The following is a 115,343-nucleotide window of genomic DNA, read 5'->3' on the forward strand; positions in this document are numbered from 1 at the left end:
GTGGCGGTTTCACTTTGGCAGCAATGTATCGGACGACTACAGGACGAGCTTTCCGCTCAGCAATTCAGCATGTGGATCAGACCGTTACAAGCCGAAATGGATGGGGAAACACTAGTACTCTATGCACCGAATCGATTCGTACTCGATTGGGTGAGAGATAAGTACCTCAACACCATCAATCAGTTCTTCACGGAACAGATGGGTAGCGATGCCCCCAAGCTGCGTTTCGACATTGGCAGTCGCCCGGCGAGCAAACCGGTGGCGCCGGCTGCCTCGGCCAAGAGCCCAGTTGCACCCGCGGCCAAATCCCCTAGCAAGCCGTCATTTAATAGCAACGAACCCGCGTCCACGACGAATCATAGAAGCAATATGAATCCGACTTACCAGTTTGACAACTTCGTCGAGGGTAAGTCTAACCAGCTGGGTAAGGCGGCCGCCTTACAGGTGTCTGAAAATCCGGGTGGCGCCTATAACCCCTTGTTCCTTTACGGTGGAACCGGTTTAGGTAAGACCCACCTGTTGCACGCCGTGGGCAATGGCATTATCAAGAACAATCCGAATGCCAAGGTGGTCTACATGCATTCCGAGCGCTTCGTGCAGGATATGGTGAAGGCGCTGCAAAACAACGCGATCGAAGAGTTCAAACGTTACTACCGTAGCGTCGATGCCTTGTTTATCGATGATATTCAATTCTTTGCTAACAAAGACAGATCCCAGGAAGAGTTCTTCCATACCTTTAATGCCCTGTTAGAGGGTAATCATCAGGTGATCCTGACTTCAGATCGCTACCCCAAGGAGATCGACGGGGTGGAAGATCGCCTCAAGTCCCGCTTCGGCTGGGGTTTGACGGTCGCCATCGAGCCGCCCGAGCTAGAGACTCGTGTGGCGATCCTGATGCGTAAGGCACAAGAGAGTGGCATCAATCTGCCGGATGAGGTGGCCTTCTTTATTGCCAAGCGTCTGAGATCAAACGTACGTGAGCTGGAAGGCGCGCTAAATAGGGTGATTGCCAACGCCAACTTTACCGGACGTCCGATCACTATCGATTTTGTGCGTGAAGCCCTAAGAGATCTCTTGGCTCTGCAGGAAAAATTGGTCACTATAGACAACATTCAGAAAACCGTAGCTGAATACTATAAGATCAAGATGGCCGACATGCTGTCGAAGCGCCGCTCTCGTAGCGTCGCCAGACCGAGACAGATGGCGATGGCATTGTCGAAAGAGTTAACTAACCAGAGTTTGCCCGAGATTGGCGATGCCTTTGGTGGCCGTGATCATACGACAGTGCTACACGCCTGTCGCAAAATTGCCCAGCTACGTGAAGAAAGTCATGACATTAAAGAAGATTATGCTAACTTAATCCGTACGCTATCTTCATAAACTCTGGGAAATTGAAACTGATGAAATTTTCAATTGATAGGGATGCCCTATTAAAGCCGCTTCAACTCGTGAGTGGGGCGGTGGAGAGACGACATAACTTACCTATTCTGGCAAACCTTTTAGTTGAAGTAAGTGGTCACTCACTTAAGTTGACCGGTACCGATTTAGAGGTCGAATTAGTCGGCCAGGCAGAGCTGCAGGGCGAGGTCCAAGAGGGCCGCACCACAGTACCGGCAAAGAAATTTCTCGATATCGTTAAGTCCCTTCCCGATCAAGTCGAACTCAAGATAGAGCAACAGGACAACCGTTTATTGCTACGCTCGGGTCGCAGCCGCTTTACGCTCGCAACCCTACCGGCCGAAGAGTATCCCAATGTGGATGCCTTCCAGGCCGACATCGAATTTACCCTCAAGCAGGGCACCCTGAAGTCGCTGATCGATGCGACCCAGTTCTCCATGGCTAACCAGGATGTGCGTTACTACCTGAACGGTTTGTTGCTGGAAACCGAAGGCAATGTGTTACGTGCCATCGCCACCGACGGTCATCGTCTGGCTCTGAGCCATCGCATGGTAGAAGATTCTCTGCCTGAGAAGCAGGTGATTGTGCCGCGCAAAGGTGTGTTGGAGCTGCAGCGCCTGTTCGAAGGTGAAGATTTGGATGTGACCCTGTCTATCGGTGAAAACGCCATTCGTGCCACGACCCAGAGCGCCGTGTTTACCAGTAAGTTGGTGGATGGTCGCTTCCCTGACTATCGTCGCGTATTACCTAAGGGCGGCGACAAGATCGTTATCGCCAGCCGTAACCACCTCAAGCAGGCGCTGCTGCGTGCCTCTATTCTCTCGAACGAGAAGTTCCGCGGCGTGCGCGTTCAGCTGGAGCAGAATCTGATTAAGATCACCGCCAACAACCCTGAGCAGGAAGAGGCGGAAGAGATCCTCGATATCGAATATGACAACGCGCCTTTGGAGATAGGTTTCAACGTCAGCTATCTCCTGGACGTGCTCAACAACCTGCCATCGGATGACGTGCGCATCACGCTGATCGATGGTAACTCCAGCGCCCTGATCGAAAATCACGTCGAAGAAGATTCTATGTACGTCGTGATGCCGATGCGTCTCTAGTCTTAAGCTATGCGCGCCCGCAAGGGCGTGCATCTTCTTAGATGGCCCTTGAGCCATTGCCATGAGTATTAGATGAGTTTATCTCGCCTTCATATCGATTCCTTTCGTAATATCGCCAGTGCCCAGTTGCAGCTCGGTGACGGCCTGAATCTAATCTATGGCCAGAACGGCAGCGGCAAGACCAGTATTCTCGAGGCGATCTTCTTTCTGGGGATGGGGCGCTCCTTTCGCAGTCACCTGTCTCAGCGTGTGATTCAGAACGATCAGGACAAGCTGACCCTGTTTGCCCAGCTCGAGCAGGGTGAGCAGGAGACCAAGATAGGGCTTAGACGTTATCGCTCGGGTGAAACCGAGGTCAAAATGAACGGCGAAAAGGTGAAACGTCTGTCCACCTTAGCCGAAACTTTACCCATTCAGGTGATCACGCCGGAGAGTTTTTCACTGCTTTTTGAGGGGCCAAAATCCCGTCGTCAGTTTATCGACTGGGGCGCCTTCCATACCGACAAGAGTTTCTATACCGCCTGGGCAAATGTAAGAAGAATTTTAAAGCATAGAAATCAGATGCTTAAAAGCGAAACCCCTTATCAGCAGATTCAGTTTTGGGATAAGGAATTGGTGCGCTACGCCGAAATCGTGACTGAGATACGAAAGCGATATGTAGGCTCGTTAAATGAACGACTTAAGGGTATAATCGAAGAGTTTTTACCTCAGGTTGATGTTAAGGTTTCCTTTACCCGAGGCTGGGATAGTAAAACTGATTATCAGACCCTGTTGCAGGCACAATATCCCAGAGATTTAGCGGCGGGACACACGGCCAGTGGTCCTCATAAGGCCGACCTGAGATTAAGGGTCGGGACTTTGCCGGTACAAGATGCCCTGTCCCGAGGGCAATTGAAGTTGCTTGTATGCGCACTGCGTATTGCACAGGGAAAGTTGCTCAAACAACAAATAGATAAAAACAGTATTTATCTGGTGGACGATCTGCCATCGGAATTGGATGCTAGGCACAGGCAACTCTTGCTGCAGCAGCTAAGCGATACGGGCGCACAAGTCTTTGTCACCGCCATCGAGCCTGCGGCAATAATGGATTCGTTAAACACGCCACCCGTTAAGGTGTTCCATGTGGAACAAGGGCGTGTAACGGTAATTGAATAACCGACGAGAGAATAATATGTCAGAGAATAGTTACGATTCTTCGAGTATTAAGGTACTAAAGGGCCTTGATGCGGTACGAAAGAGACCTGGGATGTATATTGGTGACACCGACGACGGTACGGGTCTGCATCACATGGTGTTCGAAGTGGTCGATAACTCTATCGATGAGGCGTTAGCGGGCTACTGTAATGACGTGATCATTACTATCCATGCCGACGGCTCGGTATCGGTAAAGGATGACGGACGTGGTATTCCTGTTGCTATCCACCCAGAAGAGGGGGTATCGGCGGCTCAGGTTATTATGACGGTACTGCACGCCGGCGGTAAGTTCGACGATAACTCTTATAAAGTATCTGGTGGTCTGCACGGCGTGGGTGTTTCTGTGGTTAACGCCCTGTCTGAGAAGCTTAAGCTGACCATTCGCCGTGACGGCAAGCTGTATGAACAGTTCTACACCATGGGTGAGCCCGATGCGCCGATCGCCGAGATAGGCGAAGCCACCAATACGGGTACTGAGATCCGTTTCTGGCCAAGTGCCGAGACCTTCTCGGACACTCTTTTCCATTTCGATATTCTGGCTAAGCGTGTTCGCGAGCTGTCATTCCTAAACTCGGGCGTAGGTATTCGCCTGATCGACGAGCGCGACAACAAGGATGAGTTTTTCAAGTATGAAGGCGGTATCAGTGCATTCGTCGATTACCTCAATCTGAACAAGACCCCAGTTAACAAAGAGATCTTCCACTTCGTGCAGGAGCGTGAAGACGGTATCACAGTAGAAGTGGCGATGCAGTGGAACGACGGCTTCCAGGAAAACATCTTCTGTTTCACCAACAACATTCCTCAGCGTGATGGTGGTACTCACCTTGCCGGTTTCCGTGCCGCCTTAACCCGTAACCTAAACAGTTACATGGACAAGGAAGGCTTTAACAAGAAAGGCAAGACCTCTGCCACCGGCGATGATGCCCGCGAAGGTTTGACCGCCGTTATCTCGGTTAAGGTACCGGATCCTAAGTTCAGCTCTCAGACCAAAGACAAGCTGGTATCGAGCGAAGTGAAGTCGGCCGTTGAGCAGACCATGGGCGAGAAGTTGGGTGACTACCTGCTGGAGAATCCTAACGAAGCCAAGCTTATCGTCGGTAAGATCATCGACGCGGCCCGTGCCCGTGAAGCGGCGCGTAAGGCCCGTGAGATGACCCGTCGTAAAGGCGCATTAGATTTAGGTGGTCTGCCAGGTAAGTTGGCGGATTGCCAGGAGAAAGACCCAGCGCTTTCTGAAATTTACATAGTGGAGGGTGACTCTGCGGGTGGTAGTGCCAAGCAGGGTCGTAACCGTAAGAACCAGGCGATTCTGCCGCTTAAGGGTAAGATCCTTAACGTTGAGAAGGCCCGTTTCGACAAGATGCTCTCTTCACAGGAAGTAGCGACCCTGATCACTGCCTTGGGCTGTGGTATTGGCCGCGACGAGTATGATCCCGATAAGACACGTTACCACAACATCGTTATCATGACCGATGCTGACGTCGACGGCTCGCACATTCGTACCTTGCTGTTGACCTTCTTCTTCCGTCAAATGCCTGAGCTTATCGAGCGTGGCTATGTCTTTATCGCCCAGCCGCCACTGTACAAGGTGAAGAAGGGTAAACAGGAACAGTACCTGAAAGATGATCCGGCACTGACCGAATACCTGACTAACCTGGCACTGGACGGTGGTGAGATCCATCCGTCTCAAGACGCACCGGCTATGTCTGGCGCGCCGCTAGAGAAGTTGGTGTACCAATACCGTGAAGTGGAAGCGATTTTCGATCGTCTCGAGCAGCGTTTCCCTATCATGTTGACCGAGCGCATGCTGTATCAGCCTGGCTTGAGCAGCGATATCCTGGCCGACGAAGCCAAGGTGAAACAGTGGTGCGACAACTATGTAGCTGCCCTGACCGAAGCGGAATCGGGTGGCTTCATCTTCAGCGCCGAGGCATTCCTCGACCCAGAGCGTCAGGTCTACCTGCCTAAGGTGACGGTACGTAAGCATGGTATCGATACCCACTACCTGTTCTCTTACGACTTCTTGCAGTCGAGCGACTACCATCGTATGACGGCACTGGCCGAAGCGCTCGAAGGTCTGATCGAAGAGGGCGGTTACGTGAAGCGTGGCGAGCGTATGAAAGAAGTTTCTTCGTTCGTTGAAGCCTTAGATTGGCTGATGAACGACTCTAAGCGTGGCCTCTACATCCAGCGCTACAAAGGATTGGGTGAGATGAACCCAGAACAGCTGTGGGAAACCACCATGGATCCTGAGTCGCGTCGCATGCTGAAGGTGACCATCGAAGATGCCATCGCCGCCGACCAGCTGTTTACCTGTCTGATGGGTGATCAAGTTGAGCCGCGTCGTGACTTCATTGAGTCTAACGCCCTCAACGTGGCGAACCTGGACGTTTAACGGCTAGCGAGTTTTAGAAGCCCCGGTCTTCCGGGGCTTTTTTGTATCTGTACTACAGAAAATAATCTTTAGCGAGTATTGGATGTTTTACTCTTGATGCTCTAGGCTGGCGCGAATTGCCTTGGCGAACTCAAGGGCCTGCGGGGTGTCACCATGAAGGCAGAGGCTGGTGGCCTGACAGCTTACCGATTCACCCGTCACCGCCGTCACTTTCTGCTCTTCGACTATAGATCTAACCTGTTCGAGCACCTTCTGGGTCTCTTCGATGAGGGCGCCTGGCTGTGAGCGGGGGGCAAGCCGGCCATCGGCGAGGTAGCCTCGATCGGCGAAGGCCTCTTCGATCACCTCAAGGCCCGCCTGTTTAGCCTGAGTTACCAGGGGGCTACCCGCTAGTATCATCAGCTTAAGTCTTGGATTGATTGTCTCTATGACCCGAATGAGAATTCCACCTAGCACGGGATCCTGGGCAGCATCATTGTACAGGGCACCGTGAGGCTTCACGTGGTGGAGTTCGACGCCTAGCTCGTCGCATACGGCCTTTAAGGCGTTAATCTGTTGTAATAGCGAGTCAAAAAGTGATTCGGTGTCTATGGCTATAGATAGTCGACCGAAATTGGTCCTGTCGGGATAGCTGGGGTGAGCTCCGACTTTCACATGGTTCGCCTTGGCGCGTTTGACCGTCGCCAGCATGCTCTGGCGATCGCCGGCATGACCGCCGCAGGCGACATTGGCCGAGGTCACCAGCGCCAGCAGCGCCTCGTCTTGTGGGCCTCCCTCGCCGAGGTCGGCGTTGAGGTCGATTCCTAGCGGCTTAACTCCCATCCATTGCCCTCGCTAAGCGATAGAAATAGTGTTGCCATTCAAGGTTAGCATCTTCCACCTGATTGGGGCTGACATGCTGAAAGCGGATCGCTTGGCCCGCTCTGGCCTGAGCCAGTTTCCAGTGGTCGGCCTCGATCACCATAGCCATTCTCGGGTAGCCGCCGCTGGTCTGGGCATCGGCCTGTAGCACTATAGGTTGGCCACTCGGCGGCACCTGCACCACGCCGGGCAGCACGGCGTGGGAGCGCAGACTCAGATGTTTGGCCGAATTCAGAGACTCGCCTGTCAAACGGACGCCCATGCGATCATTCTGGGGCGAAACGGTCCAGTGGCCATGCCAGAAGGCCTTGCGATCTTGATCGCTGAACTGGCTCATCTCTGGCCCGGGCAGGGCGCGCAGTATGCCGTCGTTGGCCCTGTGCACCGCACCGACCGGGCGACTGAAGTTTGTTTCGGTATGGGAACTCAGGTTTAGTATGTCTCCAGAGGCGAGTTGTCGCCCCTGATGGCCACCGAAGTGTCCAGCCAGGAAGGTGCCGTGACCGCCGAGAACTTTGGGGATCTCTATACCGCCGAGGACTGCCAGGTAGCCCCACACGCCCTGTCTTGGCCCCTTGATCGTTAGACGTTCCCCCGGATTCACCCGGCCGCGCCAGCCGTGCCACAGGGGGCGATCGTCTTCCTTGCCTTTTATCTCACTCTCTATTCTAGCCTCGAAGGTGGCGCCGCACAGGGCGACCCAACTTGAGCTCTCGAAGGTGATCTCATAGCTGCCGCAGGCGAGTTCGATGGCGGGGGCGTTATCCACATTGCCCAGCAGACGATTGGCCAGGATCAGCGAGAAGCTATCCATGGCGCCACCCCTTGGTATGCCTAGGTGCCCCTGACCTGGCCTGCCGAGATCTTGAATGCTGGCCAGACCGTTTACCCTATCTAGCCGAATCATAGCGCTATCTCCACAGGGGTGAAACGCACCCTGTCACCCGGCTTGAGCAGGCATGAGTCATCGCTGGTGGGATCGAATAGTGCCAGCTGGGTTTGGCCTATGATCTGCCAGCCTCCCGGGCTCGCCAGTGGGTAGATACCCGTCTGCTCGCCGCCTATGCCAACGCTGCCTGCGGGAATGGTTAATCTGGGGGTCGCCAGCCTAGGCGTGTGTAAGCACTTGGGCAGACCTTCGAGGTAGGCAAACCCTGGTTGAAAGCCGATGAAGAACACCTGATAACTGGCCTGGCTGTGGCGTTTGATCACCTCTTTCGGGGAGAGGTGATGGAATTGGGCCACAGAGATCAGATCCGGCCCCGCCTCACCGCCATAACTTACCGGGATCTCTATGGTGCGGCGCTCAAGCGTCTCTGTGGGTGCGCTCTGCCATAGTTCAGCCAGTCTCGCCTGCATGGCCTTTAACTGCCTGGTCTCTCTGACGACTATGGTCAGGTTGTTCATGCCGGGGGTTGCTTCTTCGACTATGGGTAACTGGCGCAGCTGCTCGGCGATCCAGCACAGCTTAGATTGCACGGCCCAAGAGAGTGTGGCCTCGGGAGTCGGATCGAGTACCAGGGCGCGCTCGCCCAGGGGATAGATATTGATCTGCAAAGAGGGGATAAACCTATGACTGTCTCTCATTATTCGAGTCTAACGAGCTTGAGGCGCAATAGCCATCAATAGCATGTCCGGACATAAAAAAACGCACCCCTGAGGATGCGTTTTTTGTTTTATGAGCAGTAACTTATTGCAGCAGCGAGATATCGGCGGCGTGCAGGAACTGGGCTCTGAGCTTAGACAGCAGGGCCAGGCGGTTCTGCTTGAGGGCCTCGTCGTCGGCCATTACCATCACATCTTCGAAGAAGGTGTCGACGCTTTCACGCAGGCTAGCTAGTAAGGCCAGAGCCTGTTGGTAGTCGGCGTTGGCAAATAGCGGCTCCAGTTGTGGCTGCAGCTCATTGAGCTTGCTGGCAAGAGCCTGTTCGGCGCTCTCTTGTAGTAGGTTGCTGTCGATATCGCTGGCGATCTCGCCCTCTACCTTGGCCAGAATGTTCGACACACGCTTGTTGGCTGCGGCCAGTGCAGCGGCCTGCTCCAGGCTTCTGAAGTGGGTAACTGCCTTGATGCGGCTGTCAAAATCGGCTGGCGAGGTTGGACGACGTGCCAATACCGCCAGGATAACATCGACACTGATGCCTTGATCTTGATACCAGGCGCGGAAGCGGCCCATCAGGAATTCCAGTACTTGCTCTGCGGTGTCGGCGTTACTCAGGTTGGCGCCGTGAAGCCCCTGTGCCTTGGCAATCAGATCGACTAGGTCGAGTGGCAAGTTGTTCTCCACACAGATACGCAGGATACCGATAGCCGCGCGGCGCAGGGCGAAAGGATCCGCGGCCCCTTTTGGCGCCTGGCCTATGCCGAAGATACCCACTAAGGTATCGAGTTTCTCAGCCAGTGCGACCGAGATAGAGATAGGCTGAGTCGGCACGCTGTCGCCTGAGAACTTAGGCTTGTACTGTTCTTCGAGGGCAAGGGCAACCGCCTCGGTTTCACCGTCCAAGCGAGCGTAGTGCATACCCATGGTGCCCTGTAGATCGGTAAATTCCATCACCATGTTGGTCATGAGATCTGACTTAGAGAGTAGACCCGCACGGCCTGCCTGCTCGCTGTCGGCGCCAATGCCTTGGGCAATGAAGGCGGCGAGGGCAGAGATGCGCTCGACTCTGTCTTTGATGGTACCAAGCTGCTGCTGGAATACCACGGTTTCCAGGCTGGCGAGACGAGATTCCAGGCTATGCTTCTTGTCTGTCTCGAAGAAGAATTCGGCGTCGGCAAGACGTGGACGAACCACCTTCTCGTTACCCGCGATGATCTGTGCCGGATCCTTAGATTCGATATTCGATACGAAGATGAAATGCGGCAGCAGAGTGCCCGCCTTGTCGAATACCGGGAAGTATTTCTGATCGCCTTTCATGGTGTAAACCAGGGCTTCGGCCGGTACGTCGAGGAATTTTTCTTCGAAGTTGGCGGTAAGCACTACCGGCCATTCGACCAGAGAGGTCACTTCTTCTAGTAGATCTTCATCGATCTCGGCGATGCCGCCCATGGCGTCGGCTGCCGCCTGAGCATCTGCCTTGATGATGGCCATGCGCGCCTGATAGTCGGCCATCACCTTGCCCTGGGTTTCCAGCGCGGTGAGGTAGTTATCGGCATGATCCAGCTCCAAAGTGTCGACACCCATGAAGCGGTGGCCGCGGATGGTGCGCGCCGATTCGATGCCCAGCAGTTCGCCAGGGATCAGCTCGTCGCCCATCAGCATGTTGACTGTGTGTACCGGACGGATAAATTGGGTCTTGTTGCTGCCCCAACGCATAGGCTTAGGGATAGGCAGCTTGTCTAGGGCGCGCTGGGCCATCTCGGTGACCAGTGACTTGGTTTCTACACCGACTACCTTGGCCTTGTGAAGCAACCATTCGCCCTTGTCTGTGGTAAGACGCTCGGCCTGTTCGACCGTGATGCCGTTACCGCGGGCCCAGCCCATGGCGGCCTTGGTTGGGTTGCCATCGGCGTCGAAGGCCTGGGCGATTGCTGGGCCACGCTTCTCGACAACCTTGTCGGCCTGGGCGGTCACCAGGGCATTAACCTTTAGGGCCAGACGGCGCGGAGCCGCGTACCAGGTGGCCGACTCATAGCTTAATTCAGCCTTCTGCAGCTCTTCTTCGAAGTTAGCCAGAAAAGATTCGGCTAAGTTGCGCAGGGATTTTGGCGGTAACTCTTCTGTGCCTACTTCAATGAGTAAGTTTTCAAATTTCATCTTAATATACCTCTACTTACACATTGGGAAGCCGAGTGCTTCACGGGCTTGGTAATAGGACTCAGCCACTGACTTGGCCATGGTGCGCACGCGCAGGATATAGCGCTGACGCTCGGTGACCGAAATAGCATGACGGGCATCGAGTAGGTTGAAGGCGTGGGAGGCTTTCATCACCTGCTCATAGGCAGGCAAGGGCAGTGGCGTCTCGAGTGCTAGCAGCTCGTTACAGGCCTTTTCGCAGTCGTCAAACTGCTTGAACAGTACTTCTACGTTGGCGTGTTCGAAGTTATAGGTCGATTGCTCAACCTCGTTTTGATGGAACACATCGCCGTACATGATCTTGCCCATAGGGCCGTCGGTCCACACCAGATCATAGACGCTGTCAACTTCCTGGATATACATGGCCAGACGCTCTAGACCATAGGTGATCTCACCTGTCACAGGGCTACACTCCAGGCCACCAACCTGCTGGAAGTAGGTAAACTGAGACACTTCCATGCCGTTTAGCCACACTTCCCAGCCCAGTCCCCAGGCACCCAGAGTCGGAGATTCCCAGTTGTCTTCCACGAAGCGTACGTCATGGATATTCATGTCGACGCCCAAGGCCTCAAGAGAACCCAGGTAGAGTTCCTGGATGTTACTTGGCGACGGCTTAAGTACTACCTGGAACTGGTAGTAGTGTTGCAGACGGTTAGGGTTTTCACCGTAACGACCATCGGTAGGACGACGACATGGCTGAACATAGGCGCTGCTCATCGGCTCAGGGCCAAGAGAACGCAAGAAGGTCATAGGGTGGAAAGTGCCCGCGCCTACTTCCATGTCCAGCGGTTGAACGATAGCGCAACCTTGCTGCGCCCAGTATTCCTGCAGGGTTAAGATGAAACCCTGGAATGTTTTTACGTCATGTTTCGTCGTCATGTCTACTACTGTCAGCTTGTGATAGAAAATGGTTTCGATTATACCTTGTTGAAAAAGGCTTATGTAGGTTATTTTTTACCTTAACGGCGGAAAAATAGGAAAAAACACCATGGATGTAAAGCGTTGTGGCTGGGTCGGCGAGGATCCGCTATATAAGGCGTATCATGACGAGGTTTGGGGACGTCCCGTGTATGACGGTCAGGAGTTGTTTGCCAAGCTCTGTCTCGACGGGCAACAGGCCGGTCTCTCCTGGATCACTATACTCAAGAAGCAGCAAAATTATGAGGCGGCCTTTGCCGATTTTGACCCCTATGTCATAGCCAAGTTCGACGAGGCAAAGGTAGAGGAATTACTACAAAATCCCGGCATCATACGTAACAGGCTCAAGGTGAATTCCATCATCAAGAATGCCAAGGGTTACATCGCCTTCGTGGAGCAGGGCAACGACTTCTCTGAGTTTCTCTGGAGTTTCGTCGACGGCCAGCCCAAGCTGAATCATTTTCAACGGCTGGATAAGCTGCCGGCACAGACCCCCGAGTCGGAAGCCATGTCAAAGGCATTGAAAAAGCTTGGGTTTAATTTTGTCGGCCCGACTATCTGCTATGCCTTCATGCAGGCGGTGGGCATGGTCAACGACCACACCGCCGACTGTTTCTGTTACCAAGATAAGTCTAACTAAGGTGCTTAGTAACCTTTAAAGCGCATAGTGGAAGGGTCATCTGTCTGTAGGTAAATGGCCTGAAACTGTGTCTCACCCGTGTCGAGTTGGGTCTGCTTGATAAATGCGTAATTTTTATCAAATTCACTCAATTTATCAATACTTTGTTGGCTGATAGTGTCTGTTGTAAGGCTTAGGACGCAGATTCTGTCTCCGCAGGCATATTTTTCACTGTATATGGTCTCCGGCAAATGGGTGAGTCTGTCCGCCAGAGCCGTCTGGCGCTGTTGGCTGGTGGCATCATAGTTGTCGAGGGACTCGATGAGATCGACATAGGCTTCCTGGTCTTTATCAAATAGCTTTTTTATCTGCTCACCATCAACGACCCCCTGCGCGTCAATTATTTGCGCCACCAGCAGCTTGGCCGAGATCTGCTTGTCGTCCTCTACCTCATTCGATTCGGGTGTATCTGTATCGATCTTATTCCCGCCGTCGGTGTCACTCATAAGGCTTACTGTTTCTACCTTGCTGCTTGTTTGAGTCTGGTCCGGAGACTGACGTTGAGCACTCCTGTCCTGGTCAGGCTGAGCGATGGGAATCTTTGGCTCATCTCTTGGCTGAGCATGGTCTGCCTCTAGCATCAAATAGGCGATGGCCGAGGCGGATAATAGTATGAGTAGGGGGAGTTTTAGGGATTTCATTTCCAGCGTCCTTTTGGTTGTGCTCTTCCAGATTGAGCTTTGGTCGATTAGCTTAGGCTAATTTGCTGGCGAGTGTAAATGCAAGATATAAAAAAAGGGTGTTCCACGTGAAACACCCTTTTTGCTTATTAGGTCATTTTTGATCTGTTTTTAAATTTTTCTGAAATTAAAATTTGTGGATTATCTTTGCCAGATTTTAAAATTGAAAACGTTTAAATTTCGAAGAAAAATGGCTTACGTTTGGTCTTGTCACCATTGAGTTGATTCATCGACTCGGCATCGAACAGCTTACCGTTGACCATGGTGTAACTCACCTTATCTGTGACACGGATATTCTCAAGTGGATTGCCGTCGATAACGATCAGGTCGGCAAGCTTACCTGTCTTGATCGAACCGAGTTGATGATCCATGCCGAAGGTTTCCGCCGGGTTGATGGTTGCCGTCTTCAGCACCTCCATGTTGCTCATGCCACCTTGGGCGAACATCCACATCTCCCAATGAGCGGCTAAGCCTTCACGTTGGCCATGGGCACCTATATTGGGCTTCACACCTAGCTCGTTGAGTTCGTTGGCAACTCTGGCAACGTTGAAATGGTTATAGTGAGCATCGGGTGCGGTAGGGCGACGCATGGAGCGCGCGTCTAGCAGATCGCTTGGCACATACTTAGACAGGCGAGGGTGAGACCAGACATCCGTCTTATCGTACCAATAGTTTTCACCCGAGATACCACCATAGGCCACGACCAGTGTTGGCGTATAGTGAACCTCGGTCTGGCTCCAGAACTGTTTGATGTCGCTGTAGATGGCCGCGGCGGGCAGCGAATGCTCTACCGTGGTGTGGCCGTCTGCTATCATGGTCAGGTTATGCTGCAGCAGGCTGCCACCTTCCGGCACCACCATCATCTCGAGTTCTCTCGCCGCCGCGATTACCTGCTGACGCTGATTGCGCCTTGGCTGGTTATAGCTCTTCACACTGAAGGCGCCAACCTTCTTGAGGCGCTCCAGATGGAACTTGGCGTCGTCTACCGAGTCGATGTGAGAGGTATAGCCGGGTAAGTTAGCCCCATAGAGAATCGTCCCGGTTGAGAAGATTCTCGGCCCGACAATGTTACCGGCCTTCTGCTGCTCAGAGGCGGCGAAGATCTCTGTAGTGTCGTTAGAAGGGTCGTGAATGCTGGTTACACCCAATGCTAGGTTGGCGTAGAGCTCCCAGTTCTGCTGTGGAATGATCTCATTCTCTCCTTGAGCGCCATGGGCGTGGGCATCGAACAGGCCTGGCATTATGCTCTTGCCCTTGATGTCGATAACCTGGGCGCCCTTAGGCACCTGGGTGTTGGCATCGCCGACGGCGATGATCTTGTTGTTCTCGACGATCACCACGCCGTTTTCGATCACATTGTCATCTTCCATGGTGATCACTCGGCCGCCGACGAAGGCTATGGTTCCACGTGGAACATCTGCTTTCTTCTCGAAGCCAATCTGAGTGATCTTAGGTTCGATAGCTGGCGTTTTCTCGTCGGTCTTATAGTCGGCATCGACATCCATCTGGTATAGCTCAGGGCCAAGGGTCCAGTAAAGTTGGTCGCTGTCGCCGTTCCAGCTGATGCTTTCTCCGGCGCGCACGCTGAGCTGAGTCACAGGGAGATTATCGGCCTTAGGACCTATCTCTATGGTCTCGCCATGCTTGGCAAATGGGGTTACCCAAACCTTGAAGCGCTCGGCGAAGGCAAGTTGCTTGCCGTCTGGAGAGACCCTGAATTCGGTGGCATGCTTGCTGGTGTAGTGCACCCGTTTCTGGAAGCCATGCAGGTTGATCGAGGCGAGCTGAGGCGTCTCGCCATGATCCATGAAATAAACACGGTCGCTGTCGGCACCAAACTGGGGTTGAAAGCCATCGGGCGTGATCTTGCGGCTCTCTTTGCCCTTGATGTCGACAACATAGAGGCCGGGTTCCTGTGACCAGGTGAGTGGCGTGATATAACCTCCCTTGATCTTACGGTAAACCACGAGTTCACCATCGGGCGAGAAGGTGGGTTCTACATATTTGCCCGGTTCTTGGGTTAGCGTCTTGCTACGACCGCCTCTGGCGTTGATGACACGAACACTACCCTGTTGGTCGTCGTCCCAGGTAGTGAAGACGATCTTCTTACCGTCGCGAGACCACTGAGGATAGAGTTCTCTGACCTGGTCGTCCAAGTCCGTCAGGCGGCTAACCTTACCCTCGGGTAGACGCTTAACCCAGAGTTTGCCCAGTGCTTCATATACCACCTTGTTGCCGTCCGGTGATACCTGCGCCATGCGCAGCATCTTCACGTCGAAGCTGTCTTGATCGATATTCTGCTTGAAGCGTACCGATGGCTGCACCGCCAGTTCGGTTTTCACCTTGAAGGGGATCTCTTTGACCGATTTGCTCTCCACGTCCAGACGATTGATCTTACCGCCAGCCCAGAAGACTAACTCCTGGTTGTCGGCCGTCCAGCTCATGGTTGGGTAGACGCCATGGATGGCCCAGGTTTCCTGCATATCACGATCTAGCTTGTCGTAAAGCTTGGTTTTCTTGCCAGACTTTAGATCCAATAGGTAGAGGGTAGATTGGAAACCATCACGTTTGATGTAGGCGAGCTTTGTGCCATCCGGGCTCGGGGTTGGGCGAATCGCGCCGCCAGTGCCTTCGATCAATACCTCTATGTCGCCGGTCTGGGTGTCATAGCGTTTGATCTTATAGATGCCTTTCACCGAGTCCTTGGAGTAATGGAAGGTCTTACCCGGGGTGGCATCCTGGCTGAAGTAGACGTAGCGACCATCGGGTGAGTAGGCGGGTTCGCCTAGGTCTTTCTGCTCGTTAGGGCGCTCTGTTAGCTTAACGCCTGTACCGCCGGCAACGTGATATAGCCAGACTTCGCCCGCCCCCAGGCTGCGGCTGCCGGTAAAGTGTTTGCGGCCGATGAGATATTGAGAATCAGGGCTCCAAGCCGGGCTGTTGAGTAGGCGGAAGGTTTCCTTAGTGACAGGGCGCGGATCTGTGCCATCAGCATTCATCACCCAAATATTGTCGCCGCCATCTTCATCTGAGGTGAAGGCGATGTACTTGCCATTGGGGCTATAGACGGGTTGCATCTGCCAGGCAATACCTTGGGCCAAGGGCTTAGCTTCGCCGCCTTCGATAGGCATCTGATAGATGTCACCCAGCAGGTCAAATACGATATGTTTACCGTCTGGGCTGACACTGACATTCATCCAGGTGCCTTCGGTGACATCTATCTTAACCTGTTCCAGCGGAGCCTTGGTCGGGGCATTCACCTGCCAGGCTGAGTCGGAATCTTTGTCCGCCGCCCAGCTGGGCAGGGAAAGGCTGAGGGCGATCGCCGCGCATAGGGGCGTTATTTTTTGTTTTAGCATAGGAGTTCCCAGTTTCATTATTATCCTTAGTTGGGCGCCTTTGAGTGGCTACAGAGAGGGTGTTGTATACAATCAGCACTAGTTATCGCATAAATTCGATAACAGTAAAACCTAAATTCTGTGACATTTGGTGAATGGAGAGGATAGCCTGGATGGCTTAAATTGGGCTTAAGTTAGATAGGCCGAATGCCTTAGTGAATATATCAAGGGAAGGCTAAGTAGGTATTTACCTTGCTGCTAAAGTTGCGTAACCGGGAGTGAAATATGTTTGATAGCAGGCAGCCTAGGTGGCCGCCTGTGGGGGAAAAGATTACCTGAGCTATTCGGCTAACTGTACGCTATCGCCGATACAGATCTCGGCATCGTTGAGCACTCGGCAGGTGACGCCGCCGCGCCAGTCTGGTCGCAGGGCCTCCTCGAGTCCTGCATAGGCCATCTCCATCTTCTTGCAGGGATCGGTTTCGCCCGTGATCTCCAGTTGTAAGGCGCCAATTTGAATCACCTTGCCGAGATCTTTTTCGCCGAAGCTGATGCCATCTATGAGTAAGTTGGCTCTGCGGGTGGTCCAGGGAAGTTCGGTATCGAGAGTCTCGCAGGCGGCGAGCCATTGCTGCGCCGACAGTAGGGTGACCTGACGTTTACCTGGCTTTCCAAATACATCTTGTGCAACCCCTGTGCTGGTGGTGACGAGTGCCGCCGAGGTTTCCAGCATGGGTCCACCTTTGACTACCTTGTAGCTAATGCCTTGTAAACTTGCCATTTCTATCAATCCTTTTGAATGCCGAATCTCAGTGTAAACCGTGACTCGAATCACTGGCAAGGGGAATCGGCTGCGAGCCGGATGAACTTGAAGGAATAGGGGAAGGCGCGGGTCGATTAAGACAGAATAGCATGAGCTACTGCCTTAATCGGTGGAACGCTAGTTGGATTAGAGACCTTTCTTGATCAGATATTGGTAAGGTGTCGACTCGGTCTGGCTGGCGATCAGGGTGTGGTCCATGAACTCGCAGAAACTGGGAATATCACGTGTGGTCGCCGGATCATCGGCGATGATCAGTAGGGTCTCTCCCTCGTTCATCTTGCGCACCGATTTTCTCACCATCATCACAGGCTCGGGACAACGTAGTCCCAGGGCGTCGAGTTGGTGTTGTGCTTGTGCGAAAGGGTCGCTCATATCGTAAACCTTAATTGAAGTGAGACCGGATAAAATCGAGGGGGCTAATATTACGCTAGCCGGGCGTTTAAGCCAAGTCGTGCTCCCTGGATTTGTGATCCTATAAAGGGCGTTTCACGTGAAACACCCTGGATTATACCAGAGAGACGAAACGCGCCTGAGTAACATCTTGCAGAGCCGTTGGGGTGAGTTCGATATCCAGGCCGCGGCGTCCACCACTGACATAGATCTGCGCCAGCTGCTGGGCACTCTCGTCAATAAAGGTGGCAAGTCGTTTCTTCTGCCCAATAGGGCTAACGCCACCTAACACATATCCTGTGATGCGCTGCACCTTTTCCGGGGTGGCCATAGCAGCCTTTTTGGCTTTCGCCGCCTTCGCCAGTTGTTTCAGGTTGAGCTTCTTGTCTACCGGGATGATGGCGACCACCAGAGTGCCGTTATCGAGCTCGGCGACCAGGGTCTTAAAGACCCATTCCTGTGGAAGCTGAAGTTTCTCTGCCGCCTCCAGTCCATAGGCGCCGGCATTGGCGTCGTGTTGATATTCATGGAGACGATAGGGGATCTTGGCCTTATCGAGCATCTTAGTTGCGGGTGTCATGATTCTCTCTTTCTAAGGATTTACGCATCACGTTGACCAATAGGTCTGAGTAGGGAAGTGTAGCGACAAGCTGCCAGCCTAAGCTGTGATAGAGAGCGAGGTTTTTGGCTTCCGTTTGCAGATAGAGGCTGTCTGCGTCGAAGGCTAAGGCATATTGTTCGGCAACGGTGATTAATGCTGTGGCTATGCCCAGACCGCGATGAGAGGGGCTTACATAGATGCCGCCGAGCCAGACGCTATCGGCAGAATATTGAGGGTTTTCCTGATATCTGAGCTGGATGGCGCCGATGGGAACATTGTTATGCAAGGCTACCCAGAGTTGGGGAATGCCGTCTAATTGCAGATATTGGCTCAGGGTGTGGGTCAACTCCGCTTGGCTGCGATTCGGCCCCAGGTGACCCCATTCCTCATGATACCAGCTGGCCACTTGGCCTATGGCCTCAGGCTTGTCTATCAACCGAATAATGTCCATATGCCTCCATCTTAAATCAAGCGCCTGATGTTGATATTACAGTAGTGGTTACGAAGTTAAAGCCAGAAACTATCTTATACCAATCGTAGTAAATAGCTGTTCATTCTAGCTTGTTAAAATGCGCGATAACGGCGTTAGTATTTTTGATTGTAGAATAACTACTTATCTAAAAATCCTGCCTTGTTCTCACGCGTTTTCCCTGCGCTATTTCTGACCATCTACTTACTGTGATTGGTATTAGTCGCTTGAGGCGTAAAAGGCCTACTGAGGAAAGTGTGGTCTTGGTGTTTCACGTGAAACAAAAAAGGAGCGACTGGGGGGTCGCTCCTTTTCTTAGGCAAAACGGTAATGGACGCGTTAGGCGCGTTCGAATACGGTTGCTATGCCTTGGCCCAGACCGATACACATGGTCGCCAGACCTAGGGTCGCATCTTTGCTTTCCATCAGGTTGATCAGCGTGGTCGAGATACGTGCGCCCGAGCAGCCTAGTGGATGACCCAGGGCGATAGCGCCGCCGTTGAGGTTGACCTTCTCATCGACCAGATCCATCAGACCAAGATCTTTCACACATGGCAGTGACTGCGCGGCGAAGGCCTCGTTGAGTTCGATAAGGTCGATGTCATTCATGGTGAGGCCTGCGCGTTGCAACGCCTTCTGGGTGGCTGGTACTGGACCATAGCCCATGATGGCGGCGTCACAACCAGCAACCGCCATAGAGCGGATACGTGCGCGGATTGGCAGACCTAAGGCCTTGGCTTTCTCCTCTTCCATGACCAACATGGCCGAGGCGCCGTCAGACAATGCCGAAGAGGTGCCTGCGGTGACAGTACCATTGGCTGGGTCGAATACCGGACGCAGGGTCGCCAGCGACTCCAGTGAGGTCTCAGGACGAATCACCTCGTCATGCATTACCTTGATCAATGCGCCGTTGGCATCATGACCCTCGATAGCATGGATCTCGTTGGCAAAGCGGCCTTCGACCGTTGCCGCGTGGGCACGTTGGTGTGAACGTACCGCAAACTCATCTTGCTGTTGGCGCGTGATACCGTGCATCTTGCCTAGCATCTCGGCGGTGAGGCCCATCATGCCCGAGGCCTTGGCGACATTGGTAGCCAGGCCTGGGTGGAAGTCGACACCATGGTTCATCGGCACGTGGCCCATGTGTTCGACACCGCCGACGATAAAGGTATCGCCCATGCCTGTCATGATGGCGCGAGCGGCCTGATGAATGGCTTCCATGGAAGACCCACACAGACGGTTTACCGTCACCGCACCGGCCTGTTTCGGAATGCCGGCTAGCAGCGCCGCGTTTCGTGCGATGTTGAAGCCCTGCTCCAGCGTCTGTTGTACACAACCCCAGATTACGTCTTCAATGGTGTTAGGATCGAGTTGAGGATTGCGAACCAACAGGGCCTTCATCAGCTCGGCAGAGAGCGACTCGGCGCGCACGTTTCTGAATACCCCAGCCTTAGAGCGGCCCATGGGAGTACGGATGCAATCTACAATAACTGCTTGTTTCATTATTCTATTCCTTCCGGGTGATTAGGCTGGGTAGTAACTGCCGCTGGTGGCAGCCAGTTCACGCATCTTGTCGGTTACCTGATACAGGCCACCCAGGTGGGCGTACTGGTCAGCAAGGGCGACGAAGTTAGTGACACCTAAGGTGTCCAGGTAGCGGAACACACCTCCTCTGAATGGAGGGAAACCGAGTCCATAAACGAGTCCCATATCGGCTTCGGCTGGCGTGGCTATGATGCCTTCTTCCAGACAACGAACCGTTTCGATGATCATAGGGATCATGGTGCGGGCGATGATCTCGTCGCTGCTGAACTCCTTCTGCTCACCGAAGGCGTTGCCCAGTAGCTCATAGCTGCGCGGGTCGACCTCTTTCTTCGGCTTGCCGCGACGATCCACCGAATATTGGTAGAAGCCTTTTCCATTCTTTTGACCGAAACGTTCGGCCTCAAACATGACGTCGATGGCGTCTTTGCCTTCTTTCGCCATTCTGTCAGGGAAGCCTTCGGCCATAACGGCCTGGGCGTGATGACCCGTGTCCAGACCGACTACGTCAAGTAGATAGGCGGGGCCCATAGGCCAACCGAACTGCTTCTCCATTACCTTGTCGATGGCCGCAAAGTCGGCGCCATCTTCTAGCAGGCCGCTGAAGCCGGCGAAGTAAGGGAAGAGTACACGGTTAACGAAGAAGCCTGGGCAGTCGTTGACCACGATAGGCGTCTTGCCCATCTTGGCGGCGTAAGCCACGACAGAGGCAACAGTCTCTTCTGAGCTATGCTCGCCGCGAATGACCTCAACCAGTGGCATCTTGTGTACCGGGTTGAAGAAGTGCATGCCACAGAAGCGCTCTGGTTTCTGCAGGCTCTTGGCCAGCAGATTGATTGAGATGGTGGAGGTGTTAGAGGTGATGATGGCATCTTCGCCCACGACCTGTTCGACTTCTGCCAGTACGGTCGCCTTCACCTTAGGATGTTCTACCACGGCTTCGACCACGACATCGGCTTGCTTAAGTGCGTTGTAGTCCAGAGTTGCCGTGATGTTGTTGAGCACGCCCGCCATCTTGGCCGGTGTCGAGCGACCACGATTGATCTGCGCCGTGAGCAGTTTGGCTGCCTCGTTGAGGCCAAGATCCAGTGCCGCCTGATTGATATCTTTCATCACGATAGGCGTGCCCTTGCTGGCGCTCTGGTAGGCGATACCGCCACCCATGATGCCTGCGCCCAGCACGGCGGCTGAGTTAACCGTTTGTGCCTGTTTGGCAGCCTTCTTGGCCTTGCCTTTAACCAGCTGGTCGTTAAGGAAGATACCGATAAGCGCCTTGGCTACGTCTGTCTTGGCCAGTTTGATGAAGGCCTGATGTTCTACCTGTAGTGCTTCGGCTCGCTCGCTGGTAGCCGCCTTCTCAATCACTTCGACAACAGCCATAGGTGCAGGATAGTGTTTACCGGCAACCTTGAATACCATGCCCTTGGCGGTGGCAAATGACATCATGGCTTCCAGCTTAGGCAGTGTCAGCGGCGACAGCTTGCGCTGACGACGGGCTTGCCAGTCAATCTTCTCGCTGATGGCATCTTGCAGCATCTGGCGCGCCGCCGTTTCCAGCAATTCTGGAGCAACTACGGCGTCGATGGCGCCAACCTTGAGGGCGGCTTCTGGGCGCTGATCTTTACCTGTGGTGATCCACTCAAGTGCGTTGTCGGCACCTATCACGCGAGGCAGACGCACAGTACCGCCAAAGCCAGGGATGATGCCCAGCTTAGTCTCTGGCAGGCCGATACGTGCCGAGGTGTCGGCGATACGTAAGTCTGTGGCTAGGATAGTTTCGCAGCCGCCGCCCAGGGCGAAGCCCTTGACGGCCGAGATAGTTGGGAAGGGCAGATCTTCGAGCTTGTTAAACACCTTGTTGGCATCTTCCAGCCAGCCCTGCAGCACGCTGTCGTCTTGTGCAAAAAGTCCCAGGAATTCTGTGATGTCGGCGCCTACGATAAAGGCATCTTTGCCCGAGGTGAGCATCAGGCCCTTAACCCCTTGGGTTTGTGCTAGGGCATCGAGTGCGTCGTTAAGGGAGTTGAGGGTTTCTCGATCAAACTTATTGACTGAGCCCTCGGCGTTAAAACAGAGCCGAGCGATATTGTCTTCAAGTAATTCCACTTGAATCGTAGGACTTTGGTAGATCATTGCTTGCTTCCTTATTGCTTAAAGAGCGCCACCCACTATTAGAATCTTATAGCGTAGGTAAAAATCTCTATCTTACAGCAGGCCATCATTTGACCAGTTGCTGCTCAGTGTGCGTCTAAATCAGATAAATTTCAACACCCAATTTAAACACTTGTTTAATTTTGTTCGATTAGGGGGATTTTTGCCCTTATGTTAGACTCACTAGATCATAGTCGCTGTGCTAAAAATAGGGCCTTGGGATCGCGTTTTTCATCCAAAAGAATGGGGTGCAACCTAGGGCCACAGAAGAATAACAGGAAGCTTATTATGGAAAACTTAGCCACCCTCTATCCCGCCCATATTACTGAACTGAACCGGCGCGTTGCCGAGATCACCGCAAGAGAGCAGTTGGCCGGCTTAGTGATTCATTCGGGTCAGCCCCATCGTCAGTTTCTCGATGATCTGGATTACCCCTTTAAGGTCAATCCGCACTTCAAGGCCTGGCTTCCGGTTATCGATAATCCCCACTGCTGGCTGATCGTCAATGGCCGCGACAAGCCGCAACTCATCTTCTATCGTCCGGTGGATTTTTGGCATAAGGTAGCCGATCTGCCAGAGGATTTTTGGACGACCGAGATAGAGATCAAGGTGCTGACCAAGGCCGATAAGGTGGCAGATCTGCTGCCGGGCAAGTTGCAGGAGTGGGCCTATATTGGCGAGCATCTGGATGTCGCCGATGTGCTGGGCTTCGGTAGCCGTAACCCCGAGGCGGTGATGAGCTACCTGCATTATCACAGAGCCAGCAAGACAGCCTATGAGTTGGCCTGCATGCGCCGGGCGAGTGAGATCGGTGTGCGGGGTCATGTGGCGGCCAAGAGTGCCTTCTATGCGGGCGCGAGCGAGTTTGAGATCCAGCAAGCTTATCTGGCTGCGACCGATATGGGCGAGAATGATGTGCCCTACGGCAACATCATCGCACTGAATCAAAACGCCTCAATCTTGCACTACACAGCGCTGGAGCATGTGTCGCCCAAGCAGCGACTCTCGTTTCTTATCGATGCCGGTGGTAGCTTCCATGGCTATGCCTCGGACATTACCCGTACCTACGCCTTCGAGAAGAACCTGTTTGGCGATCTGATCGCCGCCATGGACAAGTTACAGCTGGCCATCATAGAGATGATGCGTCCGGGCGTGAAGTATGTGGATCTGCATCTGGCGACGCACCAGAAGCTGGCGCAGCTGCTGCTGGACTTCAAGCTGGTGCAAGGCGATCCACAGGGGCTAATAGAGCAGGGTATCACCAGCGCCTTCTTCCCCCATGGTCTGGGGCATATGTTGGGCCTACAGGTACATGATATGGGCGGCTTCCTCCACGACGAGCGCGGCACCCATATCGCGCCGCCGGAGGCGCATCCCTTCCTGCGTTGTACTCGTACCCTGGCGGCGAACCAAGTGCTGACCATAGAGCCAGGGCTTTACATCATCGACAGCCTGCTCAATGAACTGAAACAGGATGGTCGCGCCGATTGGGTTAACTGGCATATGGTGGATCAGATGCGCCCCTTCGGTGGTATTCGTATCGAAGACAATGTGATCGTCCATAGCGATCACAACGAGAATATGACTCGCGATCTGGGTCTGCACGGTTAACAGGTAAGGCGTTTTTGAGCGAGAGTTATCCCATTCCGGCCAAGCCGGTCACCATAGAGGAAGAGATAAAGCATAGCCGCTTTATCTCTTTTCTATTTCACTGTCCATCTGAAGATGCGCTGAAGTGTGCGCTTACTAACATTAAGGCCGAGTATCCGGGGGCGAATCACTATTGCTACGCTTTTATCGCCGGTGCACCGGACAACAATGTGGCCATGGGCAGCAGTGATGATGGTGAGCCGTCCGGCAGCGCCGGGCGTCCTATGCTGGCCAGCCTGCAAGGTGCCGAAATTGGTGAGATAGGCGCCGTCGTGGTGCGCTATTTTGGTGGTACTAAGTTAGGTGTTGGTGGCCTGGTGCGCGCCTATAGCTCTGGCATCAAACAGGGGCTGGCGCAGCTGGAGACCGAGATAAAGCAGATCCGTTATCCGGGGCGAGTGGCGTGCGACTATCATCAGCTCAAAGATGTGGAGCACTTTCTTGAGCTCTGTGAGGGGTTGGTTGTCGATAAGGTGTTTACCGACAGGGTGAGCCTGAGTTTCGAGATGCCCAAGGCGACTCAGAGCCGTTTCAATCAGGAACTCGCGACCCTGAGTCATGGACGCCTCAAGGCGGAGTTTTCTGACTGATGCCCAAGCGGAAGCGAGAGCGGGCTAACATGTTCGCAAAGGGCTTTTTGCCTTGGGTCACAAAGCGCCAATAAATTTTATACAACTGCCGGGATAAACTATGCGAGAATGCGCCAGTGCGTCTTCGCTAACGGAATAATAAAAACGCCCTAATGCAATATAGAACCATTATAAGAATTACAGGCCTACTCATGGGGCTGTTTTCTTTGTCGCTTCTGCCGCCAGCGCTGGTTGCCGTGATCTACAAAGATGGCGGGGGCACCGCCTTTCTGCAGGCCTTCTTCCTCAGCTTGTTACTCGGCTTCGTGCTCTGGTATCCCAACAGACGTCACAAGAAGGACCTGCGCACCCGCGAGGGCTTCATGCTGGTGGTGCTCTTCTGGGGCGTGCTGGGCTCCATAGGTGCCGTGCCTTTTATCTTCTCCAGTCAGCCGGATCTCTCGCTCACCGACAGCTTCTTCGAGTCCTTCTCGGCGCTCACCACTACAGGGGCGACCGTGCTGGTGGGGCTCGATAGCCTGCCCAAGGCGATCCTCTTCTATCGCCACCTATTGCAGTGGCTCGGCGGCATGGGGATCATCGTCCTGGCGGTAGCCATCCTGCCCGTGCTCGGGATTGGGGGGATGCAGCTCTACCGTGCGGAGATCCCCGGGCCGGTGAAAGACAGTAAGATGACGCCGCGAATCGCCGAGACCGCCAAGGCGCTCTGGTATATCTATCTGGCGCTGACCATCGCCTGTGCCTTCGCCTACTGGGTCGCCGGCATGGATGTGTTCGACGCCATCTGTCACTCGTTTTCTACCATCGCCATCGGCGGCTTCTCTACCCATGACGCCAGCATGGGCTACTTCGATAGCACGGCGATCAACATGGTGTGTGTGGTGTTTTTGCTCATCGCGGCGCTGAACTTCAGCCTGCACTTTGCGGCCTTTACCCGCCGCGGCATCAACCTCAAGGTCTACCTGAGAGACGCCGAGTTTAAGGCGCTTATCGTGATCCAGCTGGCGCTGACGCTGATCTGTTTTGCGACCCTGTACCATACCGGCATCTATGACAGCGCCGAGGAGACCTTCGACTTCGCCCTGTTCCAGGCGGTCTCTATCTCGACCACGGCCGGCTTCGGTACCGAAAGCTTCCATATGTGGCCGCTGTTCCTGCCTATGCTGCTGATCTTCTCCAGCTTCATCGGTGGCTGTGGCGGCTCGACCGCCGGCGGCATCAAGGTGATGCGGATGATCTTACTGCTGCTGCAGGGCTCCCGAGAACTCAAACGCCTTGTGCACCCACGGGGCATGTTCTCCATCCGCATCAATGGCAAGGCGCTGCCGGATCGCATCATAGATGCGGTATGGGGCTTCTTCTCTGCTTACGCCCTCGTTTTTGTGGTTTGCATGTTGATCCTGATGGCGCTGGGCATGGATAATATCACCGCCTTCAGCGCGACCGCGGCCTGTTTGAATAATCTGGGGCCCGGGCTAGGTGAGGTGGCCAGTAACTATGCCAGCATTGGCGATGGCGAGAAGTGGGTGTTGGTGGTGGCCATGCTATTCGGCCGATTGGAAGTGTTTACCTTATTGGTGTTGTTTACACCGACTTTTTGGAAGAATTAATGAGTCGTACCCTAATTATCTATTCGACCGTAGACGGTCAGACGAAAGCCATCTGTGATCAGATTGCCGAGCAGTGCAAGTCGGATACCCAGCTGGTGACCATGGTCAGCCTGGAAGAGGCGCAGTCGGTCAATCTCTCCTATTTTGACAAGGTCATCATAGGGGCGAGCATTCGTTACGGCAAACACAGACCCGAGCTGTTCCAGTATGTGAATCGCCACAGAGCCGTGTTAAACGGCAAGAAGAACGCCTTCTTTACCGTGAACGTGGTGGCAAGAAAGCCGGAGAAGAATACGCCCGAGACTAACCCTTACATGAAGAAGTTTCTGCAGCTGTCGCTGTGGCAGCCTCAGCAGCTGGGGGTCTTTGCGGGTAAGATCGATTATCCCAAGTATGGTTTCTTCGATAAGTTCATGATCCGTTTCATCATGTGGATCACTAAGGGCCCCACAGATACCTCGGGTACCTATGAATTTACCGATTGGGATAAGGTGCAGGAGTTTGCGAAAGCCTTTAGCGAGCGTTAAAGGCTTTCATCTTCGCAGGAATTATACGCAGTAACGCTTGTAGAGAATCGAGATCACCTCGGTGACCTGCTCATTCTTCAGTGTGTAGTAGACGATCTGTGAGCTCTTGCGGGTCGCCACCAGATCTTCGGCGCGCAGTACCGCCAGGTGTTGTGACAACGCAGACTGGCTCAGAGGCACGTTTTCATTTAGTTGTGTCACGCTCAGTTCATTGTCGAGTAGCTGGCACAAGATCATCAGTCTATAGGGATTTGCTATTGCCTTAAGCCACTTGGCTGCGCTCTGGGCATTGGTGACCATTGCATCTACATCAATATCTTTTTGCATACGGCAACTCTCTTGTACTCTATTAATTAGATTATTCTAATTGAATGGGAAAGTGAAAGCAATGATACTCAGCCAGCCTGGGTAACTCAATGGGAGCCGACCTGTGTCCTTTTAGGATTGCTCATGATTTTGTAGTTATTTTACCCCGAGTTAAATATCCAATTGGTGGTGTATTTCACAAAAACCTTAACTAAATTGTGATCCAATTTGGGGTTTCTCCCGCACTTTGCTGCAACAATGTGGCTCTCTTTTCCGATACAGATGAGTCGCTTATGGCTTCAGTACTAATTGTTTACTATTCTCGCGGTGGTCATACGGCCAAGATTGCCCAGGCGATGGCGGCGCACTTGAACACTCAAGGGCATAGTTGTGACGCCCTGCGTATTGGCGAGTTTGAGCATATCGATTGGGAAAAATACGACTATGTTGCCGTGGGCGCCTGCGTGCTCTATGGCAGCTACCATAAGTCTGTGTTCGAATTTGTCACCAGCTATCAGGTCGAGCTGGCGGCCAAGCCCAACAGCTTCTTCAGCGTCAACGTGGTGGCCCGTAATCCCGAGAAACGGATCCCCGAGAACAACAAGTATCTGCAGAAGTTTATCGAGCTCTCTCCCTGGAAGCCGAAGGACGTTAAGGTGATTGCCGGCAAGGTGGATTACCCCTCCTGGCGTTGGTATGACAGGTGGATGATCCAGCTGATCATGAAGATTACCGACGGCCCAACCGATCCTAAGGCGGTGATCGATTACACAGACTGGGAAGACGTTAAGTTATATGCCGAGCATCTGCTAACCCTCAAGGATTAGCCTCTACTCTCTGTTCATTGCGCCCTGGCAACAGCCCTTGCCTCGGCGTGATCTTGCTTGTCACCTGGTCTGACCTCTGGTAGCCTTTGCCCTTCATTTAAGGGAGCCGGGTGAGATGAACCTCTATTTTCGTTTGTTTTGGTTGATGTTTTGGCGGGTACGCCATTGTCGTCGTATCGATTTTCTGGGCACGAGTACCATTAGCTATCGCGCCTTGCCGCTGGATTGCGACATTAACCTGCACCTGACTAACTCCCGCTATCCCGCCCTGATGGATCTGGCCCGTACCTACATGTTGGCCGAGATGGGGCTGCTGAAACGCTTCTTGAAACTCAAGTGGTTGCCGATCGTCAACGCCGCCGAGTTCACCTATATTCGCGACATCAAACCCCTGTGTAAATTCGACATTCAGAGTCGAGTGGTGGGTTGGGACGAGAAATACTTCTATGTCGAGCAGCGCTTCGTCAGCGGCGACACCCTTCACTGTATCGTGCATGTGCGCGGCGTGTTCGTGAACAACCGCAAGCAGGTACCGATTAAGGAGATGCTCAAGGAGGCGGGCTTCGAAGGTCCCGAACCTTGCCTACCACCGGAAATCGAGAAGTGGAAAGCCTTCCTCACGCTGAAGAAAGAGCGTAACCTGCCAGCTTAACTTTTTTAGGGAATGGGGCGAAATCCGGCCTGCACTGCGGCGCGGGTGAGTTCTATCTCTTCCTGTACCTGGATCCAGGCGCCTCGGGTGTTGGCCTGATTCAGGTATCTATCGATGGGATCCAGCTGGTACAGCTTGAAGCGATTTCTGGCGTGGATCAGGCAAGGGATCAGGGCGCAATCTGCCATGGTAAAGGCATCGCCGCAGAGCCAGTGATGCCGCTGCAACTTATCGTTCAACTCATTCAGTAGCAGCATGATTTCCTTCTCTAACTGTCTCGCCTTAATCGGATTGTCCTCTTCGCGGGCATCCATCTGTTCCAGTAGATAGAGGGGATTGTTCAGGTCGTTGTCGATGAGACGATCGTACAGGCGCACCTGTAGGCGCTGAGAGTAATCCTGTGGCAGCAGCCGGGTGCCGGTGGCAAATTCATGGTCTACATAGTCGATGATGATGCTGGATTCGGGCAAGAGCTCGCCGGTGCGGGTCTTGAGCAGGGGTAATTTCCCCAAGGGATACTGCTGCTTAAATTGGTTGCGGGAAAAGGGATCGCTCAGCTCTATCACCCTGGGATAGAAGTTGGCCTGTTTCTCGTAGAGGGCGATCAAGACTTTTTGGGAATATCGTGACAGGGGATGGTAGAAGAGTTCCATCAAATGCACCTCCCATTTGCCCAGAACCAATAAGCTAATCTTAGTCCGAAATCCCGCATCTGGCCTGCTTTTAGCTCGTTTTATGCCGTCGGTGTGAGTCGCTCGGTCAGCAGTTCGATGAGTGCCCTGACTCTTGGCGGGATCACCTCAAGATAGGGATGTACCAGGTAGAGGGCACCTCGTCCCAGATGATAGTCTGGCAGTAGCTGTACCAGCTGACCATTGGCAAGGTGCTGGCTTATCAAGGGAGAAGGCAGTAAGGCAACGCCCAGCCCCTGCATCACCAGGCTCAGGGTTCCCTGTAGGCTGTTGCAGTTGATAAAAGGGCTAAGCTGCAGGCGGACACGCTCACCTTCGCTGTTTTCAAACTGCCAATGCCTGGGGAGCCTGTCGCCCGCCAGGCCAATCCAATGATGATGGCTGAGATTGTCCGGATGCACAGGTGCGCCATGGTGCGCAACATAGTCTGGGCTCGCTACCAGATACTCATCGAAGCGGCCCAGCCTGGTCTCGTTGACACTGGGCTGACTGGCGGCGCCTATCTGAATCGCTACATCTATCTGATGCTCGGTGAGGTCCAGCTGTCTGTCCTGAATCAGTAGGGAGAGATGCACCTTGGGATAATGCTGGTGAAACGCCTTGATGATGGGGGCTATCACTCCATCGCATAGCGCCTGGGGGACGGCGAGGGTGATGCTGCCTTGCAGCTCCGCATCTGCTGGCTGCAGCGAGGTTTCCGCCTGCTTGGCGAGTTTGAGCAGCTCGGCGCAGTAGCGGTAAAAGGACTGACCCTCCTGGGTGAGCGACAGGCTACGGGTGGTCCTGTTTAAAAGACGCGACTGGCATCTGTGCTCCAGTTTCTTTAGGTGTTGACTCACCATGGAGCGGCTAATGTTTAGCGACTCGGCGGCGCGGGTCAAGGAGCCCTGCTCGACCACACTGGCAAAGACCAACATACGATAGAGTTGTGATGCGTCCATAATTAACCTCAACGGCCTCTCACCGGTCTAGGTGCAAGCCAATTGCAATCATCTCTGGTTATTGTTTATTAATGTTGTAAAAATAAACCCATATATGGGTTATTTATTGTTCATGGTAACCAATATGTCAAAGTTAGCCGGGGTCGTCTCGAGTCGTTTGGTGGGTGATCGACATGGAAGCATGTCACGTAATCTGTATTCAACAAGCATTTAAGGAGCTGCTTATATTATGGCGCGATTAGAATCGTTCGACAGTATTTACCAGCGCGCCTGTGAGCGCAAAGGCGGCGAAGCCGGTTTGGCCGCCCGCCTGCCTGAGGTGTTATCTCAGGATCAGATTGCCGAGTATACGGATGCCGAGCTGCTGTCAGAGCTGAGTAAGAAGGTGTTTCAATCGGGATTTGTATGGCGCATCGTCGACAACAAGTGGCCGGCCTACGAGGCGGCCTTCTTCAACTTCGAGCCCCACAAGATCTTGATGCTATCGCCTGAGCAGATCCAGCAGCGTGCTAGCGACCCCGAGTTGATCCGCCACCTGAAGAAGACCATGGCGATATATGATAACGCCATGATGGTGCATGATATTAAGCTCGCTCACGGCAGTTTTGCCAAGTTTATTGCTCGGTGGCCCAGCGATAATATCGTGGGACTCTGGGCCGAGCTGAAACGCCTGGGCTGCCGACTGGGTGGCAATACCGGCCCCTATTTTCTGCGCACCATAGGCAAAGATACCTTTCTGCTGACCGAAGATATCAAGGGATATCTTCAGGCTCACAAACTGATCGATGCCGGTTTTACCTCTAAACGTGGCCTGACCCAGGTGCAGGAGGTATTCAATGAATGGCAGGGGCAGTCGGGCCGCTCTCTGGCGGAGATCAGCCGTATCCTCGCCTGTGGCGTGGGTGATAACCGGATATAACCTAGCTTCGTCTAAACATCGGGGATAAGTATTCTGACCCCCATGGATGGGGGAATGCCAAAAAATGTCAGGAACATCAGAGGCCATGGACACCGGGGATATCTTTGGCCATATACAAAGCCCCTCTTTGTCCACTGACCCCCATGGATGGGGCAAATGCCAAAAAATGTCAGGAACATTTTTGGCCCTATACAAAGCCCCTCTATGCTCATCCCTGAGCACCGGGGATAAGCACATCCATGTGCAAAAAAGCCAGCCCGAGGGCTGGCAAAGACGTGCAGAGATTGGAAACTGCTGTGCTTAGAAACTCTTGCTGACGCCGATAACGACTCGGTCATCAAAAATCTTGGTTTGTGTACCGTAAACCTTGTGGCTCTCATCCACTGTGCTGCCGTGGTATCTGAGATCGAAACTCAGGCCGGCAAAGGTTTTGCTGACACCCAGGTTCCAGTGGCCCCAGCCTTCGGCGCCGTTACCGTCTAGATCTTGATAGCCGACGCTGGCAGACAGGTTAATGCCATTGTCGAACTGGTAGCTTGGATGGATGGCGTAGTTCACGCCTTGCCAGCCATCGACACCGAACCAGTCATCGACCGTCGGGGTCACTTCCAGTTGCAGCTTGGTGCGGCCGAACTGCTTACCCACCTTGAGCCATAACTCTGTGTAGTTAGAGTATGAGGCGCCCGGGTAGAGGTAGGAGAAGAGCATGACATCATAGGTGATACCTGAATCGCCGAAGGTGCCCGCCTTACCTATGTAGGGTGCGGTGACGATTTCGAGATTTGGATCGGCAAACTTGATGTTGGAGGCATACACACCGCCGTACCAACCCTGATCGTTTCCCCATCCCAGTGTGCCTTGCACGACAGGGACATCGCCATCCATGGTTTCTGATTCACCACGAAAGACATAGTCTGAGGCAAAGGTCAGCTTGCCTGTGATATTGCCGCCTAAGACTTGGGTGTCTTGCGCTTCGGCCATGACGCCACTTGTGGCTAACAGGCTGCCAAGGAGTATCGAGCATTTTAACTGGGTTAAGGTCTTCATCATCTTCATCTCATCTAGCTGTTGTTTGGCTGATGAGGCGACTATAGGCGCAAGATGTGAATGGCCTTGTCGGCACAGATGAACTGATCAAATAAAGATGTGAACAATTATGAATAGGTCTGAATTAACCCCATGTTTCATATGGTGTTAGTTTTCATCATGCCTGGATGACAGGGATCACATTTTAGACACAAAAAACGCTAAAACAGGGTGAAAACACGCAATTTTTAACTGTTTTTTAACAAGAAAACATGATTAAAAATAAAAATTTGCATTAACTTACAATATCTCTGCCCACATCTTCTTGTTGACCTCGGCTAGGTGTGAGATAAATAGTTTCTAAATCTTTTTTTAATTTTGCTTCCTCAAGATACCCCATAGCGCCTTACCCGTGCATGGGTGTTTTTTGTTGCGGCTTTGATTAGGAGTTCTCATGCGGCAAATAGTAAAAATTGCCTCGTTAGTTAGTGTGGCGTTATGGATAACAGGTTGTGGCCAGGACGAGAACCAAGGTCATTCGGCAGCAGCCCCAAGAAGCATGGAGGTTGGGGTGGTTCAGGTTGTCGAGCAGCCCCAGGCTATTCAGGTTGAGCTACCGGGTCGCAGCAAGGCATATCTTGAGGCCGAGGTGCGTCCTCAGGTGTCGGGTATCATCACCGAGCGCGGCTTCGTCGAGGGTGGTGAGGTAACCGAAGGCCAATCTCTCTATCAGATCGATTCATCGACCTATAAGGCGGCGCTGGTCAGTGCCGAAGCCGATCTGGCCCGTGCCAATGCCAGCCTGGTGTCTGCCAAGGCCAAGGCGGCCAGATATAAGGCCTTGATCAAGACTGATGCTATCAGCCAACAAGATTTCGACGAGGCTGATGCCCTCTACAAAGAGGCGCTGGCTAACGTGACTGTGGCTAAGGCGGCGATTAATACGGCTAAGATTAACCTGGAATACACTCAGGTGAAGGCGCCTATCTCGGGCCGTATCGGTAAATCTTCCGTGACTGCCGGTGCCCTGGTGACAGCGAATCAGAGCGCCGCACTGGCGACGATTCAACAGCTGGATCCTATCAACGTCGATATCGCCCAATCCAGTGCTCAGCTGCTACGTCTCAAGGCCAAGCTTAAGCAGGGACAACTGCAGGCGGCTGACAATGCCGATGTACGTCTGATCCTGGAAGATGGTACGGAATATGAGCACATGGGGTCTCTCAGGTTCGCCGAGGTGAGTGTCGATGAAAACACTGGCTCGGTAACCCTAAGGGCCGAATTCCCTAACCCGGATGGCGTATTGCTTCCTGGCATGTATGTGCGCGCCGTATTGAACGCGGGTACAGATCCTAAGGCGATTCTGGTACCGCAGAAGGCGGTTACCCGTAATACCAAGGGTCAGGCCGTTGCCATGGTGATTGGCGCCGAGAGCAAGGTTGAGCCAAGAGTCGTGACGACCGCCGAGGTGATCGATCATCAGTGGCGCATCACCAGCGGCTTGAAGGCTGGCGATCAGCTGATTGTCGAGGGATTACAGAAGATACGTCCGGGCGCCCCTGTAGTGGGTAAACCACTCAGCGAGATGCAATCAGACAAGCAACCACAGAAGTAAGGTAAAGTTATGGCTCGTTTTTTCATCGATCGCCCTATCTTTGCCTGGGTGATTGCAATTATTGTTATGTTGGCCGGGGTGCTCTCTATCATGAAGCTTCCCGTGTCGCAGTACCCGAGTATTGCGCCGCCGACCGTGGTGATTAACGCCATCTATCCGGGTGCGTCTGCCAAGACCATGGAAGACACTGTGACCCAGGTGATCGAGCAGCGCATGACGGGTATCGACCATCTGCGTTACATCTCGTCTACCAGTGACAGCTTTGGTAACGCGCAGATCACCCTGACGTTCAATGCCGAAGCCGATCCCGATATCGCCCAGGTTCAGGTGCAGAACAAGTTGCAGCTGGCGATGCCTCTGCTACCGCAAGAGGTGCAGGCGCAAGGGGTTAAGGTCAACAAATCCAGCTCGGGTTTCTTGATGGTATTGGGCTTCGTGTCCCAGGATGGCTCGTTGGAGAAGAATGATATCTCCGACTATGTGGGCTCTAACATCTTAGACCCTATGAGCCGTGTACCCGGTGTGGGTGAGATCCAGCTGTTCGGTGCCCAGTACGCCATGCGTATATGGCTAGACCCGCTCAAGCTGACCCAATACAACCTCACCAGCCTGGATATCATGGCCTCGATTCGTGAGCAGAATGCTCAGGTGTCTGCGGGTCAGTTGGGCGGCGCGCCCTCTATTGCGGGTCAGGAACTCAACGCCACGGTAACGGCTCAGAGTCGTCTACAGACCGCCGAAGAGTTTAGAAAGATCATCATCAAGTCCGATCCGTCGGGCGCTAAGGTTTACCTGGAAGATGTGGCCCGAGTCGAACTGGGGTCGGAAAGCTATTCGGTAGAGTCCTTCTATAACGGCCGTCCGGCTGCCGGTCTGGCGATCAAGCTGGCTACGGGGGCTAACGCCCTGGCGACCGCCGAGCGCGTGCGTGAGAAGGTCGATGAGATGAAGCCCTTCTTCCCGCAAGGGCTGGAAGTGGTTTATCCCTATGACACCACCCCCTTCGTTGAGAAATCGATCGAGGGCGTAGTGCATACCCTGCTGGAAGCCGTGGTACTGGTGTTTGTGATCATGTACCTCTTCCTGCAGAACTTCCGTGCGACCCTGATCCCGACCATCGCGGTACCTGTGGTACTGCTGGGGACCTTCGCCATCCTGTCGGCTACCGGCTTCTCGATCAACACCCTGACCATGTTCGCCATGGTGTTGGCCATCGGTCTGCTGGTGGATGACGCCATCGTGGTGGTAGAGAACGTCGAGCGTGTGATGTCCGAAGATGGCTTGAGCCCGATAGAGGCCACCAAGAAGTCGATGGATCAGATCACCGGCGCCCTGGTGGGTATCGGTCTGACCCTGTCGGCGGTATTCGTGCCTATGGCATTCATGTCGGGTTCGACCGGTGTGATCTATCGTCAGTTCTCCGTGACTATCGTATCGGCCATGGCGCTTTCTGTGCTGGTGGCGATCATCCTGACGCCGGCACTGTGTGCCACCATGCTGAAGCCGATTGCCAAGGGCCACCATGCGGTCGAGACGGGCTTCTTCGGTTGGTTTAACCGCACCTTCGACAAGATGACCTCGCGTTACGAGGCTGGCGTGGCAGCGATGATCAAGCGCGCTGGTCGCGTCATGTTGATCTACGTGGCCCTGACGGTAGCCGTGGGTTGGATCTTCATGCGCATGCCGACCGCCTTCTTGCCGGACGAAGACCAGGGTATCTTGTTTACTCAGGCGATCCTGCCGACTAACTCGACCCAAGAGACGACCAAGAAGGTGATGAGCAAGATCTCCGACTTCTATCTCAACGAGACGGGCGACAGCGTCAAGTCGGTATTTAGCGTATCTGGCTTCAGCTTCGCCGGTAGTGGTCAAAACATGGGTCTGGCCTTCGTGGGCATGAAAGACTGGTCTGAGCGTACCGGCCCGGGTCAAGATGTTAAATCGGTCGCCGGACGTGCCATGGGTATGTTCATGCAGATGAAGGAAGCCTTCGTGTTTGCCTTCGTACCGCCTGCGGTGATCGAGCTGGGTACGGCAAACGGTTTCGATTTCTATCTGCAAGATAGAAATGGCCAAGGCCATGAGAAGCTGCTCGAGGCCCGCAACATGCTGCTGGGCATGGCGTCGCAGAATCCTAACCTGGTGGGCGTGCGTCCAAACGGTCAGGAAGATGCGCCTATGTATCGCATCCATATCGACCACGCCAAGCTTCGCGCACTGAGTATCGATATCGACGCGGTCAACAGCGTGCTGGGCACTGCCTGGGGTGGTAGCTATGTGAACGACTTCATCGACCGTGGTCGTGTGAAGAAGGTCTATGTACAGGGTGATGCCCAGTACCGTATGCAGCCGGAAGACCTCGATACCTGGTATGTGCGTAACAGCCAGGGTGAGATGGTACCTTTCTCGGCCTTCGCCACAGGTACCTGGGAATATGGTTCGCCGCGTCTAGAGCGCTTCAACGGTCTGCCTGCGATGAACATCCAGGGGGGTACGGCACAAGGTTATAGTACGGGTGCGGCCATGGCCGACATCGAGGCCATGGTGGCCAAGCTACCACCAGGATTCGGCGTCGAGTGGAACGGCCTGTCATACGAGGAACGTCTCTCGGGTAACCAGGCACCGGCGCTGTATGCCCTGTCTATCATGGTGGTCTTCCTGGTATTGGCGGCCCTGTATGAGAGCTGGTCTGTGCCGTTTGCGGTGATCTTGGTGGTGCCACTGGGGATTATTGGTGCCTTGCTGGCGATGAATGGTCGCGGCCTGCCTAACGACGTGTTCTTCCAGGTGGGTCTGTTGACTACCGTAGGTCTGGCGACCAAGAACGCCATCCTGATCGTCGAATTCGCCAAAGAGTTCTACGAGAAGGGCGCGGGTCTGGTGGAAGCGACCCTGCACGCGGTGCGTGTGCGTCTGCGTCCAATTCTGATGACCTCGTTGGCCTTCGGTCTGGGTGTTGTGCCACTGGCCATCAGCTCGGGCGTAGGCTCGGGTAGCCAGAACGCTATCGGTACCGGCGTATTGGGCGGCATGATGAGTTCGACCTTCCTGGGGATCTTCTTTATCCCTATCTTCTTCGTGATCGTCGAGCGTATCTTCAGCAAACGCGAGAAGAAGGGCGCCGAAACTCAGGTCGCCGACTCGACACCGCAAGAATAGGCATTAGCTAACTCGTCAAAAAGCCCGGTAATAACCGGGCTTTTTATTGCCTAACATATTGCACTTGATGGTTATTTATTGAAAGATAATCGGCTAATAATAAGCCGTTAGGTAACCTAAGATGTCCCTATATTCTCGCGCTACGCTCCTCTGTCTCGCCGCCTTCGGCGCATCCGCCATGGCGGAGACCAGCGGCCCTCAACCGGCCCAAATCTCGTTAAATAACACTTATATCAATGATGCCATCTTGCCGCCGAGCATCACCTGGCAAGGCGCCAGCGAAGCCTTGCTGCGCGCGGCAGATGACCCTTGGGCGACCCCCTTCGAGCAGGGCGGTCTCAAGTCCAGCCCCAGTTATGATGATACCTTCGCCTGGCTGGATAAGCTGCTCGCCACCAGCGATAAGCTCCGCAAGGTTTCCTTGGGTAAGAGTCCTCAGGGGCGAGATATCTGGATGATAGTGGCGAGCCAGGAGGGGGCAGCGACCCCCGATGAACTCCAGGCCAATGGTAAGCCAACACTCTTGGTGCAGGCGGGGATCCACTCGGGCGAGATAGATGGCAAGGATGCGGGCATGATGTTGCTGCGCGACATGGTCATGGGAGACAAGCAGGCGCTGTTAACCGGTGCGAACCTCCTCTTCGTGCCTATCTTCAGCGTCGATGCCCACGAGCGCAGCGGCCAGTTTAACCGGGTCAATCAGAGGGGCCCGGTGGAGATGGGCTGGCGTACTACGGCCAATAATCTCAACCTTAATCGCGACTATGCCAAGGCAGATACCCTGGAGATGCAGCATATGTTGGCGGCGATTAATCGCTGGCAGCCGGATCTCTATATCGATGTGCATGTCACCGACGGCATAGATTATCAGTATGATGTCACCTTCGGCTATAACCTGGCCCAGGGGCTGAGTCCCGCCAGCTATCGCTGGCTTAACGACAAGTATCGTCCCAAAGTCGAGCATGCGCTCAGCGCTCAGGGACATGTGCCCGGCCCCTTGGTGTTTGCCATCGATAATCGCGACCTGAACCAGGGGCTCTCCTTGTGGAATGCCAGCCCACGCTACTCTAACGGTTATGGTGATGCCCGCCATCTGCCGACCATATTGATTGAGAATCATAGCCTCAAGCCCTTCAAGCAGAGGGTACTTGGCACCTATGTGATGCTGGCCTCGACCCTGGAGGTGCTGGGCGAGCAGGGCACGGCGCTGCGCAGCGCCATCAAGCAGGACAGCTACCGTTATAGCGACCGCATCACACTGACCTGGCAGTCAGAGACCCAGCCTAAGGGATGGGACTTCAAGGGGATAGACTATCGCCTGGAGCAGAGCCCCATCAGCGGCGAGTCGGTAGTGCGTTGGACCGGCGAGCCCAAGCTGTATGAGAACCTGCCCGTGATAGGTAAGACACGCGCCGACATCAAGGTGAATCGTCCCAAGGCCTACTATGTTCCGCCTCAGTGGCAGGAGGTGATCGAGCGTCTAAGCATTCATGGCATACGCATGACGCGCCTGGAGCAGCCTAAGACCTTGACCTTGACGCAATATCGATTCGGTGAGCCCGCGTTCGATGCCAAGGACTATGAGGGACGCCAGCGGGTCTCGGCCCCTGTGTCGAGCCATAAGGCTAAGGTGGCGCTGCCGGCGGGCACGGTGAAGATCAGCACACAGCAACCCCTTGGCGATCTGGCTATCCTCTTGCTGGAGCCGCAGTCACCTGATTCGCTGCTGCAGTGGGGCTTCTTTAATCCTATCTTTACCCGCACCGAATATATCGAGCACTATGCGGTAGAGCCGCTGGCGGTCAAGATGCTCAAGGAGGACGCGTCCCTAGCGGCCGAGTTTGAGGTGGCGCTCAAGGATCCTGAATTTGCCAAGGATGCCGAGGCGAGACTGCGCTGGTTCTACGAGCGTAGCCCCTATTTTGATAAGCAGTACAGGGTCTATCCCGTGCTCAGAGACTAAACAAAAAAGCAGGCCTGGCCTGCTTTTTTTATGTGGGTTTATCCCTGAGAGAAGGATTACTCAGGTTTACGGGCCGACAGGCTGTAGACCATGGGAATAGGTTTACCCTGATACAGCTGATAATACCTGGGCCTGTCGCTTGAGAGCCCCAGGCTCTCGCCCGTCACCAGATTGTCGAAGGCATCATAGGGGCTGAAGGGAAACTCCTGAATCGCGTCTATCTTGAGTCCGACTCCGATCAGTGCATTTACCACATCGGCCAGGGAGTGAGGCCAGGTCACCATGGTGTGCTTGGTGTCGCTGGCGTTTTCCGTGTAGGTGCCTTCCTCCTCCACATCGGGTGTCTGCTGGGCAAAGTAGCTATAGCCCTCCATCAGCGCCTGCACGGGATGAAACTCCACCATGTAGAACTGCCCACCTGGCTGTAGCGATTCGGCAATCAACTCGGCCCAGCGGCGTAGATCGGGCAGCCAGCACAGGACGCCATAGGAGGTATAGACAATATCGAACTTCTGTTGCAGCTTTTCACCGGCCTGATAGAGATCGCTGCAGATAAAGTTGGCCTTAAGGTCGCAGGCCTCGGCCAGTCGCTTGGCATGATGAATGGCGGTGTCGGACAGATCGACTCCAGTAACCTCGGCGCCCAGGCGAGCCAAGGAGAGGGTGTCCAGGCCGAAATGGCATTGCAGGTGCAGCAGGCTTTTTCCCTTCACCTCCAGGTCGGCTAGCTCTATCTCCTGCAGCGAGCTGTTGCCCGCGAGAAAGCCGTCGACATCGTAGAAGCTGGAGTCCAGGTGTTCTAGGGTTCTGTGATTCCAAGCCGTTTGGTTGAGGGTTAAGTAGTCCATGCTTCGCCTCATAAGTTGATGAAGTATTTCACTAATTAGTAACTAATTCCACGAATCGGGTGGCGGCATCGCCATCCAAAAATCGGTTAAGCATGATAATAACATAGAAAAAACAATTAGATAACTTGTTGGCATATTATCTGCTTAGTTGGGCTATCTAAGCCGCCCCATCGAGGCGGTACAAACGACTTTAACAGAGATTAAGGAAGGTGTTTATGTTGGCTCGTGTAATGACTATGGCGACCGCACTGGTATTTGGCCTTACCGGATGCATAGTAAATGTAAATAGTGCGGGAAGGGACGATTTCGACTATCACAAACAGATGCAGCTGACGCTGGATGCTCAGTCGCTGGAGACACTGGTCGCCGATACCGGCGCCGGTAGCCTGAAGATAGTGGGCGACGCCTCGGTTGAGCAGATCACCCTGGATGCCGACATTTATGGTTTTGATGGCGCCGAGCCCGAACTGACCCTGACCCGTTCGGGCAATAAGGCCAAGCTGGTTGCCAACTTCGATGCCTTTCACCGGACCAGCTTCTCAAATGGTAAGTCGCCCTACATAGATCTGCTGGTGAAGGTGCCTGCTGGAATCAAACTGGATATCCATGACGGCTCAGGCAGCATTGTCATTCGCGGCGTGCAGGCGGATATGGAGATCCAAGATGGCTCGGGTGCCATAGAGATAGATGGCGGCCAAAAGCTCATCATAGATGATGGCTCGGGCAGCATTACCCTCACCAATGTGGCGGGCGATATCCAGGTTAAGGATGGCTCAGGCAGCCTGACCATAGCCTCGGTACAAGGAGATGTGGAGATTGACGACGGCTCTGGTGCCATAGAGGTCAGAGGCATTCAGGGTAAGGTCACCATAGACGATGGCTCAGGCGGCATCCGCGTGGTGGACACCCAGGGGCTTCACATCATAGATGCGGGCTCAGGTAACCTTAGCTTCGACAATATTCAGGGCCAGGTCAGCATAGACTAAGGCCAGGACTTCCCGGCGCAGAGGCTAATCTCGGGGTCGCACGAACCTAGGGATTAGCCGATGCCCACCCCATTAAGACTCTAAAGGTTTAGGCTCTGACCCACTTACGCGGCGTGAGCGGCTGGCGAGACTGCAGATATTGGCGAAGCACCTGCACGCCGGCTAGCAGCAGGAGTCCCCAGCGAAGGCCAATGATCTGCCAGGCCATCTGCGAAGAGGTCTCCTTGTACTGGCACACCACCAGCGTTAGCAGCAAGACGCCCACCAGAATTTTCCAGTGCCTTGGTGACAGACGTACCAGGGGAACATAGGAGGCGACATAGGCGCAGCTAAGCCCCAACAGCGCGCCCGCCAGCGTGTCTACCGGCCAATGAGCACCCACCAAGATGCGTGACAGCGCTACCATGCCAGCTCCCATCAACAGGGCCCATTTACTCTTCTTATCCTGCATCACCATCAGCAAGGTGCCGGCGAACAGGAAGGCGCTGGTGCTATGGCCTGAGGGAAAGCTGTGATGCAGACGCGTCTCGCCGACGATATAGAGAAAATCCAGGGTTGCCGCCGGTCTGGGGGCATCGAAATACTGTTTTAGCAGCGGCACCAAGATCATCGACAGCAGGCTGGCGGTCAATACCCGCGGCATCAGCTCGGGGCGACGCAGCAGACAGATGAGCACTATAGTGCCTAGGGTGCTGCCGTGGCCGAGATCGGTTATCCCCAGCTGCAGCCACTGGGGCAGGCTAGGCGAGAGGCCGTTGATGGCGCGAAAGAGGTTCAGGTTGATATCCTGATTCAGGCAGAGCAGCGCCAGCATGCTGACCAGTAGGATCAGGACGCCATAGCGGCTGCGATCTGTGGTGATCGTCAGGGCGGTTTCTCTGGTGGTCTGAGCCTGGGTCAGTCTGAACATGGCACACCTCTTCATCTTAGGAGCCTCCAGTGTAGGCACCTAAGTGTGAAGAAAGCGTGAATATTGGTGAAAGTCTTACGCCTTTTGGGCAGTTAACCTTGAAACGCCAGCCAACGTTTTACCCTGTGCATGGCGCCATATTCGCGCCAGATCAACAGGGCGGCTGTGGCAATTAGGCCCCATCTGAGCATCAGGATCGGCCAGATGAGATCTTTGTCGAAGCTCTTATCCAGTTCGCTCACCACCAACACACACCAGAGGAAGGCCAAGATGAGCGCTTTGTGGAACTGGCTGAGCTTGACCAGGGGGCAATGGGCCGCCGCATAGGCGCAGAAGAGGCCGACGAAGGCGCCCATGATCACGTCCTCTGGCCAGTGCGCGCCGACGACGATGCGAGACAGGCCCACCAGGCTGGCAAAAGCGATTGCCAGGCATTTAATCTGGGTCTGCCGATAGGCGAAAAAGAGCGTGCCGGCAAACAGGAAGGCAGTGGCGGTATGGCCCGAAGGAAAACTGTGTTTCAGGCGGATCTCACCGACAATATTCAGTGTCTCTAATATTACAGCCGGACGAGGCGCATCGAAGGTCTGCTTCAGCAAGGGCACCAAGATCAGCGACAGCACGCTGGCGATGACAACCCTGAGTAGGAGTTCGGGCCGTTTCACCAGACAGCAGAGAGTGATCACCCCGAGGGTGATGCCATCGCCTAGGTCTGTGATCAGCAGGAGGAGATCGGCAGGGGCGTAGGCCGCAATGCCGTTAAAGAATCTAAACAGGGATAGATTGACTGCCGAGTTCAGCACCAAGAGGTGCAGACAGAGCAGAAGCAAGAGTAACCCAATAAAGCCGCGTCCCTGGTACTTGTCTTGCGCAGGCATTCCCGTTGCCTTTGCTTGTCGTTGTAAATTCATAGTCTTTCCACATAAACGCGCCCGCCTAAGATAGTGGTTTGTTATGGGTAAGTAAAGACGTTTAACCTGAGGTAAATCTTGGGTTTACATCTTGTTGAGCCAGGCCTGTTTGGTTTGTTCTGGCCTTAGCCTATGATTTACGGCTGCTTTCCCCTGTAATTTTTAGGGACATTCATCATTTGCATCAAAGTGTATTAGGGCGACTTTTTGCGTTTTTGTGAGCCTTTTCACGGCGATTTCCCGCTTCAGGGCATCCGAGCGGCTGCCAACCCGCTCGCGATAGACCAGGGTCAGCGGCCCCTTACCCCTGAGATACTTGGCCGTCTTGGGGCCATTGTCGCTATGTTCCTTGAAGCGGCGGTCGATATCTGTGGTGATCCCCGTATAGAGGTGACCGTTGGCGCAGCGGATCATGTAGAGGCTCCAGGTGGTGCAAGCTAACTTCTCCTGGGTCATCTTAGGCGAGTCCCAGCAGGCCGAGGAAGAAGGCGTACTCTTCGGCCGTGTCCTCAAAGTGGCGATAGCGACCGCTCTTGCCGCCATGGCCCGCCTCCATGTCGATATGAAACAGCAACAGATGATCGTCTTGTTTATATTCTCTAAGTTTCGCCACCCACTTGGCGGGCTCGAAATATTGCACCTGAGAGTCGTGCAGGCCTGTGGTGACCAGCAGGTGCGGGTAGGCCTGGCGACAGATGTTGTCATAGGGGGAATAGCTCAGCATGTAGTGGTAAGCCTCGGCCTGATTCGGGTTACCCCACTCATCATACTCGTTGGTGGTCAGGGGCAGCGACTCGTCGAGCATGGTGGTGACGATATCGACGAAGGGCACGTGGGCCGCCACAGCCAGATAATGCTGCGGCGCCTGATTGATCACCGCGCCCATCAGGAGGCCACCGGCGCTGCCGCCACTGGCAACCACCTTATCCCGGGCGCAGTAGCCTAGCTCCACCAGGGCGAGGGTGACGTCGATAAAGTCGTTGAAGCTGTTTTGCTTGTGCATCAGGCGGCCGGCGTCGTACCAGGGACGCCCCAGCATCTCGCCCCCCCGCACGTGGGCGACCGCATAGACTACGCCGCGATCCAACAGGCTGAGGATGGCGCTGTCGAAGTCAGGTTCTATGGTGTAGCCGTAGGCGCCATAGCCATATTGATACAAGGGTTTGCTGCCGTCCTGGCGGAACTTGTCCTTGCGATACACCAGGGTCACGGGCACCTTGGCGCCGTCTCTGGCGTCGATGAAGAGCCGCTCTGTCTGGTAGTGTTGGCTATCGAAGCCGCCGAGTACCCGCTCCTGTTTCAGCAGGCGTCTCGGGCTGGCCTGGGTGAGATCCACCAGGTAGATGGACTCGGGCGTCGATGGGCTGGCGTAGTAGATGCGCAGATGATGGCTATCTTGAGTCGGGTTAACATCCAGACCCACCACGTAGGCGGCATCGTCGAAGTCGAGTTCATATTCCGTGGCGCCGTTGAGGGGCATGATGCGGATCTGGCTCAGCCCCTGCTGGCGATACTGCACCACAAGATAGTCTTTTAACACCAGCAGATCTTCCAGGCGGCGCGACTCATCTGCGGGGATGACTTCCTGCCAGCTGCGCTTATCGGCGAAGCTCGACTCTACTGCCTTCATCAGACGGAAGTTTACCGCCTGCCAGTTGGTGAGTATGTAATACTCCTCACCGCGCTTAGCTACCGAGTATTCGTGTCCCGGCTCCCGTGGAAGCAGTGGCGTAAAGCATGCCTCTGGTTGGTTGGCATCTAAGGTGGACACCTCGCTGGTGAGCGCACTCTCGTGGGTGAGCAGGATGCGGGACTCATCCAGGCTCTTGCCGATCGACAGGTAGAAGCTATCGTCCGCCTCCTGATACACCAGGCGGTCATTGGCCTGGGGCTCACCCAAGCGGTGGCAATAGACGCGGTCGCCCAGCAGGGTTTGAGGATCCTTGGCGATATAGAAGAGATGCAGGTTATCCTTGGCCCAGACGATCTCGCCATCCGTGTCGCTAAGGCTGTCGCTGAGCCATTCACCCGTGTCCAGGCGCTTGATGCTGATGCGATAGAGGCGCCGACTCAGGGTATCTTCGCTGATGGCCAGCAGCGTCTCGTCCGGGCTGACGCTCAGCCCGCCCATGCTATAAAACTCCTTACCCTGGGCGCGCTCGTTGGCATCGAGCAATAGCTGCTCCTCGTCCTCCAGTTCGTGTTTGCGGCCAAACAGCGGGTACTCCTGCTCTCCCTGATAGCGCTTGTAGTACCAGTGTTGGTGCCAGCGATAGGGGACACTCGACTCATCCTTGTCGATTCGACCGATAAGCTCCTGAAACAGCTTCTGCTGTAGTGGTTCGAAGGGGGCAAAACAGGCCTTGTGATAGGCGTTTTCTGCCTCCAGATGAGCCAGTACCTCGGGGGATTGGCGCTCATCATCTCTCAGCCAATGATAGTCATCGATACGCTCATTGCCGTGATGTTCGAGAGGGTGGGCTTGTTTGCGTGCGACTGGGGGCGTTATCCCTGACATTGGATTGACCTTATTCTGAGCCGAAAGTGAGCGGGTACTGGAGCAAGAGCTTAGGTGATCTGGCTTATATTTGTCACCCCTAGCGCTTGTACTTTGATGGTTTTAGGGGCACCATAGCGGCGCTTTCCATCAAAGGAGAGTACATTCTCAGGGCGGGGTGAGACTCCCCACCGGCGGTGATCATCCTATGGGATGTCAGCCCGCGAGCGCCTATTTGCATCTAGGTATTAGTTTGCAGCTAGGGTCAGCAGATCTGGTGAAGTGTGCAACAAGCCATCTATTCCAGAGCCGACGGTAATGAGCACCTAGTGCACTAAGTCCGGATGAAAGAGAATATAAGATAGCGTGACCGCGAGAAGATGAGCCTAGCCTCACGCTTTTCTCGTGCCTGCATACCTCTTATTCGGCGAGCCTGGATATCTTTTTCAAAGAGACCCCAAGGCGCGTCATTTTCTGCATGCCCTGATTCTGGAAAAACCATTTTATTAGTCTTACTAAGGATTTAACCATGAATCAGTCTCTACTTTCTCCCTTTGGCGATGCCATCACTCGTGTCGAAGCAGCCCTCACCGCGCTTAGAGCCGGTCAAGGTGTGTTGGTGGTCGACGATGAAGATCGCGAAAACGAAGGGGACCTTATCTATAGCGCAGAACACCTGACCCAAGCGCAGATGGCACTGCTTATCCGCGAATGTAGCGGTATCGTCTGTCTCTGTCTCACCGACGAGCGGGTGAAGCAGCTGGAGCTACCGCCCATGGTGGAAGACAACTCCAGCCAATACGGCACCGCCTTTACCGTGAGTATCGAAGCTAAGGTGGGGGTAACCACAGGTGTGTCGGCGGCCGATCGCGTGACCACCATCAAGGCCGCCATCGCCGATGATGCCAAGCCTAGCGACCTGGCGCGTCCCGGCCATGTTTATCCGCTGCGCGCGCAGCCCGGCGGCGTGTTGACCCGTCGCGGCCATACCGAGGGCACCATAGATCTGATGAAGCTCGCGGGGCTTAAGCCGGCGGGCGTGCTGTGCGAAGTGACCAATGTCGACGGCACCATGGCGCGTTTGCCCGAGATCATCGCCTTCGGCGAGCAGCATCAGATGCCTGTGCTCACCATCGAAGATATCGTCTGCTATCGCAAGTCATTACTGGAGAAGGCGAGCTAACCCAAATGCGTTAGCGCAAATCAGTTAACCTATACGAGTTAATTGATTTGCCATATTAAACTAAATAATTAACCTTAAATTGGCTATTTGTTTAGTATAGTCCGACAAAAAGGCCGATCTCATCGGCCTTTCTTTGTGTCAACCCCTGTGCCTGCCTTAGTCATCTTGCGCCGAATGCCTTCCTGAAAAATCTTCTCGCCAATTTAAATGTTAATAAAAAATAAAGGCTTATCTAATAATTCACCATGAAAGCGTTAATTTCGTGACCTAGATTAGACTTTGGTGAAATAGGTATGACGGCGGGGGTTAGGCTATGTTACTACTCTCAGACCCTAAATTCCTCGCGTCTGCTTTTGTGATAATCGAGCAAGGAGCGCTTAAGATGTCATCTATGCTGAACCGGTATAGTCTGAGCCAGAAATTAATCTTGCTGGCGACTATCCCCATGTTGCTGCTGCTGATCTTCGGCAGCTTGCGCATGCTCGACCTGATCGAGCGCCAGCAGACGGCCCAGCGCAATGCCCTAGGGGTGATGATCACAGAGCAGACCCAGAAGCTCATCTTCGCCCTGCAGAATGAGCGCGGCCTGTCGGCCGGTTTTGTCGCCAGCCAGGGCAAGCGATTCGAGCGGCGGCTACAAACCCAGCGGCGTCAGACAGACAAGGTATTGCAGGAACTGCTGGATGCCCCCAATATCGCCAACCTACACCTCTCCCTCAGCGAGATAGACAGGCCCAGCGTCAACCTGCAACAAAGTGTCGACACTATTCATGCCCTGGGGGCTCGCCTCAAGCAGGTGCGCCGGGGGATTGATAGTCGCGGTGAAGGTAGCGGCTTCAACTTTTACAGCGAGTTCACTCAGCACCTCTTGGTGCTCATCTCCCAGATCCAGTCCCAGGTGCAAAACACCCTGCTCGCCAAGGCCTACAACGACCTTATCCATATGCTCAAGCTACAGGAGTTGGCGGGCAAAGATCGTGACCTGCTCAATCGTCTGCTGGCCGCCGACAGCCTAGATCATCAGGCTTATCTCGCCCAATACTCGATGCAGGATGACCTGCTGGACGCCTTTCACGAAATGCTCTCGACCACTTCACCCGCGGATCTTGCCCTGATCAAGGAGACCCTAGATAACGAGGCGACCCAGGAGCTGCTGCTGATGAAAGGGCGGGTGAAGGCGCAGGTGAATCTTATTCTGCTGGCCAATCGCCTCAGGGAGAGGCTGGGGTATGGCGGCTTGATCGATCACTATCAGGATTACCTGCTCTCGGGTGAAGAGACCAACATCATACTGTTCGAAGAGGACTGCCTGGCCATACAGGGGCTGCTGCAACAGGCCCAGAAGCTGCCCCATGTGACCTCGCCACAGCGCGAGGCGCTGGCCCAGATAGATTATACCGTGGAGCAGTATCGTCAGGCGGTGGATGCCCAGCGTCAGCACAGGCTATCCGGTCATGCCGGACCCTTGCCACAAGAGGAGCGCTCCATCATAGCCGATCAGGCCATGTTGGCGGCCCTGTCTCAGCTGCAACACCAACACCCAGCGGTGGCCAGCGAGGCCTGGTGGGGGCTGGCCACTGAGGCCCTGGGGCAGATGAATCAGGCGAGCCTGACCCTGAGCAATAACATAGCTAACTTGGTACAACGTCAGGGGCGTGAGGCGCTCAGTTTCCTGGTGTTAGGCATCATGGCGGCCATCTGTAACTTTCTGTTTTTGATTGTCTTGGGTCGCCTCATAGTCAATAACCTGGTGACCCGTATCGGCACCATAGCCTCCTTGATGCAGCGCATGGCCCAGAATACTCAGCTGCAGCTGTCTGTGCCGGTGGATGGGCGAGACGAGGTGGCCAAGATGGCGATGGCCCTCAACGCCATGTTGAGCGAGCGGCAGGAGGCCAACCGTGAACTCTCCCTGGCATCGGCGGTGTTTGAATATTGCGCCGAAGGGATAGTGGTTACCGACAAGGACAACCTGATCGAGGCGGTAAACCCCGCCTTTACCCAGATCACTGGCTATACCCTGGAGGAGGTGAAGGGGCGCAGCCCGGCTATCCTCAATTCCCATCAGCAACCCCACCACTTCTATGAACAGATGTGGCAGTCGCTCAAGCAATACGGCAAGTGGCAGGGGGAGATCTGGAACAAGCGTAAGAACGGCCAGATCTATCCCGAATACCTGGCCATTACTGTGGTGAAGGATGACAAGGGGCGGGTGGTGCAACATATCGGCCTCTTCCTGGATATCAGTAACCGTAAGAAGTACGAGCAGGATATCTGGTACAAATCTAACTACGATGCCCTGACTAACCTGCCTAATCGTCAGCTCTATACCTCGCGCCTGTCGCAGATGTTGCAACTGGCAGAGCAGCGTTGCTGCTCTGTGGCCGTGCTCTTTATCGATCTGGACAGGTTTAAATATATCAATGATATCTATGGTCATGCGGTAGGCGATGAGCTGTTGCAGGTGGCGGCCGCCAGGCTGGAAGCCCTGCTGGAACAACATGATTTCGTCGCCCGTCTCAGCGGCGATGAGTTTGTGGTGGTCATGGGGCACACCAAGCATCAGGGTGAGATAGAGCAGCGGGCGCAGCAGATCTTGCAGCACCTGTCGTCGCCTTTCGGCATCAACCGCAACGAACTGTTGATCTCCGCCAGTGTCGGCATCAGCTGTTACCCCAGCAACGGCACCAGTGTCGAGGTACTGACCCGTAACGCTGAGACCGCCATGTATCAGGCGAAGCAAGATGGACGTAACTGCTTCGGCTACTTCTCTCCCGACATGAACAACAATATGCTGGCACGTATCACCCTGGAGCAGTCGCTGCGCAGCGCCGTGCTGCAACACGAGTTCTGTCTGCATTATCAGCCGATTGTCGATACCAGCAGTGGTGAAGGGGTCGCCCTGGAGGCCTTGCTGCGTTGGCGTCATCCTCAACGAGGTCTGGTGCCTCCGGATGAGTTTATCCCCATCGCCGAGGAGACCGGGCTTATCGAGCCTATCGGCGAGTGGGTGATCCAGCAGGCGCTGCGTGATCTGCGTCAGTGCCATAGCCAGGGGATAATGATCAACATGGCGATTAACGTCTCTGGTCGTCAGCTGGCTCACGGCGATCCCAGCCATTTCGCCTGCATGCTCAACGGCTTGCTGCAGAAATATGATGTAGCGCCCCAATATGTCCACATAGAGATCACCGAATCGATTCTGATGGCCGACACCGAGCTGTCGCTTAAGGCGCTGACGGCGATTCGTCACCTAGGGGTGGAGATCTACCTGGATGATTTCGGCACAGGCTACTCCTCCCTCAGTTATTTGAAGCAGTTCCCCATCTCGGTGATCAAGATAGACAAGAGTTTCGTCGACAACATGTTGGAAGACAGGGCGGATGCCAACCTGATCAAGGCGATCATCACCATGGGGCAGAGCCTGGATATGCGCCTGGTGGCCGAAGGGGTGGAGAGCGAGCCGCAGCGCAGCTTCCTACAGGGATTAGGCTGTGACTTCGTGCAGGGCTATCTTGTGGCCAAGCCTATGCCGCTCAAGGAGCTGGAGCCCTTGCTGCGTCGTATCGTCAGGGAAAAACCGACCTCATTGCTTTGACTGCTCAACTCAATCGCTGCCGATAGCCAGATTGCTTAAAAACGGTTTTAGGTATTGGGCTTGAGGCGAAGCTTGATAGGCGAGTGCCTTTGCAGAGCGTATTTACGGAACGCTTAGCGGAGAAAAGGCGGGGCGCCATGCCCCGCATCTGGCTTATTCGCCGACGGTCATCACGCTGGCAGACTCCTGCTGAGCCATCTGCGCCAGATCTTTATCGACGAAGAAGAGCGCCTTACCATCTTCGCCCACCAGACGGATCTTATCGACGATAGACTTGAACAGCTTCTCCTCTTCGTGCTGCTCAGACACATACCATTGCAGGAAGTTGAAGGTCGAGTAGTCCTGATTGGTAAAGGCGGTGTGGGCCAGGGCGTTGATCTTGCTGGTGATCATCTGCTCGTGCTCATAGGTGTATTCGAACAGGGCCAGTAGCGAATCGAACTGTGATTGCGGCGCCTCGATTGCCCCCAGCAGCGGCATGCCGCCAGTTTCGCTCACATAGGTAAACAGACGATGCATGTGCTGCATCTCCTCTTCGGCGTGAGCACGCATAAATTTCGCGGCACCCTCAAAGCCTTTGTCTTCACACCAGGCGCTCATCTGTAGGTAGAGGTTAGAGGAGAAGAACTCCACATTAATTTGCGCGTTCAACTGATCTATCATCGTTTGTGCCAGCATAGTTACTTCCTTAAATTAAGTCATTTCTTGGTGCTAGGGCCTGTTCACCTTTCAGGTTTAATTTTTGTTCTATCTAAACGCGTTTTGCTCGAGGCGAGAGCAATGAAGCATAGTTGCACTATGTAAATTGCGAACAACATAGGGCAGGGCGCGTTTAGATGAACCCTTTGGGCAGTGTTTGTAGGCCATTTCTACTGCGTTATCGCCTGTTTGTGTAGAACCACTACACGACTCAGGCTCTGCCTTGTATCAATCACCTTCAAACTGCTGCAAAAACAAACAGGAAAGGTCAATAGGCCCTATTTATTGTGTTTAACCCCCCAGTGAATTGCAACCATCTTTACTTAACTCAATGTTTTTAAATGCAAATAATTATCGTTAATGGCTTGGTGGGTTGTATCCATGCCTGCTTGTTACATTTGCTAACCAAATCAGACGGATTTATTAACATTTTGTCTCTAGGCTTTAGGGTCAAGAAACTAAGCTCATAACCCCGGCCGGGTCTGACGTGCCTGGGGCGGGACAATTGATGAACCTCACCAAATTAAGCACCAATAACCCTGCCGGTACCCTAGTGGCCCTATTGCTGATCGCCATATTCGGCGTGTTAGCCATAGGCAAGCTGCCGATACAGCTGCTGCCGGACATTCAACGGCCGCAGATCTCCGTCTTCAACAATTGGCGCTCGGCGGCGCCCCAGGAGATGGAATCCAACATCATCGAGCCTCAGGAAAATGTGCTGCGCCAGGTACCCGGTGTGGTTGAGATGACCTCAAATATCTCCCAGGGCTTTGGCGGTATCACACTGACCTTCGAGGTGGGCAGCGATATGCAAGCGGGGATGATCAATGTGATCAACGCGCTCAACCAGACTCCCCCAAGGCCGCTGGATGCCAACGAGCCCTTCATCAATGTCGGCGGTGGTAACGGCGCGCCCAATCTGGCCTCCCTACTGATCCGCATGGCGCCGGATAATCCGGCTACCGACTTCGCCCAGTACCAGAAGCTGATCGACGATGTGGTGGAGCCCAGACTGAGGCTGATCTCTGGGGTGGGTTCGGTGCAACTGCAGAGTCGCCTGCCGAAAGAGTTACATATCGAGTTCGACCCCTATCGCGCCGCGGCGCTGGGGATCACTCTGGATCAACTGCGCAGCACACTGTCGCGGGCGGCGGATATTTCGGGCGGCACTGCTAACGTGGGGCGTCGCCAATATACGGTACGTTTCATCGGCCAATACACACCAGAAAACCTAGGTAATCTCATCGTCACCTATAACGAGGGGCGCCCCATCTACCTCAACGAGCTGGCGGATGTGGCGGTTTCTACCGCAGAAGTGCAGGGCTTTACCAAGCGTAACGGTTACCCCGCCTACTATATGACGGTGGAAGGCACCTTCGATGCCAATACGGTTAAGGTGCTCGATGGTGTCAACGAGGCGATTGCCGAGCTCAATCAGGGGCCGCTTAAGGAGGCGGGGTTGGTGTTGGATCTCTCCTTTGACGCCTCTGTGCATATCAAGCGGGCCATCTGGTTGGTGAAGGGCAACCTGGCGATCGGTGTGGTGCTGGCGCTGGTGATCCTCTACGCCTTCCTGCGCAGCTTCCGTGCGACCCTGATGATCGCCTCGACTATCCCCGTCGCCCTGCTGATCGCCTTCTTCTTCCTCGAGATGATGGGGCGCACCCTGAACGTGATCTCCCTGGCGGGCCTGGCCTTCGCCGTGGGACTGGTGTTGGATGCGGCCATCATAGTGCAGGAAAATATCGTGCGCATCCTGCAGCAGGGGACGCCGATCCGCGAGGCCATCGCCAAGGGCACAGATCAGGTCAAGGGTGCCTTGCTGGCCTCCACCGCCACGACGGTCGCCATCTTCCTGCCGATCCTGTTTATGCCCGGGGTGGAAGGCCAGCTGTTTTCTGATCTGGCGCTCACCCTGTCGGTGGCAGTAGTCTCCTCCTTTATCAGTGCCATCACCCTGATCCCGGTATTTAGCCTGTTGTGGCTCAAGCTCTCAACCCAGGATGATGGCCAGCAGAGCGGCCGCCTGTGGCGCTGGATCTCGGCAACCGTACAGCGCCTCACCGGCGACACCAAACGTGCCGTCTTCTGGTGTATCACCCTGATCCTAGGAGCCGCCATGCTGACGGCGGTCCTGATGCCGAGACCCGACTTTCTGCCCCAGGCGCGCTCGGACGGCATATTTGCCTTCTTCGCCCTGCCGCCGGGTGCCAACGTCAAGACGCTGGAGAAGGAGGTGGGCGATGTGATCATCGAGCGCCTCAAGCCATATTATGACAAGGAGAAGCAGCCCTATATCAAGGGATATAACTTCTCCATGTACAGCGCCTTCAACGTGCTGTTTATATATCCCGAAGACCCGTCCCAGGCCGATGCCATGATAAAGCTGCTCAACAAGGAGATCTTGGTGGGACTGCCCGATACCCAGGCCTTTACCAACCGCGGCTCCCTGCTGCAGTTTGGCTTTAACGGCGGCCGGGCGATCAATATCGACCTCCAGGGGGCCGACATGGAGGCTCTGATGGAGACGGCAGGCAAGGGGATGGGACTGATTCAAGAGGCGCTGCCCGGCGCCGTGGTTAGGCCGATTCCTGGTCTCTCCATGGCACAACCCGAGCTGCAGTTGATCCCCAACGAGCGCCGTCTGGCCCAGGCGGGCGTCGACCGGATTCAGATAGCCAACGCCATTCGCGCCTACACCTCTGGTTTGTTTGTGGGTGAGTATTTCGACGGCAACGAGCGCATGGATGTGCTGCTCAAGGGACCCAAGTGGCAGGTGCCCGAGCAACTGTCGGCGACTCCTGTCTATACCCAGGCCGCCGGTATTCAAACCATAGGTGAGCTGGCGACCCTCAAGCGAACCGTGGGACCGACCCAGCTGCAGCGAGTCAACGGCAAGCGCAGCGTCAGCCTGTTGATCTTCCCGCCAGCGGATATGTCTTTGGATGAGGCGCTGGAGAAACTCAACCAGTCGGCGGTACCGACCCTGAGAGCCAGCTTGCCGGAAAACAGCTCACTCGGCTATCGTGGCAGCGCCGACAAGCTCGACAGCACCATCAAGGATATGGGCGCCAACTTCGCCCTGGCCGTGGTGATCCTCTTTCTGCTGATGGCCGCCATGTTTAAGTCGGCCAAGGATAGCCTGCTGGTCTTGCTCTCTATGCCGCTGGCGATCTGTGGCGGCGTGGTCAGCCTGCGGCTGCTAAACTTGTTTAGTTTCCAGAGCCTGGATCTGCTGACCATGATAGGTTTCATCATCTTGCTGGGGCTGGTGGTCAATAACGCCATCCTGCTGGTGGATCAGACCCGCCAGAGTTATCGCGAGACGCCGGATATCGACCTGGCCATCGCTCAGGCCGTGGCGACCCGAGCCCGCCCCGTGTATATGAGCACCCTGACCTCCATCTTCGGCATGCTGCCGCTAATGCTGGTGCCCGGTGTCGGCAGCGAGATCTATCGCGGCCTGGCGGCGGTTATCGTCGGCGGCATGACCTTTAGCGCCTTGTTTACCCTTATTTTGATGCCCAGCCTGTTGCGTCTGACCCATAGGCTGAGCCCAGTTACCAATAGGCTGGCCGACGAGCCTGCCCTCGCATCCACCACAGGAGTGAAGTCATGAGATCCTTAATTGCCGGCGTGCTGGCGCTCTCTCTAATCGGTCCCATGAGCTGGGCCCAGGGCGAGGCGCCCGAGCGTCTGGTGCAGGTGGTTCAGGTTGAGAACCGCGCCCTGTCGCCCAAGATCATGGTGATAGGATCTGTGCACTCCCGTAACTATGCCGAGCTGACCGCGGGCATCGAGGGTAAGCTCGAGTGGGTGATCGAGGCCGGCACCCTGGTGAAGGCGGGTGAAGTGGTTGCCCGCATCGAGAAGACCCGCCTCGAGTTACAGAAAGCCCAGCAAGAGGCGCAGATAGAGTATGAGACGGTAGGCCTGTCGCGGCTTAATCGCGAGCTGAAGCGTCTGCAGAAGCTGATGGCCAACAAGAACGCCTCTGAGACCGAGCTGGATAAGGCACGCTCTGATCGCGACCTGGCCGCCGCTAACCTCAAGTTGGCGCAGATTAAACTTAAGATGATCCTCGATGATATTGCCCGCACCCAGGTGAAGGCGCCCTTTGCCGGCATCATCACGGCGCGTCAGCGTCAGGCGGGCGAGGATATCAGCCGCGCCGAGTCTATCGTCGCCATCACAGACCCGGACAACCTGGAGATCCGCCTGCATGCACCGCTCAAGCACAGTCGCCGGGTAAAGGTGGGGGATGAACTGCGGGTCTATCATGGCCTGGGGGAGTTCTCTGCCAAGATCCGCAGCCTGATCCCTGTGTCTGATGTGCGCTCCCAGACCTTCGAGGCCCGCATCGACCTACCGCTCGAGCGGCAGGATATGCTCAACGTCGGCGAGCTGGTCTCCCTGGCACTGCCTATTGCTCCGAAACAGCTGACCACCTTAGTGCCCCGCGACGCCGTGGTGCTGCGCTCCGCCGGTGCCTTCGTGTTCAAGATAGATGAGAGTAACAAGGCGGTGAGGGTGGCCGTGGAGCTGGGCGACGGTGAAGGGGAGTGGATCGCCGTCAAGGGTGAACTCAGCGACAACGACCAGGTAGTGATTCGCGGCGCCGAGACGCTGCAAGATGGCCAGCAGGTGAAGGTGCAGGCCAATAGCCTGGAGTTGAGCGCCGGTTAATCTATACCTTTGGAGATAGTCGAGCCGACATCCGCCCCGCTGGTGTCGGCTTTTTGGTTGAATCTCGGCGGATTGCGGCCAAAAACTGCCGTCGAGATCATAGTCTTCTGGTTTCAGCATGGCATAATGAGCGGCAATATTCGCTTTTACTCATATCCTACAGTTAACGCTAAGGTACTCTATGTCTATGCAAGCCGATCCCTGTGCAAAACCCAGCCTAATGCATCCCGATGAAGCCATCATCAAGCTTCTGGAACAAGTTCGTCCACTGGAAGAATCGGAAATGGTGCAGCTTCCCCATGCGCTGGGACGTGTGCTGGCCGAGGATCTGGCCTCAAGTATAGACCTGCCACCCTTCGATAACTCGGCGATGGACGGTTATGCCTTCCGTTTCGAGGATCTGGCCCAGGGCAATCGTTTCACCCTAATAGGCCACTCCTTTGCCGGGCATCCTTTCGAGGGCGAGGCCAGCGCCAATACCTGTGTGCGCATAATGACGGGCGCGCCTGTGCCGCCGGGTTATGACACAGTTCAGATGCAGGAAAAAGTCGAGGTCGACGGCGACAGCATAATCATCGAAGCGCCCAAGGCGTTAGGTGCCAACGTGCGTCGTCGCGGTGAAGAGGTGAAGACGGGTGGCAAGGTGCTCTGCGCCGGCACCCAGATCGGCGCCGCCGAGATGGGCGTGCTGGCCACCATAGGTGCCAGCCAGGTAAGGGTGACTCGTCTGGTCAAGGTGGCCTTCTTCTCTACCGGTGACGAGCTGCGCCCCGTGGGCACAGAGCTGGCGCCGGGCCAGATCTACGACTCCAACCGTTACAGCATTCAGGGACTCTTGAGCCGCGCCAACGTCGAGTGGATAGACCTTGGAGTGATCGAAGACGACCCTGAGGCGATCCGCGCCGCGTTTCGTAACGCAGCGGCCAACGCCGATATGGTGCTTACCTCGGGCGGTGTCTCTGTGGGGGATGCCGACTTTACCAAGCAGATCCTCGACGAGGAGGGTGAGATCACCTTCTGGAAACTGGCCATCAAGCCGGGCAAGCCGTTCGCCTTCGGTCGTATCGGCGAGGCGGTCTTCTGTGGTCTGCCGGGTAATCCCGTCTCCTCCATGGTGACCTTCTACAAGTTGGTGTGGCCGCTGCTTAACAAGATGCAGGGGCTGCCTCAGGTGAAGCCACTGCAATTGCAGGCCAAGCTCAAGGGTAACCTACGCAAGTTCCCAGGCCGGGTCGAGTATCAGCGTGGCGTGCTGAGTCAAAATGCTCAGGGTGAGGCCGAGGTGAGTGTCACCGGCGGTCAGGGGTCTGGCATGCTTACCTCCATGAGTCTGGCTAACTGTTTCATCATACTGGCTCAGGAGCAAGGTGATACGCCGGACGGTAGCCTGGTGACAGTGGAGCCCTTCAACTCAGTGCTGGCACTCTAGGGGCAGGACTGATGGAACCTAATACCCAAGAAGAGATCCTCTCGGATGCGGAGATCTTGCGCTATAGCCGCCATATCTCCATCAAGGCGATGGACTTCGAAGGCCAGGAGCGACTCAAGCAGGCCAAGGTGCTGGTGGTCGGTGCCGGCGGCTTAGGCTGCGCTTCTACCCAATATCTGGCGGTCGCCGGAGTGGGTCAGTTGACTCTAGTGGATTTCGATACCGTTGAGCTGTCGAACTTGCAGCGCCAGGTGTTGCACCATGATGCCACTATCGGCCAGCCCAAGGTGGAGTCGGCCAAGAGATCCTTGATGCAGCTCAATCCCCATCTCAGTGTAAACACAATCAATGCCGTGCTCGACGATGAGCAGATCATGGTGCTGGTGGCCGAGCATGATCTGGTGATGGACTGCACCGACAACATAGTGGTGCGCGAACAGCTCAATCAGGCCTGTTATCAGCATAAGGTGCCTTTGGTGTCGGCCGCCGCCATCCGCATGGAGGGCACGGTTACCGTATTCGACTACGGCGAGCAGAGCCCCTGTTATCATTGCTACAGCAAGCTGTTTGGCGATCAACAGCTGACCTGTGTCGAGTCGGGCATTCTGGCGCCCGTGGTGGGCATGATAGGTTGCCTGCAGGCGGTGGAAGCGATCAAGGTGCTGGCTAAGATGGGCAAGACCCTCAGCGGCCGCATCCTGATGATAGATGCCATGACCATGGAGTTTCGCGAGATGAAGCTACCTAAGCAGCCTCATTGCCACGTTTGCGGTATGTGAGTATTCACTTACTTCTGAATGGTATGATCTAGGTAGTTGAATAAGAAGCGAGGCTAAGGCCTCGCTTTTTTGTGTCTTACCACCGGTCTTTCACGGCAAACCGGCAATATCATTTTTGGTTCAGGCCTATTTTAGGTGTCTGCCACCATCCAGTGCCAGGGAGCGTCCCGTTACATACTGGCTCTGCATCAGGTAGTCGATCGCCTCTAGCACCTCGACTTCGCCACCCTCTCTGGCAAGTACCGACTTGGCCTTGGCCTTCTCGCGGTAGGCGGCATCGTCCTGCTCGTTAAAGCTGATAAGCGCCGGGGCGATGGCGTTGACCTTTACCTGTGGCGCCAACTTGGCGGCGAAGGAGAGGGTCATGTTTTCCAGTGCGGCCTTGCTGGCGGCGTAGGCGATATGTTTCTTGCTCCCCTTTTGCGCCACATAGTCGGTGATATGGATGATGTCCGTCATGGTCTCGGGATTTTGTAGTAGCTGTGCCAGTGCGAGATTGAGCTGGTAGGGGGCGTAGACATGTACCTGCATCATCTGGGCGATCACCTGGTCGACGCCCGCAGTGTCATCATCACTCAGCCAGAGCGAGGCGTTGTGGATCACCGCATCCAGCTGCTGATAGTTCTGTGCTAGCGTCTGAATCAGCGCCTCGAGCTGGGTTTGGTCGGTGAAGTCACAGGGGTAAAGTTCGGCGCCCAGCTCGGTGAGGGCATCTATACTGGGGTAATGGCTGCGATAGGTGCCAATCACCCTGTGTCCGCGGGCGAGAAAGGCCTTGGCCAGATAGAGGCCGATACGCTTGCCAACGCCTGTGATGAGTATGGTTTTTTGCATCCTGATGCACTCTTTGATTCCCGATGTTGGGCCGATAGTAGCTTTCGCGACTCGCCGGGTTCAAGTGCTTTTAGGGCTTATTGTTGTCGTCCTTTCTCTCATTTATGTGATTCATCATAAGTTTATTGTCTCTTAACAAATCATTTATTGTTTGTATTCGAATTATGTTGTTGGTCATCCATATCACAGGTTTTAAGGGTTTTCACCGCTAAAACTGGATCTATATGGTCGAAATTTGGCTGTAATTTGGAATAAAAGGTTGATGGCGTTACAATAGGTTCGAATATTTTTATTGCATTGCTATGAGTTCAAATCATTTTAATTAAATCTAAATGATGGCCTGGTGGCGATTCTTTGAGGTCTTAACGGAGAGAATCGATGACGAAAGGTATTGATAAGTACAGCATTGAAAGCACCGACTATACCGTCGGTCAGGACAATGTGCAGAAGTGGGGGTTCGATGTGCATAACCCCGTATTTGGGGTGAGTGCGGGGTTAATTGCCGCCTTTCTATTGGCAACTTTGTTGACCGATGCCGAGACGGCCAAGTCTGTGCTCGATGGCATCAAGTGGAAGATTATCGGCGCCTTCGACTGGCTGTTTATCTGGTCGGGGAATATTTTTGTACTCTTCTGCCTGGGTCTGATCTTCTCGCCTTACGGCAAGATAAGACTCGGTGGTAACGAGGCCACCGCAGATTACTCCTTCCTCTCCTGGCTATCCATGTTATTTGCCGCCGGTATGGGGATAGGCCTGATGTTCTGGAGTGTGGCAGAGCCCGTGGCCTATTTTACCGGTTGGTATGAGACGCCGCTCGGGGTCGAACCCAACACGCCGGAGGCGGCCAAGTTGGCGTTGGGGGCCACCATGTTCCATTGGGGTCTACACCCCTGGGCCATCTATGGTGTCGTGGCGCTGTCGTTGGCCTTTTTCGCCTATAACAAGGGTATGCCTCTCTCCATCCGCTCCATCTTCTACCCCCTGCTAGGTGACAGAGCCTGGGGCTGGGCGGGACATATTGTCGATATCCTTGCCGTGCTGGCGACCCTGTTTGGTCTGGCAACCTCGCTAGGACTTGGCGCTCAGCAGGCGGCCAGCGGTATCCACCATGTGTTTGGTATAGAGGCCAGCCTGGGGCTGCAGATGATAGTGATCGTCGCCGTGACTCTGCTGGCAGTAGTGTCCGTGGTACGGGGTATCGACGGCGGCGTTAAGGTGATCAGTAATATCAATATGATAGTCGCCTTCCTGCTGCTGATCCTGGTGGCCATGATCGGCTACGCCGTCAGCTTGGGCAGCATTCCTACCACCCTGATGGCCTATGTAGAGAACATTATTCCGCTCAGTAATCCACACGGGCGTACCGATGAGGCTTGGTTCCAGGGCTGGACAGTATTCTACTGGGCCTGGTGGATCTCCTGGTCACCATTCGTTGGCATGTTTATCGCCAGGGTTTCTAAGGGGCGTACCGTGCGTGAGTTCATCACCGCCGTGCTATTGGTGCCGACCGCTGTGACTCTGATCTGGATGTCGGTATTTGGTGGCATGGCGATCGATCAGGTCGTCAACAATGTGGGTGAACTAGGTGAGAAAGGTCTGACAGACGTGCCACTGGCCATGTTCCAGATGTTCGATGTGCTGCCTATGGGCACTCTGCTCTCTATCATCGCCGTGATCTTGGTATTGGTGTTCTTTATCACCTCGTCGGACTCAGGTTCACTGGTGATCGACAGCATCACGGCCGGCGGCAAGATAGATGCGCCGGTACCGCAGAGGGTGTTCTGGGCCCTGCTCGAGGGCGCGATTGCCATGGCCCTGCTGTGGATCGGTGGGACCGAGGCGATTCAGGCCTTGCAGGCCGGAGCTATCTCGACCGCACTGCCCTTTACCGTGATACTGCTGCTGATGTGTGTCAGCCTGCTGAAGGGGATGCGCACCGAGCGTTTCTAATGCGGATTGAGTGAAAAAAAGGAGGCCTCTGGCCTCCTTTTTTATTGCCTGCGCCGATGTCAGAGCAAGTATAAACGTCAATACCAGAGCTCAGACAAGCGCTAACGCCAGAACTCCTTGATGGGGCGGTTGGGGTCGAAGTGATGGGCTATCTGCGCCTGCAGTAACTCGGCGGTGGCGATGGCGTCGGTCAGGGCGTTGTGGGGCGGATAGCTGGGCAGGCCGTATCTTGACCGGCTTTGACCCAATCGCACCGAGCCTGGCTTGTCGCCCTTGAGGCGTTGTAGCAGGCCGCCATGTTGGCGCTTCTGTAGCTCAGACTCCAATGCCATGGTGTCGATGACAGGAAACTCAATTCCCTGGTGAATGCGACGAATAAGCGCCCGCTCCAAGAACTGCTGCTCTATCTGCCGATAGTGCACCACCATGATCTTGCCCGCCATCTGTTCCAGCACCTGTTCGAAGACGGCGGAGAGATCCGGTGCGTCCAGTATGTCGCTGTGGGTGATGCCGTGGATGATCACCGACTCCTCTGCCAGCTGTTCTCTGGGTCTTACCGTCCAGTGTTGGGCGCGATTGAGAAAGATCCGCCGCAGATTAAAGGGCACTGTGCCTATGCTGACGATATCGTCCTTATCCACGTTCAGGCCTGTGGTCTCGAAGTCCATCGCCAGCAGCTCGACCTGTGATAGCGGCGTGTCGGGATCCGGCAGGCCGCCCAGGTAGTACTGACGTAGTCCCAGGTGTTCAGTGGTCTTGAGCCGCTGCTCAAACTTGCCCGGCCAGTCGATGCTAGGTGGTGATAGTAGCTTCTTCAGCATCTTAGGCTCACTTAAATTGATTGCTTGCGTTGTAGCGGAACTTGAGGAAGTTCTGGGCGTTACTCAAGATCTGAAACGCATCTTTGAGGTTACGTCGCTCGAAATCCGACAGATGCTCAGGCTCTATGTTGTTGTCGGGATCGATTCCCTGCTCCACGTCGAAGGCCTGATGGCGGATGCGTACCATGGAGATAAATTCCATGGCGTCCCGTAGATCCTCGCCGCGCCCCTTGGGCAGTATGTTGGCGTCTATGATGTCATCCAGGCGCTCGAAAGAGTTGCGTGCACGGGAGCCCACCGCCAGGGCATGTACCCGGATGAGATCCGCCAGCGGCGCCGTGCCCCGGCGTTTGAGGTTGATGGAGTTGTTGTGGCGGCCATCTTTTTCCATCACGAAGTCTTTGAAGAAACCCAGTGGCGGGGTGCGATTCAAGGCGTTGCGGGCGAGGCAGGCCAGGAAGCGATTGTTCTTGCGTGCCCGGCGCACGATGAAGCCGTTGAGCTGCTCGGCCCACTTGAGGCGGCCATAGACGCCGTCGAGATCGAAGAAGATGGAGGCGTTGAGTAGCGCCTTAGGGTTTGGATCGTCGATCCAGTCGGCGAAACAGGCCTCCCATTCTTTGCGTGTCATGCGCCACATGGGGTTGGTGGCCATGATATCCCCGGTGCAGTAACTATAGCCGCAGCTATCCAGTCCATCGCAAACGAAGTTGGCCAGCTGGCTGAAGTAGTCGTCGTGCTTCGCCTTGTCGAAGTCGTCGTCGAGTATGATGGCGTTGTCCTGGTCTGTCACGATCAGCTGCTCGTCGCGGCCCATGGAGCCCAGCGCCAGGAAGCAGTAGGGGATGGGCGGTGGACCGAGTTTCTCTTCGGCCAGCTCGAGTATCCGCTGTTTGAAGCTGCGGCCGATCACCGACATGGCGCTGCCCACCATGTGGGAGTTGGCGTCTTCGTTCACCAGTCGCACGAAGCTGTCTTTGACCTGGGTGGCGAGGGTGGCCAGCTCCTCCAGACTCTGTTGCTGGAAGATGCTGCTGACCAGTAGCAGGGAGTTTTGCGACTCGTATCTGACGATATCCGTGGCTTCGATGATGCCTATGGGTTTGCGTCCCTTGCACACCGGTAGATGATGCACGTTGTAGCGCAGCATGGTGAGCATGGCCTCATAGACATAGGCGTTATGGTCTAAGGTGATCACTTCTGTGCTCACCACGCTGGCCAGCTCGGTGCCTGGATCTATTCCCTCGGCCAAGACCCGGGTGCAGAGATCCCTGTCTGTGATGATGCCAAGCAGGGGACTGGTATCGGCATCATCCTCTTCCAGGACGTCCGGGTCGATCACCAGGAGGGCGGAGACATTCTCCTGAGCCATCATGATGGCGGCCTGTTGTATGCTTTCGCCTTTATGGATCAGCGGGGCATCCCGGGTGAGTAGTGTCTTCACCTTAGAGGTGGTCAGATCGTTCTGTTCGCTGGAGTTAGAGACAGTCTGGCGCAGCCGGGCGCTGTCTTCTACTTCGACGAAGTCGGCAAAGGTGTCGTACTCATCGTACAGCTGCTGGAAGATTGCCTCTGGGATGCAATAGACCAGGGTGTCCTCGATCGCCTTGACCGGGAAGCGCACCTTGTTGTTGGTAAGCAGGCCCATTTGGCCGAAGAGATCGCCGCTATCGAGGCGGTTATAGAGTTCGCCCTTGCGGCGGTAGACCTCTACCACGCCGCTGCGCACCATGTAGAGGTCATGGATCTGATCGCCAAAGTGGATGATGGGGGTGTCTTGGCGGTAGTAGGCGATCTCCACATGGTGGCTCACCATGTCGACCACCTCGTCGGGCAGGGCGTTAAACGGGGGATATTGGCTTAAGAAGTTTTGGATCTCGTTTAACTCTGCTTCCATAGATCTGCCTGTGGCTGATTTTCTCCTGCGATGGCTAACATACTAACTCAAAGACAAAGCGATGTGTGGGCCACTGCCCAAAAAGATCCCCGGGTCTAGTGAGCCGTCCACAACATCTGGCCGCACTGGCTGAGATCATAACCGCCCAGCTGAGCCGCCAGCTGACGGGTCTGGGTGCTGCCGAGCATCTCAAACAGGGCCTGGAGCTGACGACGGAAGTAGATCCCCTGGGGCATCACGAAGTCGAAGGATTCGGTGACCAGAGGCACGAAGCTCAGGCCACTCTCCAGCGCCACCGACTGACAGCCGAAGCCGATATCGGCCTCGTTACGGGCGATGAAGCCTGCAAGCTCGCGCTCGCTATAGGCGGTGATCTGCGGATTGAGCTGCTCTATGCTGGCACCTTGCTTGATCAGCCAGTGTTCCAGGTGTTGCTGACTACCTGCACCGGCCTGGCGGCCGACCCAACGCCAGGGCAGGCTGATCACTTTCTCCTCTTCCTGGCATCTGTGGTGCATCTCGCTGCGCATCATCAGCCCCTGCTGGCGGGTGTAGCCGTGCACCATCACCCACTGCTGGTGGTTGGGGTAGCCCTTGAGCAGGGCGGGGTGACGTATGTTGCGCTCCTCCACATTGCCCCAGTGCAGGGTACAGACGTCGGCGTAGCCGCGCGACAGGAGATCCAGCCCCATGCGGGAGCCGGTGGAGCTATAGCTGATAAGATCGCTCTTGCCTATCTTAGACATGAGACGGGCCACCAACATGGAGAGCAGGGGGTCGTCGCTGCCGGTGATGTGCATGCGATCCGACAGCATGCCGCTATGGCAGGAGTCCATGACCCAACGGTCGATCAAAATCTTGGGAAACAGCCACTTACCCGTCACCTTGGTGGCGGGCAATATGCGGTCATTGGCCATGGAGTAGACCTTCTTCTCATTCAGGTCGAGATATTCGGCGACCTGTTTGGCGCTCATGTAGACGAGTTCGCTGGGTTCAGTCATTGATAATCCTTTAACCTTCGCCGTTAACCTAGATTACGTTTCGGCGGTGTGGCATCAAATTCGATATTTTCCGCACCATGATAGATGAGGAAGTGGCGCCCCTTGGCGCGGGCGATCATGGTGATCCCCAGCTTCTGGGCCAGTTCCAGCCCCATCTGGGTGGCACCGCTGCGCGAAAGCAGGACGGGGATACCCATCTTGGCCACCTTGATCACCATCTCTGAGGTGAGTCGCCCCGTGGTGTAAAACAGCTTGTTGCCACCGCCCTGCTGCTTGAGCCACATCTCGCCGGCGAGGGTGTCGACCGCGTTGTGACGGCCGACATCTTCGACGAAGCCGATGATCTGATCGCCCTCGCATAGGCCACAGCCATGCACGGCACCGGCATTCTTATAGGTCTCGTTGTAGGCGCTGATGTTATTGAGCAGGCTGTAGAGCATGCTCTGTTTCAGCTGAGGCGTGGGCAGGCGGATATCCTCGACACCATCCATGAAGCCGCCATAGACAGTGCCCTGGCCGCAGCCTGTGGTGACCGTCTTCTCCGCCAGTTTCTCCTCCAGGTGCGCCGTCGACTCCTTGGTGATCACCGCCGCCGAGTTGACCTCCCAATCCACAATCACAGACTCGAGCTGATGGACGTCGCTGATGAAGCCCTGGTTCTTCAAATAGCCTAGTGCCAGTGCCTCGGGACGGGCACCCAGTGTCATCAGGGTCACTATGGGTCGCCAGTTCAGGTAGAGAGTGAGGGGGCGCTCGCAGGCGATATATTTGTCGACCACTTCGCCCTGCTCGTTGATGGCTTTCACCGCCATGGTGAGTGGGGCATCGGCTTGGGTCTTGACCAGTGTGGGGTGTTTGAAACTTGTCATTGCTCTCGTCTTGTTGCATTGGGGCGCATTGAGCATAGCAAGTATCGTTCCCACGCAAGGATTTCGAGTGTAAATGCGTGATCCAGGCGCCGACTTTGTGTGATGTCGCCCTTTTCTGTCCCGGCCAAAATGGCTTTTAGGACAAATTGTCCTACGCTTGTTAGGGATTTGATGATCCAGTTCAAACTATTCCCCTTCTAGCGATGGCATGTAAATTGCTTCGTATAGGTCTATCGCTAACCCAATGCCCGGCGAATCAGCAATACGCCGGCCTGCTAGGCAAAACGGAGACGCAATGCAACATACCGAAAGTCAATGGCCCATGTATGTTTCACTGAAAAAGGTGGAGAAACAGATGGGGCGCTGGACCGCTGAAAGTTGGGAATTAGATCAGATAGTTCCCGCCACCCAGCCCGCACCAGCCGGGGCCCACATAGTGATGCTTGAACTCTACAAAGATGAGCGCGGCAGCTATCGCATCAACCTGGATATGGATAACGCCATGCTCTACGTGGTGTGCGACGAGCTGGAAGATGGCACCTGGGTGCCCGCCTATATCTCGGCCGACCAAAATGTCGCAGCCGGTTGCCTCGAGGGCGACACCCCAGTGCTGAACTTCCCCATGCCCAAGGCGATCGCCTGCTGGATAGAGGCCTTCATCACCCGTCACGGCGAGGTGGAGATATGCGCCCATAGGCGTAAGCATGTCAATCGCCGTAAGAACGAGGGGCCGAGTACCAATCCGGATAGGGGGCTAGTGTCCTGATGAGTGAGAAGCCAAGCGGACTCTTTGCACGCTGGACTCAGCGTCGCCAACAGGTGCAGGCCGAGGAAGAGGCGGCGCGTCTGGCTGAACAGGCCCAGGAAACGCCGGTCGAGCCATCGGTTGAGGCCGAAGGCGCGGATGGTGTCGAAGCTAGCGACCAAGTCGCTCCCGAAGAGAAGAAGATACTGACTGCCGAGGACCTACCGGATCCCGAGAAGATAGAGGTGGGCGGCAGCTTCGCCAGTTTCATGGCCGACAACGTCGATCCTGATGCCAAGACGGCGGCCCTGAGGGCCCTGTGGAAGCAGCCACACTATCACGAGATCGATGGCCTGCTGGAATATGCCCTGGACTACACAGACCAGCCCAAGTTGACCGCCGAGGTCTCGGCCGAGCTAGCCAAGAAGGTCTTCAGGCATCTGATCAAGGATGAAGAGAAGGTCGAGGCGGCTGCCGAGACGGCGGAAATCCAGCTGGCACAGCAGGAAAATGCTGCGCCTCAGGTCGAGGACAATTTGGACAGGGCATCCGACGAGGTGTCCCAAAATGAACCAGAAATACAGGCCTCAACCAAGCCTCCTGTTGTTTAAGGTAAGTTTAGAGTGCTTTTAAATCCATAAATTTGGTACGTGAATTGCTGTATTAACGACAATTAACAACGAGTTAGATAATCGTTGAACTTAGGGTGAAGCTGGCGCAACAAGCGCATGCCGTCAGAGCACAACAGCCACCCGGCTGATACAGCAGCCAAATACTGCTTAGGAACGCAATGTGAGCATGCATTTAGAGACGAGCGACAATTTGGCCCACCTGAAACAGGTGCGCCAGCAAGTGTTGGGACAGACACAAATTCTGCAAAACCTGATCCCACCCACAGTGAGTTACACCACAGAGGGCAATGTGTTGATCATTGGCCCGGAAGACTTGGCTCGCCTGGCGGCCGACAAGCTGGCCAACATGGGTCAGCGCGCCATTCTGGCCAACGAATCGATCACCAGCCAGGATGAAGACCACCTGGAGAAGGTGATGAACGCCGCCGAAGATGTCGAGAGCTATTACAACAAGCTTATCGAGATCAAAGGCTTCCTGGGTCAATTCCAGGTCAAGGTTGAGCATGACAACGGCACCGCTGACCTCAGCCTGGTGGCCATTCGTAAGGCCCATTTCGATCTTATCCTCGACCTTAGCCAAGCGCCCTGCATCAACCTCGAGATGCTGCCACCGGGTTACTTCTACGTGGGGCAGGATGAGGCCAAATTGATGGATGCCATCGCCCAGCTGCCCGAGTTGATCGGCGAGTTCGACAAGCCGCGCTACGTCAAGGTGAACAGCGATATCTGTGCCCACCACAGAAACGGTATCGATGGCTGTAACCGCTGCCTCAACTTCTGTCCCGCCGACGCCATCGCCAGCGTGGACCATAAGATAGAGATCGACCCTTACCTCTGCCACGGTGCGGGCAGCTGTACCAATGCCTGTCCGACCGGCGCCATCAGCTATGACCTGCCGACGCCACAGGCGCTGCACTCCTACCTGAACAAGTTGGTGACACGTTTTCGCAGTGCGGCGCAGACAGCTCCAGTGATTTTATTCCACGATGCCAGCCTGGGTGCCTCGCTGATCGGCGATGAGCTGCCCGGTGCCATCTTGCCGGTGGAGCTGGAGGAGATCACAGTCGCCAGCATGGATCACTGGATGGCGGCCCTGGCCTGGGGCGCGCGTCAGATCTTGGTGCTCAACACTGAGGCCACAGCGCCAACCCTGACCCAGATGCTCAACGGCGAGCTCAAGCTGGCCAACGAGATCCTCGACGAGATGGGTCAGCCACAGCGTGTGAGCGTGATTGAGGCCAGTCAGATTGCCGAGCTGGCCGCACTGATCGAACCTAGCGCCAGCTGGCCCATGATAGTACCGGGCGAATTTGCCGCCACCACTAAGCGTGAGACCCTCTACGCGGCGATCGATCACCTCAACAGCCAGGCGGCCTCTACCGATGCCTGTCTGAGCAAGAGCAATATTCCTTACGGTAAGGTGAGTGTTAATACCGATAACTGCACCCTGTGTCTCTCCTGTGTGTCGACCTGTCCGACACAGGCGCTGACCGACGGCGGCGAGAAGCCCGCGCTCTATTTTGTCGAGCAAGCCTGTGTGCAGTGCGGCCTGTGTGAGTCGGCCTGTCCGGAGAAGGTGATCAGCCTGACACCACAGATCAATTTCGATGCGACTGCTCGTCAGAGCCGTCAAACCCTGAATGAGGAGGCCCCGTTCGAATGTATTCGTTGTGGTACCCCATTCGCCACCCAATCCATGGTGCAACGGATGCTGGATGTAGTCGGCGGACACAGTGCCTTCAGTGCCAATACCGAGCGTCTGAAGATGTGTAGCGACTGCCGGGTAAAAGACATGTTTGAAGACATACTTCAAGATCCTGAAAAGCAACTGCGATAAGAGTTTAGCCATGACCGAATTAGTAAGAGAAGTTTCAGAAAACGATCAGTTGAGAGCCGATATCTACCAGCTTTTGGCGGCGCTTTTACGCAAGCAGCCAAGTGCTGAACTGTTGCAGTTCCTTTCCACCCTGGAGATAGATGCCGACGATGACAGCGACATGACCAAGGCCTGGTTGGCGCTTAAATTGGCGGCGGGCCAGTTTACCCCTGAGCAGCTGGAAGATGAGTACTTCAACATCTTCCTCGGCGTGGGTAGCGGTGAGATCTTGCCCTATGGCAGCTGGTTTATGACTGGCTCGCTGATGGACAAGCCGTTGGCACTGCTCAGACAGGATCTGGCCCAGCTGGGGTTTGAGCGCAGCGAAGAGGTGAAGGAGCCGGAAGATCATGTGGCCGCCCTGTGTGAGGTGATGGGCACCCTGATCCTCGAGGCGCCTGGCTTCCGTCAGTTGGCGTTTTACCAACGTCACATCGGCAGCTGGATCGATCGCTTCTGTGACCACCTGGGACGGGCGCCAAGCGCGGCCTTCTATGCCACTGTGGCCCAGCTGGCGAAGGCGTTTTTCGTCATCGAAGCCAACGAATTTGAACAACTTAAGTTAGATATTCCGGTGAACTGCCCCGGCAGCGAAGCGGAGAAGATTGAACCGACAGCCAGCGAACTCGCGTCCTAGGTTGTGGTTTAGCTTAGTGGTCGGCGCCAACGCGCCGACATATTGAAACCGAGGGGCAACCCTCATCAAGCGTCGGGTTCTGGTCTTAGTGTCGACTTATCTGCAAAGCCAAATCGACCGAGATGAAGAGACTAGAGCCTAAATTGAGTCAACATCAAGGAGACACTATGAAGAAGCAAGCTTCTGATATGGGTCGTCGTCAATTGCTAAAAGCATTAGCCCTGGGCAGTGCAGCGGGTGCCGTGGCAACCGTGAGCGGCCAGGCCGCGGCGGCAACGCCTGCACCTCAAAAAGATGCAGCGCAAGGCGATGGTTACCACGAGACAGATCATATTCGTAGTTATTACGCGTCGTTACGTACCAAGTAAGCCTTGGACGAGTAATTACGCAGTAATTCAATAACATTAGGAGAGTGTGTGATGCGATTAACCCGCAAAACAGACCAGGCAGAAGTCGCTAAAAAGCCTGCCCTGGGTCTAAGTCGTCGTCAGTTCCTTCAGTCTGCAGGTCTTGCTACTGGTGGTATTGCCGCGGCTTCTATGCTTGGCGCTGGAATGATGCGCAAAGCCGAAGCGAAAGAAGTGCCACATGATGCGCCAACCGAAGTGAAGCGTACCATCTGTTCTCACTGTTCAGTGGGCTGTGGTATCTATGCCGAAGTACAAAATGGTGTGTGGACAGGCCAAGAGCCAGCTTTCGACCATCCATTCAATGCCGGCGGCCACTGTGCCAAGGGTGCATCTCTACGTGAGCACGGCCATGGTGAGAAGCGTCTCAAGTACCCCATGAAGCTAGAAGGCGGTAAGTGGAAGCGTATCTCTTGGGATCAGGCTATCGAGGAAGTGGGTCAGAAGGCGCTGGATATCCGTAAGGAGTCAGGCCCGGATTCAATCTTCTTCATGGGTAGTGCCAAGTTCTCTAACGAGCAGGCTTACCTCTACCGTAAATTCGCTGCCATGTGGGGCACCAACAACGTCGACCACTCGGCACGTATTTGTCACTCTACCACTGTAGCCGGTGTTGCTAACACCTGGGGCTATGGTGCGCAAACCAACTCGTTCAACGATATCCGCAACGCCAAGGCGATGATGTTTATCGGTTCTAACCCTTCAGAAGCTCACCCGGTTGCCATGCAACACATTCTGGAAGGTAAAGAGCGCGGCGCGAAGATTATCGTTGTCGATCCTCGTTTCACCCGTACTGCGGCTAAGGCCGACGAGTACGTGCATATTCGCCCAGGTACCGATATTCCTTATATCTACGGTCTGCTGTGGCATATCTTCGAGAACAAGTGGGAAGACCAGACCTTCATCGACCAGCGTGTCTACGGCATGGAGCGTATCCGCGAAGCTGCCGCTAAGTGGAACCCTGAAGAAGTTGAAAACGTGGTCGGTGTACCTAAAGAGCAGATGTACCGTGTGGCCAAGACACTGGCCGAGACTAAGCCTGGCACCATCGTCTGGTGTATGGGTGGTACTCAACACCACATAGGTAATGCCAATACCCGTGCTTACTGTATCCTGCAGTTGGCCCTGGGTAACATGGGCGTCTCTGGTGGTGGTACTAACATCTTCCGTGGTCACGATAACGTACAGGGCGCTACCGACTTCGGTCTGCTGTTCGACACCCTGCCTGGTTACTATGGCCTCAAGACAGGTTCTTGGAAGCACTGGTGTAACGTATGGGATCTGGACTATGAGTGGGTGAAGGCTCGCTTCGACCAGGAACAGCGTCTGGGTCAGGATCCTATGACCTCTACCGGTATTCCTTGTTCTCGTTGGCACGACGGTGTGCTGGAAGACAAGTCTAAGATCGCTCAGAAAGATAACATCCGTATGTCATTCTTCTGGGGTCAGTCTGTCAACACCGAAACCCGTGGCCGTGAGGTGCGTGAAGCACTGAATAAGATGGACACAGTAGTGGTTGTGGATCCATTCCCAACTATGGCAGGTGTGATGCATACCCGTAAAGATGGCGTTTATCTGCTGCCGGCGGCGACTCAGTTCGAGACCTATGGTTCGGTATCAGCCTCTAACCGCTCACTACAGTGGCGTTCACAGGTTATTGAGCCGCTGTTCGAATCTAAGCCTGACCACGTCATCATGTACAAGTTGGCGAAGAAGTGGGGCATAGAGAAAGAACTGTGTAAGCATATCCAGGTGAACGGTGACGAGCCGTTGATCGAAGATATTGTCCGTGAATACAACAAGGGTATGTGGACCATCGGTTACACAGGTCAGAGCCCAGAGCGTCTCAAGATGCACCAGGAAAACTGGGGTACCTTCGACATCAAGAGCCTGGAAGCACCGGGTGGCCCAGCTAAGGGCGAAACCTACGGTCTGCCTTGGCCATGTTGGGGCACACCTGAGATGAAACACCCAGGTACCCAGATCCTCTACCGTACCGACCGTGAAGTCCGCTTCGGTGGTGGTAACTTCCGTGCCCGTTACGGTGTTGAGCATGAGGGTAACAACATCCTGGCCGAAGGCTCTTACTCTAAGGGCAGTGAGATCAAGGACGGTTACCCAGAGTTTACCGACAAGATGCTCAAGCAACTTGGCTGGTGGGACGACCTGACCGCAGAAGAGAAAGCGGCTGCCGAAGGTAAGAACTGGAAGACAGATATCTCTGGTGGTATCCAGCGTGTCGCCATCAAGCACGGTTGTATCCCATTTGGTAACGCTAAGGCTCGTTGTATCGTTTGGAACTTCCCTGATGATATTCCGGTTCACCGTGAGCCTCTGTATACGCCTCGTCGTGATCTTGTGTCTAAGTACCCAACTTACGATGACCGTATGGTTGCGCGTCTTCCTACCCTGTACAAGTCAATTCAGGATCAGGACTTCGCCAAAGAGTTCCCGCTTGCCTTGACCTCTGGTCGTCTGGTTGAGTACGAGGGCGGTGGTGAAGAGACACGTTCTAACCCTTGGTTGGCAGAGCTTCAGCAGGAGATGTTTATCGAAATTAACCCTGCTGATGCGGCGGATCGTGGTCTACGTGATGGTGATGTCGTATGGGTTCACAGCCCAGAAGGCGCCAAGATCAAGGTGCAGGCAATGGTGACACCGCGTGTGATTGAAGGCGAGTGTTTCATGCCGTACCACTTCGCGGGTATGTTCGAAGGCGAGAGCCTGGAGAAGAGTTACCCAGAAGGTACAGTGCCTTACATCATTGGTGAATCGGCCAACACCGTATTGACCTATGGCTATGACGTGGTGACCCAGATGCAAGAGACTAAGTCTAGCTTGTGTCAGATCACTAAAGCCTAACGGAACTTGATGAGGAGATAAGCCATTATGGCAGTCATGAAATTTCTATGTGACACCAAACGCTGCATCGAGTGTAACGGTTGCGTCACAGCATGTAAGAACGAAAACGATTCCGCTCTCGAGTGGGGTATCCAACGCCGTCGCGTCGTGACCATCAACGATGGTCAACCCGGTGAAGCCTCGATCTCTGTGGCTTGTATGCACTGTACCGACGCCCCTTGTCAGGCCGTTTGCCCAGCAAACTGCTTCTACAAGACGGAAGATGGCCTAACACTACACAACAAAGATACCTGTATCGGTTGTGGTTACTGCCTATACGCCTGCCCATTCGGTGCGCCTCAGTTCCCTAAGAAGAGCACCTTTGGCAGCCGCGGCAAGATGGACAAGTGTACTTTCTGTGCCGGTGGCCCAGAAGAGACCTTCTCCGAAGCCGAGCGTAAGAAGTACGGCGCTAACCGTCTGGCCGAGGGTAAGTTACCTATGTGTGCCGAGCTTTGTTCAACCAAGGCACTGCTCGCTGGTGATGCGGAAGTGGTTTCCAACATCTACCGTGAGCGTATTGCGGCCCGTGGTAACCCTAATGCGATCTGGGGCTACACCCCTAAGACTGGCGTTTAAAGTGAATAGTACCGTAAGCCTTCGGGCTTACGGTCTGTAAAGGAGTGACTATGTTATTAAAATCACTGCGCAGCCTATTCACTGTGTTGTTATTGCCATTGGTCTTGGCAATGGGCTTAGGCTTGACGACGTCAGCCTATGCCGTTGACGAACAGACCAGTCAACAGATGGCAAATACCAACGACGCTGAGCTATGGCGAGCCGTGAAGTCAGGAGACAAGGGATACACCACAGCCAAAGGCGCTGAGGGTGGGGTCATGATTAACGTGTCGGCTATCGAAGGCACTAACGTTAAGAACGACTATCTCACCCCAGTGATGGCGCTGGCCGTTTGCGGTGTGTTCGGTGCTTTCTTGATCTTCTATCTGGTGAATGGCCCTTCAAAGCTAAGTCATGGTTTCTCTGGCAAGATGGTATTGCGCTGGAGCAAGGCCGATCTTTGGATTCACTGGGTGATGGCGCTTTCCTGCCTGGCATTGATCTTTACCGGTCTTAACATCATGTTGGGTAAGCATGTGCTACAACCCTATGTGGGCACAGGCATTTGGGGCTCGCTGATCTACGGCAGCAAGACGATCCACGATTACGCGGGTCCCTTGTTCATCGTGGCCTGGGCTATCTGTGTGGTTAAATGGATGCCGTTGCAGACATTTAAGCTGTATGACCTTAAGTGGTTCCTGGTGGTTGGTGGCTACATCAACTTCGGACCCTTCAAGGGCAAGCACCCAGACAGCGGCTTCGCCAACGCCGGTGAGAAGATGTGGTTCTGGACGCTAACCCTGTTCGGTCTGTTTATCGCGGTATCCGGTATCATGCTGGTGATGCCTGGCCTGGAACTGCCACGTGAAGCCTCTATGGCGGCACTGCTGGTTCACGGCCTTAGCGCCATCATCATCATCGCCTTTACTATCGTCCACATCTGGATGGCGACGGTACTGAGTGAAGGTGGTATGGAGTGCATGAAGTCGGGTTACTGTGATGAGAACTGGGCGGTACAGCACCACAACCTTTGGTACGATGAGATCAAAGATAACGGTACCCTGACTTACAGGGACTAGACCTACAGCGACTAGACTCAAAACGCAGACGCGTTATTGAATAAAAGCGCATAGATGAAGCACCCCACCTAGGCATTAGGCGGGGTGTTTTTTTGTGGTTAAAGGTTGAGAATTTTAGCGGATCCAGATCACCTTTGGCTGTTTTTTGAACGCGCTTTTTATTTTCAATAACAACAACTTCATTACATCTACTGGATCCCGGTTTTCGCTATTTTTAGGGATTGCCAGCAAAGTGTATTGGCTAAAGTATGACTGGCTTAACACTTTGGCCATTTATTCATTTTTTCCGCTTATTGACCCCTGTTTAGATCAATATCTCCGCCTCGCTTCTTACCTATATTGCAACGGCAATTAATCGGATGTTTTTAAAAAACATAGCATTTTTACCAAGCTGCCACCTGTAAATAACATTGCTTTAACCAATGTGCCGATGGCGGTTTTGAATAAATCATCCCTACTAATCGAAACTTCCTAATCCACTAGGAGCAAGAATGAAGAAGCAACAGCCCGATCTGAATCGTAGATCTTTGCTGAAAGCACTCACCATAGGTGGTACGGCCGGTGTGGCCATCGCCGCGAGTGGTGTGAGTGTTGCCAATGCAACCGAAAGTAAATCTCAAGAAAAACATGCCGATGGCTACCATGAAACTGCACATATCCGCAGTTATTACAATAGCTTGCGTAGCTAATTAGGAGAATTTGAGCGATGAAGTTAACGCGCAAAACAAATGAGGCAGTCGCAACGGCTAAGCCAAGCTTAGGCATCAGCCGTCGTCAATTCATGAAGCATGCGGGTATCACAACCGGTGGTATTGCTGCAGCCTCTCTTCTCGGTACCGGCATGATGCGCCGCGCCGAAGCGAAAGATATTCCACACGATGCCCCAATCGAGATCAAGCGTACCGTATGTAGTGCCTGCGCCGTGGGTTGCGGCCTGTACGCCGAGGTCCAAAACGGTGTTTGGACGGGTCAGGAACCAGCATTCGATCACCCATTCAACGCCGGTGGTCACTGTGCCAAAGGTGCTGCCCTGCGTGAACATGGTCACGGCGAGAAGCGTCTTAAGTACCCAATGAAGCTGGTCGACGGTAAGTGGAAGAAGCTCTCTTGGGAGCAAGCCTTCAACGAAGTCGGCGACAAGATGCAGAGCATCCGCCAGGAGTCGGGCCCAGATTCACTCTACTTCATGGGCAGCGCCAAGTTCTCTAACGAAGGCTGCTACATGTACCGTAAATTTGCGGCCATGTGGGGTACCAACAACGTCGACCACTCGGCACGTATCTGTCACTCTACCACTGTAGCCGGTGTTGCTAACACCTGGGGTTATGGTGCGCAAACCAACTCTTTCAACGACATTCAGAATGCGAACGCGATCTTCTTCATCGGTTCAAACCCTGCCGAGGCACACCCTGTTGCCATGCAGCATATTCTGATCGCCAAAGAGAAGAACAACGCCAAGATCATCGTGGTTGACCCACGTTTCTCTCGCACCGCGGCTCACTCAGATCTGCACTGTGCACTGCGTCCTGGTACCGATATTCCGTTCATCTACGGTATGTTGTGGCACATCTTCGAAAACGGCTGGGAAGACAAGACTTTCATCCAGCAGCGCGTATTCGAGATGGACACCATCCGCGAAGAGGTGAAGAAGTTCCCACCACAAGAAGTGGCTAACATCACAGGCGTGAGCGAAGAGCAGGTTTACCAAGCGGCTAAGCTGATGGCTGAAAACCGTCCTGGTACTGTGGTTTGGTGTATGGGTGGTACCCAGCACCATGTTGGTAACGCCAACACCCGTGCCTACTGTATTCTGCAGCTGGCTCTGGGCAACATGGGCGTATCTGGCGGCGGTACTAACATCTTCCGTGGTCACGATAACGTACAGGGCGCAACCGACTTAGGTCTGCTGTTCGACACCCTGCCTGGCTACTATGGCCTCAAGACAGGTTCTTGGAAGCACTGGTCACACGTTTGGGATCTGGATTTCGACTGGGTTAAGGGTCGCTTCGACCAGAACGAATACCTGGGTCGCATCCCAATGAACACTCCTGGTATTCCATGTTCTCGTTGGCACGACGGCGTATTAGAGACGCCTGAGAAGCTGGCGCAGAAAGATCGCGTGCGCATGGCCTTCTTCTGGGGTCAATCTGTGAACACAGAAACCCGTCAGCGCGAGGTACGTGACGCCCTGGATAAGATGGACACAGTCGTGGTTGTGGATCCATTCCCAACTATGGCGGGTGTCATGCACCGTCGTAAGAATGGTGTCTACCTCTTACCAGCGGCGACTCAGTTCGAGACCGAAGGTTCGGTATCTAACTCTGGCCGTAGCCAGCAGTGGCGTGAGAAGGTGATCGAGCCACTATTCGAATCTAAGACAGATATCGAGATCATGTATCGCCTGTCGCAGAAACTCGGTTTCGACACGGAATACACTAAACGCATCGCTAAAGATGCCAAAGACATGCTAGTGATCGAAGACATCACCCGCGAGATCAACCGCGGTATGTGGACTATCGGTATGTCTGGCCAAAGCCCAGAGCGTCTGAAGCTGCATACCCAAAACTGGGGCACCTTCAGCAACAAGACGCTTGAAGCAGAAGGCGGCCCAGCCAAGGGCGAAACCTATGGTCTGCCATGGCCATGTTGGGGCACACCAGAGCAGAAACACCCTGGTACCCAGATCCTCTACAACACAAACAAACACGTACTGCAGGGCGGTGGTAACTTCCGTGCCCGTTATGGCGTCGAATACCAAGGCAAGAACCTGTTGGCCGAAGGCAGCTTCTCTAAGGGCAGCGAGATCCAAGACGGTTACCCAGAGTTCAGCGACAAGCTGCTCAAGCAACTGGGCTGGTGGGATGACCTGACCGCCGAAGAGAAGGCGGAAGCCGAAGGCAAGAACTGGAAGACCGACCTTTCTGGCGGTATCCAGCGTGTGGCCATGAAGCACGGCTGTATCCCATTTGGTAACGCTAAGGCGCGTTGTATCGTGTGGACCTTCCCGGATCAAGTGCCTGTGCACCGTGAGCCGCTGTACACACCACGTCGCGATCTCGTGTCTAAGTACCCAACCTACGACGACATGCAAGTCCATCGTCTACCGACGCTGTACAAGTCTATCCAAGAGAAAGACACGGCAACCAAGTACCCACTGGGTCTGACTTCTGGTCGTCTGGTTGAGTACGAGGGTGGTGGTGAAGAGTCTCGCTCTAACCCATGGCTGGCCGAGCTACAACAAGAGATGTTTGTTGAGATCCACCCAGGCGATGCCGCCGACCGTGGTATCCGCAACGGCGATACCGTGTGGCTGGAAGGCGCCGAAGGTGGCCGCATCAAGATCAAGGCCATGGTTACCCCTCGCGTTAAGCAAGGTGTTACCTGGATGCCATACCACTTCGCCGGTGTGATGCACGGTGAGAGCCTAGAGAATAACTATCCAGAAGGTACTGTGCCTTATGTGATTGGTGAGTCTGCGAACACGGCATTGACCTATGGTTATGACCCTGTCACGCAGATGCAAGAGACCAAAGCGTCGCTTTGTCAGATCACTAAAGCTTAAGTATCGGGAGATTTGCCATTATGGCTACAATGAAATTTTTATGTGATACCAAGCGCTGCATCGAATGTAACGGCTGTGTCACGGCATGTAAGAACGAAAACGACTCTGCGCTGGAGTGGGGTATTCAACGTCGCCGCGTGGTGACCATCAACGACGGTCAGCCAGGCGAAGCCTCTATCTCAGTGGCTTGTATGCACTGTACCGACGCCCCTTGTCAGGCGGTTTGTCCGGCAAACTGCTTCTACAAGACGGAAGATGGTCTGACGCTGCACAACAAAGACACCTGTATCGGTTGTGGCTACTGTCTGTACGCCTGTCCGTTCGGCGCGCCTCAGTTCCCTAAGAAGGGCGCCTTCGGCAGCCGCGGCAAGATGGACAAGTGTACCTTCTGTGCCGGTGGTCCTGAAGAGAATCACTCAGATGCAGAGCGTCAGAAGTACGGTTCTAACCGTATTGCCGAAGGCAAGCTGCCTATGTGTGCCGAGTTGTGTGCGACTAAGTCGCTACTTGCCGGTGATGCTGAGGTTATCTCAAACATCTTCCGCGAGCGTGTTGCATACCGTGGTTCGAAAAATGCGATTTGGGGTTAATCCCCAGCTTGTATAAGGCCACAACAATCCACACCGGGCTCGCCCGGTGTGGACGATAAGGATGTAATATGAACAAATGGTTCAAACAATTTAGCGTGATCTTAGCGCTAGTGATAGGTACCACATTCAGTGCCCTGTCGTTCGCCCATGGCGACGCGACCGACCATACCCATGCCGCCACCGAGGGGCAGGTCTGGTCTGAGATTCAGGCGGGCGCCACCGGATACACTACCTCTCATGGTCAGTTCCACAACCAGCCAATTAACAGCTATGATCTGCGGGTACTCGAGCTTCGCAGCGACTGGCTGGCACCTGCCCTGATGGCGGCGCTGTTTGGCATGATCATCATCTTCGTGCTGTTCATCAAGGTGAACGGTATCTCCAAGTTGCATCATGGCTTCTCGGGCAAGATGGTGTATCGCTGGTCGAAATTTGATGTCTCTATCCACTGGCTGGGGGCTATCCCATGTCTGCTGCTGATCCTCACGGGTCTGACCCTGCTGGCGGGACGTTTCTTCTTCCAGCCATATCTGGGTGAAGGCTTCTGGGCAGGTCTGGTCTATGGTGCCAAGCAGATCCACGACTACATGGCGATCCCCTTCATGATCGGTTGGGCGCTGATGACCACGCTGTGGGCCAAAAATCAGCTGCCTAAGATGTATGATGTTAAGTGGTTCCTGGTTGTTGGTGGTTACATCAACTTCGGTCCCTTCAAGGGTAAGCACCCGGATGCAGGCTTTGCCAACGCCGGTGAGAAGATGTGGTTCTGGGCCTTCGCCTTCTTTGGACTGATCATCTCGGCCTCTGGCATGTTGCTGCTGTTCCCGAACCTGTTCGAGCCTAGCCGCACCCTGAGCCTGATCGCCTTGGTACTTCACTCTGTCAGTGCCATCGTTATCTGCGCCTTCTCTATCGTTCACATCTTCATGGCGACCGTGATGTCAGAAGGTGGTATGGAGTGTATGGTGTCGGGTTACTGTGATGAAAACTGGGCGACCCAACATCACAACCTTTGGTATGACGAGATCAAGGCTAACGGCACGCTGAAGTACAAAGCGTAAGGCGTTCGCCGCGCACATCAGCGTTTCCTGTTACCATGAAAAAACACCTCACCGGGTTGCCGGCGGGGTGTTTTTTTATGCCTGCCGTTTAATGCTTGTCGTTTAATGCCTGGAGCAGAGAGTGATAGTAGCAGCTAGCAAGAGTCGCTTTTAGCAGCATTAGCCGTTAGAAACTTTAGCCGTTATAAATATTAGACATTGAGAATGTTGACAATAACAGCTAGTCCACTAAGTTGTGAGGAAAGCAATTTCACCATAAAGGAGCTGAATATGATCAGAAGGATCTTGATGGCGCTCGCCCTGAGTGTGAGTGTTAGTTTGAGTTTAAGTGTGAGCTTTAGCAGCCTTGCCGATACCTTTCGGGTGACCTCAGAGGTCAGCCTGCAAGGCGAGGTGCTTGGCGCGCCGATGCTACTGATTGATAAGGTTGAGGCCGAGCGGGTGATGCTGGCGGATAAGTACCAGTTCAGCGTTAAGGTTACGCCACACGATGAGGCTCAGGTGTTGGTGGATTTTAGCCTGAGCGGCGAGGGCTATGAGACCGCCTCTCAGGCGATAGTCGACCTGGACAAGGCCGCCTTGCTCACCTTTGGCGACCAGACATTTAGCTTTCTCATCAACAGGGTAGGCGACTGACTTAACAGTCGCTGTACATGACTTTGGTAGTCACGCTATCGGCGGTCGTGTCGACCTTCAGATAACAGGCGAGGGCGCCGTCTGCCATGAGATCCCCTGGGGTCTTAAACAGGCTGCTATCGCCGATGCGCAGCTCGATAACTTCCGCCTTCCAGCGCCCGCCATAGAACCATTCTCTCATGGTGACCGTCAGCAGCTGAGTTACCGCATCGCTGCTCCATTCCGGGTAGCCATATCTCACCTGAATTTTTTGGCTGTCGCCAGAATTGAGAAAGTAGCTGGCACTAGGTTGATTCTCTAGTCCCAGGATGGCCGAGCGGGCATAGACAAGTTGATTCGCGGCCTGCACCGAGGCCTCGAGCTGCTTGAGCTGGGCGATCCTCGCCTCTCGCGTCAGGCTTATCCACCTGCTGGCGGCCGCTACGCTGAGAATGGCCAGAATGATGATCACCACCACCATCTCTATCAGGGTAAAGCCAGAGGCTCCTTTATGTCTCATGGTTACTCGCATCTACAGGCTAACGCGTGGCAATAAATAAAGTGAAGGCAGCCTAACTCCTTGAGAGACATTTGCAAGCGAAACTGCATCACTTCTTGCAATAACATGTTGAATGATAATGGGTTGTTTGCTAGCTGTTGCGGCCAGGTTTGCGCCGTGTTGCCGGGTCGCGACCCGGCAGAATTTGACCTAAGATCAAGCTAGTCTCAACAAGCAGGAGAGAGAGATGGAGAGTAAAGCGGTAAGCGACAGCATGGGCGACCTTAATATTCCCGCCGATGCCCTCTACGGCGCGCAGACGGCGCGGGCGATCAAGAACTTTCCCGTGAGCGGCCGCCCCATGCCCCGCAGCTTCATCCGGGCCTTGTTGCTGGCTAAGCTCGCCGCCGCCGAGGCTAACGTGGCGCTTAGGTTGCTGCCGCCCAATATTGCCCCAGCGGTTGCCCAGGCGGTGCAGGAGCTGCTGGCAGATCCCCAGATGATGCGCCATTTCCCCATCGACATGTTTCAGACCGGCTCGGGCACCAGCAGTAACATGAATGCCAACGAAGTGCTTGCGACCCTGGTATCGAAGAGCCTGGGTCAGACCGTGCATCCCAACGATGTGATCAACCTGGGGCAGAGCAGCAACGACATCATTCCCAGTATCATCCATATCAGCGCCTTGCTGGCGGTAGAGCAGTCGCTGCTCCCTTCGCTAACCCTGCTGTCGCAGACCATCACGACTAAGGCGCAGCAGCTGGCCGATGTCACCAAGACGGGGCGCACCCACCTGATGGATGCCATGCCGGTGCGTTTCGATCAGGTGTTGGGGGGCTGGGCGAGCCAGATCGATGATTGCCGCGAGCGGATCGCCAGCCAAGGCGACGCCCTGGCCCAGCTGCCAGTAGGCGGTACGGCGGTGGGAACCGGGGTCAACACCCACGAGGAGTTCTCCCGGCTGTTCTGCGAGAGACTCAGCGCCCTGACCCGCACCCAGTTTCGCTCGGCGGATAATCTGTTTAGCCGCATGGCGAGCCATGATACCGCCGTCGCCCTCTCGGGCCAGCTGAAGACGCTGGCGGTGGCCATCATGAAGATCAGCAACGACCTGCGCTGGATGAACTCTGGCCCACTGGCGGGCCTGGGTGAGATTAGCCTGCAACCTTTGCAGCCGGGCTCCTCCATCATGCCGGGCAAGGTCAACCCTGTGATCCCTGAATCCGCCTGCATGGTGGCGGCTCAGGTGATGGGCAAGGATATGGCGATCACTATCGCCGGTCAGTCCGGCAACTTCGAACTCAACGTGATGCAGCCGCTGATCGCGGTTAACCTGCTAGAGAGCATAGAGATCCTCAGCAATGTCTCGCGCCTCCTGGCGGACAAGGCGATTGCGAGTTTCGTGGTGAATCGAGGCAAAATAGCCGACTCCCTGCATCGCAATCCCATACTGGTCACCGCCCTGAGCCCTAAGGTGGGCTATGTGCAGGCCGCTAAGATAGTCAAGCAGGCCTATCAGGAGCAGAGACCCATACTCGAGGTCGCCATGGAGCTCACAGACCTTAGTGAGGAGGAGCTTAGACGCCTGCTGGATCCCGAACGCCTGACCCGCGGCGGTCTGGCCTAGAGGCTGATGCCGTCAAGCGATGGCATTATTGCTCAGCGTGCCCGTCAGCGGATCTCTGTGGTGAGTCGATAGCGGGCCATCTCCTTTTGCGTCATCCAATGGGCGCCCTCTGAGGGGGCCGAGGTGAGGGTAAACAGGTAGAAGGGGATCCCCTGTTTGCCCAACATGCGGCTGAAGTAGGTGGCCTGACTACGGTGGGCGGCGTCGCTGTAGGAGATCTCTGTGGCATCCCGGCCAAGCTCGCCATCGCTCCAGCTGTGTACGCCAACTTGCTGGTTTCGGGCCACGCTTAAGGTGGAGTCTTGCAGCTCCAGGGTGCGCCTTACCCCGGCGGTAAACAGATCCGTGGCACCGGAGAAGACGCGTCCCGAGCGGCTGACCTTGGTATCCAACCTCTGCTCGCGGATCAGCAAGCCGGTATACATGTTGATCTCATCGTCGGCGGATCCGCCGACAAAGTTATCGAACACCAGCACCTTTTTCCTCTTGGGGTAATGATCCACCAGGCGTTTCAGCGCCTGATAGCTGGTGACCCCCAGTGTCGAGCTAGCCGGGTTGTCGCAGTCCGCCGTGCACCACTGGTTGTTGATCAGCGGCTCGAAATAGTTGCTGGTGAGGATCTCAATACCCGTGTCATTTTCCCGAGGCGAGAAGAGGGTTGAGCCTATTGAGGAGGCGTATTCCAGCCAGTCGCTGACAAAGCTCAGGCGCAGGTATTGCTGCTTCTCGCGGGTGCGCAGCTCGAAGATGCTCTTGTCATCCTGGGTCAGTCGTTTGGCATCAGAGCAGTCGAAGCTGTCGATGCGGTGGGGGCCGGAAAAGATCTGACAATCCAGCAGCTGCCACTCGTCAAACTTGATCCCTAAGGTGAGGCTATGACCCTTCTCGCTGCTCAGTGCCAGCAGCAGATAAGGAATCTGTTTTTGGGTGTCGACGAAGATGTCGGCGTATTCCAATCTGTCGTAGTGGGTGTGTTGGTACTCGAGTTGAATCGATGAGAATATCGGTTCGCGCTCCTGGATCAACGCCTCGAGTTTCTCCTGATTAAAGGCGAAGTTAGCCAGCGGCGGCTGCACTCTGGGTTGGTCGGCGTTACAGCCCAGTAGACTGCTGAACACCAGCAGCAGGGGTAGGGTAAGGCGTGGCATGGCGGTCTCCTGCGATAAAAATATCAGTGTAATAAGGGCCGCCGGTGATTACTGTCAGCAGTTTGTATCGCTTTGTCAGTCGACCGGAATGGGGGAGGAATTGCTGGAAGGAGTTGCTGGGAGGAGTTGCTGGAGGCGGCATAGCAAAAAGGCATCCCTGAGGATGCCTTTATCGTATGGTGTTTTGCGCCTTACCAGGCCAGTTGCAGGATCTCGCGGCTGATATCCAGGCCGAGATCGCCAGACTCTGATAGGGCGGTCATGCCGTGGACTTCAAGCGCCGCGACTATGTCGTCAATCTGCTCCTGGGCGATATCATAGTCGCGCAGACGGGTCTTGAGGCCCAGTTGCTGGAAGAACTGCTCCGTCTTGTCGATCGCCAGGTCGACGCGGCTGGCTTCGTCGCCCTCTGTGATGTCCCACACGCGCTCGGCGTATTGCAGCAGCTTGGCATGCTTCTGGGTCTTGCGTACACGCCAGACCGACGGCAACACGGCGGCCAGGGTCTGGGCGTGGTCGATACCAAACTGGGCCGTCAGCTCGTGGCCAATCATGTGGGTCGTCCAGTCAAACGGCACGCCGGCACCTATCATGCCGTTGAGGGCCGAGGTGGCACTCCACATTAGGTTGGCGCGGGCGTTGTAGTTTTCCGGCTCTTCCAGTGTAATGGGGCCAATCTCGATCAGGGTGCGCATGATCCCTTCGGCGGTTCTGTCCTGTACCCGTCCGTCTACCGGATAGGTGGCATATTGCTCAAGCACGTGGACGAAGGCGTCGACCACACCGTTAGCCACCTGAATCTTTGGCAGGGTGAAGGTCAGGGTCGGATCCAGCAACGAGAAGGTCGGGTAGATGCTGGGGTGGTTAACCGGGAACTTGCCGCCGTTATAGCTGACCACGCCGAAGGCATTCATCTCTGAGCCTGTGGCTGGCAGTGTGGCTATGGTGCCCAGTGGCAAGACCTGCTCAGCCTCGACCGGCACAGGGGCGAAACCGTGGAACAGCAGGCTGGCGCTGTCACCCTCGAAGCGTGTCGCCAGGGCGATGAACTTGGTGCCATCCATCACAGAGCCGCCACCGACTGCCAGCAGGAAGTCGATAGATTCCTCTCTTGCCAACTTGGCCGCCTTGGCCAGGGTCTCATATTGTGGGTTGGCTTCGATGCCGCCGAATTCGACGACGGTGCGATCGCCCAGGGCGCTGAGCACTTTGTTCAGGGTGCCGAAGCGTTTCACGCTGCCGCCGCCATAGGTCACCATTACACGGGCGCCGGCGGGGATCAGCTTGTCTAGCTCGGCCAGGCGGTCTTTACCGAAGACGATCTGTGTGGGATTGCGATAATCGAAGTTAAGCATGGGGATACCTTGTGTCACCTAATAATATGCTGCACATACTAGTCTCTTGACGCGAGTTTTAAATACCTATTGCTGCACGACTCTTGCCTATTTCTGCTTTGTTGAGTTTAAAAGGCATGTATTTGATAAATTTTGATGCCTTTTTCTGCTTGGGTGATATTATCGCCATCAGTTGAATCCTTATCCTGTCCCAAGAGGTAAAGTGTGAAGAGTATTGCCGAGTTGATGTCTGAGCTGGCCCCCGATGAGGGGATGAACGACAGCGTATTGCCTGGTATCAAGCTGTTTCGCTGCTCCGCCTACGGTGCCCGCGGCCCCTTGTGTTACTCCCAGGGGATCATGATAGTGGGGCAGGGCAAGAAGCGTATCTATCTGGATAACAGGGTGTTCGACTATGATCCCCAGAACACTCTGGTGATGACAGTGCCCATGCCGGTGGAGTGCGAGACCTTCGCCAGTAAGGAGGAGCCAGTGCTGGTGATGATGATAGATATCGATCTGGCGCAGCTAAACCGCCTCATCCCTATCATGGACAACCACCACAGGGTGCCCCAGGCCCTGAGTGAATCGCGACTGCCGGGCTATTTCATCGCGCCGACCGGCGAGGCGATAGAGTGCTGCATTCATCGTCTGCTGCAGGCATTGCAATCGCCGCTGGAGGCCGAGGCGCTGGGTGAGGCCATGGTGCTGGAGATCCTATATCGCCTGCTGGCCTTGCCCAACGCGGCTCCCCTCTATGCCCTGGCACTGAGTCATACGAGATTGTCGCGCATCGACAAGGCGCTGAGCTATCTACATAAACACTATGCCGCCAGCATAGAGGTGGATCAGCTTGCCGCCCTGGTGAACATGAGCCCCTCGGCGTTTCATCGCTGCTTCAAGGAGGTGACCGCCTCATCGCCCATCCAGTACCTGAAGAAGGTGCGCCTGAACAAGGCCAAGGAGCTGTTGCAGCGACCTGGGGTGAAGGTGAAGCAGGCCGCCATCGAGGTGGGCTACGAGAGCCCGGCCCAGTTTAGCCGCGAGTTCAAACGCTACTTCAGCCACAGTCCGGGGGAATGTGCCAGATAAGGTTTTCTTACTGTTTGATGCACTGCAATAGCACGACGAAAGGCGGCATATTGTTGTGGGCGACGCTGTGGCCTTCGGGCTCGGTGCGACGCTTCTGATGCTGGCGCATGCCCACATCGTCTCCTTCGCCTGTCGCGTATTCCGGCTCGTCGCCCGAATCATAGTAGTACCAATCGTCATAGACGTGGGTGTGCTTGGGTAGTTCGGCGAGTGTCAGTTTATGTTTCTCCTCGCCGCCTTTGTCATTGAGCTTGCGTACCGACAGCGCATTCTCTTGATGATTAACGGCTAAGGTAAAGCGGCCACGCCCCTCGGTGTAGGGCTGCCACCCCTCTGGGCAAGCGGCTAGATCGAAATAGGCCACCGTTTTGGCAGGTATGATGCTACCGGTTTCGGCTATCTGTTTGCTCAGGGCGGAGAGTCCTTGGGTGTTGGCGAGGTTATTGGCCGCGAGCTCTGTGTATTTCACATAGCCAAAGAGTGCCAGCGATGCGGTGAGCAGCACCGAAACCAGTAGATTCCATTTCATTTTTAACGTCCTTGTGTCGAATTGCGCTCCACTGAAACAGCTGGAGTCTATATCATTATTTTTATTAACTATTTAACCTACGCTATTTGTTTTATCACCGCAACAGGTCGATGCTTACCGCACACTCTTCGAGTCTTCTCTTTGCCTCTATTGGGTCAAAATGGGCGATCACATTTATTCAACATTCCCTAAAACATGACATGCTTAACAATTCTTCGGCTAATCTAATGCTAGGTGTTGTAACTCCAAGCCAGTTCACGTTTTATATATTCCTTAAGTGATACTTTTGTGTTCCGCAAATGGATGTGTATCGCTTTAAGTCCTTATTTATTAAAAGGCTTTGTTCTCAAGGCCGGTTCAGCTAGGAATATCTATGTCTTCGTCTTCTATTATTCAAACGGCGCCAGGTGCATTGATTAAGCCGTACCAAGCTAACATTACCGTCCCTAACTGGATGCTGAGCTCGATGGAACGAGTGATGCAGTATTATGTCGACAAGAATCTGCGACTCGATACTCAGTCCGCTTCCATGATGCCGGCGCCCGTCGAAGGTAAGAAGTACATGCTCTATGCCCATGTGCCTTTCTGCCATACCCTGTGCTCCTTCTGTACCTTCCACCGTTTCCTGTTTAAGGAAGAGAAGGCGCGCGCCTATTTCGTCTCGCTGCGTAAAGAGATGGAGATGGTTAAGGCGCTGGGCTATGACTTCGAGTCCATGTATATCGGCGGCGGCACCACAACCGTATTAGAAGATGAGCTGGCACGTACGATTGAATTTGCCAAGAAGCTGTTCCCAAGCATCAAAGAAGTTTCCTGTGAGTCGGATCCTCAGCATCTGGACAGCCCTGGTTTTAAACAGCTGGAAGGCCTGGTGGATCGTATGTCTATCGGTGTGCAGAGCTTCAACGACGACATCCTGGCGATGACAGATCGACTGGAGAAGTTTGGCTCGGGTCAGCAGACCTTCGATAAGATCATGGCGGCCAAGGAGCTGTTTCCTATCATCAACGTGGATCTTATCTTCGGCTTCCGTGGCCAGACAGATGAGGTGATTCAGCACGACTTGGATATGGCCTCACGCCTGGATCCTCGGCAGATCACCACCTATCCCTTGATGATCACCCATCAGACCCGTAAGAGCGTCAAGGGCAAGCTGGCCGCGCCTCAGGGTGACATGGCGCGTCAATACCGCCAGATCCTCAACAGCCTTAACGGTCAGTACAACCAGCTGTCGGCCTGGGCATTCGGCAAGGCCAACAACGAAGGCTTCGACGAGTATGTGATCGATTATGACGAGTATCTGGGTGTCGGTTCGGGCTCCTTCAGCTTCCTCAACGACACCCTGTATGTGAACACCTTCTCCCTGCGTAAGTATCAGGAGAATATCGCCTCGGGTCGCATGGGCGTCGAGCAGCAGAAGAACTACAGCCAGAAGGATGTGATGCAGTATCGCTTCCTGCTGGGCATGTTCTCGGGTCGCCTGTCGCGCAAATATTTCCGCGACACCTTCGGCGTCAATCTGGATTGGGCCCTGTTTAAAGAGATGACCTCTATGAAGGCGATCGGTGCCATCAAGAATGACCCTAACGATCCCGATAACCTGATCGTTACGGATAACGGCAAGATGATGGGTCTGTTGATGATGAAAGAGTTCTACTCAGGCATGGACAACGTGCGGGCGCAGCTGCGTAAGCCGCTCAAGCCGTGCGATATGTAGCCCTGCGACAGGTAAGGGACATTTGCTATCCGAGCGAAAGAGGCCGATCATAGATCGGCCTTTTTTATTGTCGGAGCCTTATCCATGCAGGCCTTTGAGTCGCTATTTTCCCAATTTATTGCCGCCAGCTCGCCAGCCGATGCCGCCCATGATCTCGCCCATGTTAGGCGGGTGGTGAAGACGGCCAAGCGCCTGTGCGATCTCGAATCTGCCTGCGCCGAGGTGGTGGTGCCAGCCGCTTGGCTGCATGATTGTGTCACTTTGGCAAAAGACGATCCGAGGCGCAGTCAGGGCTCTATGCTGGCGGCCGATAAGGCGATCGCCTTCCTCATCGAGGTGGGTTATCCGCAGCAGTACTTGGCCGCCATTCACCATGCCATTCTCGCCCATAGTTTCAGCGCGGGTATTGCCCCCGAGACGCTGGAAGCCAAGATAGTGCAGGATGCCGACAGGCTCGATGCCCTGGGCGCCATAGGAGTGGCGCGCTGTCTACAGGTGGGCACCGCCTTGGGGCGGCCCCTGTATGCTGCGGAAGATCCCTTCTGTCGGGAGCGGGAGGCGGATGATAGCCGCTACACCTTAGATCATTTCAAGCAGAAGCTGTTTACCCTGGCGGATACCATGCAGACGGCGGCTGCGAGGGAAGAGGCACGGCATCGCACCCGGGTGATGCAGGACTTTCTTGACCAGCTGGCGCAAGAGATCTAGGGGAGCTGCTTGAGCGCCTGTTTATGGTTAGCCTTGGCGCGGCGTGCAAGCTTCTGCTCAAGCTGTCGAGCCTCCTGGCGTATCTGTTCGATAAAGAGATCTTGGTAGCCCAGCTGCTCAAATTCTCTCAGGCACTGGTGGTAGCGGCGCAGTTTTTCTTCCTTGCATAGGGGCGTATCCATCAGCTCTTCTAATGTCAGTATTGAGTCCATTCAATAACCTCACAACCTCTTGTGCTTGTCAGCCTAACGTCAAGTTGGCACCTTGTAGAGGCTGATTTTTATCCTAAAACCTCATAAGCCGAAAGGTTGACGGGTTTTTTGTCAACTTTTTCATATGCTTATTTTATTTCTAAAGTTGGCTTAGGTAAGAGGTCGCATATCACCTAAGTTAATATGGGCGATCGCTTACGCACTCATTGGTCGAAAAGCTCATAAGAGACGTTTGTGGAGCACCCGGTAATAGGGTAGCTTGGTGAATTCTTCATTTTGTACAGGGAAATCAGATGATAGTACGTATTGGCGAATTTCAGGCCGCGCCGGGCCAGGCAGAGGCATTGACGGCCTTCCTCCTCTCATTGAGCGATTATATTTGCAATTCACCGGGCTGTCTCAGCTATGAGGTATTGTGTCCGGTCGACGAGCCGGACCGCCTGATGGTGATCGAGCGTTGGGAATCTGCCGAGCAGCACAGGGCTTCGGTGCAGGCCTATCCGAGCGATAAAATGCAGGCTGCCATGTCGCTGTTCGCCGCACCGCCGAGCGGCGGTTACTATTCGCTGGCTCAAGCTTAGGCTTACGACAGGGCTTTAGTGATGATCTATTTCGAGACAGAGCGGCTTATCTGCCGCGCCTTCGAGCGGGCCGATCTTCAGGCCTTCACCGCCTACCGCGCCGATCCTGAGGTTGCCCGCTACCAAAGCTGGCAAGATTACCAGTATCAGGATGCCCTGGCGCTGTTCGAAAATTTACAGCAGACACCCTTCGAGACGCCCGGCACCTGGATACAGCTGGCCCTCGAGTGTCGTCAGACCCAGGCCTTGGTGGGGGATCTGGCGCTGCATTTCATCGATGCGCAGCAGGTTGAGATAGGCTTTACCCTGGCAAGTGAGCATCAGGGAAAGGGCTTGGCGCGTGAGGCGCTGCAGGGGTTGTTGGTGTATCTGTTTGAGGGCCTGGGTAAACACAGACTCTCGGCCATCACAGACGTGCAAAATCACCCCGCCTGGGGGCTGCTGGAGCGCCTGGGCTTTCGCCGCGAGGCCCATTATCGCGATAATATCTTCTTCAAGGGCAGCTGGGGCAGTGAGTATGGCTATGGCCTGCTGGCGCGGGAGTGGCGTGAGGCACAGGCGGGCGAGCCATTGCAGGAGTTTCGTCTGATCAAACGTGTGGCGCCTCTCAATGATTTCCTGCGCCTTCGGCAGATAACAGGCCTGACCCCAAGGTCTCGCGAGGCGGCAGAACTCGGCCTGCCCCTGAGTCTGTTTGGCGTGCATATTTTGGCGGGTGACAGGGTGATCGCCATGGGCCGGGTGGTGGGTGACGGCGCACTTAACTTCGAGCTGGTGGATATCGCCGTGGATCCCGAATATCAGGGGCGCGGCCTGGGCAGCGCTATCATGAGCGCCATCATGGCCTATCTCGACGAGACGGCGCCTAAGGGGGCCTACATCACCTTAATGGCTGATGTGCCTGCCCTTTATCTCAAATTTGGCTTCGAGTACTCGCGTCCGGCGAGTGAAGGCATGTATAAGTTACAGGCCTGATTGGTTGAGAAGCCCTGCGGGCCTTGATATAAAGGAGATTCGGCGGGCCCCAAAGTAGTAGGTTTCCGGGGCTAATTTTCTCAACCCGTTTAGGCGAGCTTCATTTTCTCCTGATCCGCTGTTACTCGGAGCATGCATGGCCAAAATTCTGCTGGTAGCCAACCTCAATTGCGATCGTATTCTCAGACTCGATAAACCCTTGAAGATGGGGGGACGGTTTCACTATCAAGATGGTGGCCAGCGCCTGGGGGGCGGCGGTGCCAACACAGGCATAGGCCTGGTGTGGGCAGGACACGAGGTAGCGCTGGTGAGTCAGGTGGGCCGCGACGAGATAGGCGACTGGCTGCTGGCCGAGACCAGCACCCTGGGGATAGATTGCCGTCTGATGCAGCGCTATCAGCAACATACCTGTGAGATGCTGCTGGTGATGACCCCGGATGGTGAGCGCACCATCATACGTCCAGAGCGCCCCAGATTCGAGCTGGCGGCGCCGCCGAACTGGCGTCAGTGGGATGCCCTCTATATCAACTCTTCCGCCGAAGGCGCGGTGAGCTGGGCCAAGACAGCCTTGCCCCACAGCCTGGTGGTGGCGCAGCTGGCCAAGGATAACCGTGAGCGTCCCTGCCATGTGCTGATCGCCTCGCGAGCCGACATGCAGGGTCGTAGCGAACTGTCGCCCTGGCAGTATGGCCTCTCCATTGCCGGAGACAGTCTGCAGGCCTTCATAGTGACAGATGGCGAGTCGGGCGCCATTCTCTATCAGGCGGATTCACAGACCCATGTGGCGGCCGAGTCGGCCAGCGTGGTCGATACCACTGGGGCGGGAGACGCCTATGCGGCGGGCTTGATCCATGGGCTGGTGCGTGGCGATGAGTTTTGTCAGGCCATGGCCGAAGGCGCCCATTGGGCCGCCTTTGCGGTGGCCACAGAGAGTTCGATACCGGGAGCAGGGCTAAAAAACTATCTGGAAAATGAGCGAGCGAAAGAAGAGGCCTAGTGGGCAGAACTTGTCATCATAATGTCATTAACTCGGCTTAGAGTATCGGCATTGGTCGCAAGCAGTTCCCTGACCTTGTTTTGTGTAGCTTCTTTTCTAACATAGTGTGTTTTTCTGTTCTCTCGCCCCATCTTCTGGGGCATTTTTTTGCCCCAAAAAAAAAGCCCCGACCTTTTGGTCAGGGCTTTGGCTGAACGCTTGCTGTTAGTTGTACTTAAACACGGGAATCATGCTGGTACACTGGGTCTTTATCTTCTGTTCCGGCGCCGCCAGGAAGGCCATGGTAATGCCGTCGATACAGTTGCGATAAGGGTTCTCCGAGGTCAACTGCACGTGGCCGCCCTGAGGGTTGGTGAACAGCTGGGCATTTGGCATGTTCTTCACCACTAACTCCCCCCAGGCCGGTGGCGTCTGATGATCGTTGCCGCCGTTGATCACCAGGATCGGCAGATTACTGGTCACGGCCTGAGTCTCTATGCTGTCGGCCGCGGCCACATCCCACGCCTTACAGCTGTCGACATCGAAACCCTGATGGAACACCTTGTCTACGGTCAGTGTGGTCGTGGTAGACCAGTTCTTGTCGTTGCGACCCACTAAGGCTGTTTGGTTGAGGAAGGCATATTCTTCGGAGCAGACCACAGACAGGGCCATAGGGGCAAAATAGTCCTCGTCGGGTTCGTTGTCTTTATCCTTGATGATGATGTTCAGGTCCTTGTCGATCGCCTGGATCAGGGGGACGACCCTGGCATCACCCACTAGATTGGCGATGTAGTTGACGAAACGGATGGCTGCCTGATCTTCCCCCTGATTCTGTAGTCGCGCGATGATAGATTCGATCATCGGCTTGAGGATCTCCGATGCGCATTTAGTGGAGGCGTCGCAGTTGGCGATGATGCGGTCCAGCGTGGCATAGGTGGCCCAAGGTGTATCGGATAGGCCGTTGACCTCTATGGGGAATACACCGTCGAGGATGACGCTGCGAACCCCTTGGCTATCTTCGCGTATGATGGTCTCTGCCAGACGAGTGCCGTAGGAGCCGCCGTAGAGGTTCCAGCTGTCGAGCTTGAGTGCCTTTCTCAGCATGATGAAGTCATGGGCGCTCTGCACGCTCTGGTAGGCGCTGAAATCTACCCCCTTGGCCTTGAGGCGGGCCTTACAGGCCTTGACCTGCTCGATTGAGCCTTTGACCGTGTTAAATTCGGTGCACTTGTAGGCCGGTTTGGCGTGGCCTGTGCCGCGCTGATCCACCAGATAGAAGTCGCGGTCGTTCCAGAGGTATTTCGCCTTGCTCTGGGTGAAGTCTTCCAAACTGTCGATGGCCGAGTAGCCCGGGCCACCCTGCAGGTAGACCACGGGATCGGCCTTGACCTCTGTCTTGGTCGCCGGGATCTTCAGCACGGCGATCTCCATGGTTGTCTTGGAGGCGCTCTTGCCCTTAAGGGCATGTTTTTCCGGTACCGTCAAATAGCCGCAGCTGGCACCTTTGGGCAGATCCTGGCTCTTGGTGAACGTGCTGCAGTCGACGCTGGCGTAGGTGCCCACCTTGCTGGCGACCTCCTTCTTAGTGTCAGACTTGCTCGATTGGTTACAGCCGCCGAGGAGGGCGGTTGCCATGACGAGTGTGCCAAAGGCCAATAGGTTGGGCTTGTGTGTCAGGCTCATATACAACTTCCTTATGGGTTACAGACGAAGGCAATGAACCTGGCGAGTCGCAGAGACTCGGCACCTTAGGGTTCCGTGCCGTGATTATCTGTAGCGAATTATGAGGAGGCTGGCTTCTGGGAAACAGAAGCACTCTGTATGGCTTTGTCTCGGCTTTGTATCAGAAAGCTTTTTAATAGGATAGCGTTAAGTCGGAGACCGCTAAGTTGGGAAGCTCAGTTAACACTTAGAAGTGAAGTGGGTTCATTCGGCCTTGGGCAGGCGCAGGGTAAAACAGGGGCCGCCCAGCTCGCTGTCGCCTAAGGTTAGCTCGCCCTGATGCTGACGCACTATCTGCTTGGCGATGGCCAGTCCAAGGCCGTGGCCGCCGCTCTGCCTGTCTCTGGCCTTGTCCAGACGCACGAAGGGTTCGAAGATAGATTGCCAATAGTCCTGGGGAATGGGCGGGCCGTCGTTGGCTATCTCGATAAGCACGCTGGTTTCGTCGCTGCAAAGGGTCACGATGACGCAGCTTTGGGCGTACTTGTAGCCGTTGCGTATGATGTTGCTGGTGGCCCGCAGCAGCAGATGGTTGGCGATGGGGGCCATCAGGCTGTCGTCGCCCTCAAGTTGCAGGCGTTTTTGCGTCTCAAACTGCAGGTGTTCCAGCTGGCTGGCTAACAGCGGATAGAGGTTGGTTGGTGTCAGGCTGAGATGGGCATCTGGCCTTTCTAGCTTGGCAAACTGCAACAGCTCCTCAATCATGCCGCCCAGCTCGTTGAGATCTTCCTGAATTCCTTCAAGATATTGCATCTGCTCGGGGCGTACGCCCGAGTCGTCCAGCATGTCCAGATTGCACTGGATGCGGAAGATGGGGGTGCGCGACTCGTGGGCGATGGCGTTAGTGAGGTTCTTGTGGCTCTGGATCAGCTGAGAGATGCGATCGGCCATGATGTTGAACGACAGGTTAAGCTGACCCACGCTGTGAAGGCTGCTGGTGGAGGCGCGGGCGCTGAAATCGCCATAGGCGAAGGCGATACAGGTCTTCTCCAGTCGCGCCAGTCGCCGGGAGATCACAAACAGTACCATGATGCTGATCAGGGCAAGCGCCGCACACAACTCGACGAAGACAAACCACTCCTTGCGGTTAATGGTGTTGATAAAGGGGGAGTCCGGGTCGTTGATGATGCCATAGACAACCTCTGGGTCGCTCGCCAGGCTAAAGTAGGCCTGATTCTCATCCACATCTTCTATGTAGAGGCCGTAGTCTTTTACCCCCTGTTTGATCGCCTCGCTCAGGGTGTCATCCGCGACTTCATAGCGGGTCAGCGCCAGGTGGATATCCTTGGCAAAGCCTTGCAGAGCCTGCTCTGCCGCTTGCGCTCCTTGAGTTTCGCCTATCTTGTCTACTAATTTGCGGGTGGCGGTGATCTCGTTGGCCAGCGAGGTGGCGTCCAGTGAGTCGGTGGAGAAGAGCTCAAACTGGTCCATGGCGATCACCGCAATAAAGAAGATCGCCAGGGCCGTGCTATAGATGAGGATAAACAGACGGGTCACAGAAGATCACCAACGGTCGGGGACAAACAGATAGCCCCTGGCCCTGACTGTGATGATGCGCCGGGGTAGGGCGGGGTTGTCGCCCAGCTTCTTGCGCAGCACCACTATCTTGTTGTCTATGGTACGGTCGATGCCGTCGTACTCTATGCCACGGATCTGCTTAACCAGATATTCCCGGGTGAGGATCTCGTCGGCATGGGCGGCCAGCAGCCAGAGCAGGTCGAACTCGCTGGTGGTCAGGCTGATCTCTTCCCCCGCCAACAGACACTGCTTGCGCTGCTGATTGAGCTCAAGCTCGCCGAAGCTGAGGTGATGCTGCTCCTGGGGGGCAGACACCTTGGCCCGGCGCATCAGCATGCGGATACGTGCCAGCAGAACCCTGGGCTGTATCGGCTTGATGATAAAGTCGTCGGCGCCCATCTCCAGTGCCGCCACCTGATCCATGTCGTCTTCGCTGGCGGTGAGGAACAGTATCTTGCCATCGAAGACGGGTTGCAGCTGACGGCAGATGCTGAAGCCGTCCAGATTGGGCAACATGAGATCTAAGATGACCAGATCTGGCTGCTCGGCCAGAATGGTGGCGACGGCATCGGCGCCGTCATGGACACAGACAGTCTCTATCTGCTGCATAGTCAGATAAGAGGACAGCAGCTGGCTGATCTTTTCGTCATCTTCAACGAGTACAACTTTGATGCTCATGTCGAGTGAGTCGTCGTGGGGGGATGTTGATAAATCTAACATTATTTATCTTGCTCCAACAGGGACTAGTTCACACTCTTTTTGAGGGCGGGGCCTACCATGTGAGGTGATCGATAAGGTAGGCGGCGTCATACACCTTGGTCGTCTGCAGTGATTCTTTATCCTGCAGGCCGGTAACTTCGACGATCACCGAGGTCTCATTTTCCACCTTGCCCAGGCCATAGCCCCAGTCGTCGTGGCCAAAGCCCAGGGTGTCGTTGCCGACCGCGTCGCGGTGGTTCTGCTCCGTGGTGAGCGCAAAATAGGGGTAGCCATGAGCCTGGACTATCTCGGCGGACTTGCGCAGAACATATTTGCGGGCCAGGGCGCGATCTGTCATGTCGTTACCGACGAAGCTGATCTGCCAGCTATCGTCGGCTATCTGTACCACGTCGAAGCCTTCACCAAAGCTCCAGAAGGATTTTTCTGTGTCGTAAGAGGTGGCGCAGCCGCTCAGCAGGAGTATGAAACTCAGTATGAAGGCGGCCAATGGAGTTGTTTTCATGATATCTTTCCGAAGGAGAACTAAGCCGCTATTGTGCAGGGGCGATCCCCGGGGCGACAGAGGGAGTTTGTATTGAATTGTCTCGCCTTTGTCAGCGGGCGAGACGAGTAGACAGTGGTCAGGGGGAGAAAGTTATGACGCGTTTGGTAAACAAGATTTCGGGCCTGTATCGTGGTGACAAGGCCGAGGCGTTCGAGGGAATACCCAGCATGATCGACGCCAAGCGGGCGTGCACTGGTTTGGTGGTGGGTGAGCTGGGCGTCGAGGGGGACGGCCAGGCAGACCCCAAACATCACGGCGGCGCCGACCGTGTGCTGCACCATTTTCCTCGCGAGCATTATGGTCAGTATCGTCGCTGGGACATGATGCAGGGATTCAAGGATGTGCCCGCCATGGGCGAGAACATCAGTACCGTTGGGCTGGATGAGACTCAGGTAAATATAGGCGACATCATCGCCATCGGCGAGGTGCGCCTGCAGGTGACTCAACCGCGCTCTCCCTGCTTCAAGCTCAACCATCAGTTTGGTCATCCCGAGTTTGCCCTCGCCATGCAGACCAGCGGCCTGTGTGGCTGGTTCTATCGGGTGATCACGCCGGGTGAAATTAGTCTGGAAGATGATATCAGGCTTATCGAGCGCCGCACCGACATCAGCCTGCGCGAGGCGATGAGTATCTATTTCTCGCCCACTTTTGATGCCGGCGCCTACGATCGCCTGGCCAGTTGTGAAGGGCTGGCTAAGTCTTGGGTAAATAGCTTGCAGCGCCGCCTGGAAAGTCGCAAGATTGAGCCTTGGGAAATGCGCTTATTTGGGCCTAACCGCCCATAACTCTGCTTAACATTAAGAATGAATCATCAAGGAGTGTAATTCGTGTCTGATATTGAACAACTGTCCCGTGACGATAGAAACATGGGTGTGGCGGTGCATCTGGCCAGCTTTTCCGGCTACCTGATCCCCTTCGGTTCTATTCTCGGGCCGCTGATTGTCTGGCTGATGAAGCGAGAGGAGATCGCCTTCGTCGACAGCTGTGGTCGCAACTGCCTGAACTTCAAGATAAGCGTGATGGTATATGCCATCATCAGCATGATCCTCATGTTCGTCGGCATCGGCTTTGTCCTGCTGGGTGTGCTGGCGATCTTCGATATCGTGGTCACCATCATCGCCGCCATGAAGGCCAGCGAGGGCATTAGTTACCAGTATCCGCTGACGATCAAGTTTCTTAAGCCTTGATGCTTGTTAGGCAAAATAAAAAAGCCCGCGATTGCGGGCTTTTTTGTGGCTGAAGCACTTTAAGCAGTGAACCGCCTAGACCTTGAAGCCGGCGACCAGGGTATCTAGCCTGTGGGCCAGTTGGTTGAGCGACTGGCTGGCCTGGGCCACTGCCTGGGAGGTCTCGCTGGTGCGCTGGGTGATCTCGCTGATCTCCGTGACGTTGCGGTTGATATCTTCTACCACGGTAGATTGCTCCTCGGTGGCCGCCGCGACCTGAATGTTCATGTCTGTGATGGCGCCGATCTGCTGGCTGATCTCCGTCAGGGTATGGCTGGCCTCGTCGACCGCCTGTACTCCTTCCTGGCTGCGGCTCTTGCTCTGGGTCATCGCCTCGACGGCGCGTGCCGCCTCGCTCTGCAGGTTGTCGATCATCTTCTGCACCTCGTCGGTCGACGCGGCGGTGCGTGAGGCCAGGTTACGTACCTCCTCGGCGACCACGGCAAAGCCTCGGCCTGCCTCTCCGGCGCGGGCGGCCTCGATGGCGGCGTTGAGGGCCAGCAGGTTGGTCTGATCCGACACGGCGCGGATCACATCCAGGATACTGCCGATGGAGGTGGTATGGGTGGCCAGGGACTCGATCACATTGCCCACCTGTTCCACATCCTGAGACAGCTGATTGATGGTGTCGCGGGCGCGGGTCACCACTATCTGGCCGTTGCTGGAGGCGTTGTCGGCGTCCTTGGCGTTGTCGGCGGCCTGGGCGGCGTTACCGGCGATCTCGTGCACGGTCGCGCCCATCTCGTTGATGGCGGTGACCACCATCATGGTCTGATCTTTCTGCAGCTGGCTGTCGTCCTGGGTCTGCTGGGCCTGATTAGCCACATCCTTGGCGGCGTGACTCAGCTGCACGCTGGTGTCTGTCACCTCTATGATGGAGTGCTGTATCTTCTCGATGAAGCTGTTGAAGCCCTTGGCAAGCTGCGCCAGCTCGTCGTTACCCTCGACCGGCAGGCGTTGGCGCAGGTCCCCTTCACCCTGACCTATATCCTGTAGCATGTCGGCCACCTTGGCGATGGGCTGGCTCACCGAGGCGGAGACGAAGGTGGAGAGGCCGATAAAGGCGGCGGCGATCAGCACTGTCCAGATGAGGATCTGATAGGCCGACTCTTCCAGCAGGGCGAATACCTCGGCTCTGGGCACCTGGGCCACCAGATACCAGTCCATTGAGGGAATATAGCTGCTGGCGACCAGCAATGTCTCACCGTCTAGCTCTGTCTGTGTCAGGCCAAAGTCGCCCTTGTTGAGCAGGTCTCTGGTCACGTTACCGCCATAGAGTGAACTCAGGCTGGCCTTGCCTATCTGGCTGGTGTCTGAGTGCAGCTTGACGTCACCCTTGGCATCGACCAGGTAGACGAAGCCTGTGTCTTCGATCTTGAAGGATTTCAGCAGGCGCACCATATCGTCCAGCGACTTGGCCAGACCCACCAGGCCGCGGTCGTTGGGCTGTTGGTAGTTGATGAAGAGCTTCACCTCACCATTGGCCTCGGTGAACACGTTGAGCATGCGCTCTGTGCCGCTGTTTTTATAGTTGAAGAACCAGCCATCCTGATCCGGAGTGAGGATCCGCAAAAAGCCGTCCTGGGTGTAGTAGGCGGCGGTCTGCCTGTCGGCATAGGAGGCCTGCACCAGCTTATATTGCGCTTGCACATCCTTGAGCTGGGCGATCACCAGAGGCTCTGTCTCGGCAGGGCGGCCCTCGACCAGCCACTGCTTGAGCATCTTGCTGCTGGCCAGCTGTTCGGCGGCGTTCATCAGGGTGGCGATATCCATCTCCACCTTGTTGCGGATCGCCTGCAAGGTGTTGGGCAGCTCGGAGGTGAGCATGCGCTGCTCGACGACTTCCTTGGCGCTACGTTGACTCAAGACACCCACGAGCACGGTCGACAGCAATACCGCGACGGTAACCGTGAGTAAGATCTTCTGCTTGATGGTGAGCATGTTTAGTTTCATCGTTTATGACTCGCATCTACTCTGTCCGAGCATGCCTCGGATGTGTGAATACTAGATTATTAAGGTTAGTCGTTGTTTTCTAAACACGCTAAACCATTGAACTTTTTGAGGGCAGGAGGATCCTTTAGGATCACTTAGTGCGTCTTGGTAACGCTTGTAGGTATGGCGCCATTATGGTGGCCTGGGATGTTAAGCGCAAGTAAAAACGCGCCCTAAGGCGCGTTTGAATCTGTCTGTTTGCCGAGCAACAAGGCCAGGCTTACATGTTCGGGTAGTTAGGTCCGCCGCCGCCCTCTGGGGTGACCCAGGTGATGTTCTGGCTTGGATCTTTGATGTCACAGGTCTTACAGTGGATGCAGTTCTGGCCATTGATGACAAACTTCTTCTCGCCCGCTTCTTCCACCACCTCATACACACCCGCCGGGCAGTAACGTTGGGCCGGTTCGTCGAACTTGACCAGGTTCACCTCGATAGGGATACGCTCGTCTTTGAGACGCAGGTGACACAGCTGATCTTCCTCGTGGAAGGTGTTCGACAGGTAGACGGAGGAGAGCTTGTCGAAGCTGAGCTTACCGTCAGGCTTAGGATAATCTATCTTGCTGTAGGCGCTGACCTCGGCCATCTGGGCATAGTCGGCCTTTTCATCCCGCAGGGTGATAGGGAACTTGCCGCCAAACCAGTTCTGGTCGATATAGTTGAAGGCGCCGCCCAGGTAGGCTCCGAACTTGTGCATCGCCGGGCCGAAGTTGCGTGAGCAGTAAAGCTCATCCTGCAACCAGCTCTGTTCGAATTTCTCCTGGTAGCAGTCGAGATCTTTACCGCCTTCTACGCCGGCATGTAGGGCGTGGCAGATGGTTTCGGCCGCAATCATGCCGCTCTTCATCGCCGTGTGGGTGCCTTTGATCTTAGCGAAGTTCAGGGTACCTGCGTCACAACCTATGATCAGGCCGCCAGGGAAGCTCATCTTAGGCAGCGAGTTGAGGCCACCCTTGGTGATGGCGCGGGCGCCATAGCAGAGACGTTCACCGCCCTGTAGGTACTGGCTGATCACTGGATGTGTCTTGTAGCGCTGGAACTCATCGAAGGGGCTCAGATGTGGGTTTTGATAATTGAGATCTATGATGAGACCCACGGCGATCTGGTTGTCTTCCATATGATAGAGGAAGCCGCCGCCCGAGGCGCCGTCTGTCAGTGGCCAGCCACCTGTGTGGACCACTTTACCCTGCTGGTGTTGCTCGGCGGGGACCTTCCAGATCTCCTTGAAGCCCAGGCCGTAGTGTTGCGGCGTCTTGCCGTTGTCCAGGTGGAACTTCTCGATCAGCTGCTTGCCCAGGTGGCCGCGGCAACCTTCGCTAAATACAGTGTACTTGGCGTGCAGTTCCATGCCCGGTTCATAGCTGTCTTTTGGCTGGCCATCGGCGCCGACGCCCATGTCGCCTATGATGATCCCCTTGACGCTGCCATCTTCGTTAAACAGCAGCTCGCTGGCGGGGAAGCCAGGGAAGATCTCGACGCCCAAGGCCTCGGCACGCTCGGCCAGCCAACGGGCCAGGTTGCCGACGCTGATGATATAGTTGCCATCGTTGTGCATCGTCTTAGGGATAAAGGCATTGGGCATGGCACGTGAGGCCGAGTCTGAGCTAAGCATAAACAGCTCGTCATGGGTCACGGCCGTGTGTAGCGGTGCACCTTGCTCTTTCCAGTCACCAAATAGTTCGTCGAGCACCTTAGGTTCGAACACGGCACCCGAGAGAATGTGCGCGCCCACTTCCGAGCCTTTCTCGACCACACAGACACTGAGCTCCTGGCCGGCGTCTTGTGAGATTTGCATTAGTCGACATGCGGTAGCCAGACCAGCAGGGCCTGCGCCAACGATAACGACGTCGAACTCCATCGATTCGCGTTCCATCACTTCACCTCTTTTAGCTTTCCCCCGATTGAAACGGGTGTTTTATTCTTTGCATCCACCTTACCCTAAAATGGCTAAATGGCACAGAGTTTAAGCAGTCAGGATAGACTAATTGATGGTATTTATCTTCGTGAGCGGTGTCACATTATGTTAACGCCCGATTGATCTTAAACAAAAAACGGGAAGTTTCTGCTATAAAACCCGGTCTATATCGGCCTATAATTGAGAAACGACGGTTCTCCGAGCTTTCTCTCCTACGTCCACAGATAGGGAGATTAAGCCGTGGCAATAGTGCCACCGGGGTGAGGAAAGAAATTGACTCACCTCCCCTTACTTGGAAAGGTGATCATGTCTCAACTACAAGACAATTTTGGTCGAAGATTTCACTATTTACGGATGTCGGTAACCGATGTCTGTAACTTCAAATGCACATATTGCCTCCCAGATGGTTATCGCCCCGACGGTAAGCCTAAGTTTTTAGATCTCAACGAGATCGAGAATCTAGTGGGCGCCTTTGCCGAGGTCGGCACCCAGAAGATCCGCATCACGGGCGGCGAGCCCACGCTGCGTAAAGATTTTACCGATATCGTGCGTATCGTCGCCGATAACGACAAGATCAAGACACTGGCGACCACCACCAATGGTTATCGTCTGCAGAAGCATGCCAAGGAGTGGTTCGATGCCGGTCTGAGACGGATCAACGTCTCGGTAGACAGCCTGGATCCACGCATGTTTTATCAGATCACCGGCGAGAATAAGTTCGACGAGGTGATGCGTGGTGTCGATGCCGCACTGGAGGCGGGGTTCGAGCGGGTGAAGATCAATGCCGTGCTGCTCAAGGGCTTAAACGACAAAGACTTGCCGCGCTTCCTGCACTGGATCAAGCACACCCCAATCGACCTGCGTTTCATTGAGCTGATGGAAACCGGTCTGGGACGCGAGTACTTCAAGACTCACCATCTGGCGGGCGCCGACATCAAGTCGCAGCTAATTCAGGATGGTTGGCAGTTGGATCAGTCTGCGGTCGACGATGGCCCGGCGCAAAACTTCAGCCATGACGACTTCAAGGGACGCATAGGGCTTATCATGCCCTACGAGAAGAACTTCTGCGCCAGCTGTAACCGCCTGCGTGTCTCCGCCAAGGGGAAACTGCATCTCTGCCTCTTCACCGAGCACGGTGTGGATCTAAGGGATCTGTTGCAGTCCCATGAGCAGCGCGCTGAGCTGATCGAACGGCTCCATGGCCAGCTGAGGGCGAAGAAGGAAACCCACTTCCTCCACGATGGCATCACTGGCGTAACGCAGCATCTGGCGTCTATCGGCGGCTAGAGGGCTTGCGCTAGCGCAAGAAGTTGCGTACGCCGTGTGGGTATACTCTGCCCATATTCCTGTCGGCGCATCTGATAATCGCTAACAACACCAAGAGTGAAGAGAGACGTTATGGGTCATTGCACTAGAACTCAATTTGAACCGCTCAATATCGCGGTATTAACCCTGTCCGACTCACGGGATCTGAGTCAGGACACCTCGGGACAATTTTTACAAGACGCCTTGTTAGAGGCAGGGCACAAGCTGGCGGAGCGCCGCCTGATTAAAGATGACAAGTATCAGATACGTTCGGTATTGTCTCAGTGGATCGCATCGAATGATGTGCAGGTGATCATCACCACGGGCGGCACAGGCTTTACCGAGCGCGACAATACGCCCCAGGCGGTCAGACCGCTATTTGATCGCGAGATTGAAGGCTTTGGCGAGCTGTTCCGTCATATCACCTATACCGAGTTGGGCACCTCGACGGTGCAGTCCCGCGCCCTGGGTGGCTTCGCCAACAAGACCGCCATCTTCTGTCTGCCGGGCTCAACCGGTGCCTGCAAGACGGGCTGGAACAAGATTTTAAGAGAACAACTGGATGCCACTCACAGACCCTGTAACTTTGTGATGCACGTGAAGAAGGTAGCAATTGATGAGTAGTGAATTTACCCATATTAATGCCGATGGCAATGCCCACATGGTTGATGTCACCGAGAAGGCGGTTACCGAGCGCGAGGCCCGCGCCGAAGCCTTCATCGAGATGGCGCCCGAGACGCTGGAGATGATCATGAGCGGCAGCCACCACAAGGGTGATGTGTTCGCTACGGCCCGTATCGCGGGGATCCAGGCGGCGAAGAAGACCTCAGATCTCATCCCGCTGTGCCACCCCCTGATGCTGACCAAGGTCGAGGTGGATCTCGAGGCGCAGCCTGCACACAACCGCGTGCGTATCACCAGCCTGTGTAAGCTGTCGGGTAAGACAGGTGTCGAGATGGAGGCGCTCACTGCGGCCTCGGTGGCGGCGCTGACCATCTACGACATGTGCAAGGCGGTGCAGAAGGATATGGTGATCTCCCAGACACGCCTACTGGAGAAGCGTGGCGGCAAGTCGGGACATTTCAAGGTTTAGTTCAAGGTTTTAGCCAAGGTTTAAGCGACAAGTATTTAGGGTAAAGATTATGATAAATGTGCTGTTTTTCGCCCAGGTGCGCGAACTATTAGGTGAGAGCACCATAGAAGTCGAGGCCAGCGAACAGACCACCACAGCCGAAGGCTTGCGTGCCTTGCTGGCGGCCAAAGATGACAAGTGGGGCAAAGTATTGGCTTCCGACAAGCTACTGGTGGCGGTCAATCAGACCATCAGCAGCTGGGATACCCAGGTCGAAGACGGCGACGAGGTCGCCTTCTTCCCCCCAGTCACCGGAGGTTAAGATGAGCCAAGCGATCGATCGGGTATTGGTGCAGACCCAAGACTTTAGCGTTCCGGATGAATACGCCCGTATCGCCGCGGACGACAGCGACGGCGCCGTGGTCACCTTCGTGGGTAAGGTACGCGACTTCAACGATGGTAGCGCAGTCACAGATCTGACCCTGGAACACTATCCAGGCATGACAGAGGCGGTGCTGAATCAGATTGCTGCCGAGGCAAGAGAGCGCTGGCCGCTCACCCATGTGACCATCATTCACCGGGTCGGCACCATGGCTTTGGGCGAGCAGATCGTCTTCATCGGTGTCACAAGTGCCCATCGCAAGGCGGCGTTCGCGGCCTGTGAGTTTTTGATCGATTTCCTCAAGACCAAGGCGCCATTCTGGAAGTTAGAGGCGGGCGATCAGGGCAAGAATTGGGTAGAGGCCAAAGATGCCGACGACCAGGCAGCCAAGATGTGGGAAAAGCAGTAAGCCGGGACGAGTGCCCGGTTGATGAGGGTTGAAATGGATTTACTCAGAGGTTTTGTCTTAGGCTGCCTGCTGCTGTTGGGAGTAACCCCAAGCTGGGCGGCCGAGGTGCCGGCAATCGCCGCCGCCTCCAACATCAAGTTTGCCCTGGATAAGATCGCCGCCGACTTTACCCAGGATACGGGCAAGCGGGTGCGCATCTCCTATGGCTCCTCGGGCAACTTTGTGGCGCAGCTGCGTCACGGCGCACCGTTCGAACTTTTTCTGTCGGCAGACGACAAATATATCTATCAATTACATAAGCTTGGTGTAACTCAGAGCGACGGTGAAATCTACGCCATAGGGCGTCTGGCGCTGGCGGCGCCTAAGCGTTCGCCTTTGAGCCTAGATGCCGAGCTTGTCGGCGTGAAGCGCTTGCTTGAGCAGGGGGAATTGAAGCGTTTTGCCATCGCCAACCCAGATCACGCCCCCTATGGTGAGCGCGCCCGGGAGGCACTGCAACATCTGGGACTCTGGCAACCCCTGCAGCCTTATCTCATCTACGGCGAGAATGTGTCTCAGGCGGCGCAGTTTGCCCTGAGCGGTTCCACCGATGGCGGCATCGTCGCCTTGTCGCTGGCGATGGCGCCTCAGTTTCGCGCCGCCAGCCACTATGTGGCGCTACCGAGTGAGTGGCATTCGCCCATGAATCAGCGCATGGTGCTCACGCCTAAGGCGGGGGAGACCGCCAAGGCCTTCTATGCCTACCTGTCGCAGGCAAAGGCGAGGGCGGTATTCCTCGAGTTTGGCTTCGGCCTGCCCGCTGACAGCCAGGGTGATGAAGTCGCTGATGCTGCTAACAAGCCGGCCGGAGCTCACTGATGGATTGGCAGGCGCTGCTGCTTTCGATCAAGTTAAGCTGTGTCACTGTGCTGGTGTTGATCCCCTTTGCCATCTGGGCCGGTCGCTTCCTGGCGTACCGTCAGTTTAGGGGTAAGTCCTGGCTGGAGGCGCTGATCATGGTGCCTCTGGTATTGCCGCCGACGGTGATCGGCTACTACCTGCTGGTGGGGCTGGGTAGCCAATCCTGGCTGGGCCAGACGTTAGAAGCCCTGCTGGGTCAGCAGCTGGTATTCCATTTCTCGGGCCTGGTGGTGGCCTCAGTGCTGGTCAATATTCCCTTTGCCATACAGCCGATACAGCGCGCCTTCGAGTCAGTGCCCGAAGAGGTACGTGACGCCGGTGCCTGCTGCGGTATGAGCCCCGCCAAGGTGTTGTTTAAGATAGAGCTGCCCCTGGTGTGGCCCGGTGTGCTGACCGCGCTGGTGCTCTGTTTCTCCCATGTGCTGGGCGAGTTTGGTGTGGTGCTGATGATGGGCGGCAATATCGCCGGCGAGACCAAGACGATCGCCATCTCCATCTATGACAGTGTGCAGGCGTTCGATTTCGCCGCCGCGGGGCAGATGTCACTGCTGCTCCTGCTGTTTGCCATCACAGCGCTGGCGCTCACCACGAGTCTGTCCCGTCGATTAGGAGGCGTGAGTGTCTCAAGACGTCGCTGATCTCAGTTGTAAGATCTTCCAGCAAGAGGGGATCGCGCTGGACGCCGAGTTTGTCTGCAAGGCAGGCGAAGTGCTGGCGGTTGTCGGCCCCTCGGGCGGCGGTAAGTCGACCCTGATGCGGATGATCGCCGGCCTGACCAAGCCTGAGTCGGGCGAGATTCGCTATGGTGACAGCGTCTGGTTCAGCAGCGAGAGCGGCCGTTATCTTACGCCTCAGCAACGCCATCTTGGCTATGTACCGCAGCATTTTGGCCTGTTTCCTAACATGACGGCGCTGGCCAACGTGGTGGCGGCGCTGGATCATATTCCTAAGGCAGAGCGTGTCGCACGGGCCAAAGACTGGCTCGAGCGGGTGAATCTTCACGGCCTGCCGGATCGCCTGCCAGCCAACCTGTCCGGTGGTCAGCGTCAGCGGGTGGCCCTGGCAAGGGCCCTAGCCCGTGAGCCAAGAGTCCTGCTGCTGGATGAGCCTTTCTCCGCCGTCGACAGGGAGACCCGCGAGCGTCTCTATCTGGAGCTGGCCCGGCTCAAGGAGCAGCTGGCGATCCCTGTGATCATGGTGACCCACGATCTCAACGAGGCGTTGCTGCTGGCCGATCGCATGATCCTCATCAGTCAGGGTACCCTGCTGCAGCAAGGCAGTCCGCGGGAGGTGTTGAGCCGTCCGCGCAACGAGGCGGTCGCCAAACAGATGGGGCTGAGAAACCTGTTCGACGCCCATGTGGTGGCACAGGAGGCGGAGCGGCAGATCACCTGGCTCAGGTTTGGTGAGCATCTCATCGCCGGTAACTACTGCGACCAGCTGGCCATTGGCGCCAAGGTGCGCTGGGTGATCCCCAATCAGGGGGTGAGGTTTAACTCCATCACCAAGGGACGCCTGTGCCGCAGTTTCAACAAGCTCAGCATCACCATAGAGTCCTGCCTCAGCATGGGTGAGACCATGCGCATCCTCGCCAGTATCAAGGGGGTGAAGCATCATCTCAATGCCGAGGTGCCGCTGCATTTCGCCCAGAAGATGGGCCTGGCGCCCGGCGTGGAGACAGAGGTGGCCCTCAAGTCTGAGCTGATACATATCCTGGAAAATGACTAAGCTGTTGCGCCGCTGAATAGAATATGATCAATCCTTAATACGGCTTCCATCTCCCCGATATTTGCCGTCATCTATCCTTGGGTATTAAGACTCGAGGAGACACATGATGCAGAAGCAACTCACAGGCACCCTAATCCTTTCTTGCGTACTCACCCTGCCGGCCTTCGCCGCCTACAACGGCCCCAAGGCGGGCGGCGTGATCCAGCAGGCTAGCGACGCCCACACGGCTAAAGATGACACACCAGTGGAGCTGACAGGCAAGCTGATCAAGAGCCTGGGCGATGAGAAATACCTGTTTCGCGACAGCAGCGGCGAAGTCGAGGTGGAGATAGACAACGCCCTGTGGCGTGACATTGAGGTCTCCAGCGATACAACTGTCACCCTGAGGGGCGAGGTGGACGACGAATGGCGCGGTATTGAGATAGAGATCGACAGCATAGAGTTGGTGGATCAGGCGCATTAAGCCGAGACCAAAGCGTTGGCATGGGTGAAATGGGCCAAATGAGTTTAAACTAAATTTAATCTTGAAAGCCCTAAGCCCCTCGTCTATCCCATTGGTACTGGGATTTTTTGCGTGTAAGATACCGATATTGAAGAATTTAATGGAGGAGCTATGGCTCGTTGGTTTATCAGTTTAATGCTGTTGTCTGGACTGGCGGGGGCGAATGCGGCCCAGGCCAATCCGGCAGTGCTTGAGTTGCTATCGGATAGCCAAAGCCTGACTCCACAGAAGATGATCCAGCAGGCGGAGAAGACCTACCCTGGGGTGATATCCGAGTTTCAGATCGATGTGGAAAATGGTCAGTTGATCTATGAGATCAGCATGATCAACACCAAGGACGACACCATCAGCGAATTTGAGTTCTGGGCCAAAGATGGCCGACTCATTCGCCAGAAGGTGGAGGCCCTCGAGGCTGACGATAAGGATGAGCTCAAGGCGGTGCGCCTGCTCAAAGAGATGGAGCAGAGCTTCTCGCAACTGCTTAAGCTGGCCATGGGTGACAGCAATGCCCATATTCTCGAGGCGCAGCTGGATCACGACTTGGGCATCAGCTACTTGGAACTCAAGCTTATCGATGCCAACGGCAAACATAAGATAGCCTTCGATATCGAAAATCAGCGGCCTTTGCCCCTGTTGAAGTGGGATTAACAGATGAAAATATTACTGGTAGAAGATGATGCGACCACCACAGAATATGTGGTCAAGGGATTTGCCGAACAGGGGCACAATATCGAAACCGCTAGCGACGGCCATCAGGGCCTGTTACTGGCCACCAGTATGCAGTATGACCTGGTGATACTGGATCGCATGTTGCCGCAGCTCGATGGCCTCAAGCTATTGGCGGCGCTGCGCGCGACCGGCAACCAGACGCCGGTACTCATCCTGTCGGCGCTTAGCCATGTGGACGAGCGCGTCAAGGGCCTCAGGGCTGGTGGCGACGACTACATGACCAAGCCCTTTGCCTTCTCCGAACTCTTGGTGCGCGCCGAGAAGCTGATGCAGCGTGGTAACTCAGCGCCGGCGCAGACAGAGCTTAAGGTGGGCGAGCTGGTAATGGAACTGCTGACCCGCAAGGTAACCCTGGCGGGCAGCGAGATCTTGCTGCAACCCAAAGAATTTCAACTGCTCAAGTACTTGATGGAACACCCGAATCAGGTGATCAGCCGCACCCTCTTGTTCGAGGCGGTGTGGGATTACCATTTCGATCCTCGCACCAATGTGATCGACGTGCATATCGCCAAGCTGAGACGTAAGTTTGAAGAGCTGGGCTTTGGCGAACTGATCGAAACGGTTCGAGGGGCTGGCTATCGCCTCCGTCAAGGGCATTAGACCCTATCAGAGTAGTGCCTGGCGCATTACCATCATCTTCTCTGCCTTGGTGACCCTGATTATCGGCACCCTGTTGTTTGGCATGTATCGCCAACTGATCAACGAGCAGGAGCTGCAGACCAATCAGCACCTGGCGGCAGAGAAGCTGCGTTATCAACAGATGGCGCTCACCCTGGACAGACGCAGCTTTGCCACCCAGATCCGCACCGCCGATCCCAAGACGGCCCTAGTGGTGTGGCGCAGCTCGCTTGATCTGGTGGGGGCCCTGAGCCTGATGCCGGATGACATGCCGCTGCTGCCTGAGACGCGTGACTTTCCCATTCTCACCAGCGGGCCGGACAAGCTGCATATCTTAACCGGCGGCTTGGTGATCACCCGTTATGGTCCCGTGCTGATTGCCACCCGTACCGATCAACTGGCCACCCTGATTGAGCGCTTCGTCAACGCGGCCATCACGGCGCTGATGTTGACTATCGTGCTGACCCTGGCATTAGGCTACCTGTTTTCCAAGGCGATTCTGCGCCGCCTGGTGCAGTACAACCGTCTGAGTCGCCGTATCGAGCGGGGCGAGTATTCCACCCGACTGCCAATCAGCTGGCGCCAGGATGAGTTTGATATGCTGGCGGGCAACTTTAACCAGGTGCTGGACACCCTGGAGGCTAACCTGCACGCGGTGCGCGGCGCCACCGACAATATTGCCCACGATCTCCGAACCCCGCTGTCTCACCTGAGGATAGGCCTGGAGCAGCTACCGCAGCGGCCCGCAGAGGAGCTGGACGAGGCCAGTGCGATTCTGATCGAGGAGCTGGATCACTGCCTGGCGACCTTCGATGCCATGCTCTCTCTCACACGTATCGAGGAGGGGCAGCAGGATCTCGAGCTACAACCTTTGAGCCTTAACGACTTGTGTCAGGACTTGTTTGAGATGGCCGAGGCGATGGCCGAATCCAACGGCCAGACCCTAAGCCTGTCGCTGGACCAAGACTATAGCGTGATGGGAGATAAATACCTGCTGTTCCAGGCGTTGTTTAACCTGGTGGACAATGCCATCAAGTATTCCGGCGAGGGCGCCAAGATAGAGATAATCCAGCAAGGCAATGAAATACTGATCCGCGATAACGGGCCGGGGATCCCGAATGATGCCACCGAGAAGGTGTTCGATCGTCTGGTGCGTCTGGATCCGAGCCGTCACAACAAGGGCACGGGATTGGGGCTTTCGCTGGTCAAGGCTATCCTGCAACGTCATAATGCCCGCATCGAGCTCTCCGATAATCAGCCTGGGCTGCAGGTGAGCATACGTTTTTCATAGGGCCGACATTCCATGTACAAGATCATTGCCGACGAGACCGACTTTCTGGTGATCGACAAGGCGCCGGGCGTTCATTTTCATAGTCAGGACGGCAGCGCCGGCGTGATGGCGCAGCTGGAGCGGGATCTCGAAATCAAACTCTATTCTGTGCATCGCCTGGATACCATGACATCTGGCCTGCTGCTGTTTGCCAAGTCGAGTGAGGCGGCGGCAGCTTTTACACAGCGCTTTAGCGAGCACAAGGTGCAGAAGTACTATCTGGCGCTGGCCAAGGGCAAGCCGAAGAAGAAGCAGGGCAGCATAGTGGGCGACATGGCCAAGTCCCGTCGCAGCATGTACAAGCTGCTGCGCAGCAAGGAGAATCCGGCGATCACTCAGTTTTTCTCCCAGTCGGTGGCCGAGGGGCTGCGCCTCTATCTGCTTAAGCCGCTGAGTGGCAAGACACATCAACTCAGGGTGGCGCTAGCCAGCCTGGGGGTGCCGATTCTCGGTGACCAACTCTATGGCGGCGAGGATGCCGACCGTGGCTACCTGCATGCCTACGCCTTAGGCTTTGAGTGGCAGGGGCAGGAGTATGCTTATCATCAGGCGCCGGAGCAGGGCGAGGCATTTAGCTTGGATGGGGTAAAAAACCAGTTGCAAACATGGAGTAAGCCTGAGAAGTTAGATTGGCCAAAACGAAATTGATTTAATTAAGGAAGCCCGTCTATGGATACCAATAAACTACTGCTGGTCATCATCGCCATCCTGTTGCCACCGGTTGCCGTCTTCTTGAAGAGCGGTGTCGGCAAGGATCTGCTGATCAACATCATTCTCTGCCTGCTGTTCTTTATCCCAGGCCTGTTGCACGCCCTGTGGGTGGTGACTAAGTCTTAGCTTGTTAGCGGCTAAGTGTTAGCCTGTTTGAGATTAGATGATAGCGCGGCCTAGGCTGCGCTTTTTTTTATGATTGATTGTCACCCTTAACCTGAATCATGAGTTCAGGTGTCCTGTCTTTTTCTTCGTATCCTTAGCGGCCAGACTAACTTCTCTTAACGTAAATGGGGGAGAGAAGATGAATAAGATCTGGAGTCCGGATACCCTGGCGGCCCCTGCGACTAACTACCATCAATGTGCGTTGGTTTCACAGCCCTCACGCTGGCTGAATATTGCCGGACAGCTGGGCATAGACCCGCAAGGCACACTTGCGCCAGATACCGAGGGGCAGATAGTACAGGCGTGGGAAAATCTGCGCGCCGTGCTACAGGCCAACGACATGGATCTGCAAGACTTGGTATCGGTGCGACTCTATCTGGTCGACCGTGGCGATCTGCCTGCTTACCCAGCCGCCAAGGCGCGTTTAGGCTTCGATGTCGGCGGACTGCCGACCACCTTGCTCTTGGTTCAGGGGCTGTTCGACCCGCTGTGGCGGGTTGAGATAGAGGCGCAGGCGGCTAAGGCATTCGAGGGGGACTAGGCGGCTTTCGCTGTACACAAGCTGAACTGACTTGCGGTAAAATTGTACTGTTAACTTTCTGATAACCCAATGGGGCGGCGTTTTAGGCTATAATCGCCGCCATGAACAGAAAGAAGAAAATCAATCAAACACTTAAGGCCAAGGCGAAGAAGGCGAACGCTAAACTTCATCGATCAGGTAAGCCTAAGTATATCGCCAAAGCCGAACGCGAACGACTCGCCGAGGCAGCAGAAGCACCCGCTGAATTCGTCTCTTAGATTAGGGACCTTCCTCAATCCATTTTCATTCGTCCCCTTGGGGCTTTTCGCCGACCTCTTTCCCTCGTTAGCCTTTGGACGGGCTACACTTTGGAGATATGTCCGGCGTGAGCGACCCAAGACCGGGTAATAATTGGGCGGCTGAACAGCCCACCCAATGACAAGGCAAGATAGGCCTGTATGGCTATCGCCTAATAAGGAGAACCATGAATACTGTTTATACCGTTGGAGAGCTGGAGTCATTTCTAGTGGCGATCTTAGTGCTCTTTATTGGCCATTCGGTTAATCGTCACGTGGCATCGTTTCGCAAATATAATATTCCCGAACCCATAGTGGGTGGTCTACTGGTGGCGGCGGTGATCACCATACTGCACTCCTACAACATCTCGCTTGAGTTTTCTCTGTCGATGCAAAACACCCTGATGCTGATGTTCTTCAGCAGCGTGGGGCTGGCGGCCAGCTACAAGCTATTGATGAAGGGGGGCAGCAAGGTATTCCTCTTCCTGGCGATCGCCTCGCTCTACATCATCATTCAGAATGCCGTCGGCGTCAGCATGGCGACCGCACTGGGGCTGGAGCCTTTGATGGGACTGATCGCCGGGTCGATCACCCTGTCAGGCGGGCACGGCACGGGAGCCGCATGGGCACAGACCTTCTCGGATCAGTACGGCATCAACACCCTGGAGCTGGCGATGGCGGCGGCGACATTCGGCCTGGTGATGGGCGGTATTATCGGCGGCCCGGTAGCTCAGCGTCTGATCAACAAGAATGGCCTGCTTTCCTCCTACGGTGTCGGGGGTAATCACCACAAGGATCATCCTGACTTGGTGACCTATGATCAGCTGGAAGAAGACAGGGTCACGGCCAAGAGTATCCTGGAGGTGCTCTTCATCCTCCTGCTGTGTGTCGCGGGGGCCAAGTGGTTTGGCTCTCTAATCGCCTACCTGGATATCGGCTGGTTGAAGATGCCTGACTTTGTCTATGCACTCTTCTTCGGTGTGGTGATCACTAATATCACAGAGGTGTCCCGCGGCTTTAAGATCAACCGCGAGTGTGTCGACGTCCTGGGTACCGTCTCGCTGGCGCTCTTCCTCGCCATGGCACTGATGAACCTTAAGCTGTGGGAGATCTTCGACCTGGCGGTGCCGCTGCTTATCATTCTCCTGGCGCAGACGGCCGTGCTGGCGGTATTTGCCTACTGGATCACCTTCAAGCTGATGGGCGCCAACTATGACGCCGCCGTCATGGCCGGTGGTCACTGTGGTTTCGGCCTGGGCGCCACGCCGACGGCCGTGATGAACATGGGCGCCCTGGTGTCACGCACGGGGCCATCGCCGCAGGCCTTTATGGTGGTGCCTATCGTCGGTGCCTTCTTCATCGACATAGTCAATGCCATCATATTGCAGGGCTATCTCAGTTTCATCGGCTAGCACCATTATCTGACCATCAAGAATTAAAAAAAGCACCCTAGGGTGCTTTTTTGTTATTGGTTTTTCGCCTGTGGATGATCCCGGCGATAGAGATCCCAGTGCTCGATCTGCTCACCACTTGGCAGGGTGCAGATGCCGCTGTCCAGATCGAGCGCGCCGTCCAGGGATTCACAATAGACTGCCGCCGGGTTGGCCATGGACAGCGGTTTGGTTTCCCTTGTGTTCTGCTCCTGGCTAACTTGTATCTGACTCTCTTGCATCTGGCAGGCGCTCAAGCCAAGGGTGAATAATAGCGCCGCGATAGTCTTAGTCATGCTCTTGATCTTAGTCATCTTCATCTCGTTTTCCTGTTTGTCTGAACCAGCATTAACTCTAAATTCTATAACCCTTAGTAACGTCGGCGCGTCGAAAAAGGGTTAATGCAGGGCCGGAATGAAGTAGAGGCTGTTGGCGTAGACCTTCTGCGAGCCGAGCCAGATATTGCGAAACAAGAGGTTATCGGCCAGGGCGACCAGGGCACCCTTGCCGTGGCGCTCCACGACAATGGCTGGAGTCTGACTCAGGCTGCGCTGATATTCCTCGGCCAGGAAACCATCGAGCAGGGGCTCGTCGGCATAGTTGGCGGCCGTGATGAAGGGGGCCTGGCTCTTACTCAGGCCAAACACCTTGTTCTTCAGCACGGGTAGGCGATTAGTGCCCAGGCCGAAGGTGATGGGGTGGCTGGTGTCGAGATCCAGCGCCAACACTGCGCCGCCGATCGCCTGGCGAGCATCCAGTTTGGCCTTATCGCCAAAAGAGAGACCGTCGGTGGCAAACAGCTGGCTGAAGTAGCGTTTCTCTCTGATGTCGCTCTTGAGCAGGTTGCCCTTGGAGAGCAATTGCAGCGCGCCTTTCTGCGCGACGATCACCCCGCCTTCAATGGCGAACTGTCCCAGTTTGCGGGCATATTTCTCATCCAGATTGGCATAGCTGCCATCCATCAAAAACACATGGGTGTAGGGTGTCAGCTCTATGCTCTGCAGGCGACTGACGTCCACCTGAGTCAGGGGCGCGCCGATAAGATTATCCATGAAATACCAGAGTTCACCCACCTCGGCCGACGAGGTGCCGTAGCCGGTGACAACCAAGGCCTTGATGGGGGCGATGTCGTGAAAATCCGGGCTGCCAAGATCTATTCCTGAGCTGGCGAGTCCGCTATCGACTCCCTGTAGCTGCACCCGATACTGCTCGGCAAGCACCGCTAGCCTGCCGATCAGTTCCCTCGGCGTCATTGCGGCCTGGGCCACTGGGATCTGCAGGGTGCCGGCCTCCATGTTCAGAGGCTGGCCATCGACCTTGAGGCTAAAGGGTTTGGCGGCAAACTTGACCCGAACGCCCTCGCTAAGCAGGGTCTGCAGCATGGGCGCGGCGTTTTGCTGTCGCCAATCGATCAACACCGCGACGTTATTGCTGCTCAGCATGCCGGGCGTTCTGGCTTGCGGCTCGGTGAGCAGGTCGTCGACATTCAGGTTAACGTTACGGGCCATCTGCAGGTTATAGGAGAAGGCGAGGTTCCAGCTGGAGACATCGTAGAAGGTGGCGTCTTCAAATTCGGTGCGCAGATCGAACATGGCCAGCAGCAGTGTTTTCTGAGGCTGATTGATGGGGACAAACAGGCTGTCGTCCTGACTGTATTGGTGTCTGCCCTGTTGCATCTTGTCCTTGAGATAGAAGAAGGCTATTCCATGGCGGCTCAGTAGCTGGGCGAGATCATCGCGTCTGCCGGGATCCCCCGGCGCGCCCAGTAGGAAACCGGCTTCGCGGCCCGAAGGTGGGTGTTTGTCTTTGCGCTGATAGAAGCGGCTCTGATACTGCTTTAGCTCATCTGCCAGTGCCAGGGCCCCCTTGAGGCTGGAGAAGGAGGTGGCTATCTGGTTGTCTATGGCCTGGCTAAAACGCAGCAGACCGTTTTCTGAATCCTGCTGCTGGCCGCGTACGCTGGCCTGTTCGAACAGTATGCCCACGGCGCCGTTGATATCTGGATAGGTCGAGCCTTTACCATAGTAGAAGTCGTCAAACATCTGCTTGGTGAAATAGCGCTGCTTGCTCTCATCCAGCGCCTTGGCGTGGAAACTGGCGAGCTTTGAGGTTATAGCCTGATTCTCTTTGGGGGTCAGCGGATGGGTGCGTGTCGGCACGCCCGGCTGGAAGAAGAAGGTCTGGTTATGGCCCATCTCGTGGAAGTCGCCCAGGTAGTGTGGCTGCCACTTGTGGAACAGCGCGATGCGTCCCTGGGACTCGGGATGGCGCAGGAACAGCCAGTCGCGGTTCAGGTCGGCAAAATAGTGATTACGCCTGCCGGCCGGCCAGTTTTGTCTGTGCTCGTTGTGATTCTCATCGCTCACCTTCACCTTGCCTGTGTAGTTGTTGGTCCAGGTGGAGAAACGATCCAGGCCGTCGGGGTTTTGCGATGGGGTGATCAGCACCACGGCCTTGTCCAGCAGCTCCTGCACCCAGGGCTCCTGGCTCTGGCTGAGACGATAGCTAACCTCAAGCGCCGCATGGGCGCCGCTGGCCTCGTCGCCATGAATCGAATAGGCCAGCCAGATGATCAGCGGCCCGTCGGGTGCCTTACCCGCCTTGACCTGCTGACGTCCTTCAATGATCTTTGCCAGCCTGGCCTGATTGGCGGCTGAGGTGATCACCGCCGTAAGCTGCTGTCTGGCCTCGTGGCTCTGTCCCGTCGATTCCAGGCTGACTCTGGGGCTGTTTTGGGCCAACTGCTTGAGGTAGTAGTTGATCTGATCGTGGCGCAGATGCCACTGGCCGAGGGGATAACCGAGAAACTCGCTAGGCGACGCTAGGCTGCTGGCA

Annotated in this window: 103 protein-coding genes, 1 pseudogene and 2 riboswitches (1 of these 106 running past the window's edge); of the genes and pseudogenes, 63 read left to right on the forward strand and 41 right to left on the reverse strand. The window is 55.2% G+C overall.

The window, feature by feature from the left end:
* The 4 genes from dnaA to gyrB all read left to right on the forward strand — a co-directional run bounded on the left by dnaA (position 1) and on the right by gyrB (position 6,090).
* Positions 1 to 1,380, forward strand: a complete 1,380-nt coding sequence (gene dnaA, locus K0H81_RS00005; protein WP_220059501.1) for a chromosomal replication initiator protein DnaA — start codon at positions 1 to 3, stop codon at positions 1,378 to 1,380.
* 20 nt (positions 1,381 to 1,400) lie between these two features.
* Complete coding sequence (dnaN, locus tag K0H81_RS00010; protein ID WP_144202267.1) at positions 1,401 to 2,501, forward strand: DNA polymerase III subunit beta; 1,101 nt, start codon at positions 1,401 to 1,403, stop codon at positions 2,499 to 2,501.
* A 72-nt stretch (positions 2,502 to 2,573) separates the two neighbouring features.
* Positions 2,574 to 3,656, forward strand: a complete 1,083-nt coding sequence (recF, locus tag K0H81_RS00015; RefSeq protein ID WP_011863813.1) for a DNA replication/repair protein RecF — start codon at positions 2,574 to 2,576, stop codon at positions 3,654 to 3,656.
* A gap of 16 nt (positions 3,657 to 3,672) precedes the next feature.
* Positions 3,673 to 6,090: a DNA topoisomerase (ATP-hydrolyzing) subunit B gene (gene gyrB, locus K0H81_RS00020; protein ID WP_220059502.1), complete on the forward strand. Its 2,418-nt coding sequence runs from the start codon at positions 3,673 to 3,675 to the stop codon at positions 6,088 to 6,090.
* Positions 6,091 to 6,177: 87 nt separating this feature from the next.
* On the opposite strand, the gene pxpA is transcribed toward gyrB, so the two are convergent.
* The 5 genes from pxpA to glyQ form a co-directional block, all read right to left on the reverse strand.
* On the reverse strand, positions 6,178 to 6,912 hold the full coding sequence (gene pxpA, locus K0H81_RS00025) for a 5-oxoprolinase subunit PxpA (protein WP_220059503.1): 735 nt from the start codon (positions 6,910 to 6,912) through the stop codon (positions 6,178 to 6,180).
* Complete coding sequence (locus K0H81_RS00030) at positions 6,902 to 7,858, reverse strand: 5-oxoprolinase subunit C family protein (RefSeq protein WP_220059504.1); 957 nt, start codon at positions 7,856 to 7,858, stop codon at positions 6,902 to 6,904. Before K0H81_RS00030 ends, pxpA begins: the two co-directional genes overlap by 11 nt.
* Positions 7,855 to 8,538, reverse strand: a complete 684-nt coding sequence (pxpB, locus tag K0H81_RS00035; RefSeq protein ID WP_258406346.1) for a 5-oxoprolinase subunit PxpB — start codon at positions 8,536 to 8,538, stop codon at positions 7,855 to 7,857. Before pxpB ends, K0H81_RS00030 begins: the two co-directional genes overlap by 4 nt.
* A 103-nt stretch (positions 8,539 to 8,641) precedes the next feature.
* Entirely contained in the window at positions 8,642 to 10,711 is a 2,070-nt protein-coding gene (gene glyS / locus K0H81_RS00040) for a glycine--tRNA ligase subunit beta (protein ID WP_220059505.1), read from the reverse strand.
* A gap of 12 nt (positions 10,712 to 10,723) precedes the next feature.
* Entirely contained in the window at positions 10,724 to 11,629 is a 906-nt protein-coding gene (gene glyQ, locus K0H81_RS00045) for a glycine--tRNA ligase subunit alpha (RefSeq protein WP_011863820.1), read from the reverse strand.
* Between the two features lie 109 nt (positions 11,630 to 11,738).
* Here glyQ and K0H81_RS00050 point away from each other — a divergent pair, with 109 nt between their 5' ends.
* Positions 11,739 to 12,308: a DNA-3-methyladenine glycosylase I gene (locus K0H81_RS00050; protein WP_220059506.1), complete on the forward strand. Its 570-nt coding sequence runs from the start codon at positions 11,739 to 11,741 to the stop codon at positions 12,306 to 12,308.
* Positions 12,309 to 12,313: 5 nt separating this feature from the next.
* Here the strand turns inward: K0H81_RS00050 and K0H81_RS00055 are convergent, their stop codons facing one another.
* The 8 genes from K0H81_RS00055 to fadB form a co-directional block, all read right to left on the reverse strand.
* Entirely contained in the window at positions 12,314 to 12,988 is a 675-nt protein-coding gene (locus K0H81_RS00055) for a hypothetical protein (RefSeq protein WP_220059507.1), read from the reverse strand.
* Positions 12,989 to 13,200: 212 nt separating this feature from the next.
* A complete protein-coding gene (locus K0H81_RS00060) occupies positions 13,201 to 16,386 on the reverse strand; it encodes an amidohydrolase family protein (RefSeq protein ID WP_220060761.1) in 3,186 nt (1,061 codons plus the stop codon).
* Positions 16,387 to 16,705: 319 nt separating this feature from the next.
* Positions 16,706 to 17,146, reverse strand: coding sequence for an MOSC domain-containing protein (locus K0H81_RS00065; protein ID WP_220059508.1), 441 nt, complete (start codon positions 17,144 to 17,146; stop codon positions 16,706 to 16,708).
* A 168-nt stretch (positions 17,147 to 17,314) separates the two neighbouring features.
* A complete protein-coding gene (tusA, locus tag K0H81_RS00070) occupies positions 17,315 to 17,560 on the reverse strand; it encodes a sulfurtransferase TusA (RefSeq protein ID WP_011863825.1) in 246 nt (81 codons plus the stop codon).
* A 133-nt stretch (positions 17,561 to 17,693) separates the two neighbouring features.
* Positions 17,694 to 18,158, reverse strand: a complete 465-nt coding sequence (gene ybaK, locus K0H81_RS00075) for a Cys-tRNA(Pro) deacylase (RefSeq protein ID WP_220059509.1) — start codon at positions 18,156 to 18,158, stop codon at positions 17,694 to 17,696.
* A complete protein-coding gene (locus K0H81_RS00080; RefSeq protein WP_220059510.1) occupies positions 18,142 to 18,630 on the reverse strand; it encodes a GNAT family N-acetyltransferase in 489 nt (162 codons plus the stop codon). The genes ybaK and K0H81_RS00080 overlap by 17 nt, the downstream gene beginning before the upstream one ends.
* Before the next feature lie 357 nt (positions 18,631 to 18,987).
* Positions 18,988 to 20,151 (reverse strand): acetyl-CoA C-acyltransferase FadA, encoded by a 1,164-nt coding sequence (gene fadA / locus K0H81_RS00085; protein ID WP_144202293.1) that lies wholly within the window; start codon positions 20,149 to 20,151, stop codon positions 18,988 to 18,990.
* Between the two features lie 21 nt (positions 20,152 to 20,172).
* The gene (gene fadB, locus K0H81_RS00090; protein WP_220059511.1) at positions 20,173 to 22,323 is read right to left on the reverse strand and encodes a fatty acid oxidation complex subunit alpha FadB; all 2,151 of its coding nucleotides are present in this window, start codon (positions 22,321 to 22,323) and stop codon (positions 20,173 to 20,175) included.
* Positions 22,324 to 22,629: 306 nt separating this feature from the next.
* Here fadB and pepQ point away from each other — a divergent pair, with 306 nt between their 5' ends.
* From pepQ to hemG (K0H81_RS00110), 4 genes are all read left to right on the forward strand, one after another.
* The gene (pepQ, locus tag K0H81_RS00095; RefSeq protein WP_220059512.1) at positions 22,630 to 23,952 is read left to right on the forward strand and encodes a Xaa-Pro dipeptidase; all 1,323 of its coding nucleotides are present in this window, start codon (positions 22,630 to 22,632) and stop codon (positions 23,950 to 23,952) included.
* A gap of 14 nt (positions 23,953 to 23,966) precedes the next feature.
* Positions 23,967 to 24,581, forward strand: a complete 615-nt coding sequence (locus tag K0H81_RS00100; protein ID WP_220059513.1) for a YigZ family protein — start codon at positions 23,967 to 23,969, stop codon at positions 24,579 to 24,581.
* A gap of 152 nt (positions 24,582 to 24,733) precedes the next feature.
* Complete coding sequence (locus K0H81_RS00105; RefSeq protein WP_011863832.1) at positions 24,734 to 26,191, forward strand: TrkH family potassium uptake protein; 1,458 nt, start codon at positions 24,734 to 24,736, stop codon at positions 26,189 to 26,191.
* Positions 26,191 to 26,718 (forward strand): menaquinone-dependent protoporphyrinogen IX dehydrogenase, encoded by a 528-nt coding sequence (gene hemG / locus K0H81_RS00110; protein ID WP_220059514.1) that lies wholly within the window; start codon positions 26,191 to 26,193, stop codon positions 26,716 to 26,718. Before K0H81_RS00105 ends, hemG (K0H81_RS00110) begins: the two co-directional genes overlap by 1 nt.
* Positions 26,719 to 26,739: 21 nt before the next feature.
* On the opposite strand, the gene K0H81_RS00115 is transcribed toward hemG (K0H81_RS00110), so the two are convergent.
* Positions 26,740 to 27,045 carry an ArsR/SmtB family transcription factor gene (locus K0H81_RS00115; protein WP_011863834.1) on the reverse strand — a complete coding sequence of 102 codons (306 nt, stop codon included), beginning with the start codon at positions 27,043 to 27,045 and terminating at the stop codon, positions 26,740 to 26,742.
* Between the two features lie 272 nt (positions 27,046 to 27,317).
* Between K0H81_RS00115 and hemG (K0H81_RS00120) the strand changes: the two genes are divergently transcribed.
* Both hemG (K0H81_RS00120) and K0H81_RS00125 read left to right on the forward strand, forming a co-directional pair.
* On the forward strand, positions 27,318 to 27,851 hold the full coding sequence (gene hemG / locus K0H81_RS00120) for a menaquinone-dependent protoporphyrinogen IX dehydrogenase (protein ID WP_220059515.1): 534 nt from the start codon (positions 27,318 to 27,320) through the stop codon (positions 27,849 to 27,851).
* A gap of 115 nt (positions 27,852 to 27,966) precedes the next feature.
* Complete coding sequence (locus tag K0H81_RS00125; protein WP_144202305.1) at positions 27,967 to 28,503, forward strand: thioesterase family protein; 537 nt, start codon at positions 27,967 to 27,969, stop codon at positions 28,501 to 28,503.
* A 5-nt stretch (positions 28,504 to 28,508) separates the two neighbouring features.
* Here K0H81_RS00125 and K0H81_RS00130 read toward each other — a convergent pair whose 3' ends face one another.
* Together K0H81_RS00130 and K0H81_RS00135 are read right to left on the reverse strand one after the other, a co-directional pair.
* Entirely contained in the window at positions 28,509 to 29,156 is a 648-nt protein-coding gene (locus tag K0H81_RS00130; protein ID WP_220059516.1) for a glutathione S-transferase family protein, read from the reverse strand.
* Positions 29,157 to 29,236: 80 nt separating this feature from the next.
* Entirely contained in the window at positions 29,237 to 30,136 is a 900-nt protein-coding gene (locus tag K0H81_RS00135) for a LysR family transcriptional regulator (protein WP_220059517.1), read from the reverse strand.
* A gap of 229 nt (positions 30,137 to 30,365) precedes the next feature.
* Here K0H81_RS00135 and K0H81_RS00140 point away from each other — a divergent pair, with 229 nt between their 5' ends.
* Positions 30,366 to 31,055, forward strand: coding sequence for a DNA-3-methyladenine glycosylase I (locus K0H81_RS00140; protein ID WP_220059518.1), 690 nt, complete (start codon positions 30,366 to 30,368; stop codon positions 31,053 to 31,055).
* A gap of 300 nt (positions 31,056 to 31,355) precedes the next feature.
* On the opposite strand, the gene K0H81_RS00145 is transcribed toward K0H81_RS00140, so the two are convergent.
* Entirely contained in the window at positions 31,356 to 32,111 is a 756-nt protein-coding gene (locus tag K0H81_RS00145) for a TorF family putative porin (protein ID WP_144202313.1), read from the reverse strand.
* 424 nt (positions 32,112 to 32,535) lie between these two features.
* Between K0H81_RS00145 and K0H81_RS00150 the strand changes: the two genes are divergently transcribed.
* The 3 genes from K0H81_RS00150 (at position 32,536) to K0H81_RS00160 (ending at position 38,818) form a co-directional block, all read left to right on the forward strand.
* Entirely contained in the window at positions 32,536 to 33,696 is a 1,161-nt protein-coding gene (locus K0H81_RS00150) for an efflux RND transporter periplasmic adaptor subunit (protein WP_144202315.1), read from the forward strand.
* Between the two features lie 9 nt (positions 33,697 to 33,705).
* On the forward strand, positions 33,706 to 36,855 hold the full coding sequence (locus K0H81_RS00155; protein ID WP_144202317.1) for an efflux RND transporter permease subunit: 3,150 nt from the start codon (positions 33,706 to 33,708) through the stop codon (positions 36,853 to 36,855).
* A gap of 121 nt (positions 36,856 to 36,976) precedes the next feature.
* Positions 36,977 to 38,818: a M14 family metallopeptidase gene (locus K0H81_RS00160; protein ID WP_220059519.1), complete on the forward strand. Its 1,842-nt coding sequence runs from the start codon at positions 36,977 to 36,979 to the stop codon at positions 38,816 to 38,818.
* Positions 38,819 to 38,874: 56 nt separating this feature from the next.
* On the opposite strand, the gene K0H81_RS00165 is transcribed toward K0H81_RS00160, so the two are convergent.
* A complete protein-coding gene (locus K0H81_RS00165) occupies positions 38,875 to 39,666 on the reverse strand; it encodes a class I SAM-dependent methyltransferase (RefSeq protein WP_220059520.1) in 792 nt (263 codons plus the stop codon).
* Between the two features lie 215 nt (positions 39,667 to 39,881).
* Here K0H81_RS00165 and K0H81_RS00170 point away from each other — a divergent pair, with 215 nt between their 5' ends.
* Positions 39,882 to 40,652: a DUF4097 domain-containing protein gene (locus K0H81_RS00170; protein WP_220059521.1), complete on the forward strand. Its 771-nt coding sequence runs from the start codon at positions 39,882 to 39,884 to the stop codon at positions 40,650 to 40,652.
* Positions 40,653 to 40,740: 88 nt separating this feature from the next.
* Here the strand turns inward: K0H81_RS00170 and K0H81_RS00175 are convergent, their stop codons facing one another.
* The 4 genes from K0H81_RS00175 to K0H81_RS00190 form a co-directional block, all read right to left on the reverse strand.
* Positions 40,741 to 41,562 (reverse strand): phosphatase PAP2 family protein, encoded by an 822-nt coding sequence (locus K0H81_RS00175; RefSeq protein ID WP_220059522.1) that lies wholly within the window; start codon positions 41,560 to 41,562, stop codon positions 40,741 to 40,743.
* A gap of 92 nt (positions 41,563 to 41,654) precedes the next feature.
* A complete protein-coding gene (locus tag K0H81_RS00180; protein WP_220059523.1) occupies positions 41,655 to 42,473 on the reverse strand; it encodes a phosphatase PAP2 family protein in 819 nt (272 codons plus the stop codon).
* Positions 42,474 to 42,635: 162 nt separating this feature from the next.
* Positions 42,636 to 43,016, reverse strand: coding sequence for a GIY-YIG nuclease family protein (locus K0H81_RS00185; RefSeq protein ID WP_258406347.1), 381 nt, complete (start codon positions 43,014 to 43,016; stop codon positions 42,636 to 42,638).
* The gene (locus K0H81_RS00190) at positions 42,931 to 44,991 is read right to left on the reverse strand and encodes a S9 family peptidase (RefSeq protein ID WP_220059524.1); all 2,061 of its coding nucleotides are present in this window, start codon (positions 44,989 to 44,991) and stop codon (positions 42,931 to 42,933) included. The genes K0H81_RS00185 and K0H81_RS00190 overlap by 86 nt, the downstream gene beginning before the upstream one ends.
* A 139-nt stretch (positions 44,992 to 45,130) precedes the next feature.
* A riboswitch (FMN riboswitch) is annotated at positions 45,131 to 45,330 on the forward strand.
* A gap of 169 nt (positions 45,331 to 45,499) precedes the next feature.
* Here K0H81_RS00190 and ribB point away from each other — a divergent pair.
* Positions 45,500 to 46,153, forward strand: a complete 654-nt coding sequence (ribB, locus tag K0H81_RS00195) for a 3,4-dihydroxy-2-butanone-4-phosphate synthase (protein ID WP_144202332.1) — start codon at positions 45,500 to 45,502, stop codon at positions 46,151 to 46,153.
* 391 nt (positions 46,154 to 46,544) lie between these two features.
* Complete coding sequence (locus tag K0H81_RS00200; protein ID WP_258406348.1) at positions 46,545 to 49,751, forward strand: EAL domain-containing protein; 3,207 nt, start codon at positions 46,545 to 46,547, stop codon at positions 49,749 to 49,751.
* A 153-nt stretch (positions 49,752 to 49,904) separates the two neighbouring features.
* Here K0H81_RS00200 and ftnA read toward each other — a convergent pair whose 3' ends face one another.
* Entirely contained in the window at positions 49,905 to 50,429 is a 525-nt protein-coding gene (gene ftnA / locus K0H81_RS00205) for a non-heme ferritin (protein WP_011863852.1), read from the reverse strand.
* 529 nt (positions 50,430 to 50,958) lie between these two features.
* Between ftnA and K0H81_RS00210 the strand changes: the two genes are divergently transcribed.
* From K0H81_RS00210 to moeB, 4 genes are all read left to right on the forward strand, one after another.
* Positions 50,959 to 54,069 carry an efflux RND transporter permease subunit gene (locus tag K0H81_RS00210; protein ID WP_220059526.1) on the forward strand — a complete coding sequence of 1,037 codons (3,111 nt, stop codon included), beginning with the start codon at positions 50,959 to 50,961 and terminating at the stop codon, positions 54,067 to 54,069.
* Entirely contained in the window at positions 54,066 to 55,136 is a 1,071-nt protein-coding gene (locus tag K0H81_RS00215) for an efflux RND transporter periplasmic adaptor subunit (RefSeq protein ID WP_220059527.1), read from the forward strand. The genes K0H81_RS00210 and K0H81_RS00215 overlap by 4 nt, the downstream gene beginning before the upstream one ends.
* Before the next feature lie 181 nt (positions 55,137 to 55,317).
* Positions 55,318 to 56,565 carry a molybdopterin molybdotransferase MoeA gene (gene moeA / locus K0H81_RS00220; protein WP_220059528.1) on the forward strand — a complete coding sequence of 416 codons (1,248 nt, stop codon included), beginning with the start codon at positions 55,318 to 55,320 and terminating at the stop codon, positions 56,563 to 56,565.
* 11 nt (positions 56,566 to 56,576) lie between these two features.
* Positions 56,577 to 57,344: a molybdopterin-synthase adenylyltransferase MoeB gene (moeB, locus tag K0H81_RS00225; RefSeq protein ID WP_220059529.1), complete on the forward strand. Its 768-nt coding sequence runs from the start codon at positions 56,577 to 56,579 to the stop codon at positions 57,342 to 57,344.
* 126 nt (positions 57,345 to 57,470) lie between these two features.
* Here moeB and folM read toward each other — a convergent pair whose 3' ends face one another.
* A complete protein-coding gene (gene folM / locus K0H81_RS00230; RefSeq protein ID WP_220059530.1) occupies positions 57,471 to 58,178 on the reverse strand; it encodes a dihydromonapterin reductase in 708 nt (235 codons plus the stop codon).
* A gap of 378 nt (positions 58,179 to 58,556) precedes the next feature.
* On the opposite strand from folM, the gene K0H81_RS00235 reads away from it, so the two are divergent.
* On the forward strand, positions 58,557 to 60,128 hold the full coding sequence (locus tag K0H81_RS00235) for a BCCT family transporter (protein WP_220059531.1): 1,572 nt from the start codon (positions 58,557 to 58,559) through the stop codon (positions 60,126 to 60,128).
* 101 nt (positions 60,129 to 60,229) lie between these two features.
* Here K0H81_RS00235 and K0H81_RS00240 read toward each other — a convergent pair whose 3' ends face one another.
* The 4 genes from K0H81_RS00240 to K0H81_RS00255 all read right to left on the reverse strand — a co-directional run bounded on the left by K0H81_RS00240 (position 60,230) and on the right by K0H81_RS00255 (position 64,716).
* Positions 60,230 to 60,949: a 3'-5' exonuclease gene (locus K0H81_RS00240; protein ID WP_144202348.1), complete on the reverse strand. Its 720-nt coding sequence runs from the start codon at positions 60,947 to 60,949 to the stop codon at positions 60,230 to 60,232.
* 7 nt (positions 60,950 to 60,956) lie between these two features.
* Positions 60,957 to 62,846 (reverse strand): DUF294 nucleotidyltransferase-like domain-containing protein, encoded by a 1,890-nt coding sequence (locus K0H81_RS00245; RefSeq protein WP_220059532.1) that lies wholly within the window; start codon positions 62,844 to 62,846, stop codon positions 60,957 to 60,959.
* 95 nt (positions 62,847 to 62,941) lie between these two features.
* Positions 62,942 to 63,847, reverse strand: a complete 906-nt coding sequence (locus tag K0H81_RS00250) for a substrate-binding domain-containing protein (protein WP_144202351.1) — start codon at positions 63,845 to 63,847, stop codon at positions 62,942 to 62,944.
* A gap of 23 nt (positions 63,848 to 63,870) precedes the next feature.
* Positions 63,871 to 64,716, reverse strand: coding sequence for a formate dehydrogenase accessory sulfurtransferase FdhD (locus K0H81_RS00255; RefSeq protein WP_011863863.1), 846 nt, complete (start codon positions 64,714 to 64,716; stop codon positions 63,871 to 63,873).
* Positions 64,717 to 65,011: 295 nt separating this feature from the next.
* On the opposite strand from K0H81_RS00255, the gene K0H81_RS00260 reads away from it, so the two are divergent.
* The 13 genes from K0H81_RS00260 (at position 65,012) to K0H81_RS00320 (ending at position 79,400) form a co-directional block, all read left to right on the forward strand.
* Entirely contained in the window at positions 65,012 to 65,482 is a 471-nt protein-coding gene (locus K0H81_RS00260; RefSeq protein ID WP_144202355.1) for a DUF3305 domain-containing protein, read from the forward strand.
* Complete coding sequence (locus tag K0H81_RS00265) at positions 65,482 to 66,072, forward strand: DUF3306 domain-containing protein (protein WP_220059533.1); 591 nt, start codon at positions 65,482 to 65,484, stop codon at positions 66,070 to 66,072. Before K0H81_RS00260 ends, K0H81_RS00265 begins: the two co-directional genes overlap by 1 nt.
* Positions 66,073 to 66,259: 187 nt before the next feature.
* Complete coding sequence (locus K0H81_RS00270; protein WP_220060762.1) at positions 66,260 to 67,930, forward strand: 4Fe-4S binding protein; 1,671 nt, start codon at positions 66,260 to 66,262, stop codon at positions 67,928 to 67,930.
* Positions 67,931 to 67,940: 10 nt separating this feature from the next.
* The gene (locus K0H81_RS00275) at positions 67,941 to 68,606 is read left to right on the forward strand and encodes a TorD/DmsD family molecular chaperone (protein ID WP_041509655.1); all 666 of its coding nucleotides are present in this window, start codon (positions 67,941 to 67,943) and stop codon (positions 68,604 to 68,606) included.
* A 167-nt stretch (positions 68,607 to 68,773) separates the two neighbouring features.
* Complete coding sequence (locus tag K0H81_RS00280; protein ID WP_144202359.1) at positions 68,774 to 68,974, forward strand: formate dehydrogenase; 201 nt, start codon at positions 68,774 to 68,776, stop codon at positions 68,972 to 68,974.
* 51 nt (positions 68,975 to 69,025) lie between these two features.
* Entirely contained in the window at positions 69,026 to 71,875 is a 2,850-nt protein-coding gene (locus K0H81_RS00285) for a formate dehydrogenase subunit alpha (RefSeq protein WP_144202485.1), read from the forward strand.
* 27 nt (positions 71,876 to 71,902) lie between these two features.
* A complete protein-coding gene (gene fdh3B / locus K0H81_RS00290; RefSeq protein ID WP_011863870.1) occupies positions 71,903 to 72,493 on the forward strand; it encodes a formate dehydrogenase FDH3 subunit beta in 591 nt (196 codons plus the stop codon).
* 50 nt (positions 72,494 to 72,543) lie between these two features.
* Entirely contained in the window at positions 72,544 to 73,551 is a 1,008-nt protein-coding gene (locus tag K0H81_RS00295; protein WP_144202361.1) for a formate dehydrogenase subunit gamma, read from the forward strand.
* 491 nt (positions 73,552 to 74,042) lie between these two features.
* Positions 74,043 to 74,240: a twin-arginine translocation signal domain-containing protein gene (locus K0H81_RS00300; protein WP_011863872.1), complete on the forward strand. Its 198-nt coding sequence runs from the start codon at positions 74,043 to 74,045 to the stop codon at positions 74,238 to 74,240.
* A gap of 17 nt (positions 74,241 to 74,257) precedes the next feature.
* Positions 74,258 to 77,113, forward strand: coding sequence for a molybdopterin-dependent oxidoreductase (locus tag K0H81_RS00305; RefSeq protein WP_220059534.1), 2,856 nt, complete (start codon positions 74,258 to 74,260; stop codon positions 77,111 to 77,113).
* Between the two features lie 20 nt (positions 77,114 to 77,133).
* Positions 77,134 to 77,703: a formate dehydrogenase FDH3 subunit beta gene (gene fdh3B, locus K0H81_RS00310; protein ID WP_011863874.1), complete on the forward strand. Its 570-nt coding sequence runs from the start codon at positions 77,134 to 77,136 to the stop codon at positions 77,701 to 77,703.
* A gap of 68 nt (positions 77,704 to 77,771) precedes the next feature.
* Positions 77,772 to 78,764 carry a formate dehydrogenase subunit gamma gene (locus tag K0H81_RS00315; RefSeq protein WP_220059535.1) on the forward strand — a complete coding sequence of 331 codons (993 nt, stop codon included), beginning with the start codon at positions 77,772 to 77,774 and terminating at the stop codon, positions 78,762 to 78,764.
* 270 nt (positions 78,765 to 79,034) lie between these two features.
* On the forward strand, positions 79,035 to 79,400 hold the full coding sequence (locus tag K0H81_RS00320; protein WP_220059536.1) for a hypothetical protein: 366 nt from the start codon (positions 79,035 to 79,037) through the stop codon (positions 79,398 to 79,400).
* A gap of 1 nt (position 79,401) precedes the next feature.
* On the opposite strand, the gene K0H81_RS00325 is transcribed toward K0H81_RS00320, so the two are convergent.
* The gene (locus tag K0H81_RS00325; RefSeq protein ID WP_220059537.1) at positions 79,402 to 79,899 is read right to left on the reverse strand and encodes a type II secretion system protein; all 498 of its coding nucleotides are present in this window, start codon (positions 79,897 to 79,899) and stop codon (positions 79,402 to 79,404) included.
* Positions 79,900 to 80,125: 226 nt separating this feature from the next.
* Here K0H81_RS00325 and K0H81_RS00330 point away from each other — a divergent pair, with 226 nt between their 5' ends.
* Positions 80,126 to 81,505 (forward strand): class II fumarate hydratase, encoded by a 1,380-nt coding sequence (locus K0H81_RS00330; RefSeq protein ID WP_220059538.1) that lies wholly within the window; start codon positions 80,126 to 80,128, stop codon positions 81,503 to 81,505.
* A 44-nt stretch (positions 81,506 to 81,549) separates the two neighbouring features.
* On the opposite strand, the gene K0H81_RS00335 is transcribed toward K0H81_RS00330, so the two are convergent.
* Positions 81,550 to 82,653 carry a hypothetical protein gene (locus tag K0H81_RS00335; RefSeq protein WP_220059539.1) on the reverse strand — a complete coding sequence of 368 codons (1,104 nt, stop codon included), beginning with the start codon at positions 82,651 to 82,653 and terminating at the stop codon, positions 81,550 to 81,552.
* 191 nt (positions 82,654 to 82,844) lie between these two features.
* Entirely contained in the window at positions 82,845 to 84,008 is a 1,164-nt protein-coding gene (locus K0H81_RS00340; RefSeq protein WP_220059540.1) for an iron-containing alcohol dehydrogenase, read from the reverse strand.
* Between the two features lie 204 nt (positions 84,009 to 84,212).
* On the opposite strand from K0H81_RS00340, the gene K0H81_RS00345 reads away from it, so the two are divergent.
* Positions 84,213 to 85,079 (forward strand): AraC family transcriptional regulator, encoded by an 867-nt coding sequence (locus K0H81_RS00345; protein WP_220059541.1) that lies wholly within the window; start codon positions 84,213 to 84,215, stop codon positions 85,077 to 85,079.
* A 7-nt stretch (positions 85,080 to 85,086) separates the two neighbouring features.
* Here the strand turns inward: K0H81_RS00345 and K0H81_RS00350 are convergent, their stop codons facing one another.
* On the reverse strand, positions 85,087 to 85,608 hold the full coding sequence (locus K0H81_RS00350) for a hypothetical protein (protein WP_220059542.1): 522 nt from the start codon (positions 85,606 to 85,608) through the stop codon (positions 85,087 to 85,089).
* Positions 85,609 to 85,981: 373 nt separating this feature from the next.
* On the opposite strand from K0H81_RS00350, the gene K0H81_RS00355 reads away from it, so the two are divergent.
* Complete coding sequence (locus K0H81_RS00355; RefSeq protein WP_011863883.1) at positions 85,982 to 87,325, forward strand: coproporphyrinogen III oxidase family protein; 1,344 nt, start codon at positions 85,982 to 85,984, stop codon at positions 87,323 to 87,325.
* An 84-nt stretch (positions 87,326 to 87,409) separates the two neighbouring features.
* Positions 87,410 to 88,033 (forward strand): HD domain-containing protein, encoded by a 624-nt coding sequence (locus K0H81_RS00360; RefSeq protein ID WP_220059543.1) that lies wholly within the window; start codon positions 87,410 to 87,412, stop codon positions 88,031 to 88,033.
* On the opposite strand, the gene K0H81_RS00365 is transcribed toward K0H81_RS00360, so the two are convergent.
* On the reverse strand, positions 88,030 to 88,245 hold the full coding sequence (locus tag K0H81_RS00365) for a hypothetical protein (RefSeq protein ID WP_220059544.1): 216 nt from the start codon (positions 88,243 to 88,245) through the stop codon (positions 88,030 to 88,032). The two genes, K0H81_RS00360 and K0H81_RS00365, sit on opposite strands and share 4 nt — an antisense overlap.
* A gap of 293 nt (positions 88,246 to 88,538) precedes the next feature.
* On the opposite strand from K0H81_RS00365, the gene K0H81_RS00370 reads away from it, so the two are divergent.
* The 4 genes and pseudogenes from K0H81_RS00370 (at position 88,539) to K0H81_RS00385 (ending at position 90,798) form a co-directional block, all read left to right on the forward strand.
* Complete coding sequence (locus tag K0H81_RS00370; RefSeq protein WP_220059545.1) at positions 88,539 to 88,826, forward strand: putative quinol monooxygenase; 288 nt, start codon at positions 88,539 to 88,541, stop codon at positions 88,824 to 88,826.
* A gap of 21 nt (positions 88,827 to 88,847) precedes the next feature.
* Positions 88,848 to 89,372: pseudogene (locus K0H81_RS00375) on the forward strand (GNAT family N-acetyltransferase); the annotation flags it as partial.
* A 153-nt stretch (positions 89,373 to 89,525) separates the two neighbouring features.
* Positions 89,526 to 89,801, forward strand: a complete 276-nt coding sequence (locus tag K0H81_RS00380; protein WP_258406433.1) for a GNAT family N-acetyltransferase — start codon at positions 89,526 to 89,528, stop codon at positions 89,799 to 89,801.
* Positions 89,802 to 89,937: 136 nt separating this feature from the next.
* A complete protein-coding gene (locus K0H81_RS00385) occupies positions 89,938 to 90,798 on the forward strand; it encodes a PfkB family carbohydrate kinase (protein ID WP_220059546.1) in 861 nt (286 codons plus the stop codon).
* Between the two features lie 204 nt (positions 90,799 to 91,002).
* Here the strand turns inward: K0H81_RS00385 and K0H81_RS00390 are convergent, their stop codons facing one another.
* The 4 genes from K0H81_RS00390 to K0H81_RS00405 all read right to left on the reverse strand — a co-directional run bounded on the left by K0H81_RS00390 (position 91,003) and on the right by K0H81_RS00405 (position 95,239).
* Positions 91,003 to 92,460, reverse strand: coding sequence for an alpha/beta fold hydrolase (locus tag K0H81_RS00390; RefSeq protein WP_220059547.1), 1,458 nt, complete (start codon positions 92,458 to 92,460; stop codon positions 91,003 to 91,005).
* A gap of 243 nt (positions 92,461 to 92,703) precedes the next feature.
* On the reverse strand, positions 92,704 to 93,996 hold the full coding sequence (locus tag K0H81_RS00395) for an ATP-binding protein (protein ID WP_220059548.1): 1,293 nt from the start codon (positions 93,994 to 93,996) through the stop codon (positions 92,704 to 92,706).
* A gap of 6 nt (positions 93,997 to 94,002) precedes the next feature.
* Positions 94,003 to 94,737 (reverse strand): response regulator, encoded by a 735-nt coding sequence (locus K0H81_RS00400; RefSeq protein WP_144202392.1) that lies wholly within the window; start codon positions 94,735 to 94,737, stop codon positions 94,003 to 94,005.
* 52 nt (positions 94,738 to 94,789) lie between these two features.
* Complete coding sequence (locus K0H81_RS00405; protein ID WP_144202394.1) at positions 94,790 to 95,239, reverse strand: CC0125/CC1285 family lipoprotein; 450 nt, start codon at positions 95,237 to 95,239, stop codon at positions 94,790 to 94,792.
* 134 nt (positions 95,240 to 95,373) lie between these two features.
* Between K0H81_RS00405 and K0H81_RS00410 the strand changes: the two genes are divergently transcribed.
* Positions 95,374 to 96,066 carry an MOSC domain-containing protein gene (locus tag K0H81_RS00410; RefSeq protein ID WP_186300614.1) on the forward strand — a complete coding sequence of 231 codons (693 nt, stop codon included), beginning with the start codon at positions 95,374 to 95,376 and terminating at the stop codon, positions 96,064 to 96,066.
* A gap of 81 nt (positions 96,067 to 96,147) precedes the next feature.
* A complete protein-coding gene (locus K0H81_RS00415; protein WP_220060763.1) occupies positions 96,148 to 96,468 on the forward strand; it encodes a DUF4870 domain-containing protein in 321 nt (106 codons plus the stop codon).
* A 75-nt stretch (positions 96,469 to 96,543) separates the two neighbouring features.
* On the opposite strand, the gene K0H81_RS00420 is transcribed toward K0H81_RS00415, so the two are convergent.
* Both K0H81_RS00420 and K0H81_RS00425 read right to left on the reverse strand, forming a co-directional pair.
* Positions 96,544 to 98,460, reverse strand: coding sequence for a methyl-accepting chemotaxis protein (locus K0H81_RS00420; protein ID WP_220059549.1), 1,917 nt, complete (start codon positions 98,458 to 98,460; stop codon positions 96,544 to 96,546).
* Positions 98,461 to 98,719: 259 nt separating this feature from the next.
* Entirely contained in the window at positions 98,720 to 100,369 is a 1,650-nt protein-coding gene (locus K0H81_RS00425) for an electron transfer flavoprotein-ubiquinone oxidoreductase (protein WP_220059550.1), read from the reverse strand.
* Between the two features lie 226 nt (positions 100,370 to 100,595).
* Positions 100,596 to 100,730: riboswitch (molybdenum cofactor riboswitch) on the forward strand.
* On the opposite strand from K0H81_RS00425, the gene moaA reads away from it, so the two are divergent.
* From moaA to gltS, 17 genes are all read left to right on the forward strand, one after another.
* A complete protein-coding gene (gene moaA / locus K0H81_RS00430; RefSeq protein ID WP_220059551.1) occupies positions 100,718 to 101,698 on the forward strand; it encodes a GTP 3',8-cyclase MoaA in 981 nt (326 codons plus the stop codon). It overlaps the preceding riboswitch by 13 nt.
* Positions 101,699 to 101,809: 111 nt before the next feature.
* The gene (gene moaB / locus K0H81_RS00435; protein WP_144202400.1) at positions 101,810 to 102,340 is read left to right on the forward strand and encodes a molybdenum cofactor biosynthesis protein B; all 531 of its coding nucleotides are present in this window, start codon (positions 101,810 to 101,812) and stop codon (positions 102,338 to 102,340) included.
* On the forward strand, positions 102,333 to 102,809 hold the full coding sequence (gene moaC, locus K0H81_RS00440) for a cyclic pyranopterin monophosphate synthase MoaC (protein WP_041509675.1): 477 nt from the start codon (positions 102,333 to 102,335) through the stop codon (positions 102,807 to 102,809). The genes moaB and moaC overlap by 8 nt, the downstream gene beginning before the upstream one ends.
* A gap of 49 nt (positions 102,810 to 102,858) precedes the next feature.
* Complete coding sequence (gene moaD / locus K0H81_RS00445) at positions 102,859 to 103,110, forward strand: molybdopterin synthase sulfur carrier subunit (RefSeq protein ID WP_011863899.1); 252 nt, start codon at positions 102,859 to 102,861, stop codon at positions 103,108 to 103,110.
* A 1-nt stretch (position 103,111) separates the two neighbouring features.
* The gene (moaE, locus tag K0H81_RS00450) at positions 103,112 to 103,579 is read left to right on the forward strand and encodes a molybdopterin synthase catalytic subunit MoaE (protein WP_144202401.1); all 468 of its coding nucleotides are present in this window, start codon (positions 103,112 to 103,114) and stop codon (positions 103,577 to 103,579) included.
* Positions 103,580 to 103,612: 33 nt separating this feature from the next.
* Positions 103,613 to 104,437 carry a molybdate ABC transporter substrate-binding protein gene (gene modA, locus K0H81_RS00455; protein ID WP_220059552.1) on the forward strand — a complete coding sequence of 275 codons (825 nt, stop codon included), beginning with the start codon at positions 103,613 to 103,615 and terminating at the stop codon, positions 104,435 to 104,437.
* Complete coding sequence (gene modB, locus K0H81_RS00460) at positions 104,437 to 105,117, forward strand: molybdate ABC transporter permease subunit (RefSeq protein ID WP_011863902.1); 681 nt, start codon at positions 104,437 to 104,439, stop codon at positions 105,115 to 105,117. Before modA ends, modB begins: the two co-directional genes overlap by 1 nt.
* Positions 105,098 to 106,207, forward strand: a complete 1,110-nt coding sequence (locus K0H81_RS00465) for an ABC transporter ATP-binding protein (RefSeq protein ID WP_220059553.1) — start codon at positions 105,098 to 105,100, stop codon at positions 106,205 to 106,207. Before modB ends, K0H81_RS00465 begins: the two co-directional genes overlap by 20 nt.
* Positions 106,208 to 106,313: 106 nt before the next feature.
* Complete coding sequence (locus tag K0H81_RS00470; protein WP_220059554.1) at positions 106,314 to 106,670, forward strand: NirD/YgiW/YdeI family stress tolerance protein; 357 nt, start codon at positions 106,314 to 106,316, stop codon at positions 106,668 to 106,670.
* A gap of 150 nt (positions 106,671 to 106,820) precedes the next feature.
* On the forward strand, positions 106,821 to 107,357 hold the full coding sequence (locus K0H81_RS00475; RefSeq protein WP_220059555.1) for a PepSY domain-containing protein: 537 nt from the start codon (positions 106,821 to 106,823) through the stop codon (positions 107,355 to 107,357).
* Between the two features lie 3 nt (positions 107,358 to 107,360).
* Positions 107,361 to 108,038: a response regulator transcription factor gene (locus K0H81_RS00480; RefSeq protein ID WP_011863906.1), complete on the forward strand. Its 678-nt coding sequence runs from the start codon at positions 107,361 to 107,363 to the stop codon at positions 108,036 to 108,038.
* A gap of 49 nt (positions 108,039 to 108,087) precedes the next feature.
* A complete protein-coding gene (locus K0H81_RS00485; RefSeq protein WP_220059556.1) occupies positions 108,088 to 109,347 on the forward strand; it encodes a sensor histidine kinase in 1,260 nt (419 codons plus the stop codon).
* A gap of 12 nt (positions 109,348 to 109,359) precedes the next feature.
* Complete coding sequence (locus tag K0H81_RS00490) at positions 109,360 to 110,034, forward strand: TIGR01621 family pseudouridine synthase (protein WP_220059557.1); 675 nt, start codon at positions 109,360 to 109,362, stop codon at positions 110,032 to 110,034.
* A 21-nt stretch (positions 110,035 to 110,055) separates the two neighbouring features.
* Positions 110,056 to 110,223, forward strand: coding sequence for a YqaE/Pmp3 family membrane protein (locus K0H81_RS00495; protein ID WP_011863909.1), 168 nt, complete (start codon positions 110,056 to 110,058; stop codon positions 110,221 to 110,223).
* 178 nt (positions 110,224 to 110,401) lie between these two features.
* On the forward strand, positions 110,402 to 110,803 hold the full coding sequence (locus K0H81_RS00500) for a RidA family protein (protein WP_220059558.1): 402 nt from the start codon (positions 110,402 to 110,404) through the stop codon (positions 110,801 to 110,803).
* Positions 110,804 to 110,904: 101 nt separating this feature from the next.
* The gene (locus K0H81_RS00505; protein ID WP_011863911.1) at positions 110,905 to 111,060 is read left to right on the forward strand and encodes a DUF2986 domain-containing protein; all 156 of its coding nucleotides are present in this window, start codon (positions 110,905 to 110,907) and stop codon (positions 111,058 to 111,060) included.
* 206 nt (positions 111,061 to 111,266) lie between these two features.
* On the forward strand, positions 111,267 to 112,490 hold the full coding sequence (gene gltS / locus K0H81_RS00510; RefSeq protein WP_220059559.1) for a sodium/glutamate symporter: 1,224 nt from the start codon (positions 111,267 to 111,269) through the stop codon (positions 112,488 to 112,490).
* Between the two features lie 53 nt (positions 112,491 to 112,543).
* Here gltS and K0H81_RS00515 read toward each other — a convergent pair whose 3' ends face one another.
* Complete coding sequence (locus K0H81_RS00515; RefSeq protein ID WP_258406349.1) at positions 112,544 to 112,828, reverse strand: putative hemolysin; 285 nt, start codon at positions 112,826 to 112,828, stop codon at positions 112,544 to 112,546.
* A 78-nt stretch (positions 112,829 to 112,906) separates the two neighbouring features.
* Positions 112,907 to 115,343 carry the 3' portion of a M14 family zinc carboxypeptidase gene (locus K0H81_RS00520; protein ID WP_220059560.1) on the reverse strand. Its footprint extends 101 nt past the window's final position, so 2,437 of the gene's 2,538 nt are visible here — the last part of the coding sequence; its start codon lies beyond the right edge, outside the window; it ends in the stop codon at positions 112,907 to 112,909.

It is taken from the genome of Shewanella halotolerans (assembly GCF_019457535.1).
GTDB lineage: Bacteria > Pseudomonadota > Gammaproteobacteria > Enterobacterales > Shewanellaceae > Shewanella > Shewanella halotolerans.

Bases quoted from the DNA above. Each gene is read 5' to 3' on its own strand.
- K0H81_RS00305 (WP_220059534.1), top strand. From the start codon at position 74,258: ATGAAGTTAACGCGCAAAACAAATGAGGCAGTCGCAACGGCTAAGCCA.
- K0H81_RS00355 (WP_011863883.1), top strand. From the start codon at position 85,982: ATGTCTTCGTCTTCTATTATTCAAACGGCGCCAGGTGCATTGATTAAG.
- pxpA (WP_220059503.1), bottom strand. From the start codon at position 6,912: ATGGGAGTTAAGCCGCTAGGAATCGACCTCAACGCCGACCTCGGCGAG.
- K0H81_RS00315 (WP_220059535.1), top strand. From the start codon at position 77,772: ATGAACAAATGGTTCAAACAATTTAGCGTGATCTTAGCGCTAGTGATA.
- K0H81_RS00200 (WP_258406348.1), top strand. From the start codon at position 46,545: ATGCTGAACCGGTATAGTCTGAGCCAGAAATTAATCTTGCTGGCGACT.
- moeA (WP_220059528.1), top strand. From the start codon at position 55,318: ATGTCTATGCAAGCCGATCCCTGTGCAAAACCCAGCCTAATGCATCCC.
- tusA (WP_011863825.1), bottom strand. From the start codon at position 17,560: ATGAGCGACCCTTTCGCACAAGCACAACACCAACTCGACGCCCTGGGA.
- K0H81_RS00285 (WP_144202485.1), top strand. From the start codon at position 69,026: ATGCGATTAACCCGCAAAACAGACCAGGCAGAAGTCGCTAAAAAGCCT.
- fadA (WP_144202293.1), bottom strand. From the start codon at position 20,151: ATGAAACAAGCAGTTATTGTAGATTGCATCCGTACTCCCATGGGCCGC.
- K0H81_RS00145 (WP_144202313.1), bottom strand. From the start codon at position 32,111: ATGAAGATGATGAAGACCTTAACCCAGTTAAAATGCTCGATACTCCTT.
- K0H81_RS00335 (WP_220059539.1), bottom strand. From the start codon at position 82,653: ATGCCACGCCTTACCCTACCCCTGCTGCTGGTGTTCAGCAGTCTACTG.
- K0H81_RS00400 (WP_144202392.1), bottom strand. From the start codon at position 94,737: ATGTTAGATTTATCAACATCCCCCCACGACGACTCACTCGACATGAGC.
- K0H81_RS00415 (WP_220060763.1), top strand. From the start codon at position 96,148: ATGGGTGTGGCGGTGCATCTGGCCAGCTTTTCCGGCTACCTGATCCCC.
- K0H81_RS00270 (WP_220060762.1), top strand. From the start codon at position 66,260: ATGCATTTAGAGACGAGCGACAATTTGGCCCACCTGAAACAGGTGCGC.
- K0H81_RS00515 (WP_258406349.1), bottom strand. From the start codon at position 112,828: ATGAAGATGACTAAGATCAAGAGCATGACTAAGACTATCGCGGCGCTA.
- K0H81_RS00260 (WP_144202355.1), top strand. From the start codon at position 65,012: ATGCAACATACCGAAAGTCAATGGCCCATGTATGTTTCACTGAAAAAG.
- ribB (WP_144202332.1), top strand. From the start codon at position 45,500: ATGAATCAGTCTCTACTTTCTCCCTTTGGCGATGCCATCACTCGTGTC.
- moaA (WP_220059551.1), top strand. From the start codon at position 100,718: ATGTCTCAACTACAAGACAATTTTGGTCGAAGATTTCACTATTTACGG.
- moeB (WP_220059529.1), top strand. From the start codon at position 56,577: ATGGAACCTAATACCCAAGAAGAGATCCTCTCGGATGCGGAGATCTTG.
- K0H81_RS00190 (WP_220059524.1), bottom strand. From the start codon at position 44,991: ATGTCAGGGATAACGCCCCCAGTCGCACGCAAACAAGCCCACCCTCTC.
- fadB (WP_220059511.1), bottom strand. From the start codon at position 22,323: ATGATCTACCAAAGTCCTACGATTCAAGTGGAATTACTTGAAGACAAT.
- K0H81_RS00495 (WP_011863909.1), top strand. From the start codon at position 110,056: ATGGATACCAATAAACTACTGCTGGTCATCATCGCCATCCTGTTGCCA.
- K0H81_RS00475 (WP_220059555.1), top strand. From the start codon at position 106,821: ATGGCTCGTTGGTTTATCAGTTTAATGCTGTTGTCTGGACTGGCGGGG.
- K0H81_RS00105 (WP_011863832.1), top strand. From the start codon at position 24,734: ATGCAATATAGAACCATTATAAGAATTACAGGCCTACTCATGGGGCTG.
- K0H81_RS00365 (WP_220059544.1), bottom strand. From the start codon at position 88,245: ATGGACTCAATACTGACATTAGAAGAGCTGATGGATACGCCCCTATGC.
- K0H81_RS00080 (WP_220059510.1), bottom strand. From the start codon at position 18,630: ATGGACATTATTCGGTTGATAGACAAGCCTGAGGCCATAGGCCAAGTG.
- K0H81_RS00165 (WP_220059520.1), bottom strand. From the start codon at position 39,666: ATGGACTACTTAACCCTCAACCAAACGGCTTGGAATCACAGAACCCTA.
- K0H81_RS00175 (WP_220059522.1), bottom strand. From the start codon at position 41,562: ATGTTCAGACTGACCCAGGCTCAGACCACCAGAGAAACCGCCCTGACG.
- K0H81_RS00060 (WP_220060761.1), bottom strand. From the start codon at position 16,386: ATGCTAAAACAAAAAATAACGCCCCTATGCGCGGCGATCGCCCTCAGC.
- K0H81_RS00150 (WP_144202315.1), top strand. From the start codon at position 32,536: ATGCGGCAAATAGTAAAAATTGCCTCGTTAGTTAGTGTGGCGTTATGG.
- K0H81_RS00300 (WP_011863872.1), top strand. From the start codon at position 74,043: ATGAAGAAGCAACAGCCCGATCTGAATCGTAGATCTTTGCTGAAAGCA.
- K0H81_RS00410 (WP_186300614.1), top strand. From the start codon at position 95,374: ATGACGCGTTTGGTAAACAAGATTTCGGGCCTGTATCGTGGTGACAAG.
- K0H81_RS00210 (WP_220059526.1), top strand. From the start codon at position 50,959: ATGAACCTCACCAAATTAAGCACCAATAACCCTGCCGGTACCCTAGTG.
- dnaN (WP_144202267.1), top strand. From the start codon at position 1,401: ATGAAATTTTCAATTGATAGGGATGCCCTATTAAAGCCGCTTCAACTC.
- K0H81_RS00115 (WP_011863834.1), bottom strand. From the start codon at position 27,045: ATGCAAAAAGATATTGATGTAGATGCAATGGTCACCAATGCCCAGAGC.
- K0H81_RS00185 (WP_258406347.1), bottom strand. From the start codon at position 43,016: ATGGCGGCAAGAGCGGTCGCTATCGCCACTTTGAGGACACGGCCGAAG.
- K0H81_RS00155 (WP_144202317.1), top strand. From the start codon at position 33,706: ATGGCTCGTTTTTTCATCGATCGCCCTATCTTTGCCTGGGTGATTGCA.
- K0H81_RS00180 (WP_220059523.1), bottom strand. From the start codon at position 42,473: ATGAATTTACAACGACAAGCAAAGGCAACGGGAATGCCTGCGCAAGAC.
- K0H81_RS00280 (WP_144202359.1), top strand. From the start codon at position 68,774: ATGAAGAAGCAAGCTTCTGATATGGGTCGTCGTCAATTGCTAAAAGCA.
- K0H81_RS00240 (WP_144202348.1), bottom strand. From the start codon at position 60,949: ATGCTGAAGAAGCTACTATCACCACCTAGCATCGACTGGCCGGGCAAG.
- K0H81_RS00340 (WP_220059540.1), bottom strand. From the start codon at position 84,008: ATGCTTAACTTCGATTATCGCAATCCCACACAGATCGTCTTCGGTAAA.
- recF (WP_011863813.1), top strand. From the start codon at position 2,574: ATGAGTTTATCTCGCCTTCATATCGATTCCTTTCGTAATATCGCCAGT.
- K0H81_RS00350 (WP_220059542.1), bottom strand. From the start codon at position 85,608: ATGAAATGGAATCTACTGGTTTCGGTGCTGCTCACCGCATCGCTGGCA.
- K0H81_RS00320 (WP_220059536.1), top strand. From the start codon at position 79,035: ATGATCAGAAGGATCTTGATGGCGCTCGCCCTGAGTGTGAGTGTTAGT.
- pxpB (WP_258406346.1), bottom strand. From the start codon at position 8,538: ATGAGAGACAGTCATAGGTTTATCCCCTCTTTGCAGATCAATATCTAT.
- moaE (WP_144202401.1), top strand. From the start codon at position 103,112: ATGAGCCAAGCGATCGATCGGGTATTGGTGCAGACCCAAGACTTTAGC.
- fdh3B (WP_011863870.1), top strand. From the start codon at position 71,903: ATGGCAGTCATGAAATTTCTATGTGACACCAAACGCTGCATCGAGTGT.
- K0H81_RS00325 (WP_220059537.1), bottom strand. From the start codon at position 79,899: ATGAGACATAAAGGAGCCTCTGGCTTTACCCTGATAGAGATGGTGGTG.
- ftnA (WP_011863852.1), bottom strand. From the start codon at position 50,429: ATGCTGGCACAAACGATGATAGATCAGTTGAACGCGCAAATTAATGTG.
- K0H81_RS00490 (WP_220059557.1), top strand. From the start codon at position 109,360: ATGTACAAGATCATTGCCGACGAGACCGACTTTCTGGTGATCGACAAG.
- K0H81_RS00250 (WP_144202351.1), bottom strand. From the start codon at position 63,847: ATGACTGAACCCAGCGAACTCGTCTACATGAGCGCCAAACAGGTCGCC.
- moaD (WP_011863899.1), top strand. From the start codon at position 102,859: ATGATAAATGTGCTGTTTTTCGCCCAGGTGCGCGAACTATTAGGTGAG.
- K0H81_RS00480 (WP_011863906.1), top strand. From the start codon at position 107,361: ATGAAAATATTACTGGTAGAAGATGATGCGACCACCACAGAATATGTG.
- K0H81_RS00420 (WP_220059549.1), bottom strand. From the start codon at position 98,460: ATGAAACTAAACATGCTCACCATCAAGCAGAAGATCTTACTCACGGTT.
- K0H81_RS00170 (WP_220059521.1), top strand. From the start codon at position 39,882: ATGTTGGCTCGTGTAATGACTATGGCGACCGCACTGGTATTTGGCCTT.
- K0H81_RS00055 (WP_220059507.1), bottom strand. From the start codon at position 12,988: ATGAAATCCCTAAAACTCCCCCTACTCATACTATTATCCGCCTCGGCC.
- K0H81_RS00135 (WP_220059517.1), bottom strand. From the start codon at position 30,136: ATGGACGCATCACAACTCTATCGTATGTTGGTCTTTGCCAGTGTGGTC.
- gyrB (WP_220059502.1), top strand. From the start codon at position 3,673: ATGTCAGAGAATAGTTACGATTCTTCGAGTATTAAGGTACTAAAGGGC.
- K0H81_RS00390 (WP_220059547.1), bottom strand. From the start codon at position 92,460: ATGAGCCTGACACACAAGCCCAACCTATTGGCCTTTGGCACACTCGTC.
- hemG (WP_220059514.1), top strand. From the start codon at position 26,191: ATGAGTCGTACCCTAATTATCTATTCGACCGTAGACGGTCAGACGAAA.
- K0H81_RS00500 (WP_220059558.1), top strand. From the start codon at position 110,402: ATGAATAAGATCTGGAGTCCGGATACCCTGGCGGCCCCTGCGACTAAC.
- K0H81_RS00505 (WP_011863911.1), top strand. From the start codon at position 110,905: ATGAACAGAAAGAAGAAAATCAATCAAACACTTAAGGCCAAGGCGAAG.
- K0H81_RS00255 (WP_011863863.1), bottom strand. From the start codon at position 64,716: ATGACAAGTTTCAAACACCCCACACTGGTCAAGACCCAAGCCGATGCC.
- K0H81_RS00370 (WP_220059545.1), top strand. From the start codon at position 88,539: ATGATAGTACGTATTGGCGAATTTCAGGCCGCGCCGGGCCAGGCAGAG.
- K0H81_RS00125 (WP_144202305.1), top strand. From the start codon at position 27,967: ATGAACCTCTATTTTCGTTTGTTTTGGTTGATGTTTTGGCGGGTACGC.
- ybaK (WP_220059509.1), bottom strand. From the start codon at position 18,158: ATGACACCCGCAACTAAGATGCTCGATAAGGCCAAGATCCCCTATCGT.
- K0H81_RS00065 (WP_220059508.1), bottom strand. From the start codon at position 17,146: ATGGCAAGTTTACAAGGCATTAGCTACAAGGTAGTCAAAGGTGGACCC.
- K0H81_RS00265 (WP_220059533.1), top strand. From the start codon at position 65,482: ATGAGTGAGAAGCCAAGCGGACTCTTTGCACGCTGGACTCAGCGTCGC.
- K0H81_RS00130 (WP_220059516.1), bottom strand. From the start codon at position 29,156: ATGGAACTCTTCTACCATCCCCTGTCACGATATTCCCAAAAAGTCTTG.
- modB (WP_011863902.1), top strand. From the start codon at position 104,437: ATGGATTGGCAGGCGCTGCTGCTTTCGATCAAGTTAAGCTGTGTCACT.
- glyS (WP_220059505.1), bottom strand. From the start codon at position 10,711: ATGAAATTTGAAAACTTACTCATTGAAGTAGGCACAGAAGAGTTACCG.
- K0H81_RS00160 (WP_220059519.1), top strand. From the start codon at position 36,977: ATGTCCCTATATTCTCGCGCTACGCTCCTCTGTCTCGCCGCCTTCGGC.
- K0H81_RS00470 (WP_220059554.1), top strand. From the start codon at position 106,314: ATGCAGAAGCAACTCACAGGCACCCTAATCCTTTCTTGCGTACTCACC.
- K0H81_RS00050 (WP_220059506.1), top strand. From the start codon at position 11,739: ATGGATGTAAAGCGTTGTGGCTGGGTCGGCGAGGATCCGCTATATAAG.
- glyQ (WP_011863820.1), bottom strand. From the start codon at position 11,629: ATGACGACGAAACATGACGTAAAAACATTCCAGGGTTTCATCTTAACC.
- hemG (WP_220059515.1), top strand. From the start codon at position 27,318: ATGGCTTCAGTACTAATTGTTTACTATTCTCGCGGTGGTCATACGGCC.
- K0H81_RS00360 (WP_220059543.1), top strand. From the start codon at position 87,410: ATGCAGGCCTTTGAGTCGCTATTTTCCCAATTTATTGCCGCCAGCTCG.
- K0H81_RS00385 (WP_220059546.1), top strand. From the start codon at position 89,938: ATGGCCAAAATTCTGCTGGTAGCCAACCTCAATTGCGATCGTATTCTC.
- K0H81_RS00030 (WP_220059504.1), bottom strand. From the start codon at position 7,858: ATGATTCGGCTAGATAGGGTAAACGGTCTGGCCAGCATTCAAGATCTC.
- moaC (WP_041509675.1), top strand. From the start codon at position 102,333: ATGAGTAGTGAATTTACCCATATTAATGCCGATGGCAATGCCCACATG.
- K0H81_RS00235 (WP_220059531.1), top strand. From the start codon at position 58,557: ATGACGAAAGGTATTGATAAGTACAGCATTGAAAGCACCGACTATACC.
- folM (WP_220059530.1), bottom strand. From the start codon at position 58,178: ATGCAAAAAACCATACTCATCACAGGCGTTGGCAAGCGTATCGGCCTC.
- K0H81_RS00425 (WP_220059550.1), bottom strand. From the start codon at position 100,369: ATGGAACGCGAATCGATGGAGTTCGACGTCGTTATCGTTGGCGCAGGC.
- K0H81_RS00330 (WP_220059538.1), top strand. From the start codon at position 80,126: ATGGAGAGTAAAGCGGTAAGCGACAGCATGGGCGACCTTAATATTCCC.
- K0H81_RS00215 (WP_220059527.1), top strand. From the start codon at position 54,066: ATGAGATCCTTAATTGCCGGCGTGCTGGCGCTCTCTCTAATCGGTCCC.
- K0H81_RS00405 (WP_144202394.1), bottom strand. From the start codon at position 95,239: ATGAAAACAACTCCATTGGCCGCCTTCATACTGAGTTTCATACTCCTG.
- pepQ (WP_220059512.1), top strand. From the start codon at position 22,630: ATGGAAAACTTAGCCACCCTCTATCCCGCCCATATTACTGAACTGAAC.
- gltS (WP_220059559.1), top strand. From the start codon at position 111,267: ATGAATACTGTTTATACCGTTGGAGAGCTGGAGTCATTTCTAGTGGCG.
- modA (WP_220059552.1), top strand. From the start codon at position 103,613: ATGGATTTACTCAGAGGTTTTGTCTTAGGCTGCCTGCTGCTGTTGGGA.
- moaB (WP_144202400.1), top strand. From the start codon at position 101,810: ATGGGTCATTGCACTAGAACTCAATTTGAACCGCTCAATATCGCGGTA.
- K0H81_RS00140 (WP_220059518.1), top strand. From the start codon at position 30,366: ATGGCGCGATTAGAATCGTTCGACAGTATTTACCAGCGCGCCTGTGAG.
- K0H81_RS00275 (WP_041509655.1), top strand. From the start codon at position 67,941: ATGACCGAATTAGTAAGAGAAGTTTCAGAAAACGATCAGTTGAGAGCC.
- K0H81_RS00245 (WP_220059532.1), bottom strand. From the start codon at position 62,846: ATGGAAGCAGAGTTAAACGAGATCCAAAACTTCTTAAGCCAATATCCC.
- K0H81_RS00295 (WP_144202361.1), top strand. From the start codon at position 72,544: ATGTTATTAAAATCACTGCGCAGCCTATTCACTGTGTTGTTATTGCCA.
- fdh3B (WP_011863874.1), top strand. From the start codon at position 77,134: ATGGCTACAATGAAATTTTTATGTGATACCAAGCGCTGCATCGAATGT.